The 103725-nt window shown below is 63.7% G+C and carries 63 protein-coding genes, 1 other RNA gene and 3 pseudogenes; 27 read left to right on the forward strand and 40 right to left on the reverse strand.

Features of this window, described 5'->3' with window-relative positions:
- The 8 genes from LU684_RS24895 to puuE all read right to left on the reverse strand — a co-directional run.
- On the reverse strand, positions 1 to 244 hold a 244-nt coding region (locus LU684_RS24895; RefSeq protein WP_232895167.1), incomplete at its 3' end, for a hypothetical protein.
- A gap of 258 nt (positions 245 to 502) precedes the next feature.
- Positions 503 to 1285 carry an outer membrane protein OmpK gene (locus LU684_RS24900; RefSeq protein WP_016488369.1) on the reverse strand — a complete coding sequence of 261 codons (783 nt, stop codon included), beginning with the start codon at positions 1283 to 1285 and terminating at the stop codon, positions 503 to 505.
- 353 nt (positions 1286 to 1638) lie between these two features.
- Positions 1639 to 2424 (reverse strand): outer membrane protein OmpK, encoded by a 786-nt coding sequence (locus LU684_RS24905; RefSeq protein ID WP_023047851.1) that lies wholly within the window; start codon positions 2422 to 2424, stop codon positions 1639 to 1641.
- Positions 2425 to 2564: 140 nt separating this feature from the next.
- Positions 2565 to 3920: a nucleobase:cation symporter-2 family protein gene (locus LU684_RS24910; protein ID WP_016488367.1), complete on the reverse strand. Its 1356-nt coding sequence runs from the start codon at positions 3918 to 3920 to the stop codon at positions 2565 to 2567.
- A gap of 225 nt (positions 3921 to 4145) precedes the next feature.
- A complete protein-coding gene (locus LU684_RS24915; protein ID WP_016488366.1) occupies positions 4146 to 5474 on the reverse strand; it encodes a urate hydroxylase PuuD in 1329 nt (442 codons plus the stop codon).
- Positions 5475 to 5517: 43 nt separating this feature from the next.
- A complete protein-coding gene (locus tag LU684_RS24920) occupies positions 5518 to 6021 on the reverse strand; it encodes an ureidoglycolate lyase (RefSeq protein WP_016488365.1) in 504 nt (167 codons plus the stop codon).
- A 48-nt stretch (positions 6022 to 6069) separates the two neighbouring features.
- Positions 6070 to 6585 carry a 2-oxo-4-hydroxy-4-carboxy-5-ureidoimidazoline decarboxylase gene (uraD, locus tag LU684_RS24925; RefSeq protein WP_016488364.1) on the reverse strand — a complete coding sequence of 172 codons (516 nt, stop codon included), beginning with the start codon at positions 6583 to 6585 and terminating at the stop codon, positions 6070 to 6072.
- Positions 6585 to 7511, reverse strand: a complete 927-nt coding sequence (gene puuE, locus LU684_RS24930) for an allantoinase PuuE (protein ID WP_016488363.1) — start codon at positions 7509 to 7511, stop codon at positions 6585 to 6587. The genes uraD and puuE overlap by 1 nt, the downstream gene beginning before the upstream one ends.
- Before the next feature lie 399 nt (positions 7512 to 7910).
- Between puuE and uraH the strand changes: the two genes are divergently transcribed.
- Positions 7911 to 8264: a hydroxyisourate hydrolase gene (gene uraH, locus LU684_RS24935; protein WP_003254328.1), complete on the forward strand. Its 354-nt coding sequence runs from the start codon at positions 7911 to 7913 to the stop codon at positions 8262 to 8264.
- Positions 8265 to 8464: 200 nt separating this feature from the next.
- Positions 8465 to 8698, forward strand: a pseudogene (locus LU684_RS24940) (RHS repeat-associated core domain-containing protein); the annotation flags it as partial.
- 492 nt (positions 8699 to 9190) lie between these two features.
- On the opposite strand, the gene LU684_RS24945 reads toward LU684_RS24940, so the two are convergent.
- Positions 9191 to 10540, reverse strand: a complete 1350-nt coding sequence (locus LU684_RS24945; RefSeq protein WP_060519354.1) for an NCS2 family permease — start codon at positions 10538 to 10540, stop codon at positions 9191 to 9193.
- Positions 10541 to 10823: 283 nt separating this feature from the next.
- On the opposite strand from LU684_RS24945, the gene LU684_RS24950 reads away from it, so the two are divergent.
- Positions 10824 to 11579 carry a GntR family transcriptional regulator gene (locus LU684_RS24950; RefSeq protein ID WP_012273431.1) on the forward strand — a complete coding sequence of 252 codons (756 nt, stop codon included), beginning with the start codon at positions 10824 to 10826 and terminating at the stop codon, positions 11577 to 11579.
- Positions 11580 to 11814: 235 nt separating this feature from the next.
- On the forward strand, positions 11815 to 12513 hold the full coding sequence (aqpZ, locus tag LU684_RS24955) for an aquaporin Z (protein WP_019472843.1): 699 nt from the start codon (positions 11815 to 11817) through the stop codon (positions 12511 to 12513).
- Here the strand turns inward: aqpZ and guaD are convergent.
- From guaD to xdhA, 4 genes are read right to left on the reverse strand one after another with little or no spacing between them, the layout of a single operon-like run.
- Positions 12510 to 13814 (reverse strand): guanine deaminase, encoded by a 1305-nt coding sequence (guaD, locus tag LU684_RS24960; RefSeq protein WP_016488360.1) that lies wholly within the window; start codon positions 13812 to 13814, stop codon positions 12510 to 12512. The two genes, aqpZ and guaD, sit on opposite strands and share 4 nt — an antisense overlap.
- 10 nt (positions 13815 to 13824) lie before the next feature.
- On the reverse strand, positions 13825 to 14670 hold the full coding sequence (gene xdhC, locus LU684_RS24965; RefSeq protein WP_016488359.1) for a xanthine dehydrogenase accessory protein XdhC: 846 nt from the start codon (positions 14668 to 14670) through the stop codon (positions 13825 to 13827).
- 50 nt (positions 14671 to 14720) lie between these two features.
- Positions 14721 to 17120: a xanthine dehydrogenase molybdopterin binding subunit gene (gene xdhB / locus LU684_RS24970; RefSeq protein WP_096426580.1), complete on the reverse strand. Its 2400-nt coding sequence runs from the start codon at positions 17118 to 17120 to the stop codon at positions 14721 to 14723.
- Positions 17113 to 18567, reverse strand: coding sequence for a xanthine dehydrogenase small subunit (xdhA, locus tag LU684_RS24975; RefSeq protein ID WP_016488357.1), 1455 nt, complete (start codon positions 18565 to 18567; stop codon positions 17113 to 17115). The genes xdhB and xdhA overlap by 8 nt, the downstream gene beginning before the upstream one ends.
- A gap of 268 nt (positions 18568 to 18835) precedes the next feature.
- Between xdhA and LU684_RS24980 the strand changes: the two genes are divergently transcribed.
- From LU684_RS24980 to ffs, 5 genes are all read left to right on the forward strand, one after another.
- On the forward strand, positions 18836 to 19495 hold the full coding sequence (locus tag LU684_RS24980) for a GntR family transcriptional regulator (protein ID WP_016488356.1): 660 nt from the start codon (positions 18836 to 18838) through the stop codon (positions 19493 to 19495).
- Between the two features lie 3 nt (positions 19496 to 19498).
- Positions 19499 to 22987: a chromosome segregation protein SMC gene (smc, locus tag LU684_RS24985; RefSeq protein WP_232895168.1), complete on the forward strand. Its 3489-nt coding sequence runs from the start codon at positions 19499 to 19501 to the stop codon at positions 22985 to 22987.
- 205 nt (positions 22988 to 23192) lie between these two features.
- On the forward strand, positions 23193 to 24086 hold the full coding sequence (gene zipA / locus LU684_RS24990; protein ID WP_016488354.1) for a cell division protein ZipA: 894 nt from the start codon (positions 23193 to 23195) through the stop codon (positions 24084 to 24086).
- Between the two features lie 232 nt (positions 24087 to 24318).
- Entirely contained in the window at positions 24319 to 26649 is a 2331-nt protein-coding gene (gene ligA, locus LU684_RS24995; protein WP_095116919.1) for an NAD-dependent DNA ligase LigA, read from the forward strand.
- Between the two features lie 293 nt (positions 26650 to 26942).
- Positions 26943 to 27039: signal recognition particle sRNA small type (ffs, locus tag LU684_RS25000), an RNA gene on the forward strand.
- Between the two features lie 28 nt (positions 27040 to 27067).
- Here the strand turns inward: ffs and LU684_RS25005 are convergent.
- Together LU684_RS25005 and LU684_RS25010 are read right to left on the reverse strand one after the other, a co-directional pair.
- Positions 27068 to 27391: pseudogene (locus LU684_RS25005) on the reverse strand (MerR family DNA-binding protein); the annotation flags it as partial.
- A gap of 208 nt (positions 27392 to 27599) precedes the next feature.
- Positions 27600 to 28367, reverse strand: a complete 768-nt coding sequence (locus tag LU684_RS25010; protein WP_024717672.1) for a substrate-binding periplasmic protein — start codon at positions 28365 to 28367, stop codon at positions 27600 to 27602.
- A 124-nt stretch (positions 28368 to 28491) separates the two neighbouring features.
- Here LU684_RS25010 and dnaX point away from each other — a divergent pair, with 124 nt between their 5' ends.
- The 3 genes from dnaX to recR all read left to right on the forward strand — a co-directional run bounded on the left by dnaX (position 28492) and on the right by recR (position 31739).
- The gene (dnaX, locus tag LU684_RS25015; protein ID WP_232895169.1) at positions 28492 to 30549 is read left to right on the forward strand and encodes a DNA polymerase III subunit gamma/tau; all 2058 of its coding nucleotides are present in this window, start codon (positions 28492 to 28494) and stop codon (positions 30547 to 30549) included.
- A gap of 64 nt (positions 30550 to 30613) precedes the next feature.
- Positions 30614 to 30949, forward strand: a complete 336-nt coding sequence (locus tag LU684_RS25020; RefSeq protein WP_016488349.1) for a YbaB/EbfC family nucleoid-associated protein — start codon at positions 30614 to 30616, stop codon at positions 30947 to 30949.
- A 187-nt stretch (positions 30950 to 31136) separates the two neighbouring features.
- Entirely contained in the window at positions 31137 to 31739 is a 603-nt protein-coding gene (recR, locus tag LU684_RS25025) for a recombination mediator RecR (protein ID WP_003254304.1), read from the forward strand.
- 41 nt (positions 31740 to 31780) lie between these two features.
- Here recR and LU684_RS25030 read toward each other — a convergent pair whose 3' ends face one another.
- The 16 genes from LU684_RS25030 to ccoN (LU684_RS25105) form a co-directional block, all read right to left on the reverse strand.
- On the reverse strand, positions 31781 to 32329 hold the full coding sequence (locus LU684_RS25030; RefSeq protein WP_009683910.1) for an adenine phosphoribosyltransferase: 549 nt from the start codon (positions 32327 to 32329) through the stop codon (positions 31781 to 31783).
- Positions 32330 to 32383: 54 nt separating this feature from the next.
- Positions 32384 to 33118 carry a Crp/Fnr family transcriptional regulator FnrA gene (gene fnrA / locus LU684_RS25035; protein WP_012273416.1) on the reverse strand — a complete coding sequence of 245 codons (735 nt, stop codon included), beginning with the start codon at positions 33116 to 33118 and terminating at the stop codon, positions 32384 to 32386.
- A gap of 186 nt (positions 33119 to 33304) precedes the next feature.
- Positions 33305 to 34687: an oxygen-independent coproporphyrinogen III oxidase gene (gene hemN / locus LU684_RS25040; RefSeq protein WP_191086827.1), complete on the reverse strand. Its 1383-nt coding sequence runs from the start codon at positions 34685 to 34687 to the stop codon at positions 33305 to 33307.
- A gap of 105 nt (positions 34688 to 34792) precedes the next feature.
- A complete protein-coding gene (locus LU684_RS25045; RefSeq protein ID WP_232895170.1) occupies positions 34793 to 35476 on the reverse strand; it encodes a sulfite exporter TauE/SafE family protein in 684 nt (227 codons plus the stop codon).
- Entirely contained in the window at positions 35469 to 35684 is a 216-nt protein-coding gene (gene ccoS, locus LU684_RS25050; protein WP_016488346.1) for a cbb3-type cytochrome oxidase assembly protein CcoS, read from the reverse strand. Before ccoS ends, LU684_RS25045 begins: the two co-directional genes overlap by 8 nt.
- The gene (locus tag LU684_RS25055) at positions 35663 to 38137 is read right to left on the reverse strand and encodes a heavy metal translocating P-type ATPase (RefSeq protein ID WP_060519320.1); all 2475 of its coding nucleotides are present in this window, start codon (positions 38135 to 38137) and stop codon (positions 35663 to 35665) included. The genes ccoS and LU684_RS25055 overlap by 22 nt, the downstream gene beginning before the upstream one ends.
- Positions 38138 to 38276: 139 nt before the next feature.
- Positions 38277 to 38807 carry a FixH family protein gene (locus LU684_RS25060; RefSeq protein ID WP_016488344.1) on the reverse strand — a complete coding sequence of 177 codons (531 nt, stop codon included), beginning with the start codon at positions 38805 to 38807 and terminating at the stop codon, positions 38277 to 38279.
- Between the two features lie 15 nt (positions 38808 to 38822).
- Positions 38823 to 40238, reverse strand: a complete 1416-nt coding sequence (gene ccoG, locus LU684_RS25065; RefSeq protein WP_060519318.1) for a cytochrome c oxidase accessory protein CcoG — start codon at positions 40236 to 40238, stop codon at positions 38823 to 38825.
- A gap of 309 nt (positions 40239 to 40547) precedes the next feature.
- The gene (gene ccoP, locus LU684_RS25070) at positions 40548 to 41528 is read right to left on the reverse strand and encodes a cytochrome-c oxidase, cbb3-type subunit III (protein ID WP_096426575.1); all 981 of its coding nucleotides are present in this window, start codon (positions 41526 to 41528) and stop codon (positions 40548 to 40550) included.
- Entirely contained in the window at positions 41525 to 41716 is a 192-nt protein-coding gene (locus LU684_RS25075) for a CcoQ/FixQ family Cbb3-type cytochrome c oxidase assembly chaperone (RefSeq protein ID WP_024718181.1), read from the reverse strand. The genes ccoP (LU684_RS25070) and LU684_RS25075 overlap by 4 nt, the downstream gene beginning before the upstream one ends.
- Positions 41717 to 41721: 5 nt before the next feature.
- Complete coding sequence (ccoO, locus tag LU684_RS25080) at positions 41722 to 42330, reverse strand: cytochrome-c oxidase, cbb3-type subunit II (protein WP_016488340.1); 609 nt, start codon at positions 42328 to 42330, stop codon at positions 41722 to 41724.
- Positions 42330 to 43772, reverse strand: a complete 1443-nt coding sequence (ccoN, locus tag LU684_RS25085; protein WP_016488339.1) for a cytochrome-c oxidase, cbb3-type subunit I — start codon at positions 43770 to 43772, stop codon at positions 42330 to 42332. Before ccoN (LU684_RS25085) ends, ccoO (LU684_RS25080) begins: the two co-directional genes overlap by 1 nt.
- A 678-nt stretch (positions 43773 to 44450) precedes the next feature.
- Positions 44451 to 45392, reverse strand: coding sequence for a cytochrome-c oxidase, cbb3-type subunit III (ccoP, locus tag LU684_RS25090; RefSeq protein WP_016488338.1), 942 nt, complete (start codon positions 45390 to 45392; stop codon positions 44451 to 44453).
- The gene (locus LU684_RS25095) at positions 45389 to 45592 is read right to left on the reverse strand and encodes a cbb3-type cytochrome oxidase subunit 3 (protein WP_016488337.1); all 204 of its coding nucleotides are present in this window, start codon (positions 45590 to 45592) and stop codon (positions 45389 to 45391) included. Before LU684_RS25095 ends, ccoP (LU684_RS25090) begins: the two co-directional genes overlap by 4 nt.
- 5 nt (positions 45593 to 45597) lie before the next feature.
- Positions 45598 to 46206 (reverse strand): cytochrome-c oxidase, cbb3-type subunit II, encoded by a 609-nt coding sequence (gene ccoO, locus LU684_RS25100; protein WP_016488336.1) that lies wholly within the window; start codon positions 46204 to 46206, stop codon positions 45598 to 45600.
- Positions 46207 to 46219: 13 nt separating this feature from the next.
- The gene (gene ccoN / locus LU684_RS25105; protein WP_016488335.1) at positions 46220 to 47644 is read right to left on the reverse strand and encodes a cytochrome-c oxidase, cbb3-type subunit I; all 1425 of its coding nucleotides are present in this window, start codon (positions 47642 to 47644) and stop codon (positions 46220 to 46222) included.
- Positions 47645 to 47694: 50 nt separating this feature from the next.
- Here ccoN (LU684_RS25105) and LU684_RS25110 point away from each other — a divergent pair, with 50 nt between their 5' ends.
- Positions 47695 to 48387 carry an alpha/beta family hydrolase gene (locus tag LU684_RS25110; protein WP_016488334.1) on the forward strand — a complete coding sequence of 231 codons (693 nt, stop codon included), beginning with the start codon at positions 47695 to 47697 and terminating at the stop codon, positions 48385 to 48387.
- A gap of 51 nt (positions 48388 to 48438) precedes the next feature.
- On the opposite strand, the gene ppnP is transcribed toward LU684_RS25110, so the two are convergent.
- Together ppnP and LU684_RS25120 are read right to left on the reverse strand one after the other, a co-directional pair.
- Complete coding sequence (gene ppnP, locus LU684_RS25115) at positions 48439 to 48723, reverse strand: pyrimidine/purine nucleoside phosphorylase (RefSeq protein WP_016488333.1); 285 nt, start codon at positions 48721 to 48723, stop codon at positions 48439 to 48441.
- 74 nt (positions 48724 to 48797) lie between these two features.
- A complete protein-coding gene (locus tag LU684_RS25120; RefSeq protein WP_016488332.1) occupies positions 48798 to 49349 on the reverse strand; it encodes an exonuclease domain-containing protein in 552 nt (183 codons plus the stop codon).
- A gap of 171 nt (positions 49350 to 49520) precedes the next feature.
- Here LU684_RS25120 and LU684_RS25125 point away from each other — a divergent pair, with 171 nt between their 5' ends.
- Both LU684_RS25125 and LU684_RS25130 read left to right on the forward strand, forming a co-directional pair.
- Complete coding sequence (locus LU684_RS25125; protein ID WP_095116935.1) at positions 49521 to 50321, forward strand: substrate-binding periplasmic protein; 801 nt, start codon at positions 49521 to 49523, stop codon at positions 50319 to 50321.
- A 63-nt stretch (positions 50322 to 50384) separates the two neighbouring features.
- On the forward strand, positions 50385 to 51398 hold the full coding sequence (locus LU684_RS25130; RefSeq protein WP_102690041.1) for a GNAT family N-acetyltransferase: 1014 nt from the start codon (positions 50385 to 50387) through the stop codon (positions 51396 to 51398).
- A gap of 115 nt (positions 51399 to 51513) precedes the next feature.
- Here the strand turns inward: LU684_RS25130 and LU684_RS25135 are convergent, their stop codons facing one another.
- Entirely contained in the window at positions 51514 to 52044 is a 531-nt protein-coding gene (locus LU684_RS25135) for an RNA polymerase factor sigma-70 (RefSeq protein ID WP_232895171.1), read from the reverse strand.
- A gap of 305 nt (positions 52045 to 52349) precedes the next feature.
- Between LU684_RS25135 and LU684_RS25140 the strand changes: the two genes are divergently transcribed.
- Positions 52350 to 65303, forward strand: a complete 12954-nt coding sequence (locus LU684_RS25140) for a non-ribosomal peptide synthetase (RefSeq protein ID WP_232895172.1) — start codon at positions 52350 to 52352, stop codon at positions 65301 to 65303.
- Positions 65304 to 65487: 184 nt separating this feature from the next.
- Here the strand turns inward: LU684_RS25140 and LU684_RS25145 are convergent, their stop codons facing one another.
- The 5 genes from LU684_RS25145 to dsbD form a co-directional block, all read right to left on the reverse strand.
- Positions 65488 to 66213 carry an ATP-binding cassette domain-containing protein gene (locus LU684_RS25145; protein ID WP_060519310.1) on the reverse strand — a complete coding sequence of 242 codons (726 nt, stop codon included), beginning with the start codon at positions 66211 to 66213 and terminating at the stop codon, positions 65488 to 65490.
- The gene (locus LU684_RS25150) at positions 66214 to 66972 is read right to left on the reverse strand and encodes an ABC transporter permease (RefSeq protein WP_060519309.1); all 759 of its coding nucleotides are present in this window, start codon (positions 66970 to 66972) and stop codon (positions 66214 to 66216) included.
- 575 nt (positions 66973 to 67547) lie between these two features.
- Positions 67548 to 68306 (reverse strand): thiol:disulfide interchange protein DsbG, encoded by a 759-nt coding sequence (gene dsbG / locus LU684_RS25155; RefSeq protein ID WP_016488323.1) that lies wholly within the window; start codon positions 68304 to 68306, stop codon positions 67548 to 67550.
- Between the two features lies 1 nt (position 68307).
- Positions 68308 to 69144, reverse strand: a complete 837-nt coding sequence (locus tag LU684_RS25160; RefSeq protein WP_016488322.1) for a TlpA disulfide reductase family protein — start codon at positions 69142 to 69144, stop codon at positions 68308 to 68310.
- On the reverse strand, positions 69144 to 70859 hold the full coding sequence (dsbD, locus tag LU684_RS25165; protein ID WP_232895173.1) for a protein-disulfide reductase DsbD: 1716 nt from the start codon (positions 70857 to 70859) through the stop codon (positions 69144 to 69146). The genes LU684_RS25160 and dsbD overlap by 1 nt, the downstream gene beginning before the upstream one ends.
- A gap of 346 nt (positions 70860 to 71205) precedes the next feature.
- Here dsbD and LU684_RS25170 point away from each other — a divergent pair, with 346 nt between their 5' ends.
- The 8 genes and pseudogenes from LU684_RS25170 to LU684_RS25205 all read left to right on the forward strand — a co-directional run.
- The gene (locus tag LU684_RS25170) at positions 71206 to 74037 is read left to right on the forward strand and encodes a xanthine dehydrogenase family protein molybdopterin-binding subunit (RefSeq protein WP_016488320.1); all 2832 of its coding nucleotides are present in this window, start codon (positions 71206 to 71208) and stop codon (positions 74035 to 74037) included.
- Positions 74030 to 74566: a (2Fe-2S)-binding protein gene (locus tag LU684_RS25175; protein WP_016488319.1), complete on the forward strand. Its 537-nt coding sequence runs from the start codon at positions 74030 to 74032 to the stop codon at positions 74564 to 74566. The genes LU684_RS25170 and LU684_RS25175 overlap by 8 nt, the downstream gene beginning before the upstream one ends.
- A 2-nt stretch (positions 74567 to 74568) precedes the next feature.
- Positions 74569 to 75780, forward strand: a complete 1212-nt coding sequence (locus tag LU684_RS25180) for a cytochrome c (RefSeq protein ID WP_016488318.1) — start codon at positions 74569 to 74571, stop codon at positions 75778 to 75780.
- Between the two features lie 2 nt (positions 75781 to 75782).
- Entirely contained in the window at positions 75783 to 76754 is a 972-nt protein-coding gene (locus LU684_RS25185) for an XdhC family protein (protein ID WP_232895175.1), read from the forward strand.
- Complete coding sequence (locus LU684_RS25190; RefSeq protein WP_060519303.1) at positions 76751 to 77314, forward strand: nucleotidyltransferase family protein; 564 nt, start codon at positions 76751 to 76753, stop codon at positions 77312 to 77314. Before LU684_RS25185 ends, LU684_RS25190 begins: the two co-directional genes overlap by 4 nt.
- A 119-nt stretch (positions 77315 to 77433) precedes the next feature.
- Positions 77434 to 78117 carry a response regulator gene (locus LU684_RS25195; RefSeq protein WP_016488315.1) on the forward strand — a complete coding sequence of 228 codons (684 nt, stop codon included), beginning with the start codon at positions 77434 to 77436 and terminating at the stop codon, positions 78115 to 78117.
- A complete protein-coding gene (locus LU684_RS25200) occupies positions 78114 to 79436 on the forward strand; it encodes an ATP-binding protein (protein ID WP_016488314.1) in 1323 nt (440 codons plus the stop codon). The genes LU684_RS25195 and LU684_RS25200 overlap by 4 nt, the downstream gene beginning before the upstream one ends.
- Before the next feature lie 214 nt (positions 79437 to 79650).
- Positions 79651 to 81042 (forward strand): annotated as a pseudogene (locus LU684_RS25205) (aspartate aminotransferase family protein); the annotation flags it as partial.
- Positions 81043 to 81951: 909 nt separating this feature from the next.
- On the opposite strand, the gene LU684_RS25210 reads toward LU684_RS25205, so the two are convergent.
- Entirely contained in the window at positions 81952 to 82905 is a 954-nt protein-coding gene (locus tag LU684_RS25210) for a siderophore-interacting protein (RefSeq protein WP_232895176.1), read from the reverse strand.
- A gap of 184 nt (positions 82906 to 83089) precedes the next feature.
- Here LU684_RS25210 and LU684_RS25215 point away from each other — a divergent pair, with 184 nt between their 5' ends.
- The 3 genes from LU684_RS25215 to LU684_RS25225 form a co-directional block, all read left to right on the forward strand.
- Positions 83090 to 97345 (forward strand): non-ribosomal peptide synthase/polyketide synthase, encoded by a 14256-nt coding sequence (locus tag LU684_RS25215; protein ID WP_232895177.1) that lies wholly within the window; start codon positions 83090 to 83092, stop codon positions 97343 to 97345.
- 1 nt (position 97346) lies between these two features.
- Positions 97347 to 100718, forward strand: a complete 3372-nt coding sequence (locus tag LU684_RS25220) for a non-ribosomal peptide synthetase (protein ID WP_232895178.1) — start codon at positions 97347 to 97349, stop codon at positions 100716 to 100718.
- An 11-nt stretch (positions 100719 to 100729) separates the two neighbouring features.
- The coding region (locus LU684_RS25225; protein WP_232895179.1) for an amino acid adenylation domain-containing protein at positions 100730 to 103725 on the forward strand (2996 nt) is incomplete at its 3' end.

A 103725-nucleotide genomic window follows, 5' to 3' on the forward strand; every position in this document is an offset into this window, starting at 1 on the left:
TTCGATGGTCAAGTGGGTGTAGTGAGTAGTCATGCAGCACCTTACCTCGGGTGTTGCACTTGGTCACTGAGACCGCCAAGCTCAGGTCGTAAAGGGCCCCACTGAAGAGCAGTGAGATGTAGTCGCCATGGACTTCATCCAGATGGGTAGCCAGCAATATCAGGCGGGTCAGCAGGAAAATGCCAAACCACAGTGAGCAAACTAACAGAAGATACCGCCAGGGGGCGGTGAGGGAGGTGCGCATTAAGTAGGCCTGTTTTCTTTTTTTGAATGCAGAAGACAAGCATGCTAAAGGGCGGAGTGCAAAAAAATTGTCAAAACAGAGGGGGCTATTGTGCTATTTGATGTGTTGTTGATTGTCTTGATGCTGTGTTTTTTTAAGGCGAGACTTAATGCAATTAAGAACTATCTGAATCCGCTGTAGGAAATTACTTACATGATGCGCATGGAATTGCACGTGACAACGCGTTAAAAATACAACGCGCTGTCACGTTTCAGCGCATCAGAAGTGCACTTTTACCAGGAAACTCATGGTGTTCTGGTCGGTGGTAAAGGCATCGCTGTCCTTGATGCCATATTTGTTTTTCCAGTAGTCGTATTCCACACCCACATACAGTTGTTTCTCGCCCAGGTGCAGCGCCTTGCCCAGGTCATACTTGATCTGCGGGTTGAAATGCAGGTTGGCGTGGTAGGTACCGCGGCGGTTCTCGTCGTTGTCCACCACCCAGTCCATGAAGCCATCAATCAGCACATCGGAATCGCCCACCGGGATGGTGTACGACCATACCGGGGTGATCTGCCATACGTTGTCGCCAGCGCGGCTGCCGTCGGTGGTGCGGTTGTAGAAGTTCAGCTGGAAGTAGTCGAAGCCGGGAATGGCCAGGTCGAAACCTGGGCCGATCAGGTACGACTCGGTGTCACCCTCGCCAAACTCGTAGGTCATTGCCAGCAGCACATCCTTGACCGGGCCGAACTCGACCTTCTGGTCGAAGATCTTGTTGAACGACAGGCGTGGGCTGATCTCACCGTAATAGGTGTTCGGGCCGTTGCCGGCATCTTTCTGGCCTTGGTAGAAGATCTTGTCGACAAAGATGAAATTGTCGCCGTACTTCCAGCCATCGGCGTGTTCGAACGTGACGGTTTGCTGAATGGCCGGGTTGACCTTGAAGTTCTTGCCCCACAGGTAAGTCAGGCTGTTGTTCTGCCATTGCAGCAGGTCGCCGCCGAAGGTGGTGCCGCAGGCCAGCAGGCCGCCGGCGAGGATCAGGCTGTTGATGGTACGCATTGCGAGTGTCGCTCCCTTGATTGATCTGTTGTCAGCGCTCGTTGATGGCGCTTTTGTTGTCTTGCGAGTCAGCTTTTTTCGATAGGCCACAGCTGTTTGGCAAGGGTTGGGCCAACTTTTCCGGGTTGGCAAAACCTTCCTGCTCGACTTCGTTCTGAACGGATGAAAAGGGTCTTTCAGGCTGGCAACACGTTGGCCAACCGCCCGTATTCATTGACTGAGCGGTCAGTAAACGCAGGCAGAATCCGTTCTGCCCTGATCGAGGGGGCGCGCAGATTACTGGCTTGCGCGCCGCGCCTCAAGTGCTCCGTCCTGGAGCGTGCTGTATCAAACTTGTGCGTTTGGTCAGCTTCTTAGAAGTGTACTTTGATTAGCGCACTGGCGACACTCTGGTTGCTCTCCAGGTTGCCGCGGCTATCGATGCCATATTTGTCCTTCCAGTAGCTGTACTCAAAGCCCACGTACAGCTGCTTGGCGCCCAGGTTCAGCGCCTTGCCCAGGTCGTATTTGACCTGCGGGTTGAAGTGCAGGTTGGCGTGGTAGGTGCCCCGACGTGTCTGGTCGTTGTCGGGGACCCAGTCCATGTAACCGTCGATCAGAATGTCCGACCTGCCCACCGGGATGGTGTAGGACCAGCCGGGGGTGATCTGCCAGACGTTGTCGCCTGGGCGGCTGCCTTCGGTGTTGCGCACGTAGAAGTTGAGGGTGAAATAGTTGAAGCCGGGGATGTTCAGGTCAAAGCCGGGGCCGATCAGGTAGGCTTCGTTGTCGCCTTCGCCACGCTCGTAGGTCATGGCCAGCAGCACGTCCTTGATCGGGCCGAAGGCCAGCTTCTGGTCGAAGATCTTGCCGAACGACAGGCGCGGGCTGAACTCGCCGTAGTAGGTGGTCACGCCTTTGCTGGCGTCGGCTTTGCCGTTGTAGAAGATCTTGTCGACGAACATGAAGGTGTCGCCGTACTTCCATTTGTTGGCGTGCTCGAACGTGATGGTCTGTTGGATATCAGGGTTGACCTTGAAGTCCTTGCCATACAGGTATGTCAGGCTTTCGCCATGCCATTGCAGCCATTCGCCTGCATGCGAGGGTAGGGTGGCCAGCAGGCTGCTGCCCAACAACAGGGACGTGGTGATGCGCTTCATGTTGTGATTCCCGGACTTATTGTTTTTGTTGGCGGTTTTTTTGGCGCAAAAGCACCCCGGGCGACCCATTCCGGCGGGTCGACGGCGTAGCGGTTACTGCAGGTGTAGGTGAGGGGCGGCAATGCGCCGCCCCTGCAGGCTCAATGCTGGTGACAGACGTCGTTGTGCACCGCGCGGTCGGCGCCACCGAGGATGTTGAACAGAACGTTCAACACCAGGGCACTGACCGTGGCCATGGCGATACCACTGTGGGTGATGGGTTCCATCCACTGCGGCATCTGGGCAAAGAACTCAGGACGCACCACGGGAATCAACCCGAAGCCGACGCTCACCGCCACCAGCAACTGGTTGCGGCGGTCGCCGATGTCCGCCTCCTGAAGAATCTTGATCCCGGTGGCGGTGACCATGCCGAACATGGCAATGGAGGCACCGCCCAGTACCGCAGGCGGGATCGAGGCAATCAGGAAGGCCGCCTTGGGCAGCAGGCTGAGCAGGATCAGCAATGCACCGGCCACGATGGTGACAAAGCGGCAGCGCACCCCGGTCATCTGCACCAGGCCGATGTTCTGGGCGAACGAGGAGTGGGTGAAGGTGTTGAAGAAGCCGGCAATGAACGATGCACCGGCATCGCACAGCAGGCCGCGACGCAGCATCCCTGGCGTGACTTCGCGATCAGTCACCTTGCCCAGGGCCAGGAACATGCCGGTGGACTCGACGAAGATGATCACCACCACCAGGCACATCGACAGGATCGGCGCCAGGCTGAAGGTCGGCATGCCGAAGTGCAGTGGGGTTACCACCTGCAACCACGGAGCGTCTTTCAGGCCAGACAGGTCGACCATGCCGATGGAGCCGGCCAGGATGTAGCCAAGGCCCATGCCTACCAGTACCGACACGTTGACCCAGAAGCCGCGCATGAAGCGGTTGATCAGCAATATCACCGCCAGCACCAGACCGGCCACCAGCAGGTAGATGGGCGAGCCGAAGGTTTCGGCTTCATGGCCGCCACCGGCCCAGTTGACCGCCACCGGGAACAGCGACAGGCCAATCGAGGTGATCACCGTACCGGTGACCAGCGGCGGGAAGAAGCGCACGACTTTGGACATGAACGGCGCGATCAGCATGCCGAAGAACCCGGCGGCGATGGTCGCGCCGAAGATCCCCTGCAGGCCTACGCCGGGCATGCCGGCCATGGCCACCATGCTGCCGACGGCAGCGAAACTGGCACCCATCATCACCGGCATGCGGATGCCCACCGGGCCGATACCGAACGACTGGATAATGGTGGCGACGCCAGCGACCAGCAGGTCGGCGTTGATCAGGAATGCGACTTCTTCACGGGACAACCCGGCGGCTTGGCCGATGATCAACGGCACGGCAATCGCGCCACCGTACATCAGCAGAACGTGTTGCAGGCCAACCAGGAACAGTTGGAACAGGGGCAAGGGTTCGCGCGGCGGCGCAATGGGAATATACGCCTTGCGTGACTCGGACATGCAGCACCTCGAGTTTTGTTTTTATTCTCGGATCCAAGCGACAAGCTCCAAGCGGCAAGCTTCAGGAAGAAGCTTGGATTTCCCGCTGTGAATGCTGACGCTCGATGCTTGCTTGTTGCGTAACACATGAAGCTTTGAGGCCGGGGCTACCGGCCTCTTCGCGGGCAAGCCCGCTCCCACAGGGGAGGTGATCCCCCTGGGAGCGGGTTGGCTGGCGAGGTGCTATCAGTTGACCTGGGCGCCTTTGGCGATCCAGTCGCCGACGAGCTTGCGCTCTTCGGTGGTCATCTGGGTGATGTTGCCCAGCGGCATGATCTGGCTGGCGACCGCTTGCGCCTGGATGCGCGCGGCCTGGGCCTGGATCTGCTGCGGGGTGTCGAACATCACGCCGGCAGGGGCGGCGCTGAACAGTGGGCTGGTCGGCTTGGACGAGTGGCACACGGTGCAGCGTTCCTGGATGACATTGTGGATCTTGTCGAAGTCGCCACCGCCGGCCTGGGCAGCGGCCTGGGCCGGTGCTTGCGCAGGTGCAGCCGGCGCTTCGGCAGCCTTGGCGGCGTCCTCGGCGCGCTGCTCGGCAGCGGTCTTGCCACCGACGGCAGTCGCAGGCAGCGGCTGGTATTCGACTTTCGCTGCGGCTTGCTCAGGGCTTACGGCCATCGGTTTAGGACCGGTGACGTAGGCCAGGCAGATCATCGCCAGGGCGCCGACCGGCAGGGTCCAGGCGTACTTGTTGCTGTCGTGGCGGGTGTTGAAGTAGTGGCGGATCAGAACCGCAGCTACCGCAATACCGGCCAGGATCAGCCAGTTGTACTGGCTACCGTAGGTGCTCGGGAAATGGTTGCTGATCATGATGAACAGCACCGGCAGGGTGAAGTAGTTGTTGTGACGCGAGCGCAGCAGGCCCTTGGCCGGCAGTACCGGGTCGGGTGTCTGGTTGTTCTCGATCGCCGCCACCAGCTGGCGCTGGGCCGGCATGATGATGCGGAACACGTTACCGACCATGATGGTGCCGATGATCGCGCCGGTGTGCAGGTATGCACCACGGCCGCTGAACACCAGGCTGAAGCCCCAGCAGGCGGCGATGATCAGCACGAACAGCACACCGCCGAGCAGCGCTGGCTTCTTGCCCAGGGGCGAGTCGCACAGGAAGTCGTAGATGAACCAGCCAGCGATCAGCGAGCCGATACCGATGGCCACGCCTTCGGCACCGCTCAGGGTGCTGCCAGGTGCCAGCAGGTACAAGGCCGGGTTCCAGTAGAACACCACGCACAGCAGGGCGATACCGGACATCCAGGTAAAGTAGGCTTCCCATTTGAACCAGTGCAGGTTCTCGGGCATTTTCGGGGGCGCGAGTTTGTATTTCTCCAGGTGGTAGATACCACCGCCGTGAATCGCCCAGAGATCACCCGACAACCCATCGCGCGGGTTGCTTCGGTTCAGGTGGTTCTCCAGCCAGACGAAGTAGAACGATGCACCGATCCAGGCGACACCGGTGATCATGTGAACCCAGCGAATGCTCAGGTTCAGCCATTCGTGAAGGTGTGCTTCCACAGTATGTACCTCTGCCGATCACCTTGCGATGATCGACCTTTTCTTATTGGTGGGGATTGAGGATCAGCATCTGTTCCTCGGTGAAGTAATGCTCATCGCAGTTGTTGCCAGAACCACTGCGATCAACCACCAGGAAATCATCCCGCTTTTCGATCGTGAGCACCGGGTGGTGCCAAACGCCGCGATGGTAATTGATGCCCTGCCTGCCATTACTGCGGAAGGCGCGGACCAAGCCTGATACAGGTGCATCGCCAACGGGCGCGACCACGATCAGAAAGGGGTTGCCGAGCAGCGGGATGAAAGCCTGGCTGCCCAGCGGATGGCGTTCCAGCATGCGCACGGTCAGCGGCATGTCCAGCGCGTCGGCGCGGAAGATGCTGATGATCGCCTTGTCTTCGGGCTCGGCGGTCTCGACCGTGGCGAGCTTGTGGAAGCGCATGGTCGAGCCGTTGTTGATCATGAAGTGGTCGCTGCCGTCGGTTTCGATCACGTCTCCGAACTGGGCGAAGGCTTCTTTGGTCAGGGGCTCGATCATCAGGGTGCGCATGCGGGTCTCTCTTATATATTCGTTGTACTGAAAAGGTTCGGCTGCCGTTTACAACTGCAGCAGGCGGAACAGGGCGATCAGGTTGATCTGCGCCAGGGCTTCCTTGAATTCGGCATCGGCATCGTTGTGAATGCGCTTTTCAAAGGCGGCGAGGATCTGGTGCCGGTTGCTGCCCTTCACCGCCATGATGAACGGGAACTGGAACTTGGCCTTGTAGGCATCGTTCAGCTCGGTGAAGCGGGCGAACTCTTCGGCGGTGCACTGGTGGATACCGGCGCCGGCCTGTTCGTTAGTGCTCGATTCGGTCAGCTCGCCCTGGATGGCGGCCTTGCCGGCCAGGTCCGGGTGAGCATTGATCAGCGCCAGCTGGTCGGCGTGGTTGGCGCTGAGCAGGATGTCGCTCATGCGCTGGTGCAGCGCTTCGATCTCGTCCAGCTCGCTCAGCTGACCCAGGTCGTAGGCTTTTTCGGCAACCCAAGGCGAGTGCTCGTAGATGTCGGCGAAGGCCTCGACGAAGGCGTCACGGCTCAGGGCGGAGGGCTTGAGGGTGTTGAAGGCGGTCATCAGGCGTTCTCTTTCTTGTACGGGTGGGTGGCGTGCCAGTGGCGGGCGATATCCACGCGACGGGCGAACCAGACCTGGTCATGGCTTTTTGCGTAATCGACGAAGCGCTTGAGTGCAGCCAGGCGTGCCGGGCGGCCGACCAGGCGGCAGTGCAGGCCGATGGACAGCATTTTCGGTGCTTCGGCGCCTTCGGCGTACAGCACATCAAAGGCGTCTTTCAGGTACTGGAAGAACTGCTCGCCGCAGTTGAAACCCTGTACCTGGGTGAAGCGCATGTCGTTGGTGTCCAGGGTGTAGGGGATCACCAGGTGCGGCTTGCCGGTGGGGTTGTTCGGCTCCCAGTAGGGCAGGTCGTCGTCGTAGGTGTCGCTGTCGTACAGGAAACCACCTTCTTCCATCACCAGGCGGCGGGTGTTCGGGCCGGTGCGGCCGGTGTACCAGCCTACCGGGCGCTCGCCGGTGAGTTCGGTGAGGATGCGGATGGCTTCGAGCATGTGCTCGCGCTCCTGGGCCTCGTCCATGTTCTGGTAGTCGATCCAGCGGTAGCCGTGGCTGCAGATCTCGTGGCCGGCTTCGGCCATGGCGCGGATCACGTCGGGGTGGCGCTGGGCGGCCATGGCCACGGCGAAGACGGTCAGTGGCACGCCGCTGTCCTTGAACAGCTTCAGCAGGCGCCACACGCCAGCACGGCTGCCGTATTCGTACAGCGATTCCATGCTCATGTTGCGCTGGCCCTGCAACGGTTGGGCAGCGACCATCTCGGACAGGAAGGCTTCGGACTCTTTGTCACCGTGCAGGATGTTGCGTTCGCCACCTTCCTCGTAATTGAGGACGAAAGACAGCGCGATGCGAGCGTTGCCCGGCCATTGCGGGTGAGGAGGGTTGTTGCCGTAACCGATCAGGTCGCGAGGGTAGTCAGCGCTCACTGCAGTCTTCCTTCTTGTGCGTTAGTGCGGGTGGTGGGCGGGCCGCGTCGGTATGTCGCACCACCGGATGGGCTGATTGTATACAACTTCTGAAATCTTTTGTAAGCCTGTTTTTCCGCATTTCTTTCCTTTTGTCGCCGCGCAGCGACCTTGCAACACAGTGCAAGAAACCTGCCTGATTGGTCAGCTAATGACGTTTGCCTCGTTACGGTGCCTGTATTTGCGACCGATGGGTCGTTTAAGGGCACGAAACGCTGGGGGCGACAGATGGGTTCAAAAAATTGTGTACAATTTGGCGATGGAATGTCTTAATGGCGTCATTCCCGCCTGCCGCAGGCGCTATGCTGGTGCGATGGCTGAGTATTTTTTGCCCACAGATTGAACAAGAGGCGACACGCAATGGGACGTTTGACCACACACGTACTGGATGCCGCGCATGGCTGCCCGGGCAGCTCGATCAAGGTCGAGCTGTACCGCGTCGAAGGCCAGCAGCTGGAGCTGGTGAACACCGCCCTGACCAACAGCGATGGCCGCGTCGACGCGCCGCTGCTGCAGGGTGACGACTACCGCACCGGTGTTTACCAGTTGCAGTTCAGCGCGGGTGATTACTACCGCGCCCGTGGCGTGCAGTTGCCGGCCCAGGCGTTTCTGGATGTTGTTGTGCTGCGCTTTGGCATCGACGAGTCGCAGGAGCACTACCACGTGCCGCTGCTGATCTCGCCGTACAGCTATTCGACCTATCGTGGAAGCTAGTTGGTCGCTAGAAGAATCTTCGTAGGTCCTTTGGCCCGCTCTCACACTGGCGGGCTTTTTTTCGTCTGCTGTATTTACATAGTGAAGTGAAACAACCCTTCGACTCACATTTTTGTCAGTAGTCGCATTTGGCGGTGTCTGTAATGATCAAGTGCACAACTCGTACTTGAGGACCACGCTTGGTGAACGCAAAAAATGTATATTCGCCTTATGGCTATCACTTGCCTAGCCAGGGTGTGCTCGGTTTCGAGGGTGATCGACGGGATCCAGTCACCGGACATTACCATTTGGGTAACGGTTATCGAGCATTCAACCCCTCTTTGATGCGGTTCAATAGCCCGGACAATCTGAGTCCGTTCGATCGAGGTGGCTTCAACGCCTATGCCTATTGCCAAGGGGACCCGGTGAATTACCAGGACCCAAGCGGTCATAGCATTTGGAGAATGCTGGCGAGCGCTCTACAGACGCCTAAGCGAGTGGAAACGATGACTGCGGTTTCCCGCGAGGTGAAATTTACACAATTACTGGGGTGGCATGGGACGAGTCGCAAAGAGCTGCCCTCGCTGCTCAAAGGTCTATCGTCAGGGCATTCAGAGGTTCATAGACAAGCTCAAGGGCCGGGGTTCTATGTTGCGCCAAGCCGTGATCATGCCCAAAAATACGCTGACGTCCACCCCGACGGTATCGTCTTGGCGGTAGTTGCAAGCGACGATATGAGCTTGGTTCCCGGCATTGGTTATAAAAAGGATGTGTTTGATGTAGTGGTTGTGAGAGAGCCCGCATTTGACGTTGTCAGGGTGCGTGAAGAGGTTCCGGAAGGAGCGACACGGGCTCGACTTCCTCGAACCGGTATCTTCGCGAAAATACCCGCACCGATTAGATAAAAATGAACGGGCGCCGAAACGCCCTTTTTAATGAACGCCTGCTCAGAGGAACACGAACTTTGCAATAAAGATCGCGCACAGCACCCACAGGCTGGCTGAGATTTCCTTGTACTTACCGGTACCCGCCTTCAGCGCCACGTAGCTAATAAAGCCCAGGGCAATGCCGTCGGCGACCGAGAAAGTCAGCGGCATCATGATCACCGTGACAATCGCCGGAATGCTGTCGGTAGCCTCATCCCAGTGTATGTGCGCCATGCTGCCCATCATCAGCATCGCTACATAGATCAGCGCCCCCGCCGTTGCATAGGGCGGAATCATCCCGGCCAGTGGGGCGAAGAACATCGCGGCGATGAACAGCAGGCCGACCACCACTGCCGTAAGGCCCGTACGGCCACCTGCGGCGACACCTGCAGCACTTTCCACATAGCTGGTGACCGGCGGCACGCCGACCACGGCCCCGAACACACTCGAAGCACTATCGGCCTTCAGTGCCTTCGACAGGTTTTCGATACGCCCGTCCGGCGCCACCAGGTTGGCCCGTTGCGCCACCCCCATCAAAGTGCCAGCCGTGTCGAACATGTGCACGAACAGAAACGCCAGCACCACGCTGATCATGCTGACGTTGAACACCCCGGCCACGTCCATGGCCATCCAGGTCGGTGCCAGGCTTGGCGGCATCGACATCACCCCGCCAAACGTGACCAGGCCCAGGCCCCAGCCTGCCAGGGTGACGCCAATGATGCTGATCAGGATCGCGCCGAATACCCGCTTGTAGCTGAGGATGGCAATCAGCAGAAAGCACACGGCCGCCAGCAGCGGCCCCGGCTCATGCAGCGAGCCCAGCTTGATCAGGGTGGCGGGGCTGTCGACGATGATGCCTGCCGTCTTCAGGCCGATCAGCCCGAGAAACAATCCGACGCCGGCCCCCATGGCATGGCGCAGGCTGACCGGGATGCTGTTGAGCAACCATTCGCGCACTTTCGACAAGGTCAGGAACATGAACAGCACGCCCGAGACAAACACTGCCCCCAGTGCCGTTTCCCAGTTGTAGCCCATGGTGCCGACCACGGTGTAGGTGAAGAAGGCGTTAAGCCCCATGCCCGGTGCCAGGCCCACCGGCCAGTTGGCGTACAGGCCCATCAGCAGGCAGCCCAGCGCGGCGGCGATGCAGGTGGCGACGAAGGCGGCACCATGGTCGATGCCGGCGTCGGCCATGATGTTGGGGTTGACGAAGATGATGTAGGCCATGGTGATGAAGGTGGTCACCCCGGCGATCACTTCGGTTTTGACGGTGCTGCCGTGTTGCTTGAGTTTGAAAATCCGCTCCAGCCAGCTCGTTTCGAGTGGTGGGGCGAGATCCAGCGTAGGGGCTTCGGATTTGCGGCTTTCCACAGCAGGTACTCCTCAAGTCTTTCTTGTTGTTATGGAGCCAGTTTCCTGCGCAATGCACTTGGCGGCTCCGCGAGGGAAGGCAGACGTCTGACCGTTTTGTTGACTCATGGGTCAAGAAGTTGCTCGGTGGATTATGCTTTTGTGTACAAAGAATGCAAATAATGTTTTATGTTTTGTGTGCGCAATGCGTCGTACAACGGCTATATAGGTAAAACGCCCCCTGCGGAATCGCCTCAGCCTGTGTACAATGGCGCCATACTTTCTCTTCGTGCCTCGAGAGCCCATGAACGAACAGCTGCAACCTCTGAAGAAACCTGCACGTGTCGGCAAGGCCGGCCGCAGCGGTACCCAGGACGATATCGTCTACGCGCACATTTTCGAGGCGATCCTCGAGCAGCGCCTGGCGCCGGGCACCAAGTTGAGCGAGGAAGCGCTGGGCGAAATCTTCGGCGTCAGCCGCACCATCATCCGCCGCGCCCTGTCGCGCCTGGCCCACGAAAGCGTGGTGCTGCTGCGGCCGAACCGCGGTGCAGTGGTGGCCAGCCCGACGGTGGAAGAGGCGCGCCAGGTGTTCTTCTCGCGACGCATGGTGGAGCGGGCCATCACCGAACTGGCCGTGCAGCACGCCACCCTGGATCAGCTCAACGAGCTGCGGCAGATGGTGCGTGAGGAGCGCGACAGTTTCTCGCGCGGTGACCGCGGTGCCGGTATTCGTCTTTCCGGCGAGTTCCACCTCAAGCTGGCCGAAGCGGCGGGCAATGCACCCCTGGTGAGCTTCCAGCGCAGCCTGGTGTCGCAAACCTCACTGATCATTGCCCAGTACGAAAGCGGCAACCGCTCGCATTGTTCGTACGATGAGCACATGCAGCTGATCGATGCCATCGAGGCGCGTGATGCCGAGCAGGCCGTAAGCTTGATGATGCACCACATGGACCACATTGACAGCAAGCTGAACCTGGACGAGGAGAGTGCCTCGGACGATCTGCATGCGGTGTTCTCGCATTTGCTGAAAAAGCCCAAGGTTTCAGCGAAGGGTTGATCGTTTGCAAGGTGATTGAAGGGGGCTGCTTTGCAGCCCATTCGCAGCACAAGGCTGCTCCTACAGGTGTTGCGCGATCCCTGTAGGAGCAGCCTTGTGCTGCGAATGGGGCGCGAAGCAGCCCCCAGTCATTTCTGGCCATCAGCCAAAGGTCTGCTAAATTCTTGTGAGCAAACCTTCATCAAGCAGTTGGGCTTGCGCATTCGTTGCGTTCAACTTCTTGAGGAATGGGTTCATGAGCATGTCTTTGGGTAAACGTATGGGTGCCGAGCTGATCGGCACCTTCTGGTTAGTGCTTGGCGGCTGTGGCAGTGCAGTACTCGCAGCCAGTTCCCCTCTCGGCATCGGTGTGCTCGGTGTCGCCTTCGCCTTCGGCCTCACAGTGCTGACCATGGCCTTCGCCATCGGCCATATCTCTGGCTGTCACCTCAACCCTGCCGTGTCGTTCGGGCTGGTGGTGGGTGGGCGCTTTCCGGCCAAAGAGCTGCTGCCCTACGTGATCGCGCAGGTGATTGGCGCCATCCTGGCGGCCGGGGTGATCTACCTCATCGCCAGCGGCAAGGCCGGTTTCGAGTTGTCTTCGGGATTGGCTTCAAACGGCTACGCCGACCACTCGCCCGGCGGTTATACGCTGGGGGCGGGGTTCATCAGTGAAGTGGTGATGACGGCGATGTTCCTGGTGGTGATCATGGGCGCGACCGATTCGCGGGCGCCGGCAGGTTTTGCACCGATTGCCATCGGCCTGGCCCTGACCCTGATCCACCTGATCTCCATTCCGGTGACCAATACCTCGGTCAACCCCGCGCGTAGCACGGGGCCGGCCTTGTTCGTCGGCGGCTGGGCCCTGCAACAGCTGTGGCTGTTCTGGGTGGCGCCGCTTATTGGTGCTGCTATCGGCGGCGCGCTTTACCGGGGGCTTGCCAAAGAACCTTAGCGCTGGTGCACGCAACGCCCTGCAGCGTAGGTTTCACGCACAGTGCGGTCGTCGCCCAGGGTGGTGAGCACAAACAGGGTCTCTTCGATGCTGTTGGACTGCTGAATGCGGTAGTCCAGCAGCGGCGTGGCCTTGTAGTCCAGCACCACGAAGTCGGCATCGTTGCCCGGGCGCAGGCTGCCGATGCGGTCGTCTAGGCGCAGGGCGCGGGCGCCGCCGAGGGTGGCCAGGTACAGCGACTTGTACGGGTGCAGGCGCGCGCCCTGCAGCTGCATCACCTTGTACGCTTCGTTCAGGGTGTTGAGCAGCGAGAAGCTGGTGCCGGCGCCGACGTCGGTACCCAGGCCCACGTTGACTTTGAAGCGCTCGGCCTGGGGCAGGTTGAACAAGCCGCTGCCCAGGAACAGGTTGGAAGTGGGGCAGAAGGCCACGGCCGAGCCGGTTTCGGCCAGGCGCTGGCATTCGTCGTCGCACAGGTGCACGCCGTGGGCAAACACCGAGCGCTCGCCCAGCAGCTCGAAGTGGTCGTACACGTCCAGGTAACCCTTCTGCTCGGGGAACAGCGACTTGACCCAGTCGATTTCCTTGAGGTTTTCCGACAGGTGCGTGTGCATGTACACGCCGGGGTGTTCCTTCAGCAACTGACCAGCCAGTGCCAGCTGTTCAGGCGTGCTGGTCGGGGCGAAACGCGGGGTAACCGCGTAGTGCAGGCGGCCCTTGCCATGCCAGCGCTCGATCAGCGCTTTGCTGTCGGCGTAACCGGATTCGGCGGTGTCGGTCAGGTAGTCCGGCGCGTTGCGGTCCATCATCACCTTGCCGGCGATCAGGCGCAGGTCCAGGCGCTCGGCCTCTTCGAACAGGGCGTTGACCGATTCCGGGTGCACGCTGCCGAACACCAATGCAGTGGTGGTGCCGTTGCGCAGCAGTTCCTTGAGGAAGATTTTCGCCACCTGGTCGGCGTGCGCTTTGTCGGCGAACTGCTTTTCGCAGGGGAAGGTGTAAGTGTTCAACCAGTCCAGTAATTGCTCGCCGTAGGAGCCGATCATGCCGGTTTGCGGGAAATGGATATGGGTGTCGATAAAGCCTGGGGTGATCAGCGCGTCCTGGTAGTGCTCCACCGGGATGCCTGCGTCCAGGGTCGGCAGCAGTTCGCTGGCGTGGCCAATGGCGCTGATGCGGCCATCGTCGACCACCAGCAGGCCGTCTTCGAAGTACTCATGGGAAGCCTCCAGGCCCACCTCGGCCGGGTCGGCGATGCTGTGCAGGATGGCGGCGCGGTAGGCTTTACGGGTAACGGTCATAACACACTCGTCAAATAGCTTGGCTGCGCCGGGAGGGCGGCAGCAACTGGGCAATGGGGCCGGCATTGGCCGCAGCGTCGTGCTGGCCGAAGCAGGCGTTGTAGGTGGCGATGATTTCGCCGGCGATGGACACGGCGATCTCGATGGGCAGCTTGCCCTTTACCTCGGGCAGGCCCATCGGGCAGCGCATACGCGCCAGCACGGCCTCGTCGTAGCCGCGCTCGCGCAAGCGGTGCTCGAACTTGACCCGTTTGGTCTTCGAGCCGATCAGGCCGAACCAGGTGAAATCGTTGCGCTTGAGAATGGCGGCGGTCAGCTCCAGGTCGAGCTGGTGGTTGTGGGTCATGACGATGCAGTAGCAGCCTGGTGGCAGGCCTGCGACTTCGTCGACCGGTTCCTCACTGACGACCTTGGTCACCCCGTTGGGTATGAGCTCGGGGAATTCCTGTTCGCGCGAATCGATCCAGCGCACCCGGCAGGGCAGCGCGGCGAGCAAGGGTACCAGAGCCCGGCCGACATGGCCCGCGCCGAACACGGCGATCTGCGCCTGCACGGCGGCCATCGGCTCGAACAGCAGCACGGTCACGCCGCCGCAGCACTGGCCCAGGCTGGCGCCGAGGCTGAAGCGCTCCAGGTGCGGCGTGGTGCGCTGCTCTTCGAGCATTTGCCGGGCGATGTGCAGCGCCTTGTATTCCAGGTGGCCGCCGCCGATGGTGTCGAACAGGCCGCTGGCGCTGACCACCATCTTCGAGCCTGCGTTGCGCGGGGTCGAGCCGCGCTCCTCGATGATGGTCACCAGCACGCACGCTTCGCCACGGGACTGGTGGTCGGCGAGGGCGTTGATCCATTGGTGCATGATGCAGATCCTCTTCAGTGCAACGCGGTCGGCTTTGTGTAGGAGCGGCGTTACTGAGTCACAGTTTCCAACTCTGGGGCTTCAGGTTGCGCTGCAGCCACTGCCTTGCGCATCTGTTCACAGCCCCACAGCACCCGTTCCGGTGTCGCCGGCGCGTCAATGTTCGGCTGCACGCGGTAGTCAGCCAGGCTGGCCACGGCATCCTTGATCGCACACCAGGCCGCAATGCCGAGCATGAACGGCGGCTCGCCCACGGCCTTGGAGTGGAACACGGTGTCTTCCGGGTTCTTGCGGTTTTCCACCAGCTTCACCCGCAGGTCCAGCGGCATGTCGGCGACTGCCGGGATCTTGTAGCTGGCCGGGCCGTTGGTCATCAGTTTGCCCTTGGCGTTCCACACCAGCTCTTCGGTGGTGAGCCAGCCCATACCCTGGATGAAGCCGCCTTCCACCTGGCCGATGTCGATGGCCGGGTTCAGCGAATCGCCCACGTCGTGCAGGATGTCGGCGCGCAGCATCTTGTATTCGCCGGTCAGGGTATCGACGATCACCTCCACGCAGGCGGCGCCAAAGGCGAAGTAGTAGAACGGCCGGCCGCGTGCCTGGCTGCGGTCGTAGAAGATTTTCGGCGTGCGGTAGAACCCGGTGCTGGACAGCGACACCTGGGCGAAGTACGCCTGCTGCACCAGTTGCTCGAAGCTGACGATCTGGTCGCGCACGCGTACATGGCCGTTGCGGAATTCGACATCTTCCTCGGTCACCTGATAGTGCCGTGCGGCGAACTCGGTCAGGCGCCGCTTGAGGATTTCGGCAGCGTTTTGCGCTGCCTTGCCGTTCAGGTCGGCACCACTGGAGGCGGCGGTCGGCGAGGTATTGGGAACCTTGTCGGTATTGGTGGCGGTGATCTGGATGCGGCTGAAATCCACCTGGAAGATCTGCGCCACCACCTGTGCCACCTTGGTGTTCAGGCCCTGGCCCATCTCGGTGCCGCCGTGGTTAAGGTGAATGCTACCATCGGTGTAGATATGGATCAGCGCACCGGCCTGGTTGAGGAAGGTGGCGGTGAACGAGATGCCGAACTTGACCGGCGTCAGCGCCAGGCCTTTCTTCAGGATCGGGCTGTTGGCGTTGAAGCGCCGGATCGACTCGCGTCGCTCGGCGTAGTCGCTGCTGGCCTCCAGCTCGGCGGTCATCTCCTCGAGCATGTTGTGCTCGACGGTCTGGTAGTAGTGGGTGACGTTGCGTTCGGTCTTGCCGTAGTAGTTGGCCTTGCGCACGGCCAGGGGGTCACGGCCCAGGTGGCGGGCGATATGGTCCATCACCTGCTCGATGGCGACCATGCCCTGCGGGCCGCCAAAGCCGCGGTAGGCGGTGTTGGAGGCGGTGTTGGTCTTGCAGCGGTGGCCATGCACGGTGGCATCGCCCAGGTAGTAGGCATTGTCGGAGTGGAACATGGCGCGGTCGACGATCGAGCCGGAGAGGTCGGGCGAGTACCCGCAGTTGCCGGCCAGGTCGAAATTGATGCCGTGCAGGCGGCCGTTGTCGTCGAAGCCCACATCGTATTCGACATAGAACGGGTGGCGTTTGCCGGTCATGGTCATGTCTTCGACCCGTGGCAGGCGCATCTTGGTCGGCTGCCCGGTCAGGCGCGCCACCACCGCGCACAGGCAGGCAGGGCTGGCGGCCTGGGTTTCCTTGCCGCCAAACCCGCCACCCATGCGGCGCATGTCCAGCACTACCTTGTTCATCGGCACGTCGAGCACTTCGGCGACCAGTTTCTGCACTTCGGTGGGGTTTTGCGTGGAGCAGTAGACGATCATGCCGCCGTCTTCGGTGGGCATTACCGAGGAAATCTGGGTTTCTAGGTAGAAGTGTTCCTGGCCGCCGATGTGCAGGGTGCCCTGAATGCGGTGCGGGGCGCTGGCCAGGGCGGTAGCTGAATCACCGCGCTGGTGGGTGTGGCTGTCGAGCACGAAGTGCTTCTTGCGCAGCGCATCGACCACATCCAGCACCGGCTCCAGGTCTTCGTATTCGACGATGGCGGCCATGGCCGCGCGGCGCGCGGTTTCAAGGTCACGGGCCGCAACGGCAAGCACCGGCTGGCCGAAGAACTCGACCTTGTCGATGGCCAGCAGCGGGTCACCGGCCACCACCGGGCCGATGTCTTTCAGGCCGGGGATGTCCTCGTGGGTGATGGCGATGCGCACACCCTCGAAGGCATAGCACGGCGTGGTGTCGATGCGCAGGATACGCGCATGGGCGCGGTCGGCGGTGCGCGCATAGACGTGCAGCTGGTTGGGGAATTCCAGGCGGTCGTCAATGTACAGCGCCTCGCCAGATACATGCTTGTCGGCGCTGTCGTGCTTGACGCTGCGGCCAACCCCGGTGGTCAGGTCCTGGCTGAACAGCTCGGCCATCTCGGCCTGGCTCTTGGCTACGTGATGGTTAGACATAAGCGGTCACCCGGGTTTCGATGTGCGGCGTTTGCTGTTCGATGAAGTACTTGCGCAGCAGGTTTTGTGCGGTCAGCAGGCGGTATTCCTTGCTGGCGCGGAAGTCGCTGAGCGGGGTGAAATCCTCGGCCAAGGCCTGGCAGGCCCGCTCGATGGCGGCCTGGTTCCACGGCTTGCCGCGCAGCGCTGCTTCGCAGGCGCGGGCCCGTTTAGGGATGGCCGCCATGCCGCCGAAGGCGATGCGCACACCGCTGACCACGCCGTTTTCGATGCTGAGGTTGAAGGCCGCGCATACGGCAGAAATGTCGTCGTCCAGGCGCTTGGATACTTTGTAGGCGCGGAACGCCCAGTCATTGGTGGCGCGAGGCACGATGATCTTCTCGATGAACTCGCTGTCCTGGCGGGCGGTGATTCGGTAATCGATGAAGTAGTCTTCCAGCGCCATGGTGCGCTGGCGCTCGCCTTGGCGCAGTACGATCTGCGCGTCCAGGGCAATCAGCAGGGGAGGCGAGTCGCCGATGGGCGAAGCGTTGCCAATATTGCCGCCCAGCGTGCCCTGGTTGCGGATCTGCAGCGAGGCGAAGCGGTGCAGCAGGTCGCCGAAGTCCGGGTATTCCTCGTGGAGTGCGCCGTAGCAGTCGGTGAGCGGGGTGGCAGCGCCGATTTCCAGGTGGCTGGCAGTTTTTTCGATGCGTTTGAGCTCGGCCACGTGGCCGACATAGATCATCACCGGCAACGTCCTGTGGAACTGGGTCACTTCCAGGGCCAGGTCGGTACCGCCGGCCAGCAAGCGGGCTTCGGGGTGTGAACTGTACAGGTCGGCCAGGTCGGCCACGGTCAGCGGCACCAGGCAACGCTTGTCGCCGCTGTTCAGCTCGCCGGTCTGGGTCGGTGCAATGGCCTTGAGGCGGCTGATGGTTTGCGCCTGCTGGGCATCGAACTGGTCGCGACAGGGCTGGCGGCAGCTCTGCTCGGCGGCTTCGAGGATGGGGCGGTAGCCGGTGCAACGGCACAGGTTACCGGCCAGGGCTTCCTGGGCCTGGTGCAGGTCCGGGCCGCTGCTGTTTTTTTGCAAGGCGAACAGCGACATGACAAAGCCAGGGGTGCAGAAGCCGCATTGTGAACCGTGGCAATCGGCCATGGCCTGTTGCACGCTGTGCAGTTGGCCCTGATGCTTGAGGCCTTCGACGCTGATCAGTTGCTTGCCGTGCAGCGACGAGACAAAGGTGAGGCACGAGTTGAGGCTGCGGTAGCGCAGGCTGTCGTTGCCTTGCTCGTCCTGGCTCAGTTCGCCGACGACCACGGTGCAGGCGCCGCAGTCACCACTGGCGCAGCCCTCTTTGGTGCCGGGTTTGCCCAGGTGCTCGCGCAGGTACTGCAGCACCGTCATGTTCGGGTCCAGGGCGTGCTCACTATGCAGCTCCTGGTTGACGAGAAACTGGATCACGGGGATAGCCTCGCAATGGTTTTATTGTTGTTGGGCGGACTCTAAGCAACACCTGTCCAGCAGGTCAATATTTTTCTGACTCAAAGGTCAAGAAATTGCACATGTAGCCGCCCGGCCGAACACATTGCCCATACAACAAGCATAGATCGCGCCGGGCGCGCGGCTGTCTGGCGGGTCAAATAAACCGCCTGGCCCCTCTGCGCGATTACCGCCCAAGTACGCTACAATCCGCCCCTTGTGCCCAGTTCAATGATTTTGAAGGAAAACCATGACGTTCAAGGCCCCGGACAGCCTCTCCGAGCAGATTGCCGATTACCTGGCCGAACGCATCATCCGCGGCGAGCTGGCGCCAGGCGAGCGTATCCAGGAGCAGAAGGTGACCTTGGCCCTCAACGTCAGCCGTGGCTCGGTCCGCGAAGCGCTGCTGATCCTCGAGCGCCGGCACCTGGTGGCGATTTTGCCGCGCCGGGGTGCCCACGTGACCGTGCTGGACGAGCGCAGCGTGCGTAGCCTGTGTTCCTTGATGGGCGAGTTCTACATCCTGCTGGGCAACGCGGTTGCGCAAAAATGGCGCACCGATGCCGACCTGCGCCCGTTTCTGGATATTCAGCAGCGTTTGCAGCGCGCCCATGACCAGCTCGACATCAAGACGTTTGTCGCCGAGAGCTTCGCGGTGATGCGCGCGGCCTATCCATTCGCCGACAACCCGTTCCTGCAGGAAACCGTGGAAAACCTGCAACCGGCGATGAGCCGTGCCTACTATTTGTCGCTGGACCAGCGCCAGGCCAACATGATCGATTACCTGGACCTGTTCGCCCGCCTGCTCGACGCCGTGGTCGCCCGCGACCTGCCACGCATCCGAGAGGTGCTAACTGCCTACGGCCAGCGCAGCTGCGAACTGGTGCTGGCGGCGCTGGCCCGAGGCTGACCGATGCGCCTGAAGTGCATTCGCCTGGCCGGGTTCAAGTCGTTCGTCGACCCGACCACGGTCAATTTCCCCAGTAACATGGCGGCCGTGGTCGGCCCCAACGGCTGTGGCAAGTCCAACATCATCGACGCGGTGCGCTGGGTGATGGGCGAGAGTTCGGCAAAGAACCTGCGCGGCGAGTCGATGACCGACGTCATCTTCAACGGCTCCAGTGGCCGCAAGCCGGTCAGCCAGGCCAGCATCGAACTGGTGTTCGACAACAGCGAAACCACCCTGGTCGGCGAGTATGCCGCCTATGCCGAAATCTCGATCCGCCGCAAGGTTACCCGCGACGGGCAGAACAGCTATTACCTCAACGGCACCAAGTGTCGGCGGCGTGACATCACCGATATTTTCCTCGGTACCGGCCTTGGACCACGCAGCTATTCGATCATCGAACAGGGCATGATCTCCAAGCTGATCGAGGCCAAGCCCGAGGAACTGCGCAACTTCATCGAAGAAGCGGCCGGCATCTCCAAGTACAAGGAGCGGCGCCGCGAAACCGAGAACCGCATCCGCCGCACCCAGGAAAACCTCGCGCGCCTGACCGACCTGCGCGAAGAGCTGGAGCGCCAGCTGGAGCGCCTGCACCGTCAGGCCCAGGCCGCCGAGAAGTACCGCGAGTACAAAGCGCAGGAACGCCAGTTGAAGGCGCGCCTTTCGGCCTTGCGCTGGCGCGGCCTGGACGAACAGGTACGCCAGCGCGAGTCGGTGATTGGCGACCAGGGTGTGTCCCATGAAGCACTGGTGGCCGAGCAGCGCAATGCCGATGCCAGTATCGAGCGCCTGCGCGATGGCCATCATGAATTATCCGAGCGCTTCAACCAGGTGCAGGGCCGCTTCTACTCGGTAGCCGGTGATATTGCCCGGGTCGAGCAGAGTATCCAGCATGGCCAGCAGCGCCTGCGGCAGTTGCAGGACGACTTCAAGGAAGCCGAGCGCACGCGCCTGGAGACCGAATCGCACCTGGGCCACGACCGCACCTTGCTGGCCACCCTGGGCGAAGAGCTGGCCATGCTCGAGCCCGAGCAGGAAATGACCCTGGCCGCCGCCGAAGAGGCCGCTGCGGCCCTTGAGGAAGCCGAGGCGGGCATGCACGGCTGGCAGGAACAGTGGGACAGTTTCAACAGCCGCTCCGCCGAACCACGTCGCCAGGCCGAAGTGCAGCAGGCGCGCCTGCAACAGCTGGAAGCCAGCCTGGAGCGTTTGGCCGAGCGCCAGCGCAAGCTGGGCGAGGAGCGCGAGCAACTGGGGAGCGACCCGCAGGATGCCGCCATGCTCGAACTGGCCGAGCAACTGGCCAGCAGTGAAATGCTGCTGGAAGAATTGCAGCTGTCCGAAGAACAGGTGGTCGAGCGCCTGGAAGGCGCGCGCGAGCAACTGCAACAGGCCACCCAGGCCCAGCAGCAGGCGCAGGGCGACCTGCAGCGCCTGGGTGGTCGTCTGGCCTCGCTCGAAGCCTTGCAGCAGGCCGCCCTGGAACCGGGCGCGGGTGCTGCAGGCTGGCTGCAAGGCCAAGGTCTGGAGCAACAGCCACGCCTGGCTGAAGGCTTGCGCGTAGAGCCGAGTTGGGAGTTGGCAGTAGAAACGGTGCTTGGCGCCGATCTGCAGGCGGTGCTGGTGGATGATTTCGATACGCTCGATTTCACAGGCCTTGAGCAAGGTGAGCTGCGTTTGCTGCAGGCCAGCGTCAAGGGTTCATCGTTGCCTGGCAGCCTGCTGGAAAAGGTCGCAGGTCGCATCGACCTGGCGCCCTGGCTGGGCCAGGTCAAGCCTGTGGAGGACTTGGCCCAGGCACTGGCGCAGCGCGTGTCGCTTGGCGAAGGCCAGAGCCTGGTCAGCCGCGATGGCTACTGGGTTGGCCGGCACTTCCTGCGGGTGCGCCGTGGTGGTGAAGCTGAAGGCGGCGTGCTGGCGCGTGGCCAGGAAATCGAGCGCCTGGGGCAGGAGCAACAGGAGCAGGAAGCGGCACTGGAGCAGCTTGAGCAACAGTTGCAGGCCCTGCGCGAGCAGCAGCTGGACCAGGAAGAGCAGCGCGAACAGCTTCGCCGCCGTACCCAGGAAGAAAACCGTCTGCATGGCGAACTGAATGCCAGGCTCTCGGCCAGTCGCGCCCGAGCCGAGCAGGTCGCGTTGCGCCGTCGGCGCCTGCTTGAAGAACTGGCCGAGCTTGAAGAGCAGCGCGCCGTGGAGCACGAACAGCTAGGCGAAGCGCGCCTGCTGCTGCAGGAGGCCTTGGAGCTGATGGCCCAGGACACCGAGCAGCGCGAGCAACTGATGGCCCGCCGCGACACCCTGCGCGAAGCCCTCGACCGGGTGCGCCAAGAGGCCCGCCAGCACAAGGACCACGCCCACCAGTTGGCCGTGCGCTTGGGCTCGCTGCGCGCCCAGCACGACTCCACCCGTCAGGCCCTGGAGCGCCTGGAGCAGCAGGCAGCGCGCCTGACCGAGCGCCAGGAGCAACTGAGCCTGAACCTGGAGGAGGGCGAGGCCCCGCAGGAAGAACTGCGCCTGAAGCTCGAAGAGCTGCTGGAGCGGCGTATGAGCGTCGACGAGGAAATGCGCTTGGCCCGCCTGCACATGGACGAAGCCGACCGTGAACTGCGTGATGCCGAAAAGCGCCGCACCCAGGCCGAGCAGCAAGCTCAGTTGCTGCGCGGCCAACTGGAGCAATTGCGCCTGGAGTGCCAGGGGCTGGACGTACGACGCAAGACCTTGCAAGAACAGCTGCTGGCCGATGGCTACGACCTGCAAGGCGTGCTCACCACGCTGGAGGCCGAGGCCAGCGAGCAGGGTACCGAACAGGAGCTGGAGCAGCTTGAAGCACGCATCCAGCGCCTGGGTGCGATCAACCTGGCCGCCATCGAGGAATACCAGCAGCAGTCCGAGCGCAAGCGTTACCTGGACGCGCAGGACGCCGACCTGGTCGAAGCCCTCGAGACCCTGGAAAACGTCATTCGCAAGATCGACAAGGAAACCCGCAACCGCTTCAAGGATACCTTTGATCAGATAAATGCCGGATTACAGGCACTTTTCCCAAAAGTTTTCGGTGGTGGCAGCGCTTATCTGGAACTGACGGGCGAAGATTTACTCGATACAGGGGTGACGATCATGGCGCGACCCCCGGGCAAGAAGAACAGCACCATTCATCTGCTGTCCGGCGGCGAGAAGGCACTGACCGCGTTGGCGCTGGTGTTTGCCATCTTCAAGTTGAACCCCGCACCGTTCTGCATGCTCGACGAGGTCGATGCACCGCTGGACGATGCCAACGTCGGGCGCTATGCGCGCCTGGTCAAGGAAATGAGTGAAAGCGTGCAGTTCATCTACATCACGCACAACAAGATTGCCATGGAGATGGCGGACCAATTGATGGGGGTGACCATGCATGAACCCGGTTGCTCACGCCTTGTTGCAGTTGATGTGGAGGCGGCCATGGCCATGGTCGACGCTTGATGCGCGACGATGCGGGCACATTCTGTAGCGAAATGCCCCCGTCATGTGCGACAGACGGTGTAAAGTTGTCTTTGGTCGTGCTAGCTTAATGTCACTCGTTTTTTGCGTGGGTAAAACGCCTGTCAGAACATAGAGTTGGCGCCACGTGTTAAAGGGCTTTGAACCCTTTGTTTTCAAGCATATTTTTATAGAGGCACGGGATTACATGGAAATCGGTCTGCGCGAGTGGCTGATCGTCATCGGCATCATTGTCATTGCCGGGATTCTTTTCGACGGCTGGCGCCGCATGCGCGGCGGGAAAGGCAAGTTGAAATTCCGTCTGGATCGCAGTTATTCCAACCTGCCGGAAGAAGAGGGTGGCGGCGCCGAAGTGCTCGGCCCGTCGCGCGTGCTGGACGCCCACAAGGAGCCTGAGCTGGACGAAAGCGACTTGCCGTCGCTCAGCGCCTCTTCGCGTGACCGCGAACGCGAGCCCAAGCCGGCCAAGGCCAGCAAGCGCAACAAGCGCGCCACCGTAGCGGCTGATGTACAGCAGGGTGACCTGAACCTGAGTGCCGACACGCGCGAGCCCGACCTTTTTGCTGACAGCAATGACGACTTTGCCGCCGACAACACCCGCAGCAGCACGGGTACAGCGCCTGCCAGTAGCGTCAAGGAGCTGCCACCGGCCGAGGAAGTGCTGGTGATCAGTGTTATCTCCCGTGACGAAGGCGGCTTCAAGGGCCCGGCCTTGCTGCAGAACATTCTGGAAAGCGGCCTGCGCTTCGGCGAAATGGACATTTTCCACCGCCACGAGAGCATGGCCGGCCACGGCGAAGTGCTGTTCTCCATGGCCAATGCGGTCAAGCCAGGCGTGTTCGACCTGGACGATATCGACCACTTCAGCACCCGCGCTGTGAGCTTCTTCCTTGGTCTGCCGGGCCCGCGTCATCCGAAGCAGGCGTTCGACGTGATGGTCGCTGCGGCACGCAAACTGGCCCACGAACTCAACGGCGAGCTCAAGGACGACCAGCGCAGCGTGCTGACTGCCCAGACCATCGAGCACTACCGCCAGCGCATCGTCGAGTTCGAGCGCCGCGCGCTGACCCAGAAGCGCTGACAGATCCAGACGAAAGAGCAGCCTGAGGGCGTGCTGGTCGGTTCGGGAGTTACTGCCCGACCCGGCCCTATCGCCGGCAAGCCAGCTCCCACAGGAGTACCACTGCCCTCCAGGCTTGTGGTGTACCTGTGGGAGCTGGCTTGCCGGCGATAGGGCCCGGTCAGGCAATTACCAATCCAGGCCCCAGACACCACCCCAGGCTGCTCTTTTTGCTTTGCAAGAGACCCTGAAAATGACCGCCGAAACCCGTATCCACGAACTGCGTGCCGAACTCGACCAGCACAACTACCGCTACTACGTGCTCGACGAGCCCAGTGTGCCCGATGCCGAATACGACCGCCTGTTCAACGAGCTCAAGGCGCTTGAGGCTGAACACCCCCACCTGGTAACCCCTGATTCGCCCACCCAGCGCGTCGGCGGCCAGGCGTTGTCCGCATTCAGCCAGGTGCGCCATGAAGTGCCCATGCTCAGCCTGGGCAACGCTTTCGAAGAAACCGACCTGCGTGAGTTCGGCCGCCGCGTGGTAGACGGCCTCGACCAGCCCGGTGCGGTCGACTTCAGCTGCGAACCCAAGCTCGACGGCCTGGCGGTGAGCCTGCTGTATCGCGACGGTCAGCTGGTGCAGGGCGCCACCCGTGGTGACGGCACCACTGGCGAGGATATCAGCGCCAACGTGCGCACCGTGCGTAACATCCCGCTCAAACTGCAGGGCGAAGGCTGGCCAGCGGTGCTGGAAGTGCGCGGTGAGGTGTACATGAGCAAGGCCGGTTTCGACCGGCTCAATGCCGCCCAGGCCGAAGCCGGCGGCAAGACCTTCGCCAACCCGCGCAACGCCGCTGCCGGCAGCCTGCGTCAGCTGGATTCAAAGATTACCGCCAGCCGCCCGCTGGAGTTCTGCTGCTATGGCGTTGGCCAGGTGTCCGAGAGCATCGCCGACAGCCACATCGGCACCCTCGAGCAGCTCAAGGCCTGGGGCCTGCCGATCAGTCGCGAGCTCAAGCACGCGGCAGGCATCGATGAGTGCCTGGCCTACTACCGCGATATCGGCGAACGGCGCAACAGCCTGCCCTATGAAATCGATGGCGTGGTGTTCAAGGTCAACAGCCTGGCCGCCCAGCGCGAGCTGGGCTTCCGTGCCCGCGAGCCACGCTGGGCGATCGCCCACAAGTTCCCGGCCATGGAAGAGCTGACCGAGGTGCTGGACGTCGAGTTCCAGGTTGGCCGTACAGGGGCAGTAACGCCTGTGGCGCGCCTGAAACCGGTCAAGGTTGCTGGTGTGACCGTGTCCAATGCCACCTTGCACAACATGGACGAAATCGCCCGCCTGGGCCTGCGCATCGGCGACACGGTAATCATCCGCCGTGCCGGTGATGTGATCCCGCAGGTGATGCAAGTCGTGCTGGAGCGCCGCCCGGAAGATGCCCGCCCGGTAGAAGTGCCGAGCGTGTGCCCGGTCTGTGGTTCGCAGGTCGAGCGTACCCAGCTGGTCAAACGCAGCAAAGGCAAGGCAACCACCAGCGAAGGCGCGGTGTACCGCTGTGTGGGTCGCTTGGCCTGTGGCGCCCAGCTCAAACAGGCGATCATTCACTACGTGTCCCGCCGTGCCATGGACATCGACGGCCTGGGCGAGAAGAGCGTCGAGCAATTGGTGGATGAAGGCCTGATCGGCTCGCCAGCTGACCTGTACAAACTGGAGTTCGAGCAGGTTGTCGGGCTTGAAGGCTTTGCCGAGGTCTCCAGCAAGAAGTTGCTCGATGCCATCGAAGCCAGCAAGCGCCCGAGCCTGGCGCGCTTCATCTATGCCCTGGGCATTCCCGACGTGGGCGAAGAAACCGCCAAGGTACTGGCCCGCTCGCTGGGCAGCCTGGCCCGTGTGCAGCAGGCGTTGCCACAAGTGCTGACCTACCTGCCGGATATCGGCCTGGAGGTGGCCTACGAAATCCACAACTTCTTCGAAGACGAGCACAACCAGAAAGTCATTGAACAGCTTCTGGCCAGCGGCATGAAAATACAGGACGAGGGCGAACTGGCTGCCGAATTTGCTGCCAGCACCACCTTGGCCGGGATGATCGCCAAGCTCGACATCCCCTCCGTTGGCCCGACCGGTGCCGAGAAGCTGGTGGCCAGGCTCGACAGCCTGGACAAGATCATCGCCGCCGACGGCATCGACCTGCGCCAAGCCCTGGCGGCCAAGCAGGCTGACGCAGTGCGTGAGTTCTTCAAGGATGAAGCGAATCAGAAGCTGGCGCGGGACATCGAAGCCCAGTTGCTGGCGTTCGGCATGCATTGGAGCAGCGAGAAGAAGGTAGCCGAAGGCTTGCCGCTGGCCGGGCAGACCTGGGTGCTGACCGGTACGCTGGAGCGCATGAGCCGCGACATCGCCAAAGACAAGCTGGAAAGCCTGGGGGCCAAGGTGGCCGGCTCGGTGTCTGGCAAGACCCACTGCGTGGTGGCAGGGCCGGGGGCAGGGTCCAAGCTGGCCAAGGCCGCTGAGCTGGGCGTTAAGGTGCTGGACGAAGATGCCTTTGTCACATTCCTGGCCGAACAGGGCATCGCTATCTGAAGCCCTGCGCTATCCCCGACCCCAACATTCTGGCTCGATACCCAGATTCAGAAGCTTGTACGGTCCCTGTAGGAGCTGGCTTGCCGGCGATCACCGGCAAAGCCGGTGCCATCCACTGCGGCGCCTTCTTCGCGGGCGCGCCCGCTCCCACAGGTTTGCGCGCCAGTTCAGCGCCCATGCGCCTGACAAGTCATTGAGAAATGATGACTTTTTCTACCTCAGAGGTTGTATCTGCCCTCAAGACCGGTACAATGGCGCCACTCGCTGCTCAGCGAGGCATGTAGTGGTGGCCCCATCGGTCCCCCCGCATTGATTACCCGTTAACCTGGTCAGGCCCGGAAGGGAGCAGCCATAGCGGGAACATCGAGTGCCGGGGTGTGGCTGGTGGGGCCGCCTCCATTTCTGGGGTCGGAAAACCTCAGTCTGCAACGAACGCCTTCCTTCTTGCCTGCTTTCCGCCCAATGCTCCGGCCGCCGACAGCTTCATCAGCCGCTGGAATTTCGGGCATGCCAGATGATCCTCCTTCGGGTACTGCGCCGCATGCTGCAATCCCTTGCTCATCGCTTGCAACCGCCTGATTCGCGCATCCAGCTCGTCCGCCTTGGCGATCAGCATCTGCCGGTCGACCTGCAGGTCCACCAGCATCGCCCCTACTTCATCCAGCGAAAACCCCGCAGCCTGCCCCAGGGCGATCAGTGCCAGCCGGTCTGCCACATCAGCCGCAAACTGCCGCCGCTGGCCGCGCCAGATGCCCCGATTACAGCGAACACCCGATCAGAGTGCGCACTTTTAAGAACTTTGTGGGAGCGGGCATGCCTGCGAAGAACATTACTCGGTGGATGGCACCGGCTATGCCGGTGTTCGCGGGCATGCCCGCTCCCACAGGGTTTGCACAAGCTTTCACAAATTGAGCAGGGCAGTAAGTTGTGCCGGCATTTTGCTGGGCATTTCAGGGGCGGGCCACAGACATATTGTCCGGGTCGCCCGCTCCCCCATACCGCTGCACAATCCGCTCGATCTCACCCGACTGCTTCATTCTTACCAGCGCCCGCAACAGCGCTTGTGTCGGTATCGCCGGATCGTTGCGCACCATGCACCCCAAATCCTGTTCTTCCAGCACCGCCAGCGCCTGCAATTGCTGTTCAGCTGGCAACCCCTGGTTGAACCACTGCAACGACAACTGGTTGCTCACCGCATGCCGATACCGCCCGGCCTGCAGCTTTTGCAGCACCAGCAACTGGCTGCGGCTGTCCTCACGGTGCAGCTGGCCCTTGTCCAGCAGCGGTTGCAGGGTTGAATAGGTGTAGCCCAGCACCGTGCCGATAGCCTGGGGTGGCAGCTGCTCCAAGAGCATCGGGGTGTCGTCGCTGGCGCGGCCAACCAGCACGTCGCGCTGGTGAATCAGCGGGATACTCCACACAAAATCCCCCGGCCGGTCATTGAGCCATCGGGTACTGACGTAGCAACGCACATCTATGTCGCCGCTGCTCATGGCCTCCTCCAGGCGCAGGCGGGCCATGACGTGGTACTTGGGGCGAGCCCCCACTTCCTTGGCCATGGCCTGCATCAGGTCGTAAAGCAATCCCTCCACTGGCTGATCGCCTTCGATGCGTACCAGCGGCATGCCCCAGCTCTCCGCTACGGAGAAGCGCAGTGCCGGCTGTTCAGCCAGGCTGTGGGTGGTCCAGAGCAACAGCAGGGCCAGCAATCTTCGCAAAGGCGTATCCTCCCTGAACAGCGCGCCTGCCTCAAAGCTTAGACGACGCGCGCAGGGTGCAATTTTGCCCCCGCTCCGCTAGCATTAGCGATCTTCCGCTCTATCAGGCTACGATGGTTTTTCGATGAGTTATCAGGTTCTTGCACGTAAATGGCGTCCGCGCTCGTTCCGCGAAATGGTCGGCCAGGCCCATGTGCTGAAGGCCTTGATCAATGCCTTGGACAATCAGCGCCTGCACCACGCCTACCTGTTCACCGGTACCCGGGGCGTGGGCAAGACGACCATCGCCCGTATTATCGCCAAGTGCCTGAACTGCGAAACCGGCATCACCTCCACGCCCTGTGGCACCTGTTCGGTGTGCCGTGAAATCGACGAAGGCCGTTTCGTCGACCTGATCGAGATCGACGCCGCCAGCCGCACCAAGGTCGAGGACACCCGCGAGCTGCTGGACAACGTGCAGTACGCCCCAAGCCGTGGGCGCTTCAAGGTCTACCTGATCGACGAAGTGCACATGCTGTCGACCCACTCGTTCAACGCCTTGCTCAAGACGCTGGAAGAGCCGCCGCCCTACGTCAAATTCATCCTCGCCACCACCGACCCGCAGAAGCTGCCGGCCACCATCCTGTCGCGCTGCCTGCAGTTCTCGCTGAAGAACATGAGCCCGGAGCGGGTGGTTGAACACCTCAGCCACGTACTGGCTGCCGAGAACGTGCCGTTCGAGCCGGATGCCCTGTGGCTGCTGGGCCGCGCGGCCGATGGCTCGATGCGTGACGCCATGAGCCTCACCGACCAGGCCATCGCCTTTGGCGAAGGCAAGGTGCTGGCCGCTGATGTGCGGGCCATGCTTGGCAGCCTGGATCACGGCCAGGTCTACGGCGTGTTGCAGGCGTTGCTCGAAGGCGATGCCCGGGCATTGCTGGAGGCCGTGCGCAGCTTGGCCGAGCAGGGCCCGGACTGGGCGGGCGTGCTGGCCGAAATGCTTAACGTGCTGCACCGTGTGGCCATTGCTCAGGCGCTGCCAGAGGCCGTGGACAACGGCCAGGGTGACCGCGACCGAGTACTGGCGCTGGCTTCGGCATTGCCGGCCGAGGACGTGCAGTTCTATTACCAGATGGGCCTGATCGGCCGCCGAGACCTGCCGTTGGCGCCGGACCCGCGTGGTGGTTTCGAGATGGTCCTGCTGCGCATGTTGGCGTTCCGCCCGGCTGATACCGACGACGCGCCGAGACCGGTGCTAAAGCCAGTGGGGATCAGCCAAGCCACAGCTGATCCTGCAGCGCCGGTGGCAGCCTCGGCCTTGGCCGGGCCTTCATCGCCTGTTGCGGCCGCGCCGGCAGAACCCGCGGCGGCGGCCCCACAGCTGGAGGTGCCTGCACCTGCGACAGCCGACCATGAGCCGGAGGCCGAGCCAGACGCCGAGCTGCAGGCCGAGATCGAGGCCATTTCGGTACCTGAGCCTGTCGCGGAGGTGGTCGACCTGCCGTGGGAAGAGCCGGCAGTTGCACCTGCGCCGGTGGCGGCTGAACCTGTGCCCGAGCCTGTTGCCCCTGCACCGGCGCCACAGCCCACAGCGGCAAGCGACGAGCCGCCTTTCGACCCCTCCGCCTACGCTGCCGTAGGCATGGATCGCGATGATGAGCCGCCGCTGGACGAAGACTATTACAGCGGTGAAAGCGACCCGGTCGGTTTCAGCTATCTGGACGAGTTGGCCGAACATGTGCAGGAAGAGGTATCGAAGCCGGCTGCCGAGCCGCTGCCAGCAGCTAAACCGGCCACCGGGCTGGCCCTGCAATGGCTGGAATTATTCCCACAGTTGCCTGTGTCCGGGATGACAGGCAACATCGCGGCAAACTGTACGCTGATTGCCGCCGATGGCGACGACTGGCTGCTGCACCTGGACCCTGGCCAAGGCGCACTGTTCAACACGACCCAGCAGCGTCGCCTGAACGAGGCGCTCAACCAGCACCTGGGGCGCACCCTGAACCTGCGTATCGAGCTGATCCTGCCTGAGCAGGAAACCCCGGCCCAGGCGGCATCGCGCAAGCGTGCAGAGCGCCAGCAGGACGCGGTCACCTCTATCGAACAGGATCCGTTGATCCAGCAGATGATCAAGTTGTTCGGTGCCAAGGTGCGGCAGGATACTATTGAGCCTGTAGAGGCCCTGGCCAAACAGGGCCAGTAACGGATAACCATGCGGCTGGCCCTGCGCCGAGCCGCATCACATGACCCAATCGAGGTATACCCCCATGATGAAAGGTGGCATGGCCGGCCTGATGAAGCAGGCCCAGCAGATGCAGGAAAAGATGCAGAAAATGCAGGAAGAGCTGGCCAACGCCGAAGTCACCGGCCAGTCCGGCGGTGGCCTGGTGAGCGTGGTGATGACGGGGCGTCACGACGTCAAGCGCGTCAGCATCGACCAAAGCCTGATGTCGACCGACGAGGACGACAAGGAAGTGCTGGAAGACCTGATCGCCGCCGCGCTGAACGATGCCGTGCGCAAGATCGAGCAAAGCAGCCAGGAAAAGATGGGCGGCATGACCGCCGGCATGCAACTGCCGCCGGGCTTCAAGATGCCGTTCTAAGCGCATTGCGATACCGAAAACCGCCGCTGATATCAGCGGCGGTTTTTTTTGAGCGATTTCAACCCAGGCGCGGTCTGCTTTTTATGTGATAGCAACAGCAGGCCGGGTAGGCTTGGGGTGACCTTATTTGACGCCGCCGCCCCCGCTGGGTATAAACCGCCTCTTATTGATTTGTCAGGCCATTCCCATGAGCTTCAGCCCCCTTATCCGCCAACTGATCGACGGCCTGCGCATCCTGCCAGGCGTTGGCCAGAAGACCGCACAGCGCATGGCCCTGCAATTGCTGGAGCGCGACCGCAGTGGCGGGCTGCGACTGGCTCAGGCCTTGACCCAGGCCATGGAAGGGGTAGGGCATTGCCGCCAGTGTCGCACCCTCACCGAGCAGGAACTGTGCCCGCAGTGCGCCGACCCGCGCCGCGACGACACCCAGCTGTGCGTGGTGGAGGGGCCGACCGATGTGTATGCGGTGGAGCAGACGGGCTACCGTGGCCGCTACTTTGTGCTCAAGGGGCACCTGTCGCCGCTGGATGGCCTGGGCCCGGAGGCCATTGGCATTCCGCAGCTTATGGCACGCATCGAGGAGCAGGGCACCTTCACCGAGGTGATTCTGGCGACCAACCCGACGGTGGAGGGGGAGGCGACGGCGCATTATATCGCGCAATTGTTGAGCGAGAAGGGGTTGGTGGCGTCTCGCATTGCCCATGGTGTACCGCTGGGCGGCGAGCTGGAGATGGTGGATGGCGGCACCTTGGCCCATGCCTTTGCAGGGCGCCGGCCAATTTCGCTCTGATTCAAAAATGCTGGGGCTGCAAAGCAGCCCCAAAAGCCAACTCAGTACTCGCTGAGGGAAAACTCGGTCAGGCAGAAGGTAGGCACCCCGGCCGCCTGCAACCGACGCGACCCGTCCAATTCCGGCAGGTCGATAATCGCCGCCGCCTCGAACACCTGCGCCCCGGTACGGCGTACCAGGTTGGCTGCAGCCAGCAGCGTACCGCCGGTGGCAATCAGGTCATCGAAGATCAACACCGAATCCCCCTCGCACAGGCTGTCGGCATGCACTTCCAGGAAGGCTTCGCCGTATTCGGTCTGGTAACCCTCGCTCAGCACGTCAGCCGGCAGCTTGCCTTGCTTGCGGAACAGGATCAGCGGCTTGTTCAACTGGTGGGCGATGATTGAGCCAATCAGGAAGCCCCGCGCGTCCATGGCACCAATGTGGCTGAACTCAGCCTCGACATAACGCTCGATGAACTGGTCAGCTACATAGCGCAGCCCGCGCGGCGATTGGAACAGCGGGGTGATGTCGCGAAAGATCACGCCCGGTTTGGGGAAGTCCACTACCGGGCGGATCAGGGCTTTGAGGTCGAAAGCGTCGCTGTGCATTGTTGCGGGTATCCTGGAAAACGAATGCCAAAGTATACCCGCTAAACGCCGGCCTCAGGCCTCGATTGCACCACCGGCCAGCGCACACAGCTGGATCGGGTCGAGGATGTGCACTTCCTTGCCCTCGGCGCGCAGCAGGCCGTTCTGCTGGAAGCGCGTGAACACCCGCGACACGGTTTCTACTGCCAGGCCCAGGTAGTTGCCGATTTCGTTGCGCGACATGCTCAGGCGGAACTGGTTGGCCGAATAGCCGCGGGCGCGGAAGCGTGCCGACAGGTTGACCAGGAAGGTGGCAATACGCTCGTCGGCGGTCTTTTTCGACAGCAGCAGCATCATTTGCTGGTCGTCGCGGATTTCCCGGCTCATGACCCGCATCAGCTGGCGACGCAGCTGCGGCAGTTGCACCGACAGCTCGTCAAGCCGCTCGAAGGGGATTTCGCACACCGAAGTGGTTTCCTGCGCCTGGGCCGACACCGGGTAGGCTTCGGTGTCCATGCCTGACAGGCCGACCAGCTCGCTGGGCAGGTGGAAGCCGGTGATCTGTTCTTCGCCGCTGTCGCTGAGGCTGAAAGTTTTCAGGGCACCGGAACGTACGGCGTAGACCGAGCCGAAATTGTCACCCTGGCGGAACAGGAACTCGCCTTTCTTCAGCGGGCGGCCGCGTTTGACGATTTCATCCAGTGCATCCATGTCTTCCAGGTTCAGCGAAAGAGGCAGGCACAGGGGGGCCAGGCTGCAATCCTTGCAATGGGCCTGGTTGTGTGGGCGCAGTTTGACTGGCTCGGACATTTGAATCGATCCTTGTGGGAAAGCACACATAAGTCGTAAGGGTAACCCACGACACAGGGTGTAGGCCAGCGTGCGCGTTGATGGTGCGCCCTGGCGAAACCCCGGCAGCCGTCCTGCCGGGAGTCCTTGTGTGCCCATAGTGTGCCTGGCAAGGAGGCTTGTCCATGCGGTTGAACGACTCGGTTTTCAGATAACCCGCGAGAAACGCTGGCGGTTGTGCATCGCCAGGTAGGCGTCGAACACCATGCACACCGAGCGCGCCAGCAGGCGGCCAGCCGGCAGGATGCGAATGCCCTTGGCGTCCAGGCTGATCAGGCCGTCGCGCTGCAAGGTCAGCAGTTCGGGCCAGAGCTCGTTGAAATAACCGCGAAAATCGATGGTGAAGGCCCGTTCGATCGGCTCGAAGTCCAGCTCGAAATGGCAGATCAGTTGCTGGATCACCGCCCGCCGTATGCGGTCGTCGTGGTTGCATACCAGGCCGCGCTGGGTGGCCAGCTGGGCGTTGGACAGGCTGTCCTGGTAGGTGTTGAGGTCGCTGCTGTTCTGGCAGTACAGGTCGCCGATCTGGCTGATGGCCGACACGCCCAGGCCGATCAGGTCGCAGTGCCCGTGGGTGGTGTAGCCCTGGAAGTTGCGCTGCAGGGTGCCTTCTTCCTGGGCGATGGCCAGTTCGTCGTCCGGCAGGGCGAAGTGATCCATGCCGATGTAGCGGTAGCCGGCGGCGGTCAACTGGTCAATGGTGGTGTGCAGCATCTCCAGCTTGGCGGCCGGGCTGGGCAGGTCGTTGTTGTCGATGCGCCGTTGGGGCATGAAGCGCTCGGGCAGGTGGGCATAGTTGAACACCGACAGGCGGTCTGGCTGCAGGCGGATCACTTCTTCGACCGTGCGGGCAAAACCTTCGGGTGTTTGTTTGGGCAGACCGTAGATCAGGTCCAGGTTGACCGAACGGAACTGCAGGGTGCGCGCAGCCTCGATCAGGGTGCGGGTCTGCTCCAGACTCTGCAGGCGGTTGATCGCGCGCTGCACGGCTGGGTCGAGGTCTTGTACGCCCAGGCTGACGCGGTTGAAGCCCAGTTCGCGGAGCAGGCCCATGGTCGACCAGTCGGCCTCGCGCGGGTCGATCTCGATGCCGTAGTCGCCGGAATCGTCGTCCAGCAGGTGGAAGTGCTGACGCAGGGTGGCCATCAGTTGGCGCAGTTCCACATGGCTGAGGAACGTCGGCGTGCCGCCGCCAAAATGCAGCTGTTCAACACGCTGCTGCGGGCCCAGGTGGCAGGCGATCAGCTGGATTTCCTGCTCCAGGCGCTGCAGGTAGGGTGCGGCGCGCGCGCGGTCCTTGGTGATGACCTTGTTGCAGGCGCAGTAGTAGCAGATGTTGGCGCAAAACGGCACATGCACGTACAGCGACAGGGGGCGCACGGCTCGACGGCTCTCGCGCAGGGCGTGGAGCAGGTCGAACGAGCCCACCTCGCTGTGCAGTTGCACGGCGGTCGGGTAGGAGGTGTAGCGTGGCCCGGCCAGATCGTAGCGGCGGATCAGGTCGGTATCCCAACGTAGGTCGTCGAGCATGAGGGCGGTCCCCGGAAAGAGCAGCAGTGCACCGGACTATATGGCTGTCTGTAGGGGTGTGTGTTGATTTGTATCAAGGGCGTTGGGGCTGCACAGCAGCCCCCGTCAATGCCCCATCAGCCAGTGCTGGTGTGGGCCCGGCAGGGTCCAGACCCCAAACAGCATCACCAGCACACCGCCCGCCACACGCACGCTGCGGCGCCTCAACAAGGCGTTTACCCGTTCGGCAGCCAGCCCGGTGGCCAGCAACACCGGCCAGGTTCCCAGGCCGAACGCGAGCATCAACGCCGCGCTGTACCCGGCGTTGCCCTGGCTGGCGGCCCACAGCAGGGTGCTGTAGACCAACCCGCACGGCAGCCACCCCCACAAGGCACCCAGCAGCAACGCCCGGGGCAGGCTGGACACCGGCAACAAGCGCGACGCCAGCGGCTGGATATGCCGCCACAGCCCGCGCCCCAGGGCTTCGATGCGGGTCAGCCCGCTCCACCAGCCGGCCAGGTACAGCCCCATGGCAATCAACAACAGCGCTGCCACCACCCGCAGCCCCAGGGCGGCGGGGCTGCGGGCCACCGCCCAGCCGGCCAGGCCTAGCAACAGGCCGGCGCTGGCATAACTGAAAATGCGCCCAAGGTTGTACGCCAGCAGCAGGCGCAAGCGCCGGCTACGTTGTTCCGGTGGGATGGCCAGGGTCAGCGCGCCCATCAGGCCGCCGCACATGCCCAGGCAGTGGCCGCCGCCAAGCAGGCCCAGGACCAGTGCCGAGCCCAGCAGGGGAAGCAGGTCAGGCACGGGGTGGTGGTTCCTTGTCGGTATCGCCCGGTGTGTCGTCAGGCTTCACCGCGGCCTGGTGGCGCGGGTCCTGGTCGTCGAACAGGATGCTGTGGGCAGGGCCTTCGAGGTCGTCGTACTGGCCGCTGTCCACTGCCCAGAAGAAGATGTACACGGCCACGCCGACCAGCAGCAAGGCTGCGGGGATCATGACATAGAGGGCGGGCATGGTGTCTTCCTCCCGGGCAGGGGTGCTTCGGTTTTCGGCAGGTTCGATGCCAACGGCATGCGGGTCAGGCGCAGGGCATTGAGCACCACGATCAGCGAGCTGACCGACATGCCGATGGCGGCCCACACCGGGGTGATCCAGCCAAGCGCGGCAAACGGCAACATCAGGCCATTATACAGGGTGGCCCACAGCAGGTTCTCGAGGATGTTGCGACGTGTGCGGCGGGCCAGGTCCAAGGCCTGCACCAGTGCCTGCAGGCGGTTGGACAGTAGCACAGCGTCGGCGCTGGTCTTGGCAAGGTCGGTGGCGCTGCCCATGGCAATGCTGATGTCGGCGGCGGCCAGCACCGGCACGTCGTTGACCCCGTCGCCGAGCATCAGCACCTTGCGCCCGGCCGCCTGCAGCGCCTTCAGCCGATCCAGCTTGTCGTCCGGGCGCAGGCCACCAATGGCCTGGTCGATGCCCAGTTGCGCGGCCACCTCGGCGACCATCGGCGAACTGTCGCCCGACAGCAGCAGCGTGCGCCAGCCTCGGGCCTTGCAGGCGGCGAGCAGCGCCGGTGCGTCGTCGCGCAGCCGGTCGTCCAGGCCAAACCACGCCAGAGGCCCGTGGCGGTCACCCAGCAGCAGCCACTGGCCGCGTGGTTCCGGCACGGCGGGGATTTGCGCAGCGCTCAGGGCGCAGACGAAGGTGGCCTGGCCGATACGCAGGCGTTGGCCGTCTACTTGCCCTTCCAGGCCCAGACCTGGCACGGTCTGCACGTTTTCGGCCGGTATGGCGGTGCGGCCGAAGGCGCGGGCGATCGGGTGTTCGGAGCGGTTTTCCAGGGCGGCGGCCAGGGCCAGGCAGCGGTCAGCGGGCAGGTTGCCGAGCGGGCGAATGCTGCGCAACGTGAGGCGGCCTTCGGTCAGGGTGCCGGTCTTGTCGAAAATCACCGTGTCGATCTGGTTCAGGCCCTCCAGTACATGGCCGCGGGTTACCAGCAGGCCCAGCTTGTGCAAGGTGCCGGTGGCCGCGGTCAGCGCCGTTGGCGTGGCCAGCGACAGTGCACAAGGGCAGGTGGCCACCAGCATGGCCAGCACGATCCAGAAGGCCCGTGCAGGGTCCAGGTACCACCACCACAGGCCGATGGCCACGGCAGCCAGCAGCGACAACAGCAGGAACCATTGCGAAGCCCGGTCGGCGATTTCGGCCAGGCGCGGCTTTTCGGTCTGAGCGCGTTCCAGCAGGCGGACGATGGCCGAGAGCCGCGAATCGTGGCCGAGTGCTTCGACTTCCACGTTCAAGGTGCTTTCGACATTCAGCGTACCGCCGGTGACCCGTTCGCCCACCCGGCGTGGTTGCGGCAGGTATTCGCCGGTGAGCAGTGATTCGTCCACGCTGGAGCGGCCTTCGACAATGCGCCCGTCGGCGGGGATCACCGCGCCGGGCAGCACTTGCACCGTGTCACCGCAGTGCAATTCGCTGAGCAGGATGCGCTCGCTGCGGCCGATGGCGTCCAGGCGCAGGCACGAGGCCGGCAGCAGGTTGACCAGCTGAGCGGTGGCCGCAGCCGTGCGTTCGCGGGCGCGGCGCTCCAGGTAGCGGCCGGTGAGCAGGAACAGGGCGAACATGCCCACTGTGTCGAAATACAGCTCGCCGCTGCCGGTGATGGCCGTCCAGATGCCGGCGCCGAAGGCCAGGGCGATGGCCAGCGACACCGAAACGTCCATGGTCAGGTGGCGGGTGCGCAGGTCGCGCGCCGCGCCCTTGAAAAAGGGCGCGCAGCTATAGAACACAATGGGAATGGTCAGGAACAGCGCCACCCAGCGCAGGATGGTGTGCAACTCGGGGGACAGGTCGATGTTGAATTCTGGCCAGGTGGCCATGGTCGCCATCATTGCCTGGAACCACAGCAGCCCTGCCACGCCCAGGCGGCGCAGGGCGCTGCGGTTCTCGCGGGCCAGCTGCTCGGCGGCCTGGTCGGGCTGGTAGGGGTGGGCGGCATAGCCGATCTGGCGCAACTCGGCGAGCAGGCGTGAAAGTGGCAGTTGCTTGTCGTCCCAGCTCAGCAGCAGGCGGTGGTTGGAGAGGTTCAGGCGCGCCTCGGCGACACCGGGCAGGTTGCGCAGGTGCTTTTCGATCAGCCAGCCGCAGGCGGCGCAGCTGATGCCTTCGACCAGCAAGGTGGTTTCGGCCAGCTCGCCCAGGTGGCGCACGAAGCTTTGCTGCACGTCGCTGCGGTCGTACAGGGCCAGTTCGTCTTGCAACTGCCTGGGCAGGGCCTCGGGGTTGGCGCTGTTGTCACTGCGGTGCTGGTAGTAGTGCTCCAGGCCACCGGCGACGATCGACTCGGCCACCGCCTGGCAGCCGGGGCAGCAGAACTGCCGCGGCTGGCCGAGGACCACGGCGGTGAAGCGGCTGCCGGCGGGGACGGGCAGGGCGCAGTGGTAGCAGGGGGTGGGCTGGGTCATAAGGTAAGCACGACTGCTCAGGCAGATATGAAACCCTGTGGGAGCGGGCGTGCCCGCGAAAGCGTCAGGCCTGAAAACACCTTTGCCTGAGCTACCGCATTCGCGGGCATGCCCGCTCCCACAGGGATTTGCGATGATGCTACTGTTGGTGCTCGGCACCTTGCAGGGCTTCGTCACCCAGCTGCAAGGTCACACCATGTTCCACTTTTTCCTCTTCGAACAAGCGCCACACCTGGCCCCCTTCGCTGCCCAGCAGTTCCACAAAGCGCCGCCCGTCGACCTTGTCCTCCAACTGCCCCACATAGCGCCCCGCGTCGACCCTGCTCAGCAGCACCCTGCGGTCCTTCTCCGGCTGCGTGGGCGAAATCAGGTTCAGCTCCAGGTTTTGCGGGCCGCTGCTGCCGGTCAGGCGCAGGTCCACTTCGCCGGTCAGCTCGTCCAGGTGCACGCTGGCTTTCAGGCCCAGCTGCTGCGCCAGCAGCTCGCGGTCCAGCGAGCGGTTGATGCCTTTGCCTGCCTCGTAGTAGTTGTCGTTCACCAGATTGTCCGGGTTGCGTACGGCAATGCTGACCATGGTCAGGCTCAGGCACACCGAGGTGGTGAGGATACCAATGATGATCCAGGGCCAGAGGTGCTTGTACCAGGGGCTGGCGGCAGTGGCGGCAGGCATTGTGCGTTATCTCTCTTAGCGGATCTGTGGGCCGATGAAGCGGCTCTTGGCTTCAACCTGGGCGTCGCTGTCGTCGGCGCTCTTGAGGGTGAAGGTGATTTCATTGGTGGTCGATGGCAGTTTCTCGGGGGCGACCGACAGCTGCACCGGCAGGCTGACGATATCACCGGCAGCCACGCGGATTTCGCGCTGGCCTTCGAGCTTGAGGTCCGGCAGGCCGACGGCATCCAGCACGTACACATGGTCGCGCTGGTCCTTGTTCATTACCTTCAGGCTATACACGTTCTCGATCCGGCCCTGGGCGTTCTCGCGGTACAGCACGCGGTCCTTGCTGACGTCGAAGCCAACCAGCGAACGGGTGGCAAAGGCGGTCGCCAGGCCGACAATCATCACCAGCAGCACCGCGGCATAGCCGATCAGGCGCGGGCGCAGCATGTGGGTTTTCTGCCCGGACAGGTTGTGCTCGGTGGTGTAGCTGATCAGCCCTTTGGGGTAGTTCATCTTGTCCATGATGCTGTCGCAGGCGTCGATGCACGCCGCGCAGCCGATGCACTCGATCTGCAGGCCGTCACGGATGTCGATGCCGGTAGGGCAGACCTGCACGCACATGGTGCAGTCGATGCAGTCGCCCAGGCCCTGGGCCTTGTAGTCGGCGTCTTTTTTACGTGGCCCGCGGGTTTCGCCACGGCGCGGGTCGTAGGACACGATCAGCGTGTCCTTGTCGAACATCACGCTCTGGAAGCGGGCGTAGGGGCACATGTACACGCACACTTGTTCGCGCAGCCAGCCGGCGTTGCCGTAGGTGGCGAGGGTGAAGAAACCGACCCAGAAGTAGGCCCAGCCATCGGCCTGGCCTGTAAAGAATTCGATGACCAGCTCGCGGATGGGCGAGAAGTAGCCGACAAAGGTCATGCCGGTGACAAAGCCGATTAGCAGCCACAGGCTGTGCTTGGCGAACTTGCGCAGGAACTTGTTGCCGCTCATGGGGGCTTTGTCGAGCTTCATGCGCTGGTTGCGGTCGCCTTCGGTGACCTTTTCGCACCACATGAAAATCCACGTCCACACGCTTTGCGGGCAGGTGTAGCCGCACCACACACGGCCTGCGTACACGGTGACGAAGAACAGGCCGAAAGCGGCGACGATCAAAATGCCCGACAGCAGGATGAAGTCCTGCGGCCAGATGGTGGCGCCGAAGATGTAGAACTTGCGTTCGGGCAGGTTCCACCATACGGCCTGGTGGCCGCCCCAGTTCAGCCACACGGTGCCGAAGTACAGCAGAAACAGCACTGCACCGCCGACCATGCGCAGGCGGCGGAACAGGCCAGTGAAGGCGCGGGTGTAGATCTTTTCCCGGGAGGCGTAGAGGTCGACGGAATCCTTCCCTTTGCTGGCAGGCGGGGTCACATCATGTACCGGAATTTGCTTGCTCATCATCAAGTCCCACGGCAGTGGAGAAACGCCGCAGCCAGTGCGTGCCGGCCGCAGTCTCGCGCAATCTGCTAGCGCTCTGCGGTCCATGATACGCCGCTGATGGCAGTATGGGGCCGCACTGCGACCTTTAGTCGCGTTGGGTTCGTGGTATGAATCGTGTTATGGCGGGTGTCAATTGATCCAGGTCATCCTGGGTGGCATTTGCCGGCCCTTTCGCGGGGCAAGCCCGTTCCCATAAGTCACCCGTTGTTCCGGATTCGGTGGTGTACCTGTGGGAGCGGGCTTGCCCCGCGAAGAGGCCAGGCCTGCTTACTCGGCCTTGGCCTGCGCCTGATCCCGTTGCGACAGGCTATAGACATAAGCGGCCAGCAAATGCACCTTGTCGTTACCCTGCAGCTGTTCTTGCGCCGGCATCTGCCCTTGGCGACCATAGCGAATGGTCTGCTGCAACTGGGCAAAGCTCGAGCCGTAAATGAACGCCTGTGGGTGGGTCAGGTTCGGGGCACCCATGGCTGGGGTACCTTTGCCTTCTGGCCCGTGGCAGGCCACGCAGTTGGCGGCGAAGATCTTCTGCCCGTTCTCGGCATCGGCCTTCGCGCCCTCAGGCAGTGTGCGGCCATCGAGTTTGCTGATCACGAATGCAGCTACGTCGGCCACGCCCTGATCACCGATCACTTCAGCCCAGGCTGGCATTACGCCGTGGCGGCCGCCCATGATGGTGGTCTTGATGGTTTCCGGCTCGCCGCCCCAGCGCCAGTCGTTGTCGGTCAGGTTAGGGAAGCCGAAGGCACCCTTGGCATCGGAGCCGTGGCACACCGAGCAGTTGGAGGCGAACAGCCGCGCGCCCATTTTCAGCGCCTGAGGGTCCTTTGCCACCTCCTCGATGGGCATGGCGGCGAACTTGGCGAAGATCGGCCCGAAGCGAGCGTCGGCCTTGGCCATTTCCTTTTCCCACTCGTGCACGCCGGTCCACCCCGCCTGGCCGTTGGAAAACTCGGTCTGCTTGTCGTTATCCAGGTACGAGTAGCCCGGCAGGATGCCTTTCCAGTTGCCCAGGCCCGGGTACAGCACCAGGTAGCCGAGGGCAAAGATGATGGTGCCGACGAACAGCCAGAACCACCATTTTGGCAGCGGGTTGTCATATTCCTCGATGCCATCGAAGGCATGCCCGACGGTTTCGTCGGTCACCTCTTCGCGCTGGCCCTTGCGGGTCGACAGCAACAGCCAGGTCAACGAGAAGATGGTGCCCAGGGTCAGGACGGTAACGTACAGACTCCAGAAGGTTGTCATTGTTTTTTGCTCCCAGAAGCTTTTGCTTGCTCGACGTGCCGGGTGGCCTCGGGGTCATCCGCGAAGGGCAGTTGGGTCGCTTCGTCGAAGTCCTTTTTACGCCGTGGGTTGAACACCCACAGCGCCAGGCCCACGAAGGCCACCATCACCACGACGGTGCCCAGGCCGCGAATCATCCCGATATCCATCAGCGTCACCGTTTGCTCTTGATGATGGTGCCAAGACCCTGCAGGTACGCGACGATGGCGTCCATTTCGGTCTTGCCCTTGACCGCGTCACGCGCGCCGGCGATGTCGGCATCGGTGTACGGGGTACCGAGTGTGCGCAGCACTTCCAGCTTCTTCGCGGTGTCCTTGCCGTCGAGCTTGTTCTCGACCAGCCACGGGTAGGACGGCATCTTCGACTCCGGTACCACGTTGCGCGGGTTGTACAGGTGCGCGCGGTGCCAGTCATCGGAGTAGCGGCCACCCACCCGGGCCAGGTCCGGCCCGGTGCGCTTGGAGCCCCACAGGAACGGGTGGTCCCACACGCTCTCGCCGGCCACCGAGTAGTGGCCGTAGCGCTCGGTTTCGGCGCGGAACGGGCGGATCATCTGCGAATGGCAGCCTACGCAGCCCTCGCGGATGTAGATGTCGCGGCCTTCTACCTCCAGCGCGGTGCGCGGCTTCATGCCTTCAACCGGTTTGTTGGTGACGTCCTGGAAAAACAGCGGGACGATCTGGGTCAGGCCACCGACGCTGACGGCGATGACCATGAAGAAGGCCAGCAGGCCTATGTTCTTCTCGACGGCTTCATGCTTCATCAGTGCGCTCCCACAACGACGATCTTGGCGGCTTCTTCAGCCTGTGCCGGGTTGGCGGCACGTACGGTACGGAACACGTTGTAGGCCATCAGCAGCATGCCGCTGGCGAAGAACGCACCGCCCAGGGCGCGGACGATATAGCCAGGGTGGCTGGCCTGCAGGGCTTCGACGAACGAGTAGGTGAGCGTGCCGTCATCGTTGATGGCGCGCCACATCAGGCCTTGGGTGATGCCGTTGACCCACATCGAGGCGATGTACAGCACGGTGCCGATGGTGGCCAGCCAGAAGTGCGCGTTGATCAGGCCAATGCTGTGCATCTGCTCGCGACCGTAAAGTTTCGGGATCATGTGGTACACGGCACCGATCGAGATCATTGCCACCCAGCCCAGGGCGCCGGCGTGGACGTGGCCGATGGTCCAGTCGGTGTAGTGCGACAGGGAGTTCACGGTCTTGATGGCCATCATCGGGCCTTCGAAGGTGGACATGCCGTAGAACGCCAGGGACACGACCAGGAAGCGCAGGATCGGGTCGGTGCGCAATTTGTGCCAGGCACCGGATAGGGTCATCATGCCGTTGATCATGCCGCCCCAGCTTGGCGCCAGCAGGATGATCGACATCACCATGCCCAGCGACTGCGCCCAATCGGGCAGCGCGGTGTAGTGCAAGTGGTGCGGGCCGGCCCAGATGTACAGGGTGATCAGCGCCCAGAAGTGCACGATCGACAGGCGATACGAGTAGATCGGCCGCTCGGCCTGCTTGGGCACGAAGTAGTACATCATCCCCAGGAAGCCGGTGGTGAGGAAGAAGCCCACGGCGTTGTGGCCGTACCACCACTGGATCATTGCGTCGGTGGCACCGGCGTAGGCCGAGTACGACTTGAACAGGCTCACCGGCAGCGAGATGTGGTTGACGATGTGCAGCATCGCGGTGACCACGATGAAGGCACCGTAGAACCAGTTGCCGACATAGATGTGCTTGGTCTTGCGCTTGACGATGGTGCCGAAGAACACCAGCCCGTAGGTGACCCAGACGATGGCCAGCAGGATCGCCAGCGGCCACTCGAGCTCGGCGTATTCCTTGGTGGTGGTGTAGCCCATCGGCAGGGTGATCAGCGCGCCGACGATCACCGCCTGCCAACCCCAGAAGGTGAAGGCGGCCATGCTGTCGGAGATCAGCCGGGTCTGGCAGGTGCGCTGGACCACGTAGTAGCTGGTGCCGAACAGCGCACAGCCCCCGAAGGCGAAGATCACCAGGTTGGTGTGCAGCGGGCGCAGGCGGCCGAAGCTGGTCCAGGGCAGGTCCAGGTTCAGTTGCGGCCATACCAGCTGCGAGGCGATGAAGACGCCGAGGCCCATGCCAAGGATCCCCCAGACCACCGTCATGATGGCGAACTGGCGGACGACCTTATAGTTATAAGCAGTCGGACTGATTGCTGTGCTCATTCTAAGGTTCCACGGTTTTGATGTTCTTGTTGGTCGAAAAATCGGCGCCAGTATTGATAACCAGCAAGGCTACTGCAACGCAACTTTGGTACGCCGACCCGTGTCCGGGCCCGTTCACTGATGTCCCGCAGCGAATGGGTCCGGACGATTGTACACAAATAAATATTTGTAATGTGTACCGTTTTTCACCTTTTTCTGATCGATCGGTCAAGCTTTTTCAGGGGCGGCGACAGGCTATGCGCCGCGTCTGCTCCAGTCCTTTCGGAGCGAAGCCCACTGAGGCAACAAGCTTAGTTGTGTTCGGAGGGGGTGCAAGGGAGGGGGCGGTGGGGGGTATGGTTTGAGGGGGATGGTGGGGCGGGGGTGTAAGGTTTGATGGTTATGGTGGGGCGGGGGTGTAAGGTTTGATGGTTATGGTGGGGCGGATATCGAGCGCCGCCCGCGCGGCGCATCGCGACGCAAGGCCGCTCCCACATTTGTTTCGGGCCAGTCCCTCCTGTGTCAGGGGCGCGCGACCGCCTTGTTGGTACGACGCGATATCGAGTCATGCGCCAAGGCGTTCGCGCGCAAACGCCACAGGAATAATTGGCCTGAAACAAATGTGGGAGCGGCCTTGCGTCGCGATGCGCCGCGCGGGCGGCGCTCGATCTCACAGACGCCGAATTTCTCCCGGCGAACTCACTGGGCAGTCACAGATTCAGCAGCACTCTCCTGCGACAGGCTATACACATAAGCCGCCAGCAGGTGCACCTTGTCATTGCCCTGGATATCGGCCTGCGCCGGCATCTGCCCTTGGCGACCATAGCGAATGGTCTGTTGCAGCTGGGCAAAGCTCGAACCGTAGATGAACGCCTGCGGGTGGGTCAGGTCGGGTGCGCCCATGGCAGGGGTACCCTTGCCTTCGGGCCCGTGGCAAGCCACGCAGTTGGCCGCGAAGATTTCCTTGCCCTTGGCAACGTCAGCCTTGCTCCCTTCAGGCAGGCTGCGACCGTCCAGGTTGGTCAGCACGAATGCGGCCACATCGGCCACGCCCTGCTGGCCGATCACCTCAGCCCAGGCCGGCATCACGCCGTGACGGCCATTCATGATCGAAGCCTTGATGGTTTCTGCTTCGCCGCCCCAGCGCCAATCCTTGTCGGTGAGGTTGGGGAAGCCGAAGGCACCCTTGGCGTCCGAGCCGTGGCACACCGAGCAGTTGGAGGCAAACAGGCGGCTGCCCATTTTCAGCGCCTGCGGGTCCTTGGCGACTTCCTCCACCGGCATGGCGGCGTACTTGGCAAAGATCGGCCCGAACCTGGCGTCAGCCTTGTCCATCTCTTTTTGCCATTCGTTGGCGCCGGTCCAGCCATTTTCATAGCCCGGCAAAATGCCTTTCCAGTTGCCCAGGCCCGGGTAGAGGATCAGGTAGCCGACCGAGAACACCAGGGTGCCGACGAACAGCCAGAACCACCACTTGGGCAGCGGGTTGTCGTACTCCTCGATGCCGTCGAAGCTGTGGCCCATGGTCTGGTCGGTGGTGTTCTTGCTCTCGCCCTTGCGGGTGGCGAGCAGCAGCCAGGTCAGGCCGATCAGGCTACCGATGGTCAGTACGCTGATGTACGTACTCCAGAAGGTGGTCATTGCCCGTTACTCCTTGCAGCAGTCGTGGCAGCAGGTTCCTGCCCGCTAGTGGGCAGGTGGTCGTCGACGAAGGGCAGCAGGCGCGCTTCGGCGAAATCACGGTCGCGGCGGCGGTTGAATACCCACAGGGAGAGGCCGATGAAGGCGATCATCACCACCAGGGTGCCCAGGCCGCGGATCATGCCGATGTCCAGTTCCATCGCATTTACCTCTTGTTCTTGATCGCGGTGCCGAGCACCTGCAGGTAGGCGACCAGTGCATCCATCTCGGTCTTGCCTTTGACTGCGTCACGGGCGCTGGCAATGTCGTCGTCGCTGTACGGCACGCCCAGGGTGCGCAAGGTGCGCATCTTGACGTCGGTGTGGCTGTTGTCGACCTGCTGGGCGACCAGCCACGGGTACGACGGCATCTTCGACTCCGGCACCACGTTGCGCGGGTTGTACAGGTGCGCGCGGTGCCAGTCGTCCGAGTAGCGGCCACCGACCCGGGCAAGGTCCGGCCCGGTGCGCTTGGAGCCCCACAGGAACGGGTGGTCCCATACGCTCTCGCCGGCCACCGAGTAGTGGCCGTAGCGCTCGGTTTCGGCGCGGAACGGGCGGATCATCTGCGAGTGGCAGCCCACGCAGCCTTCGCGGATGTAGATGTCGCGGCCTTCCAGTTGCAGCGCGGTGTAGGGCTTCATGCCTTCCACCGGCTTGTTGGTGACGTCCTGAAAGAACAGCGGGACGATCTGGGTAAGGCCGCCGATACTGACGGCGAACACCATCAGCAGGGCCATCAGGCCGACGTTTTTCTCGATGACTTCATGTTTCATCAGGCGTTTCTCCTCAAGCCAACTGGGCGTTCGCAGGGGCGACGTCAAGCGCTGGCGAACGCACGGTGCGCCAGGTGTTCCAGGCCATCAGGAACATGCCGCTGAGGAAGATCGCGCCGCCGACGAAGCGCACGACAAAGCCTGGGTGGCTGGCCACCAGGGTTTCCACGAACGAATAGGTGAGCGTGCCGTCGCTGTTGACTGCCCGCCACATCAGGCCCTGGGCGATGCCGTTGACCCACATCGAGGCGATGTACAGCACGGTGCCGATGGTGGCGAGCCAGAAGTGCGCGTTGATCAGGCCAAGGCTGTACATGCGTTCCTTGCCGAACACTTTCGGGATGGTGTGATACAGCGCACCAATCGAGATCATTGCCACCCAGCCGAGGGCGCCGGCATGCACGTGGCCGATGGTCCAGTCGGTGTAGTGGGACAGGGCGTTGACTGTCTTGATGGCCATCATCGGGCCTTCGAACGTGGACATGCCGTAGAACGCCAGCGATACCACCAAAAAACGCAGGATCGGGTCGCTGCGCAGTTTGTGCCAGGCGCCCGACAGGGTCATCATGCCGTTGATCATGCCGCCCCAGCTCGGTGCCAGCAGGATCAGCGACATCACCATGCCCAGCGACTGCGCCCAGTCAGGCAGGGCGGTGTAGTGCAGGTGGTGCGGGCCGGCCCAGATGTACAGGGTGATCAGCGCCCAGAAGTGCACGATCGACAGGCGATAGGAATACACCGGGCGCTCGGCCTGCTTGGGCACGTAGTAGTACATCATCCCCAGGAACCCGGCAGTCAGGAAGAAGCCTACGGCGTTGTGGCCGTACCACCACTGCACCATGGCGTCGGTGGCACCGGCGTACACCGAGTACGACTTGGTCAGGCTGACCGGCAATTCCAGGTTGTTGACGATGTGCAGAAGCGCCACGGTGAGGATGAAGGCACCGAAGAACCAGTTACCCACGTAGATATGCTTGGTGTTGCGCTTCATCAGCGTGCCGAAGAACACGATGGCGTAAGCCACCCAGACGATGGTGATCAGGATATCGATCGGCCATTCCAGTTCGGCGTATTCCTTGGAGCTGGTATAGCCCAGCGGCAGGCTGATGGCCGCCAGCAGGATCACCAGTTGCCAGCCCCAGAAGGTGAACGCGGCCAGGCCCGGTGCGAACAGGGTGGTCTGGCAGGTGCGTTGCACCGAATAATAGGAGGTGGCAAACAGCGCGCAGCCGCCGAAAGCGAAGATCACCGCATTGGTATGCAGGGGGCGCAGGCGGCCGAAGCTGGTCCAGGGGAGGTCGAAGTTGAGGGAAGGCCAGGCAAGCTGGGCGGCGATGAAGACGCCGAGCCCCATCCCGACGATTCCCCACACCACCGTCATGATGGCGAATTGGCGGACCACCTTGTAGTTATAGGCGGTACTGCTGGTTGTGTTCATGTATGGGTTCCCATCCACGGTTATTTGGCAGGCTTTACAGCGAGGCAAGCATGATTAATGGGCAAAGTGCCGGTATTGACGGGGATCAATGGGCGAAGGTCGGAAATGTCCCAGGCTTGCGCTGCGATCTTCCACAGGTTCAGGGCAAGGACGGCTACAGGGGCTGCCTGATCCTGGCCCATGGTGCAGGTGCGCCGATGGACAGCGGGTTCATGGACGAAATGGCGCAAAGGCTTGCGGCGCTTGGGGTAGCGGTGGTGCGCTTCGAGTTTCCGTACATGGCCGAACGCAGGGTTACCGGCGGCAAACGGCCGCCGAACCCACAGAAGGTGCTGCTTGAATGCTGGCGCGAGGTGTACCGGCAGGTGCGACCTTTGGTCGCGGGCAAGCTGGCCGTGGGTGGCAAGTCCATGGGCGGTCGCATGGCGAGCCTGCTGGCTGACGAATTGGGCGCGGATGCGCTGGTGTGCCTGGGCTATCCGTTCTACGCGGTGGGTAAACCCGAGAAGCCACGGGTGGAACACCTGGCCGGGCTGAAAACACCGACGTTGATCGTGCAGGGCGAACGGGATGCGCTGGGTAACCGCGAGGCGGTGGCGGGGTATGCGTTGTCGCCGGCAATCGAGGTGAGCTGGCTAGTGGCGGGTGACCATGACCTGAAGCCGTTGAAGGCCTCGGGGTTCAGCCATGAGCAGCATATGCAGACGGCGGCGGAACGCGTTGCTGATTTCCTGAAGGATTAGTGCTGGATTCTTCGCGGGCATGCCCGCGAAGAGGCCGGCACAGGCTGACGCTTAGTCGCGGTACTCGCACAGGTAAGCGGTATCCACCTTCACCTGCAGCTGGAACTTGCTGTCGGCGGCAACATTGAACTTGTCGCCCGCATTGAAGGTTTCCCAGTTGTCGCTACCTGGCAGCTTGACGGTCAGGGCGCCCGATACCACGTGCATGATCTCGCGCTTGGCAGTGCCGAACTCGTATTCGCCCGGGGCCATGACGCCGACAGTGGCGGGGCCTTCTTCGCCCGCGAATGCGATCGACTTGACGGTGCCGTTGAAGTACTCGTTGACCTGGAACATGGGCGACTCCTGAAAAGGGGGGATGAAAAAGGGCTGGCCAGTATGCCCAAGCCCACAGGCCTCGTCATCTGCTTTCAGGGGCTGTTGGCGGGCAGGGTCAACGGTAGTAGCCGCGCCGTGTTGCGCGCATCTTCAAGGGCCCGGTGCTGCTGCCCGCAAAAGTGCATGCCGGCCAGGTGCAGGGCACCGTTCAGGCCGGTGGGGCGCTGCAGGTGGCGGGCCTTGGCAAAGCGTTGCTTGAGGTTGATGTGCGGCAACGTCCGTAGCAGGCTGTCGAGCCCGTGCAGCTGCCACTCCTGGTGCAGTTGCTGGCGGTCGTAGTCGCCCCAGCTGACCCAGGCCTGAAGCTGCTCACGGTGGTGCTCCAGCCAGCGCTCGAAGCTTGCCCACACCTCGCGAAACGGTGCAGCGCGATCCACATCATGTTGGCTTATGTGCGTCAGTTCGCGGCAAAACGGGGTCAGCTGTGGCCGCCGGCGTGGCCGCACGAAACACTGAAAGTGGTCGACCTCGCGGCCATCGCGGGTGACCAGGCTAGCGCCGATTTCAATGACTTCCATCTCTGTAACCGGCCATCCACCCTCGTCGGTGGTGGCTTCCAGGTCGATTACCAACCAATGGCCCATACCAGGCTCCCTTGCAGATCCTGCTAGAGCGTAGCCAAAGTCCGCGCATACGGCATCCCGTGGCATATTGCCGCCTGCTTTGGCACAACGAGCGCGCTCCAGCAGTTGTGCCGCTTCCGGAAAACGCCTAGCTTAAGCGGACCCAGGCATGAACCGTTATGAGCGTCCGTCTTGACTCCAGCACCCGGCCTCAAGGCTTTGTCCACCCTGATGTTGCTGGCCGTGTATTGGCTAGCGGTGCCGGCATGGGCTGCCGATGCCGTCGAAGTGAAGATTGGTGCGGCCCATTTCCCGCCCTACACGGTGCGCCCTGAACAGGGGGCTGACACCGGCCTGTTGCCGCAATTGGTCGATGCGCTCAACCGCTTGCAGCAGGGTTACCACTTCGTCCTGGTGCCCACCTCCATCCAGCGGCGTTTCGGCGACTTCCAGCAAGGCCGTACCGACATGGCGATTTTCGAAAACCCGCAATGGGGCTGGGAGCAGATTGCCCACCAGACCGTGGACATGGGCCTGGAGGACGCCGAAGTGTTCGTTGCCCGCCAGGCCAATGGCAGCGACCCGTCGTACTTCGATGACCTGCGCGGCAAACGTTTGGCATTGTTCAACGGCTATCACTACGCGTTCGCCCGCTTCAATTCCGACCCGGACTACCTGCGCACAACCTATAACGCGACCCTGACCTACTCCCACGACAGCAACCTGCTGATGGTGCAGGCTGGGCGCGCCGACATCGCCCTGGTCACCCGCTCGTACCTCAGCGATTTCCTGGCGCGCAACCCGGCCAGCAGGGCGCAGCTGCTGCCTTCGCAACGCATCGACCAAATCTATCACCACTACGCCCTGCTGCGCCCGGGGGCGCCTATCGACGAGCAGTCGTTTGCCCGCCTGCTGCGCGACCTGCGTGCCAGCGGTGAACTGGCCCGAATCTTCGAGCCCTACCGCATCACGGTCTCGGTGCCCAAGGACTAAATTCACGCACTTTCGCAACGTTCTCAGCAGTGAGCCTTTTCTTCATTTTTCGTGAGACAAGCCATGCCGTTCGATGCCGCTTCGCAGCCCCTGTCACCGCCACGCTGGCGCAGCCTCAGTGCCGAGGAGGGTGACAGCTGGCTAGGCCTCTCCCTCGAAGGTCGCCCACTGATCCAGGTGCGCCTGGAGGCGGGCGCTACCCTGCACGTTCACCTTGAGCGCCTGTGTCCCGAGCGCCCTTATCAAGCCTTGTGGTCGGCCTGCTATTGGTTGTTGTCCCGTGATACCACCTGTCAGCGCCTGGTCTGGCACTTGCCCGAAGTGCAGCCGCAGGTGCTGGCCAGTGGCTTGCTGCGAGTGGCTGAGCAGCCGGGCCAGTATCTGTGCGAGCGGGCGCTGTTCTGGCAGCTGCCACAGCCCTGGCTGGGCGATGCGCAGGCTGCGGTGTACCCACAGCAGATGCAGATCAGCAACGGCAAGCGCCACCCATGCCGCGCGCCCAAGCCCCGTGGTGAGGTATACCGGCGCTTCGATGCGCGGCTGGGTAGCTGGGTGTCGCTGCGCACGCTGGAGATCGAAGATGACCTGGAGCGCTTCAACCGCTGGCAGAACAACCCGCGGGTGGAGGCGTTCTGGCAGGAGGGGGGCACGCTGGCCCAGCACCGCGAGTACCTGGACAAGCTCGAGGCCGACCCGCACACCCTGACGCTGATCGGTTGCTTTGACGATGAGCCGTTTGCCTACTTCGAGGCTTACTGGGCCAAGGAAGACCGCATTGCGCCGTTCTACCCGGCCGATGATTACGACCGCGGCATACACATGCTGGTGGGGGAGGAGAACCACCGAGGGCCGCACAAGGTGGCCAGCTGGCTCTCGGCGCTGGTGCACTACCTGTTCCTGGATGACCCGCGTACCCAGCGGGTGGTGGCCGAGCCGCGTGCCGACAACGGCAAGATGATCGGCTACATGCACGACCAGTGCTTCCACTGCGACAAGGAGTTCGACTTCCCGCACAAGCGTGCGGCGCTGATGATTCTGGGGCGAGAGCGGTTTTTCGAGCGCTGCAAGCTGGCTTGATACCGAGTTGGCTTCTTCGCGGGCATGCCCGCTCCCACAGGATCACCACAGGCTTCAAGAGCAGTGGGGTACCTGTGGGAGCGGGCATGCCCGCGAAGAAGCAAACCCTGTGTGGTCAGGCCAGCCGGTTGGCCGTCTTGCGGCAATGCACCAGCGCATCGCGGATCATGAAGTTGACCAGTGTCGGCGATACCCCCAGCTCTTTGGCAATGTCTTTCTGCGGCACGCCATGCAGGCGGTACATCTCGAACGCATAGCGGGTGCGCTGCGGCAGTTCGTTCAGCGCCTGGGCAATGTCATCCAGCGCGGCAAGGTTGATGTGAGTGGCTTCGGGCGAGGCGTTCTGGATGACCACGTTCAGCCCTTCCTCCTCGCTGCCGGAGTATTTCAGCTCCATTGCCTGCTTGCGGTAGTGGTCGATCGCAAGGTTGCGCACGATCTGGAACAGGTAGCTGAGCTGCGCCTTGAACGACGAGGTTATCTGCGGGGCAGCGTTGAGCCGGAAGAAGGCATCCTGCACCACATCTTCGGCGCGCGAGCGGCAGCCGGTGATGCGTGCAGCGATCTTGGCCAGGATGCTGCGGTTGTCGACGAAGGCCTGCAGTAATGGTGAATCGCACTTACTTGTGGATAGTTGTTCCGCCATGGAAATCACCTTGTCACAGAGGGGAAAGGAGGCCCCCAAGGCTGGGAAGCTTCCTACGACGTGCGACAAGCTATTCAGAATGATAATGATTGTCAAATACGAAACGTAATTAGTATCTATATCTTTCAGGTCTAAGACCATCGTGTGACAGCGTTCACCTTTGGCCCCGCCTGCCACTGCGTAATCCCCGCTAATTTCTGCCTGCGCCCATCCGTTCCCCTGTGTACATCTTCGATCGCCCTTTGCTGTCCGCACACGTTCGCGGTGCAGCCGGCGCGCCCCAACAGACACTGGCAGGAACCCCCATGACGGACGCCTTCGAACTCCCGCTCTCGCTGGTCCAGGCACTTGCGCAACGCGCCACGCAGACCCCGGACAAGATCGCCCTGCGCTTTCTGGCCGACGCCCCCGGCGAGCAGGCTGTGCTCAGCTACCGGGACCTCGACCAGCGTGCACGCACCATCGCCACTGCGTTACAGGCCCGTGCCAGCTTCGGCGACCGTGCGGTGCTGTTGTTCCCCAGTGGTCCGGACTACGTGGCGGCGTTCTTCGGTTGCCTGTATGCCGGGGTGATTGCGGTACCGGCTTACCCGCCAGAATCCGCGCGCCAGCACCATCAGGAGCGTTTGCTGTCGATCATCGACGATGCCGAGCCGCGCCTGCTGCTGACCGTCGCGGCGTTGCATGACGGCCTGCAAGGCTTGCCAGCGCTGGCGGCGCACAACGGGCCTGAGCTGCTGGCAGTGGACAGCCTGGACCCGGCGCTGGCCGCAAACTGGCGCGAGCCCGTGCTCAAAGGTGATGACATCGCCTTCCTGCAATACACCTCGGGCTCCACCGCGCTGCCCAAGGGTGTACAAGTCAGCCACAGCAACCTGGTCGCCAACGAGCAGTTGATCCGCTGTGGTTTCGGCATCGACCTCAACCCCGACGACGTGATCGTCAGCTGGCTGCCGCTGTACCACGACATGGGGCTGATTGGCGGTCTGCTGCAGCCGATCTTCAGCGGCGTGCCGTGCGTGCTGATGTCGCCGGGTTACTTCCTGGCCCGGCCGCAGCGCTGGTTGCAGGCCATCAGCGAATATGGCGGCACCATCAGCGGTGGCCCCGACTTTGCCTACCGTCTGTGCAGCGAGCGGGTCAGCGAGGCCTCGCTGGCCGGGCTCGACCTGAGCCGCTGGCGCGTGGCCTATTCTGGCTCCGAGCCGATTCGCCAGGACAGCCTGGCAACCTTTGCCGACAAGTTCCAGGCCAGCGGCTTCGACCCGCAGAGTTTCTTCGCCAGCTACGGCCTGGCCGAAGCCACCCTGTTCGTCAGTGGCAGCCGCCGTGGCCAGGGCATCGACGCGCTGGAGCTGGACGCCGAAGCCTTCGCCGCCAACCGCGCCGAGCCGGGCAAAGGCAGCGTGCTGATGAGCTGCGGCTACCCGCAGCCCGGTCACGCAGTACGTGTCGTGGAGCCGCAGCACTTGCAGGTGCTGGGCGACAACCAGGTCGGCGAAATCTGGGCGGCTGGCCCGAGCATCGCCCGGGGTTACTGGCGCAACCCCGAAGCCAGCGCACGCACCTTCGTTGAAATGGACGGCCAGACCTGGCTGCGCACCGGCGACCTGGGCTTCATGCGCAACGGTGAAGTGTTCGTCACCGGGCGCCTGAAAGACATGCTGATCGTGCGCGGGCAGAACCTGTACCCGCAGGACCTGGAAAAAACCCTCGAACGTGAAGTTCAAGTGCTGCGCAAAGGCCGTGTGGCCGTGTTTGCCGTCGAGCAGCAGGGCGAGGAGGGCATCGGCGTGGCGGTGGAGATCAGCCGCAACGTGCAAAAGGCAATCGAACCCCAGGCGCTGATCAAGACCCTGCGCCAGGTGATCGCCGACGCTTGCCGCCAGGCGCCGGCCGTGGTCCTGCTGCTGAACCCGGGCGCGTTGCCCAAGACCTCCAGTGGCAAGCTGCAACGTTCGGCCTGTCGCCTGCGTATGGACGATGGCAGCCTGGACTGCTACGCCCGCTTCCCTGATGTGAGCGAAACGGCTGCAAGCGCGGCTGCCGGCAATGAGCTCCAGGCACAGATCGCCGCAGTGTGGCGGGACATTCTCAAAGTAGAGGCGGTTGCGGCAGACGACCACTTCCTGCTGCTGGGCGGCAACTCCATCGCCGCCACCCAGGCCACCGCACGGCTGGCCGATGAGCTGGGTATCAACCTGGGCCTGCGCACCCTGTTCGAAGCGCCGGTACTGGCCGATTACAGCAGCGCTGTGGCGTCGATCATGGCCGACGGCGCTGCTGGCACTGCCACCATTGCACCGCTGGAGCGCACCCAGGCCTTGGCCCAGTCGTTGGCGCAAAACCGCTTGTGGTTGATGTGGCAGTTGCAGCCACAATCGGCTGCCTACAACATCCCCGCCGGCCTGCAGCTGCGCGGTGAGCTGGACGAAAGCGCCCTGCAAGCCGCCTTCCAGGCGCTGGTGGCGCGCCACGAATCCCTGCGCACCGTATTCAGCGAAGAAAACGGCCAGCCCCTGCAACGCATTGTGGCGCAACAGCCGTTCAGCCTGCGCCGCCTGGACCTCGAAGGCCAAACGCTGGAGCAGGTCAGCGCCCAGCGGGAAGCCGAGGCCCGTCAGCCGTTCGACCTCACTCAGGGCCCCTTGCTGCGGGTGACCCTGGCACGCCTGGACGACGAAGACCATCAGTTATGGGTGACCCTGCACCACATCGTCGCGGATGGCTGGTCGCTGAATATCCTGCTGGATGAATTCGCCAAACTTTACGCAGCCCGCTGTCAGGGCCTGGAGGCCAACCTGGCGCCGCTGGGCCTGGGTTATGCCGACTACGGCACCTGGCAGCGTCAATGGCTGGCCGCCGGTGAAGCCGAACGCCAACTGCAGTACTGGAAGGCGCAGTTGGGCGGTGATCTGCCGGTGCTGGACCTGTGCACCGACCACCCCCGCGCCAGCCAGCGCGAGCACAGTGCTGCCCGGTTCAACCTCAAGGTACCGGCCACGCTTGCCGAAGCACTCAAGGGCCTGGCCCGCGAACAGCAGGCCAGCCTGTTCATGGTCCTGCTGGCCGGCTGGCAGGCGCTGCTGCACCGCTACAGCGGCCAGGCCGACATCCGTGTCGGTGTGCCCAACGCCAACCGCCCGCGCCTGGAAGCCCAAGGCATGGTCGGCTTTTTCATCAATACCCAGGTACTGCGTGCACAGCTCGATGGTCGCCTGCCATTCACGCAGTTGCTGGCCCAGGTGCGCCAGGCCACCCTTGCGGCGCAGGCTAACCAGGACTTGCCGTTCGAACAGCTGGTCGAAGCCCTGCCGCAAGCCCGTGAGCAAGGCTTGTTCCAGGTCATGTTCAACCACCAGCAACGCGACCTGTCGGCCCTGCGCCGCCTGCCGGGGCTGCTGGCCGAGGAGTTGCCATGGCACAGCCGCGAAGCCAAGTTCGACCAGCAGTTGCACAGTGAAGAAGACCACCAGGGCCGCCTGAGCCTGGCCTTCGACTATGCTGCGGAGCTGTTCGAAGCCAGCACCGTCAAACGCCTGGCTCATCACCTGCTGGCGCTGCTGGAACAGGTGTGCGCCGCGCCGCAGCGGGCGCTGGGCGAGGTGCAATTGCTGGACGAGCCTGCCCGTGCGCAATTGCTGGGCTGGGGCCGGGCACCGGCTACCGCGCCGCCAGGCCTGCTGGTCGAACAGCTCAACGAACAGGCCCGCCTGACCCCGCAACGCACCGCGCTGGCCTGGGACGGCGGCAGCCTCGACTACGCCGAACTGCACCAGCAGGCCAACCGCCTGGCCCACTACCTGCGCGACAAAGGCGTCGGCCCCGACACCTGCGTCGCCATCGCCATCGAGCGTTCGCCACAGTTGCTGGTCGGCCTGCTGGCCATCCTCAAGGCCGGCGGCGCTTACGTGCCGCTGGACGTCGACTACCCGGCCGAACGCCTTGCCTACATGCTGGCCGACTGCAGCGCCGGCCTGCTGCTGAGCCACAGCAGCCTGCTGGGCAAGCTGCCACAGGTCGACGGCGTCAGCGCCATTGCCCTCGACCAGTTGCACCTGGACAGCTGGCCCAGCCACGCGCCTGGCCTGCACTTGCATGGCGACAACCTCGCCTACGTGATCTACACCTCCGGCTCCACCGGCCAGCCCAAGGGCGTGGGCAATACCCATGCAGCGCTGGCCGAGCGCCTGCAGTGGATGCAGGCGACCTATGCGCTGGATGACAGCGATGTGCTGATGCAGAAGGCGCCGATCAGCTTCGACGTGTCGGTGTGGGAATGCTTCTGGCCGCTGGTCACCGGCTGCAAGCTGGTGCTCGCCGGCCCCGGCGAACACCGCGACCCGCAGCGCATCGCCGCGCTGGTGCAGGCCCATGGCGTGACAACGCTGCACTTCGTGCCGCCGCTGTTGCAGGTGTTTGTCCAGGAGCCGCAGGCGGGTGCCTGCAGCAGCCTGCGCCGGGTGTTCTCCGGTGGCGAAGCATTGCCCGCCGCACTGCGTGACCGCGTGCTGCAGGTGCTGCCGCAGGTGCAGCTGCACAACCGCTACGGCCCGACCGAAACCGCCATCAACGTCACCCACTGGCACTGCCAGGTGGCGGACGGCGAGCGCTCGCCAATCGGTCGCCCGCTGGGCAATGTGCTGTGCCGCGTGCTGGACGATGAGCTTGAACTGACTGCCCCCGGCGTGTCGGGCGAGCTGTACCTCGGTGGCGCTGGCCTGGCCCGTGGCTACCTGGGCCGTCCGGGTCTTACCGCCGAGCGCTTCGTGCCCCAGGCCGACGGCCACGGCGAGCGCTTGTACCGCAGTGGTGACCGCGCGCGCTGGCAGGTGCAGCTACAGGCCCTGGAATACCTCGGTCGCCTCGACCAGCAGGTAAAGGTGCGTGGTTTCCGCGTCGAGCCTGAGGAAGTACAGGCCTGCCTGTTGGCACAGCCGGGTGTGGAACAGGCGCTGGTGCTGATCCATAAGGACGCCGTTGGTGCGCAACTGGTGGGTTACTACAGTGGCAGTGCGCAGCCAGCCGAACTCCTGGCCGTGCTGGCTGAGCAACTGCCCGCGTACATGGTGCCGGCGCAGCTCATCCCGTTGGCACAGCTGCCGCTGGGCCCCAGCGGCAAGGTCGACCGCAAGGCGCTGCCGGCCCCGGTGTGGCAGCAACGCGAACATGTCGAGCCCCACACCGAGTTGCAACAACAGGTCGCCGCCATCTGGCGCGAAGTGCTGAACCGGCCGCGTGTCGGCCTGCAAGACGACTTCTTCGCCCTGGGCGGGCACTCGCTGCTGGCCACCCAGATCGTCTCGCGCAGCCGCCAGACCTGTGATGTCGAGCTGCCGCTCAAGGCCCTGTTCGAAGCCAGTGAACTGGGCGCCTTCTGTGCCGAGATTGCACGTATCCGCGCGGCCGGCGAGCGCAACCTGCAAGGCGCAATCGCCCGCGTCGACCGGCGTCAGGCGGTGCCGCTATCGTATTCGCAGCAGCGCATGTGGTTCCTCTGGCAAATGGAGCCGGACAGCCCGGCGTATAACGTCGGCGGCATGGCACGCCTGCGCGGCACCCTGCATGTGGACGCTTTCGAGCGTGCGCTGCAGGCGTTGATCGTGCGCCATGAAACCTTGCGCACCACCTTCCCCAGCGTCGACGGGGTGCCGTACCAGTGCGTTGCCGAAGACAGTGGCCTGCACCTCGACTGGCAGGACTTCAGTGCCTTGCCCATCGATGCCCGCCAGCAACACCTGCAACAACTTGCCGACGACCAGGCGCACCAGCCGTTCGACCTGGAGCGCGGCCCGCTGCTGCGCGCCTGCCTGGTCAAGGCTGACGAGCGCGAGCATTTCTTCGTGCTCACCCTGCACCACATCGTCACCGAAGGCTGGGCCATGGACATTTTCGCCCGCGAGCTAGGCGAACTGTACGAAGCCTTTGTCGATGACCGCGAGTCGCCGCTGGCGCCGCTGCCGGTGCAATACCTGGACTACAGCGTATGGCAACGGCAATGGCTGGAAAGCGGCGAGGGCGCTCGTCAACTGGCCTACTGGAAGGACCGCCTGGGTGACGAGCACCCGGTGCTGGCGTTGCCTGCCGACCGCCCGCGTCCGGCAGTACAGAGCCACCGCGGCGAGCTGTACCGCTTTGAACTCGACCCGGCGCTGGTCGCCCGCGTGCACGCCTTCAACAGCCAGCGCGGCCTGACCCTGTTCATGACCATGACCGCCACCCTGGCTGCCTTGCTGCACCGTTATAGCGGCCAGCGTGACCTGCGCATCGGCGCGCCGGTGGCGAACCGCATCCGCCCGGAAAGCGAAGGCCTGATCGGCGCCTTCCTCAATACCCAGGTGCTACGTTGCGAGCTGGACGGCCAGATGACCGCCAACGCGCTGCTGGAGCAGATGCGCCAGGCCGCCATCGAAGGGCAGTCGCACCAGGACCTGCCGTTCGATCAGTTGGTCGAAGCGTTGCAACCGCCGCGCAGCAGCGCGTATAACCCGCTGTTCCAGGTGATGTGCAACGTGCAGCGCTGGGCCTTCCAGCAAAGCCGCACGTTGGCCGGCATGCAGGTGGATTACCTGGTCAACGATGCCAGTGCCACCAAGTTCGACCTGTACCTGGAGGTCACCGACCTCGACGGCCGCCTGGGTTGCTGCCTGACTTACAGCCGCGACCTGTTCGACGAACCGCGCATAGCGCGCATGGCCGAGCACTGGCAGCACCTGCTGGTCGGCTTGCTGGACAACCCGCAGCAGCGCCTGTGCGAGCTGCCGATGCTGAGCGGTGCGGAGCAGCAGGTGCTGGCGGGTCAGTTGCAGGGCGAGCACGACTTCGACCTCGACCAGACCCTGCACGGCCTGTTCGCCGCCCAGGCGGCGCGCACACCACAGGCTGGCGCGCTGACCTTCGCTGGCCAGCACATGACTTACGCTGAACTCGATCAGCGGGCCAACCGCCTGGCCCGCGCCCTGCGCGAGCGTGGCGTCGGCCCGCAGGTGCGCGTGGGCCTGGCGCTGGAGCGCTCGCTGGAAATGGTCGTCGGCCTGCTGGCCATCCTCAAGGCCGGCGGCGCCTACGTGCCGCTCGACCCCGAGTACCCGCTCGACCGCTTGCGCTACATGATCGAAGACAGCCGCATCGGCCTGCTGCTCAGCCAGCGTGAGCTGTTGCAAACCCTGGGCGAGCTGCCTGAGGGCGTGGCCCGCTGGAGCCTGGAGGACGATGCCGCCAGCCTGTCGGCCTACAGCGATGCGCCGCTGGACAACCTCAGCCTGCCGCAGCATCAGGCGTACCTGATCTACACCTCCGGCTCCACCGGCAAGCCCAAGGGCGTGGTGGTCAGCCATGGCGAATTTGCCATGCACTGCCAAGCGGTCATCGCCGCGTTCGGCATGCGCAGCGATGATTGCGAGCTGCATTTCTATTCGATCAACTTCGACGCTGCCAGCGAGCGCCTGTGGGTGCCGTTGCTGTGCGGTGCCCGCGTGGTGCTGCGCGCCCAGGGGCAGTGGGGCGCCGAGGACATCTGCCAGCTGGTGCGCGAGCAGCAGGTGAGCATTTTGGGCTTTACCCCCAGCTACGGTAGCCAGCTGGCGCAATACCTGGGCGGGCAGGGCGAGCAACTGCCGGTGCGCCTGGTGATCACCGGTGGCGAAGCGCTGACCGGCGAGCACCTGCAGCGTATTCGCCAGGCCTTTGCGCCGCAGCAGTGCTTCAACGCCTACGGCCCGACCGAAACCGTGGTCATGCCGCTGGCCTGCCTGGCGCCAGACGAGTTGCCAGCGGACCTTGGCAGCGTACCGATCGGCCGCGTCATCGGTAGCCGCACGGCCTATATCCTCGACGACGACCTTGCCCTGTTGCCGCAAGGCGGCATTGGCGAACTGTACGTTGGCGGCGCCGGCCTGGCTCAGGGGTATCACGACCGCCCGGGCCTCAGCGCCGAGCGCTTCGTCGCCGACCCGTTCAGCATCGAAGGTGGCCGCTTGTATCGCACTGGCGACCTGGTGCGCCTGGGCACTGACGGCCTGGTCGAGTACGTCGGCCGTGCCGACCAGCAGGTGAAGGTTCGCGGCTTCCGTATTGAGCTGGGTGAAATCGAGAGCCGCTTGCAGGCGCACGCCGATGTCGACGAGGCCGTGGTGCTGGCCCTCGACCTGCCGGGCGGCAAGCAGTTGGTGGGTTACCTGGTGTGCAAGCAGGCCAACGCGGGTAGCGAGGCGCAAAACCTGCTGCGTGAAGCGGTGAAAGCCGATGCCCGCCAGCACCTGCCGGACTACATGGTGCCTGCGCACCTGGTACTGCTCGACAGCCTGCCGCTGATGGGTAACGGCAAGCTCGACCGCCGTGCGCTGCCGCTGCCGGACCTGGAACAAGCGCGTCAGCACTACCAGGCACCTGGCAACGAGGTGGAAAGGCAGTTGGCGCAGATCTGGCGCGATGTGCTCAACGTTGCCCAGGTCGGTGTACAGGACAACTTCTTCGAACTGGGCGGCGATTCGATCCTGTCCATCCAGGTGGTCAGCCGGGCCCGTCAGGCCGGGTTGCAATTCACCCCGCGCGACCTGTTCCAGCACCAGACCATCCAGACCCTGGCGGCTGTCGTTCAGCACAGCGAAACCGCGAGCACGGTGGAACAGGGGCTGCGCCAGGGCCAGGCCGGGCTGACACCGATTCAGCATTGGTTCTTCGACAGTGAAGTACCCCAGCCACAGCACTGGAACCAGGCCGTGTTGCTGGAGGCGCGCCAACCGCTGGATGAGGCGGTACTGGCGCAGGCCTTGGCGCTGCTGGTGCAGCACCACGACAGCCTGCGCCTGCGCTTCAGCCAGGCCCATGGCCGCTGGCAGGCCGAATACGCCCAGCCTGATGCCAGGCCATTGCTGTGGACCGCCACCGTTGCCGATTTCGCTGATTGTCAGGCGCTGTACACCGACCTGCAGCGCAGCCTCGACCTGCAACAGGGCCCACTGCTGCGCGCCTTGCTGGTGGGTGACGGGCAGGGCAGCCAGCGCCTGTTGCTGGCGATCCATCACCTGGTGGTCGATGGCGTGTCCTGGCGGGTGCTGCTGGAGGACCTGCAGGCGCTTTACCGCGGCCAGCCACTGCCGGCCAAGACCCATGCCATGGGCGATTGGGCTGCGCGTCTGGCCAGCTACGCCGGCAGCGATTCGTTGCGTGACGAGCTGAGCTGGTGGCAAGGCCAGCTGGGCGGCGTGCGTCGCGAGCTACCGTGTGATCACCCGCAGGGCGGCAACCTGCACCGCCATGCGCAGACCCTGGCCATCGGCCTGGACGTGGAGCAGACCCGGCAACTGCTGCAACAGGCCCCGGCGGCTTACCACACCCAGGTCAACGACCTGCTGCTGACTGCACTGGCGCGTGCGTTGAGCCGGTGGAGCGGCGATGAAGAAGTGCTGGTACAGCTTGAAGGCCATGGCCGTGACGGGTTGTTCGAAGACATGGACCTGACCCGCAGCGTTGGCTGGTTCACCAACGCCTATCCCCTCAGCTTGCGCCCGCTGGCAGGCGAAGGCGACGTGGCGCTGGCCGGCTCGATCAAGCGTATCAAGGAGCAACTGCGCCAGGTGCCGCACAAGGGGCTGGGCTATGGCGTCCTGCGCTACCTGGCCGACACGGCCGGGCGCGAGCAGATGGCGGCCTTGCCGCAGGCGCGTATCACCTTCAACTACCTGGGCCAGTTCGACCAGCAGTTCGACAGCGCGGCGCTGTTCCAGCCCCTGGAAGCACCGGCCGGCCTGGCGCATGACCTCGATGCACCACTGCCTAACTGGCTGAGCGTCGATGGCCAGGTATATGGGGGGGCCTTGCAGCTGCGCTGGACCTTCAGCGCCGAGCGCTATGACCCGCAAACCATCGCCCGCCTGGCCGAGGCCTATCGCCAGGAACTGCTGGCGCTGGTCGCGCATTGCCTGGCCGATGGCAACACCAGCTTCACCCCGTCGGACTTCCCGCTGGCACATCTCACTCAGGAGCAGATCGACGCGTTGCCGGTACCCGCTGCGCAGATCGAGGACGTCTACCCACTGACGCCGATGCAGGAAGGCATGCTGCTGCACACCCTGCTGGAGCCAGGCACCGGCCTCTACTACATGCAGGACCGCTACCGCATCAACAGCGCGCTGGACCCTGAACGTTTTGCCCAGGCCTGGCATGCCGTGGTGGCACGTCACGAAGCGTTGCGGGCATCGTTCAGCTGGAACAGCGGCGAGGCGATGCTGCAGATCATCCACAAACCGGGCAACCTGGCGGTGGACTACCAGGACTGGCGCGGCCTTGCTGACGAGGCCCAGGAGCAGCGCCTGCAGGCCCTGCACAAGCAGGAGCGCGAGGCCGGTTTTGCCCTGCTCAGCGAAGCACCGTTCCACTTGCGCCTGGTGCGTGTGGCCGACGAGCGCTACTGGTTCATGATGAGCAACCACCACATCCTTATCGATGCCTGGTGCCGCTCGCTGCTGATGAACGACTTCTTTGAGGTTTACCAGGCCCTCGGCGAAGGCCGCCAGGCCCAGTTGCCGGTGCCGCCGCGTTACCGCGATTACATCGGCTGGTTGCAGCGCCAGGGCCTGGAGGATGCGCGCGCCTGGTGGCAGGCCAACCTGGCCGGCTTCGAACGCGCCACCGCCATCCCCAGCGACCGCCCGCTGCGGCATGACCACGCTGGCAGCGGCATGGTCGTCGGCGACTGCTACACCCGCCTGGCGGTGAGTGACGGCGTGCGCCTGCGCGAACTGGCCCAGGCCCACCAGCTTACCGTCAACACCTTCGCCCAGGCGGCCTGGGCCTTGGTGCTGGCACGCTACAGCGGCGACCGCGACGTCGCCTTTGGCGTGACCGTGGCCGGGCGCCCGGTCAGCATGCCGCAGATGCAGCGCACCGTCGGCCTGTTCATCAACAGCGTTGCCTTGCGTGTGCAGTTGCCCGCATCCGCTGAGCGTTGCAGTGTGCGCCAGTGGTTGCAGGGCCTGCTGCAAAGCAACATGGAACTGCGCGAGTACGAATACCTGCCGCTGGTGGCGATCCAGGAGTGCAGCGACCTGCCCAAGGGCCAGCCGCTGTTCGACAGCCTGTTCGTGTTCGAGAACGCGCCGGTGGAAACCGCCGTGCTCGACCACGCCCAGCACCTGAACGCCAGCTCCGACTCGGGCCGTACCCATACCAATTTCCCGTTGACGGCGGTGTGCTACCCGGGCGACGACTTGGGCCTGCACCTGTCGTTCGACCAACGGTACTTCGACTACCCGACCGTCGAGCGCCTGTTGGCCGAGTTCAAGCGCCTGCTACTGGCGCTGGTACAAGGCTTTGAAGGGGAGGTGAGCGAGCTACCGTTGTTGGGTGCCGAGGAGCAGCGTTTCCTGCTGGACGACTGCAACCGGACCGAGCGGTCCTATCCGCTGGAGCAGAGCTACATCGCACAGTTCGAAGCACAAGTGGCCGCACATCCGCAGCGCACTGTGGCCCGCTGCCTGGAGGCGTCCTATGACTACGCCGGGCTGAACCTGGCAGCCAACCGCCTGGGCCATGCCCTGGTGGCTGCCGGGGTCGGCGTGGATCAGCCGGTGGCGCTGCTGGCCGAGCGCGGGTTGCCGCTGCTGGGCATGATCGTTGGCAGCTTCAAGGCCGGCGCGGGCTACCTGCCGCTGGACCCGGGCCTGCCGGCGGCGCGCCTGCAAAGCATCATCCAGCTCAGCCGTACGCCAGTGCTGGTGTGCAGCGCCGCCTGCGCCGAGCAGGGGCGGCAGTTGCTGGGCGAGCTGGCGGTTGCACTGCGGCCGCAACTGCTGGTCTGGGAAGACATCCAGGCCAGCCAGATCGCAAGCCACAACCCGGGCATCCACAGTGGCCCGGACAACCTCGCCTATGTGATCTACACCTCAGGGTCGACCGGCCTGCCGAAAGGGGTGATGGTCGAGCAGCGCGGCATGCTCAACAACCAACTGAGCAAGGTGCCGTATCTGGCCCTGAGCGAGCATGACGTGATCGCCCAGACCGCATCGCAAAGCTTCGATATTTCGGTGTGGCAGTTCCTTGCCGCGCCGCTGTTCGGCGCCAAGGTCGAGGTCGTGCCGAACGCCATCGCCCATGATCCGCAGGGCCTGCTGGCGCATGTGCAGGCCACCGGCATCACCGTGCTGGAAAGCGTGCCGTCGCTGATCCAGGGCATGCTGGCCAACGACCATCAGGCCCTCGACGGCCTGCGCTGGATGCTGCCGACCGGCGAGGCCATGCCACCGGAACTGGCGGCGCAGTGGCTGCAGCGTTACCCGCAGATCGGCCTGGTCAACGCCTACGGGCCGGCAGAGTGCTCGGATGACGTGGCGTTCTTCCGCGTCGATGCCGCGTCGACCCAAGGCAGCTACTTGCCGATCGGCACTCCGACCGACAACAACCGCCTGTACCTGTTCGGCGAAGAGCAGGCACTGGTGCCGCTGGGCGCGGTGGGCGAGCTGTGCGTGGCTGGCACGGGTGTTGGTCGTGGCTATGTCGGTGACCCGGCGCGCACGGCAATGGCGTTCATGCCTCACCCTTACGGGCTACCTGGAGAGCGGCTGTACCGGACCGGTGACCTCGCACGGCAGCGCCCGGACGGTGTGCTGGAGTACGTCGGGCGCATCGACCACCAGGTCAAGATCCGTGGTTACCGCATCGAGCTTGGCGAGATCGAAGCCCGCCTGCACGAACAGGCCGAGATTCGCGATGCTGCAGTGGGCGTGCAGGAAGGCGTCAACGGCAAACATCTGGTCGGTTACCTGGTGGCACACCAGGGTATCGCCGCCGATGGCGCATTGCTGGAGCAGATCAAGCAGCGCCTGCGGGCTGGGTTGCCAGAGTACATGGTGCCGCTGCACTGGGGTTGGTTCGACAGCCTGCCGCACAACGCCAACGGCAAACTCGACCGCAAGGCCCTGCCGGCCATCGACATCGGCGGCCAGCACAGCCAGGCCTATCAGGCGCCGCGCAACGAGCTGGAGGAAGTGCTGGCGGGCATTTGGGCCGATGTGCTCAAGGCCGAGCGGGTGGGGGTACACGACAACTTCTTCGAGCTGGGCGGGCATTCGCTGCTGGCCACGCAGATCGCTTCGCGGGTGCAGAAGCAATTGCAGTTGAACGTGCCATTGAGGGCGATGTTCGAGTGCAGCACGGTGGAGGAGCTGGCCGAGTATGTGCAGGGGTTGCAGGGCAGTGCGCTGGATGACGACAAGGTTGACCGGCTTAGTGACCTGATGGCCGAGCTTGAGGGGCTGTAACTAGATCGGCGCACCCTGCGCCTGCCTCCTCGCGGGGTTGCTCGTTCCCACAGGAATTTCGCCATTCCTGTGGGACGGGTGTGTCTTGGCGACGAACCCCTGCGATGGGCTGCGTTTCAGTACCGGTAATTTGTGGTGACCCTTGAGAACTTTAGACTGCAAAGCGGTTAAGGTGTCAGCGTTGCTAGGCAGCCCCAGATTGCTCCAGCAGGGTGGAAGCATTAATGAAGGCTTCATCGAAAGAAGTCGCATGATAGCGAGTCAGAAATTGGTCTGAACTATTGAACGCTTCGAGTTGACGATGGGCAAGCATGTAAAACCGATCGCAGTGTGTCGCGATTTCCGGCGTATAGTGTGATGAAACCAAAACACTGGCCCCTTCGTTGCAGGCGTGTTTGATCCCAAGCCAGATGAAGTGCCGGAATTCCGGATCCACTCCAGCCGTGGGTTCGTCAAGTATTATCAGATCGCTGCCCATGAGCAACAGTGTCAACGTGAAAAAACTTCGTATCTCGCCATAGCTACAAGTCGACGCTTTCTTTTTTGAAATATCCGCATATCGTTTGCAGAGCGCAGGCGACCATGCGTCAAGCCGACCCAGTGCCTCAGAAAGGCAGGGTTTGGGCGACGCATTCAAGTTGTTGATGAGCTGGTAAATTTCAATCATCCGTAGCTGGGGGGGAGGTGTCAAAATTTGCGTAAGATAAGCCAGGTTTTTGGCGCGGTTGATGATGTTCCCCCGGTCGGGCTGTCTAAGTTTACAAATCAGGTCGAAGAGCGTCGTTTTTCCTGCGCCATTGCTCCCCAATATACCTGCTACTTCACCTGGCGAAAGATGCAGGTTGAGGTTGTGCAGCAGCGGGTTGCCTTCGTACGAGAAAGTCAGGTTGTCAAGGGTAAGGATGCTCATTCAGTAACGACTCCAGATGGGCTGTATTCTGAAATGATTCGCCGTCACACAAAAGCCGACCAGTGTGAGGGTGAACGCCACTGGGAAAACTGCCAGTAATGAAAGTTCGCCACGAAAAATGCGGGTGCTCACGTACAGGGGATTGACCAGAGAGATCAATTGTTCGTGCGTTTCACTGGTGATGGCGCCCAAGTAGCTGGACATCAGCATGAGGAATGACAGCAGTGAGAATAGAGTGCCGGCTGTTCCAAATGTTATAGGCAGAGCGGCTATAGCGAAACCAATACAGGAAAACCCCAGGTAACTGGTAAAGAAACACGCCATGATGTACAAATATTCATGGCCTGAATAAGCTCCATGCATGGGCTTGGTGACCAGGTAGAAGAAGGAGGCGTACGCGACGCTTAGAATCGAATAGCTGATCATGTGGGATGCAAGAAAAAGGCGAATGGATTCTTTCTGGTAGATGAATGAACGGATAAAGCCGCTTTCCCTTCTGCCTATCAGGTAAAAGCTGAATCCAAAAAAAGCGACGTTTGCTGAAATGTAGGCGTAGAACCAGCCGGCGTAGAATAAATAGGGTTGGGTGTTCTTGTCTGTATTCAGAAAACTCGGGGTCATGATAAAGAACAGCATGCACGGCGCGAAAGCAGTCCACAATAAACTGGAAGGCTCTCGGAGGTGCTCCTTTATCAAGATGTTTGAGATGTTATAGAGCCTTCCTGTATTAGAAGGCGCGCGTGGGCTGCTGCTGGTCATGGGAAGGGCCCTTCTGTTGATTGCCTTCATTTATGTCATGAAGTGCTTTTTATTCTTGGTCGAGGCGATGGCCAATTGAGCCTCTGCTGACGTCTGCCTCGCAGTTACTGTCGCCGGAGTGCTCTCTGTTTAGATTTATATTTGCTTTGCGTCAAGTTTGGCGTGAATGGCCGCTGGCTGAGCGCGGTATCCGCTGTTTGAAGTGAGGCTGGACCTGTGAGGTTTTTCTGCGGGATGTTTCTGATGAGAGGCCAATGACTGAATGAAGTTTTAGGAAACTTCCTGTTCTTGTATAGGATTCGCCCGTGTTTTTCGTAGGGTAGAAAGGTGATTCAGTGGGGAATGTGCTGTTTACGATGGGCGGTGTTTATTGGATGAGACACTGAATTCATTGTTTCGAGATGTAAAAATAGAGTGTGACGGCGCCGTTGGACCATCGACCTAGGCGGCCAGCGGAGTCGTGCCGGCGGTGGGCTAGGCCGATGTGCTCAACGGCAGGTGTAGGGTTGGTGCTCACCTTGAGCTTTAGAGGGCGGCCCACGATCTATGCCGCACCTCAAAACTCAAGACATGCACTAGCGCTTGCCAAGAATCTTCCCAAGCATTTCTGGCCGCGGTGCCCCTTGCTGGCTTTGCAGATTGCCCTGTTCATCCTGATAGAAAATCGCCGGAGTCGCCTGCAACCCCATCTCTTCCATCAATGCCATGTTGGCTGCCAGCTTCTGCTGCACCGCCTCAGGCACCTGCTCCAGTGCCTTCAGCGTGCTGGCCTTGCCGGCTTTTTCATGCTGTTGCAGTGCCTTGGCCGGGTCTTTCGCAGCCAGCAGCGCCGCCGATTTACCCGGGCTGTCCTCGCGGATGATGCCGACCATGATATGGCGCAACTGCACCTTGCCCGACTCCACCCACGGCCGCGCCTGTTCCCAGAACATGTTGCAATAAGGGCAGTTCGGGTCGCTGAACAGGTACACCTTGCGCGGTGCATCGGCCTTGCCGTCGGCGATCCAGGCGGTTTTCTCCAGCTTCGCCCAGATTGCTTTGCTCATCGGTGCATACACCAGCTTTTCCAACGGCTCGGCGCTAAGGTCCTTGCCTTGTTCGTCGAACAGGCTGCCGACCACTACGTGCTTGCCGTCAGGGGTCAGGTACAGGGCCAGGGCGTTGTTCTGGTACTCGGCGGCGTAGCCGCGCAGGCCGTCAGGCGCGTTGAAGCTGCCTTTGATCACGGCGCCCTTGGCTTGCAGTTGCTGAACCGCCTTGGGCAGCTCTTCGGCCTGCAGGGGCGGGGCGGCCAGCAGGGCCAGGGACAGGGGCAGCAGTGCAGTCAGTCGCATGTCAGTTTCCTTGTGCGGCAGGGGCGGGCGCAGTGGCCCGGTCGAAAGGTTCCAGGGCGTGGCGCAGGCTGGCCCGGGACAGCTCGCCCAGGTGGCTGCCGATCAGCCGCCCGTCGGCGTCATAGAACAAGGTCGTGGGCAGGGCCATGGAACCGACCCGTTGGGCCAGCAGGCCGGTGCCGTCGAACAGCACGTGGGTCAGGCTCAGGCCGGTAGTGGCGAGGAAGGTGCTGACGTTTTCTGGGGTCTCGCCCTGATTGACGAACAGGAAGGTCACATGCGGGTATTCGCCTTGCGCCTGTTGCAGCACCGGCATCTCGCGCCGGCAAGGCGGGCACCAGGTGGCCCAGATGTTGATTACCAATGGCTTGCCGCGGTAGCTGTGCAGCGCCACCGGCTGGCCGCCAGCGTTGCGCAGGCTCAGTTCGGGCAGCTCGGTACCTTTGCTGTACAAATGTCCGCCGAAGCTGGCCAGGCCCCAGAACAGCGCGCCGCTGAACAGCGCCCAGCCCAGCGGGCGGCGCAGGCCTGGGTGGCGCCAGCCCTGCCACAGGGCACCAAAGACGATGCCGACAAGGCCCGTCCAGAGCAGGAACCCGCCGTCGCGGATGTCGATCATTTGCAACGGCTCATCGCGGTACATCGGCCAGTAGGCCAGCACGAAGCCGGCACGGGCGCACAGCAGGCCGATCAGGAACAGGTTGAACAGCGCCGATTCCGGACTTTCGCCACCACGCCGGGCGACCCACCAGCCGACCACGCTGGCGATCACCAGGGCGGTGAGCATCAACAGGTGGTTGAGGGCCATCGTCAGTGGCCCGAGGGTTACGGTCAGCATCAGCCTTGGCTCCTGGTCTGGGCCCAGTGTTGCTGGAACGCGGCGGCATCCACCTCACCGGTAATGCGCCGCGCGCGGCGTTCGTCGCCTTCCGGGCCGATCCAGATGATGCTGGGCGGGCCGGGTACCTGGTAGCGCTGCAGCAAGGCTTTGCTGGCTGGGCTGTCGGCGGTCACGTCCAGGCGCAGCAGGTGCACCCCGGCCAGGCCGGCCTGCACGTCGCTGCGGGCGAACACCTGTTTTTCCATGACCTTGCACGACACGCACCAGTCGGCATAGTAGTCGAGCATCACCCACTGACCACGAGCCTTGGCCGCATCCAGTTCACGTTGCAGGTCTTCGGGGCGGCTGACCGTGACGAAGCTGTCTTCGGCATGCTGGCCAGCGACTGGCGCGCCACCACCACCGGTGAACGGGCGCAGCGGCTGCCACAGGTCATCGCCACCGGCTGCGGCGCCTACCAGCAACAGGCCGCCCCACAGGGCGCCCAGCAACGGTACGGCGCGCAACGCTGGCAGGCGCTGCAGGGCCGGCCAGGTGGCCCAGGCCAGGGCGATCAGCCAGGCGCCGCTCAGGGCCAGCAGCAGCGTGGCGGGCAACAGGCTGCGCACGGTATACAGCGCCATGGCCAGGAACACGAAGCCGAACACGCCCTTGACCCGGTCCATCCAGGCGCCTGGGCGCGGCAGGTAATGGTTGCCCAGGGTTACCAGCAACAGCAGCGGTACGCCCATGCCCAGGCCGAGGCTGAACAGCACCAGCGCGCCCTGCAGCACGTCGCCGCTCTGGGCGATGTACAGCAGCGCGCCGGCCAATGGCGCAGTCATGCACGGGCCCAGCAGCAGGCCGGACAACGCCCCGAGCAGCGCCGCGCCATACAGGTTGCCGCCACGGGTGCCTTGCCCGGCGCGGTCAAGGCGGTCCCGCACGGCGGCGGGCAGTTGCAGCTCGAAGGCGCCAAACATGGGCAGGGCCAGCAGCACGAACAGCCCCGCGAGGCTGCCCAGCAGCCAGGGTTGCTGCAGCCAGGCCTGCAGGCTGGCACCCAGCAGCGCGGCAACCACGCCCAGGGCGGCGTACACCAGTGCCATGCTCAGCACATACACCCCGGCCAGCAGCCAGCCGCGTCGGGCGCTGGCGCCATTGCCCAGTACCAGCCCGGCAAGGATCGGCAGCATCGGGAGCGAGCAGGGGGTAAACGCCAGCAACAGGCCCAGGCCGAAGAACGCCAGCAGGCTCCAGGCCAGGTGGCCCTGTTGCAGGCCACTGGCCAGAGCCTGGTCGCTGGCTTGCTCGGCGGTTGGGGCCACACTGCCGCCCAGCTCGATCAGGGTGGTCTGCGGTGGATAGCACAGGCCGGCGTCGGCGCAGCCTTGCCAGCCCAGGCGCAACTGGCCTTGGGCATTGGCCGGCAGCAGCAGTTCGAGCTGGTCGCGGTACACCGCGCTGTCACCAAAGAATTCGTCATGGTGGTTGAGCGCCGGCGGCAACTGCGGGTGCTGCTCGGCAGGCAGGCCGTCGAATTTCAAGCGCTTCTGGTATAGGTAGTAGCCCGGCTTGATCTGGAAATACAGGCGCATCTGGCCATCGGCCTGGCGGTCGTGGGTGAGCACGAAGGCCTGGTCGACCGGCAGGAAGTCCGGTTTTACATCGAACGGGTTGGCCTGCAACGGCCCGGCCAGAAGCAGTGTGAGGAAGAGCAGGAGGACGCGCATGTCTTCGCCTTGGCAGATCTAGGAATGGGGCCATGCTGGCTGGGGTTGATTAAAGGAAGGTTAACTCTGGCTTTTTGGGCAGATGCTTGTCGGGGGATTTTTAGCGCCTGGGAGATCGAGCGCCGCCCGCGCGGCGCTCGATCTCCCAGGCGCCAAGAATGCCCCGGCAAACACCTGACAGCCCACCCCCAATCCCCCCCATCACCCCAGACACACCGCGACATATTGTCGGCTTGACTTTGCCTATCCCCACTCACTTGCTGTAAAGTTGACGCACAAGTCAGCTTTCCCCGCTAGCACTAGAATCAAAAATAGGGCAGGCCCCCCACTGCCCAGAGGATCAAGCATGTCCAACCGTGATATTTCCAGGCGCGCCTTCTTGCAAGGCGGGCTGATAGCTGGTGTCGGTGTGACCATGGCGCCACTCGGCAGCCAGGCGTTCGCCGCACTGATGGAGGACCGCGTCACCACCTCGCCGCAGAAGTGGATGAACCATGACGGCAAGGCGCGTTTCCGTAACGATGCCTTGTCCAAGGTGTGTGGCGACAAGGTGTTCGCCCGCGATATCCGCGCCAAGGACATGCCTGGCTGGCCAACGCAGCAAGGCCACGCGCTGCTGCTCAAGGCCACCAAGGCCGACCGTATCTATGCCGGGCATGACCTTAGCCTGCTCGGGAGCGAGTTGCAGCCGGACCGCATCGTTACCGCTGCCGACCTTGAGAAAGACGGTCTCGCCTGGCCCGAGGCCCATTCGCCCGACCCGCTGCTGCCGCCCGGCAAGGTGCCGATGTTCATTGGCCACCCGGTGGCAATCCTGATCTGGCACGACTTCGAGCGCTTCCGCCAGGCCAAACGCAAGCTGCAGTTCAACGAACAGGCGATCCGTTACGGCGCCCAGGCACCGCTGTACCAGCGCGACCCTTACGGCAGCTTCCGCTTCGTGCGCGTCGGCGGTGCCACGCCGTTCGACGACGATGAATTCTCGAGCCTGAAGAATTCCATGCTGTTCCCGACCATTCTCAACCGCAAGCCGGTGTGGTCGAAACAGCCCAACCAGCATGGCGACCTGACCGAGCAGGGGCTGTTCTACGCCAAGCGCATGGCCGAGCAACTGGACAACCCGCCCGAGGACTGGCTGGTGTTCGACGAGCGCTACAAAACGCCGTCCATCGAACCCGCCGCGCTGGAGCCGGACAACGGCAATGGCTGGTACGACCCGGCCAGCGGCACGCTGCACTTCGTGGTCGCCACCCAGTGCCCGTTCGAAGTGGCGCAGGAATGCGTGCACATGATCAAGCCGTCGCGTTTCGCCCTGAACACGCTGAACATGCACCCAGGTTACACCGTGGGCTATGGCTCCAAAGACAACAACATCTTCGTCTTCTACGCCGCCGTGGCTGCGCTGTATGGCGCCGGCGTGCCGATCCGCCTGGCCAACGACCGTTACGAGCAGTTCCAGAGTGGCATCAAGCGCCATGCCTTCGATATTCGCTACCAGTTGGCCGTGGACAAAAAGGACAACAGCTTCAAGATCTTCCGCGCCGACATGAGCTGCGACGGCGGCGGGCGCATCAACTACAGCCCGTCGGTAGCTGCGGTGGGGGCTACGGCAGCGCAGTCGATCTATTACATGCCGCAGAACGACCTGTCGGTCACCGCCTACCATTCTCGCGGTGTCGAGGCCGGCTCCATGCGCGGCTACGGCACCTTGCAGAGCATGGCGGCCACCGAGATGATGGTCGATGAAATTGCCGGCCGCCTGGGCGTCGATGCCATCGACCTGCGCCGTGCCAACGCGCTGAAATCGGGCATGAAAAACACCCAGGGCGCGGTGCCGGCGGGCGCGCTGCGTCTGTACGAGATTCTCGACAAGGCCGCCGTGCATGAAGGGTGGCGCAACCGCGATACGCGCAAGCAGCAGATGGACGCGCAGGACCAGGACCACTGGTACGGCGTGGGCTTTGCAATTTGCCAGAAGGACTTCGGCACCGGCTCCGAGGCGCCGATGGCCAGCATCGAGTTCAGCCGCGAGGGCCGCATCAGCCTGCGCCACATCGGCACCGAGCTGGGCACCGGCATGTCTACCTCGCAGGCCCTGGTGGTCAGCGATTTCCTTGGCCGCTCGGCTGACGAGGTCAGGACTGCGGTCACCGAATGGCCAGAGCTGCAACTGAGCACCAGTGGCAACCCGTACCTGATCAGCCAGCCCGAGCAGGATGCCGCGCTGCGCAACCCGCGCTGGGTGGGCAAGCTGGCGTCGCCATCGTCGGCGACCAACTCGGCCTTCTACTTCAGCCATGCCACCCGCGAAGCGGCGCGCGTGCTGTTCAACCACGGCCTGTGGCCGGCGGCCATGGCCATCTGGAGCCAGGGCCCGCATGGCGGCCAAGCCAACCCGCTGGTGGTGCGCCGCGAGAACGCGGTGTGGGTCAATGGTGAGCTGACCGGTAACGGCCTGCAGCCGATCCCGTTCGCCCAGCTGGCACAGAAGGCCCACGACATGGGCCTGGTCACCGGCGCCAGTGTGCACGGTTTCAACCGTTGGAGCTGGGCCGAGGCTGACTTCGTCATCGACGGCGTGCGCGAGCGCTTCCCGCTCGACGCCGTGGCGGTGAAGTACGGCGATGGCGCAGTGAGCGCCAAGAAGGCGCAGATGAGCAGCCACGGTTACCACCTGCTCGACCGGCAGAACGCAGCCTACCCCGATACCCAGCTGAACAACGCCATGGTCACCTACTACAGCCCGGTGGCAACCCTCGTTGAAGTCAAGGTCAACAAGGGCACCCATGAAGTGCAAGTGCTCAACCATCACAGCTGGGTCGAGTGCGGCCGGGTGCTGGTACCGGAGCTGGTCAAGGGCCAGCTAGAAGGCGGTATCGCCATGGGCATCGGCCACGCGCTGACCGAAGAAATGCCGTTGTACGAGGGTGGGCCCGGGGAGGGCGACTGGAACTTCAACCGCTACCGCCTGCCGCATGCGCGCGACGTGGCGGTGTGGCAGCAGACCAGCGAAATTCTCCCGCCGCTGTCACCGACCGACCCGTCCAAGGGCATCGCCGAAGTGGTGATGATCCCGGTCGTGGGGGCCATCGGCAATGCCGTTGCCCATGCCATCGGCAAGCGCGTGCGCGATCTCCCTATCACCCCAGCCCGTATCAAGGAGGCCCTCAATGGCTAACCGTCCACTGCAACTGACCCTCAACGGTCAACCGGTCGGCCCGGTCGAGGTCCCCGCTGACCTGGCGATGATCGACTACCTGCACGAACACCAGAACCTCACCGGCTCGCGCCTGGGCTGTGGCCAGGGCATCTGCCACGCCTGCGTTGTGATTGTCGACAACCCCGACGGCACCAGCGAGGAAGTGCGCACCTGCATCACCGGCGCCCACTATTTCGAGGGCAAGAAGGTGCGCACCATCGAGGGCCACGCCAAACCGGACGAGGCCGGCAACCTGACGCTGAACCCGATCCAGCAGAAGTTCGTTGACCTGTTCGCCTTCCAGTGCAGCTACTGCGCGCCGGGGTTCGTCAACGCTGCTACCGTGCTGGTGGAAACGGCCCAGCGCCAGCCGTTGAAGAAGAGCGAAGTGGAAGACCGCATCGAGGCCAGCCTCGGGCACCACATCTGCCGCTGCACCGGCTACGTGCGTTATTACGACGCTACCCGCAAGGTGCTCAACGATCTCGGCCTGGTCAAGGAGGGTTGAGCATGGGCTTTGTACGTAGCGCATGGGCGTTGGCACTGGGTCTGGCCGTCAGTTCGTTTGCCCTGGCGGCCGACGAGGCCCAGGTCAAGCGCGGTGAATACCTGGCACGCGCGGCCGACTGCATGGCCTGCCATACTGCCGAAGGCGGCGCGCCGTATGCTGGCGGGCTGCCGATTCATTCGCCGTTTGGCACCATTTACGGCAGCAACATCACCCCGGACAAGCAATACGGCATCGGCAACTACAGCGCCGACGAGTTCTTCGCCGCAGTCACCGAGGGCAAGCGCAAGGACGGCGCCAATCTGTATCCGGCGATGCCTTACACCTCGTACCACCTGATCAAGCGTGAAGATTCGGACGCGATCCTCGCCTACCTGATGACCATCCCGCCGATCAACCGCCCGGCACCGCAGACCGCGTTGCGCTTCCCGTTCAATGTGCGGATGGGCCTGAGTGGCTGGAACATGCTGTATGGCAAGAGCGTGCAGTTGCAGCCAACCGAAGGCAAAAGCCCGGCCTGGCAGCGTGGCCAGTACATGGTCGAGGTCATGGGCCATTGCGGCGAATGCCATACCCCGCGCAATCCCATCGGCGCGCTGCAGCAGGACCAGCGCCTGACCGGTGGCTTGCTTGGCGGCTACCTGGCGCCGAGCCTGCTGGCCCAGGACCTGGCCGAACGCGGCTGGACCCAGCCAGACCTGACCACCTTCCTCAAGCACGGCATCAGTGCCCAGGGCAGCATGTTCAACGAGATGTTCCCGGTGGTGCACCACAGCACCCAACACCTGGAAGACGCAGACCTGGCGGCCATGGCCACTTACCTGCTGGGCGACCAGCCACCGCCGGCCAAGGCCATCCAGGCAGTTGCCCTGGAGCAGATGAGCGACAGCGCCAAGCGCGGCCACCAGCAGTACCTGAACGTCTGCGCCGGCTGCCATGGTGTCGACGGCGAGGGCAAGCCGCACATCGCCGTGGCCATGCAGGGCAACACCGTGCTGCGCCAGGGTGACTCGCGCAACCTGGTCAAGGTCATCCTCGAAGGTATTCGTGAACAGCAGTTCACCGGCTTTGAACGCATGCAGCCAATGCCAGGCTTTGCCGACAAGCTGGATGACCAGCAGGTGACGGATATGGTCAACTACCTGCGCCAGGCGTGGGGTGGACTGCCCGGTGACCTGAAGGTACAGCAGCTCGCCGAGCTGAAGGCGGAGTAAACGTGCAACATCTCGATCTACAGGTGATTCGTCAGGCCTTGCAGTGGTCGTGCAACGGGCAACGTGTGTGGTTGTGCACGGTGCTGGCCACCTATGGCTCGGCGCCGCGTGCGCCGGGCTCGCTGCTGGCTGTCAATGCCAGTGGCCAGTGGCTGGGGTCGCTGTCCGGTGGCTGTGTCGAAGACGACTTTCTCGAACGCGTGGCCCTGGGTGAATTCCCGGAGCCGGTTGCCATCGTGCGTTACGGCGATGGCAGCGACCCGCGTTCGAGTGTCCGCTTGCCGTGTGGCGGTGTGCTTGAAGTGCTGGTGGAGAACCTGCCGGCCGAGTGCGAGGTGCAGGCGCACCTGCGTGAGATGGCAAGCGCGCTGCAGGGCCAGCGCCGGGTGCTGCGTGAAGTGAGCTTGCCCGAAGGTACCCGCCATCTGGCCGATGACCCTTCCCAGGGACCACGCGTCGAGCGGGAAGCAGCCTGTGTTCGCTTGCGTGTCGGCGCGGCCCAGCGCCTGCTGCTGGCCGGCTATTCCAGCGTGGCGCATTTTTGTGCCGAGTTCGGCAAAGGCATGGGGTTTGAAGTCATCCTTTGCGAGCCGCGGGACGAAGTGCTGGATGGCGTGCGGCTGGACGGCGTTGAAGTGCGCCGCGAGTTGCCTTCGGAGTTTATCCACCATGGCGGTTGCCATGCCGACACGGCGGTGGTGGCTTTGACCCACGACCCGAAGATCGACGACCTGGCGATGCTTGAAGCGGTGCGTACCGAGGCTTTCTACATTGGCGTGATGGGCTCCCGGGTGACCTCCGACAAGCGCCGTGAGCGCTTGCAGCGCATCGGCGGCCTGGGTGAAGTGGAATTGGGCCGCATCCATGCCCCGATCGGCCTCAACCTGGGCAGCAAGACCCCGGCCGAGATCGCGCTGGCGGTGTTGGCCGATATCCTGCGGGTGCGCAACGGCATTGCGCGGGTGGCGCTGTGAGCGTGGTGGCCCTGGTGCTGGCGGCAGGGCGCGGTACGCGTTTCGGTTCCGACAAGCGCCGGGCCACCCTGGCCGATGGCCGCAGCTTGCTGGCGCATAGCGTGGAGCGAGCCCGGGCGGTGTTCGATGATGTGCGCGTGGTATTGCGCGCAGGTGAGCGGGCCGAGGATTTTGGCTTGCCCCCCGATTGCCAGGTAGTCATCAGCCATCAAGCGGCCGCGGGCATGGGGCACAGCCTGGCGGCCGGCGCTCGCTCTTTGCTCGACAGCCATGCCCAGGCAGTGGCGATTTTGCTGGGTGACATGCCGTGGATCGAGTCGGCAACCTTGCGCCAACTGGCCGCAGCGGCCGCGGCTTCGACCATCGTGTTGCCACGCCATGCGGGGCAGCAGGGGCATCCGGTGATGTTCGGGCGTGATTTCTGGCCTGCGCTGGGGCAATTGTCCGGCGATGAAGGGGCGCGCTCGGTGGTGCAGGCCAATCGGGGCAGTTGTGTGGTGATCGAACTGGCAGATGCCGGGGTGTTGCTGGATGTCGATACGCCACAGGGGTTGATGTAGGGCCCTGGTGCTCACCACTGCACCCAAGACGAACACCCTGACCCACCCACAAAGGTCCATAATGCCCCCTTAATCCGCCCAAGGTGCAATGCCAGCCACACCACTCCGGGAGCCCCACCATGCACGTTCTGCTCTGCGAGGACGACGACCTGATCGCCGCCGGCATCTGCGCCGGCCTCACCGCCCAGGGCCTGACCGTGGACCGGGTGGGCAACGCCGCCGCTGCGCGGGCGATGTTGCAGGCCGCGCAGTTCGACGTGATGATCCTCGACCTCGGCCTGCCCGACGAAGACGGCCTCAAGCTGCTGCGCCGCCTGCGCCAGCAGGGTGTGGACCTGCCAGTGCTGGTACTCACGGCCCGCGATGCCGTCACCGACCGCGTCGATGGCCTGCAGGCCGGCGCCGATGACTACCTGCTCAAGCCGTTCGACCTGCGCGAGCTGGCCGCTCGCCTGCATACCCTGCTGCGGCGGGTGGCCGGGCGGGCGGTGAATGTGATCGAGCACGGGCCGTTGCGCTATGACCCGAGCAGCTGCGAGGCGACCCTGGCCGGCCAATCGGTCGACCTGTCCCGCCGTGAGCAGGCCTTGCTCCAGGCGTTGCTGCAAAACCCCGGGCGGGTGCTGTCCAGTGAACAGCTTAAAGATTGCGTATACGGCTTCAGCGATGAAGTCGAAAGCAACGCCCTGAACGTGCATATCCACCACCTGCGGCGCAAGCTGGGCAACGGCATTGTCGAGACCGTGCGTGGCCTGGGTTATCGGCTGGGCCCTGCGCAGGCCCCGGAGGAGGCCGCCTCATGAGCCTGCGGGTACGCCTGAGCCTGATTCTGGGCAGCGCTTTCGTGATCATCTGGGCGCTGGCCGCGGCGTGGATGTTGCGTGACCTGCGCCAGCAGATGATGTTTTCCCTCGACCAGCGCCTGGTAGCCTCGGCGCGCATGGTCGCCGGCCTGATCGACCAGTTGCCGCAACCCCTGACTGCCAAGGGCGGGGAGGCGCACTTTTCCGCCGACCAGTTCAGTGTGCCGGACGGCATGGCCTGCCAGGTCAGTTCGCTGCGTGGCGAGATCCTTGCCAGCAACCATAAGCACGATGGCGCCATGGACGACGAGCGCAGTGGCTTCCGTGACCAGACCATCGACGATGCCCTGTGGCGCACCTTCACCTACAACCACGGTGATGTGCGCATCACCACTGCCGACCGGCACATGGAGCGCGAGGCGCTGAACCAGTCGATCCTGCTGGCCGCTTCGGCGCCCGTGCTGATGGCCCTGCTCGGCAGCCTGGGGCTGTTGTGGATTGGCCTGGGCAAGGGCCTGGAGCCGCTCAACCGCATGCGCGACGCGTTGCGCCGTAGGCGCGCGGACAGTGTCGAACCCTTGCAGGTGGCGGGCATGCCCAGCGAGTTGCAGCCCTTGCTGGAAACCCAGAACCAGCTGTTCCTGCGTATAGCCCAGACCCTTGAGCGCGAGCGGCGCCTGACCGACGATGCGGCCCATGAATTGCGCAGCCCGCTGACCGCCATCAAGACCCACCTGCAGGTGGCACGCATGACCGATGGCGCGGTGCGCGAGCAGGCGCTGGAGCATGCCGAGCAGGGCACCGACCGCATGCACCGCACGCTGGAGCAGTTGCTGATGCTGGCGCGGGTGGAAGGCAGCCTGTCGTTCGAGGATGGGGTGCAGTGCAGCGCCGAGCAGGTGGCCCGCCAGGCGGTGCAGGACGCCGGTGGGGGTGACAACCGCCGCATCGTGCTGCGTCTGCCTGAAGAAGCCACGCAAATCTACCTGGGCATGCCCGCACCGTTGGCGGTGGCCGCGCTGCGCAACCTGCTGGACAACGCATTGCGCCATGGCGGCGATGAGGCGGTGGAGCTGGAGGTGCAGATGGCCGACGGCCAGGTGGGCTTCATGGTGCGCGACCACGGGCCAGGGATTGCCGAAGGCGACCTTGAGCACCTGACCGAGCGCTTCTGGCGCAATGGGCAGAGTGGCGGCTGCGGGTTGGGTTTGGCGATTGTCCAGGCGATCGTGCAGCGGTGTGCGGGTAGCCTGCGCTTTGACAGCCGGAGCGATGGGTTGCGGGTGCTCTTGCAAGTACCGGCGCGATCCGGGCATTGATCTTTATCGGCTAGGCGGGCCTCTTCGCGGGTGAACCCGCTCCCACAGGTACTGCACAGGCTTCAAGAGCGGTGCGATTCCTGTGGGAGAGGGTTCACCCGCGAAGAGGCCGGTGCAGGCAAAGTAAAATCCAGTAACAACCGCTAAATCCTCCCGGCACTCAAGCGTTTTTCAAGCGATAACTGCCCATTCGCTTGCTTGCGAGGATTTACCCATGTCCACCGCTTCCAGCCTTGCCCAGGTTGCACCGGTCAACGCGTCGCAACCTTTGTACGAGTTTACCGAATCCCCCCTGCTGCAACGCCAGCAACAGCAGGAGTCCAATGCCCGCAGCTACCCACGGCGTATTCCGCTGGCGCTCAAGCGCGCCCGTGGCATCTATGTGGAGGATGTTGAAGGCCGCCAGTTCATCGACTGCCTGGCGGGCGCCGGCACGCTTGCGTTGGGCCACAACCACCCGGTGGTGGTCGAGGCGATCCAGCGTGTGCTGGCCGATGAGCTGCCCTTGCATACCCTGGACCTGACCACGCCGGTGAAAGACCGCTTCGTCCAGGACCTGTTCGGCATTCTGCCCGAGGCGCTGCGCCGCGAGGCCAAGGTACAGTTCTGCGGCCCGACCGGCACTGATGCCGTGGAGGCGGCGCTCAAGCTGGTGCGCACGGCCACCGGCCGGAGCACTGTGCTGGCCTTCCATGGCGCCTACCACGGCATGAGCCAGGGCGCGTTGAACCTGATGGGCAGCAACGGGCCGAAGCAGCCGCTGGGCGCCTTGCTCGGCAACGGCGTGCAGTTCATGCCGTACCCCTACGACTACCGCTGCCCCTTCGGCCTGGGCGGTGAAGCAGGGGTCAGGGCCAACCTGCATTACCTGGAAAACCTGCTGCTCGACCCGGAGAGCGGCGTGCCTCTGCCGGCGGCAGTGATCCTTGAGGTGGTGCAGGGCGAGGGTGGTGTGATCCCGGCCGATATCGAATGGCTCAAAGGGGTCCGCCGTATTACCGAGCAGGCCGGCGTTGCGCTGATCATCGACGAGATCCAGAGCGGCTTTGCCCGCACCGGGCGCATGTTCGCCTTCGAACATGCCGGCATCGTGCCGGACGTGGTCACCTTGTCCAAGGCCATTGGCGGCAGCCTGCCGCTGGCGGTGGTGGTGTACCGCGACTGGCTGGATACCTGGAAGCCGGGTGCGCATGCCGGTACCTTCCGTGGCAACCAGATGGCCATGGCCGCGGGGTCGGCGGTCATCAACTACCTGGTCGAGCATCGCCTGGCCGAGCATGCCGAGGCCATGGGGCAGCGTTTGCGCCAGCACCTGCTGCAGTTGCAGCGCGATTATCCGCAACTGGGTGATGTTCGCGGGCGTGGCTTGATGCTGGGGGTAGAGTTGGTGGACCCGCAGGGCAGAACGGATGCCTTGGGTCATCCGCTGGCCAACCGCGAGCTGGCGGCCAAGGTGCAGCGTGAGTGCCTGAAGCGCGGGCTGATCCTGGAGCTGGGCGGGCGGCATGGCGCAGTGGTGCGCTTCCTGCCGCCACTGATCATCAGCGCCGAGCAGGTTGATGAAGTGGCGCAGCGTTTTGCCGAGGCGCTTGTGGGAGCGGGCTTGCCCCGCGAAGCAGGCAACGCTGTGCATGGCTCCGGCTGCGCCGGGATTCGTGGGACAAGCCCGCTTTCATAGAACAACGTATTGATTTGGCGTCAACCTGTGGGAGCGGGCTTGCCCCGCGAACACCGGCAAAGCCGGAGCCATGCACAGCGTTGCCTGCTTCGCGGGACAAGCCCGCTCCCACACCAGGCACTGTTCTTCGCGTGACAGCGCAGCCTATAGGGGATGAGTGGCCTCCCACAAAGTCACCGCTAAATCAGTCAATCAAAGTGTGTTCCATGAGAGATTACCCAGCCCTTCCGGGCTGCGCTGTCGCGCAGCAAACAGGATGCGCATGACGCCAGCTGTGCACCGGCGTTAATCCGTGTCGGCACAGCTTGCTGTGACCACGTGTAGAAGAGTGAACACTTCACCGCCATTGACCCCGCGCACCTGTTTGATAGAAGCTGCCTTGCCGGCGAAAGGCGCAAAGCGCCCCCGGCTCTCATAGAACAACGTATTGATTTGGCGTCAACTTGTGGGAGCGGGCTTGCCCCGCGAACACCGGCAAAGCCGGTGCCATACACAGCGTTGCCTGCTTCGCGGGACAAGCCCGCTCCCACACCAGGCACTGTTCTCCGCGTGACAGCGCAGCCTATAGGGGATGAGTGGCCTCCCACAAAGTCACCGCTAAATCAGTCAATCAAAGTGTGTTCCATGAGAGATCACCCAGCCCTTCCGGGCTGCGCTGTCGCGCAGCAAACAGGATGCGCATGACGCCAGCTGTGCACCGGCGTTGATCCCTGTCGGCACAGCTTGCTGTGCCCACCTACAGAAGACTGAACACTTCGTCGCCATTGACCCCGCGCACCTGTGTGATAGAGGCTGCCTTGCCGGCGAAAGGCGCAAAGCGCCCCCGGCTAGTTCCAGTCAATCAAAGGTCCGCCCGGCCCGCCAATAGCCCATCAAGGTCAGGCACTCGCGCGGCAACCCGCGCTCCTTGATCAGGTAGCGGCGAATATCCATGACGGTCGCCGATTCCCCTGCCACCCAGGCATGAAACGCACTGTTGGCGCTACTGGCCTGCTCCCACAGTATCCGTGTATCGATATCCACCTCTTCCAGCTTCACTCGCGGTGCGGCTTGCCCCTGCGGCAGGCTGGCCAGTTCGCGCACGGCATGCTGCATGGCCTGGCCATGCTCGCAATTGAGCAACTCGCGGGGCAACCAGTGAAGGTCGGTGGCGCTGCCATGGTGCAAAGGCAGGCAGTCAGCCTCCAGCGGTACCTCGATGAATGCCTGCACCGCCAATCCGGGCTGGTCGTCGGCCAGTTGCTCAAGAATCCCGGCAATTGCCGGCAGCGCGGTTTCGTCACCGACCAACAGTATGTGGCGCACACCCTGTGGCGGTTTCCATTCATAGCCACCGGTGTCGCCCTCGTAGGCCAGGTTGGGCGCCACCATCTGCAAGCTGTCACCCACCTGCGCGTGGGTAGCCCAGGCCGAAGCGGGGCCGTTGACGCCATGCAGCACGAAATCGATATCCACTTCCAGCGCCTCGCGGCGCAGGGCGCGGATGGTGTAGGTGCGCATGGGCGGGCGCTGGTCTGCCGGCAAGGCGCTGTGGGCAGCCTTCCAGTGCCGCTCGTTGCTCAGGTTTGACCGTGAGCCGTCGGGCGCGGGAAACAGCAGCTTGACCCGCTGGTCCGGCGCCAATGTGGTCATTTCGGCAACATCCGGGCCGCTGAACACCAGGCGGGTCAGCGAAGGGCTGAGCGCGATCCGCCGCTTCAGTTGCACATCGAAAATCCGGTAGCTGGGCTGTTTGCCGGGCAGTGCTTGAGTGACCCGCTTGCGCAGGGTGTTGGCCAGGGTGGAGAGCATCGCGAGGGCCGCCTTCTGGAGAATGGGTATGACGTTCAGACGAGTCGCCCACCCGGCGATTTAATCGGGCAGCCCGGGCGGTCGTCGGTGGCCGGGGCTTTGGCTAAATCAGCTCGCGGTTGTTTCGTCTTTGAGGGATGACTGGGCCCTGTGGTCCCGCTTCCTATCGCTAAGGACGCATCGCATGAATGCCGAAAACTCGTTGAAACTCGCTCGCCGCTTTATCGAACTGCCGCCGGAAAAACGCCGTTTGTTCCTGGCTGGGCTACAGGCAGAGGGCGTCGACTTTTCCGTGTTTCCGATCCCTGCCGATGTCGCCTGCGATGACCGCGACGGGTTGTCCTACGCCCAGCGACGCATGTCGTTTCTCTGGCAGCTGGACCCGCAGGGCGCGGCCTACAACCTGCCCATGGCCGTGCGCCTGAAGGGCGAGCTCGACCGCGCAGCCCTGCAGCAGGCGTTCGATCGCCTGGTCGCGCGCCACGAGAGCCTGCGTACGCGCCTGCGCACCCAGGGCGAGCACCTGTACCAGGAAGTTGTCGCCGCACAGGCCGTCGCCATCGTCGAGCATGACCTCACCGCCCTGGCGGTGGCGCAGCGCGAGGCCCGTGTCGCGGCTCTGGCTGAAGCCGAAGCGCAGGCACCTTTCAACCTGCTGCAGGGGCCACTGCTGCGCGTGACCCTGCTGCAACTGGCCACCGACGAGCACGTGCTGCTGCTCACCCTGCACCACATCGTTGCCGACGGCTGGTCGCTGAACGTGCTGATCGACGAGTTCGTGCGCTTGTACGATGCGGCCTGTCAGCGCAGCGAAGCGACCCTGCCGGCTCTGCCCATCCAGTACCGAGACTACGCGCTGTGGCAACGCAGCTGGCTGGAAGCCGGTGAACAGGAGCGTCAGCTGAACTACTGGCGCGACAAGCTGGGCGATGATCATGCCGTACTGGAACTGCCGTTCGACCATCCACGTGTCGGGGCACCGAGCCACCGCGGTGCGCGGCGCGAGTTGCAGGTCGATCCGGCGCTTGCCGGGCGCCTCAGGGCGCTGGCCAGTGCCCAGGGCGTCACCCTGTTCATGGTGCTTCTGGCGTCGTTCAAGCTGCTGCTGCAACGCTACAGTGGCCAGCGCGCAATCCGCGTCGGCGTTCCGGTCGCCAACCGTCACCGTACAGAAGTCGAGGGCTTGATCGGCTGCTTCATCAACACCCAGGTGCTGCATACCGATATCGACCCGCTCATGAGCGTGAGCCAGCTGCTCGGCCGGGTCAAGGACACCGCCCTGGGAGCCCAGGCGCACCAGGACCTGCCGTTCGAGCGCCTGGTCGAGGCGCTTGAACTCGATCGCAGCAGCGCGCAAAGCCCGTTGTTCCAGGTGCTGTTCAACCATCAGGCGGCTATCGCCGACGCCGGTCAGGTCCGCCTGGGTAACGGGCTGACGCTGGAAAAAGTCGCCTTGGACAAGCACAGCGCTCGCTTCGACCTTGCCCTCGACACCTACGAAAGCGCCGGGCGTCTGCATGCTGTGTTCACCTATGCGCTGGATGCCTTCGAAGAAGCCACCATCATTGGTTTCGGCGAGGATTGGCTGCGACTGCTCGACGGGCTGAGCCAACCGTCCGCCACCCCGGTTGGCGAGCTGCCCTTGGCGACTCAGGCGTCGCACGGGGAGCAGCAGCAAGCTGCCGGAACGCCAGAGCCTGAGTTGTGCATCCATCACCTGATTGAAACGGCCGCCAGCCACAACCTGCAGGGCCTGGCAGCGAGCGGCGACGCCGGTCGGCTAAGCTATGCCACCTTGCAGGCACGCTCGGATGCCCTGGCTCAGGTACTGCTGGCGCGTGGCATACAGGTGGACCAGCGGGTCGGCGTGGTGGCCGACCGGTCCTGCGAAATGCTCATCGCCATGCTGGCCGTGCTCAAGGCTGGGGCGGCCTACCTGCCGCTGGACCCTGAGCAGCCCCAGTCGCGCATCGACTTCATGCTTGCCGATAGCGCGGTCAGCTGGGTACTTGGCCGAGCCGGGCAGATCAGCCTGCCGCAAGGCGTTGCGGCAATCGACGTGGAAGGTGACTACCCCTCGGTTTCGGCGCCCAAGGTGGCGGTGGGTGCAGACAACCTTGCCTATGTCATCTACACCTCCGGCACCACTGGCAAGCCCAAGGGCGTCGCGGTCAGCCATGGCGCCTTGGTCAATTATGTGCGCGGCGTGAGTCAACGCCTGCCAATGGACGAGATCGGTAGCCTGGCGATGGTCACCACGCCGGCGGCCGACCTTGGCCACACCATGCTGTTCGGTGCGCTGTGCTACGGCAAGACCCTGCACATGCTGCCCAAGGAGACGGTGCTCGATGCCGAGGTCTTCGCCGCCTACCTGCAGACGCATGCCATCGATGCACTGAAGATCGTCCCCTCGCACTTGCAGGCCATGCTCGCTGCGGGTGCCCAGGCTTTGCCGCGGCGTTGCCTGGTGGTTGGGGGTGAAGCCTGTAGCCCAGCACTTCTGAGCCGGATCAAGGCATTGGCGCCCGGCCTCGAGGTGATCAACCACTACGGCCCCACCGAAACCACGGTCGGTGTGCTTACTCATGCCCTGCAGGAGCGGCCGCTGCTCGGCCAACCCCTGCAAAACCTGCGCGCCCATGCGCTGGACAGTTGCCTTAACCCCGTGCCCGGCAAGGCCAGAGGGGAGCTCTATATCGCCGGTGCAGGGCTTGCTCGTGGTTACCTGGGCCAGGCGGCGCTCACGGCCGAGCGCTTCGTGCCCGACCCCAGTGGCTGCAAGGGTGCGAGGATGTACCGTACCGGCGACTGGGTACGCCTGAACGCTGACGGCGAACGGGTTTTCGCCGGACGTATCGATGGCCAGGTGAAAATCCGCGGCTATCGCGTCGAGCTGGCCGAGATCGATACCTGCCTGCGGCAGTTGCCGGGCATCGAAAGCGCCGTTGTGCGAGTCGTTGGCGAAGACGCCGATCGGCAGCTGGCCGCCTACCTGGTCCCGCAGCACTGGGCTGCACAGGACGAAGCCCGTCAAGCCGTGGTCGACAGCATTCGGGCAGCGCTGAAGCGGGCCTTGCCCGAGCATCTGGTGCCGCATTACCTGATGCTGCTGGAGCGTCTGCCAGTGACCCTCAACGGCAAGGTCGACGTCAGGGCGCTGCCTGAACCGGTCGCTGTCACGGCCGTTTACCGGGCGCCCGAAACACCCCTGCAAATGCAGGTCGCGGCCATCTGGGCCGACGTGCTGCAACAGACCCAGGTCGGCCTCGACGACAATTTCTTCGCCTTGGGTGGGCATTCGTTGCTGGCTACCCAGGTGGTCTCGCGGATCAGGCAGCAACTGCGCCTGGACGTGGCTTTGCGGGTGCTGTTCGACACTGCCGACCTGTCCAGTTTTGCCGAGGCTTTGCAAGGCCTGGAGCAGGTCGCCGGGGGCGATATCCAGGTCCTGGACCGGGCGCTGCCGCTGCAGGTTTCGCATGCTCAGTATCGCCAGTGGATGTTCTGGAAGCTGCACCCGCAAAGCACCGCCTACAACACCCCCCTGGCCATACGCTTGCACGGCGAGGTGGACCGGGCCGCCATGCAGGCCGCGTTCGATGCACTGGTCATGCGCCATGAATCCCTGCGCACGGTCTTCGAGGAGCATGACGGCATTCCCCGCCAGCGCATACTGCCCGCAGCGTCGGCAATCATTGAATTCCATGACCTCAGTTCGGCGGATGGCCGGGCGCTGCAGCAGCGCATACAGGAAGAAGCGCTCACGCCCTTTGACCTCGAGCAGGGTCCGCTGATCCGGGTCAAGGTGTTCCAGGGGGGGCCGCAGGAGCAGGTGCTGACCGTGCTGTTGCACCACATTGTCTCGGACGGCTGGTCCATGAGCGTCATGGTCCGCGAGCTGGCGGGCGTCTACAACGCCCACACCACCGGGCAGCCGCTTGAACGCCAGGCGCTGGCGGTGCAATACGCCGATTACGCCGCCTGGCAGCGTGAACGCCTGGCCTCGGGGGAGCTGCAGGCCCAGCTGGCATTCTGGAAAGCCACGCTGGCAGACGATTTTGCAGTACTCGAGCTACCCGCCGACCGTATTCGGCCTCAGGCCCAAAGCTATCGTGGCGGGCGCGTGGATGTGCTGCTGCCTGCCGCGCTCACGGCCGATCTGCAACGTTTGGCGGTTGCCGCCAATGCCACGCTGTTCCATGTGTTCCTGGCTTCGTTCGCACTGCTGCTGTCGCGCTACAGCGGGCGCGAAACGCTCAACATCGGCATCCCGGTGACCAACCGCAATCGCCTTGAGCTGGAAGGGCTGATCGGTTTCTTCGTCAACACGCTGGTCGCGCGCGTGGCGGTCGACCCGTTGCAGTCTTTCAGCCACTTGTTGCTGGCGGTCAAAGAGACCACCCTGCAGGCTCAGGCGAACAAGGACATCCCCTTCGATGTACTGGTGGAAGCGCTCAAACCCGAGCGGGGGTTGGGCCACAACCCGCTGTTCCAGGTCATGTACAACCACCTGAGCAATCTTGGCGAGCGGGTCTCCGGCGACAGCGTGCAAGGGCTGAGCGTCGAGGAGGTCGAGCTGGTCGAGCACACCACGCAGTTCGATCTGTCGCTGGACACCCTCGAACGCAGCGATGGCGTGATCGCCTCCTTCGGCTATGCATCGGACCTGTTCGACGTCGAGCGTATCGAGCGCCTGGCATCGGTCTGGGTCAACCTGCTGGGTGCACTGGCCAGTGAGGCGGCATTGCCGGTCGCCGAGCTGCCTCTGCTCACAGCCGCACAGCACAAGCTGGCAGCCCAGGCCGTCGACCCGGCCCCCTTGCGTTTCGCCGAAGACCTTGGCGTGCACCAGCTGTTCGAGGCGCAGGCCCAGCGCGCGCCGCAGGCCACAGCGCTGGTCCTTGATGATCAGGCGCTGACTTACCAGGCACTCAACCGCCGCGCCAACCAGCTGGCCCACAAGTTGCGCGAACTGGGCGTGGGGCCGGATGTGCGTGTCGGCATCGCCGTGGAACGCAGCCTGGACATGGTGGTGGGCCTGCTGGGCATCCTCAAGGCCGGTGCTGCCTATGTGCCGCTCGACCCGCAATACCCGCAGGAACGCTTGCGTTTCATGATGCAGGACAGCGGCATTCACTTGCTCCTGACCCAGCCTCACCTGACACCGACGCTACCGATTCCCCCGGCAGTGACCTGCCTGCAGATGCAGGCGGATGAGCAATGGCTGGCCCCGTACAGCGCAGCTAACCCGGTGAACCTCACCGTCGCCGACAACCTTGCCTATGTGATCTACACCTCCGGGTCCACCGGCAAGCCCAAAGGTGTGGCCGTCGCTCATCGGGAACTGTCGGTGTTCTGCAGCGTGGCGGCCGATTATTCGCGGCTCGACGCCAGTGATCGGGTGCTGCAGTTCGCCACGGTCAACTTCGATGGCTTCGTCGAGCAGCTGTACCCGGCCCTGTGTTGCGGTGCGCGGGTTGTCATGCGTGGACCGCAGCTGTGGGACATTGAAACCCTCCAGCAGGCCATCGTTACCCACGGCATCACCGTGGCGGACCTGACAACCGCCTACTGGCGCATGCTGGCTGCGCAAAAGCTGCCCGCCGGCGCCTGCGCGTCGCTGCGCCAGGTGCACGTGGGCGGTGAAGCCATGCCGATGGAAAGCCTGGGCGACTGGTACGCCAGTGGCCTGCAGCAGGCTCGTCTGCTCAATACCTATGGGCCTACCGAAGCGACCGTGGTAACCACGGTGCAGGACTGCGCAGGCTTGCAGCCCGGTGCCGGTGGCAAGGCCATTGTGCCCATCGGCCGAGCGGTGGGGGGGAGGGTGACGTACGTCTGTGACGATGGCCTGGCCTTGGCCCCGGTCGGTTGGGTGAACGAATTGCTGATCGGTGGCCGGGGCTGCCTAGCCCGCGGCTATTTCAACCGCCCGGGGTTGACCGCCGAGCGGTTCATTCCCGACCCGTTCGACCCGGTCGGCGGCGGGCGCCTGTACCGTACCGGCGATCTGGCGAGCTACCGCGTCGATGGTGTTCTCGACTATGTGGGGCGCATCGACCATCAAGTCAAGATTCGCGGCCTGCGCATCGAAATGGGCGAGATCGAAGCACGGCTGCAAGAGCACGCCATGGTGCGCGAAGCGCAGGTGATCGACATCGACGGGCCCACCGGCAAGCAACTGGTCGCCTACCTGGTGATAGAGGGCGGTGTCGAGCAGCAGGATGCGTTGCGCGAAAACTTGGCAAGCCACCTCAAGGCCGCATTGCCGGACTACATGGTGCCGGCGCACCTGATGTTCCTCAGCGAGTTGCCGCTGACGCCTAACGGCAAGCTTGACCGCAAGGCGCTGCCAAAGCCCGACCTGGGCCGCGACCAGCCTGCCTACGTGCCCGCGCGCAGCGAACGCGAAAGACAGATCGCGGCTATCTGGGCGCAGGTGCTCAAGGTTGAGCGCATCGGTCTGACCGATCATTTCTTCGAACTGGGCGGGCATTCGTTGCTGGCCACCCAGGTCACCTCGCGTATCCGCCAGGTACTGGGCCTGGAAATCCCCCTGCGCACGCTGTTCGAAGCCCCGGTGCTGGCTGATTTCGTGGCGCTGACCGGGCAAGGGACGGACGCGCCGGCCCCGGCGTTGCAGCCGGTCGACCGCGCGCAGCCGTTAGCCTTGTCCTACGCCCAGCAGCGGCAGTGGTTCTTCTGGCAGATGGCACCCGAAAGCACCGCCTACAACATGGCCACGGTTCTGCGCCTGCGTGGCGATCTGGATGTAGAAGCACTGCGCCTGAGCTTTGAAGCGTTGATCGCGCGACACGAGACCCTGCGTACGACCTTCCGCCAGGCGGGTGACCATGCCCTGCAAGTGATCCATCCGCCGCAGCCGTTCAACCTGCCAAGCGAGGGGGTCGAACTGTGCCAGGGGGATGAGCAGGCGGCGCTGCTCAAGCGCCTGGTCGAGGCAGAGACGCAATGCCCCTTCGACCTGGAGCACGGGCCGTTGCTGCGGGTAAAACTGTTGCGCGTGGCGGAGGATGACCATGTCCTCGTACTGACCTTGCACCATATCGTCTCTGACGGCTGGTCGATGCCGGTGATGGTCGATGAGCTGGTGCAGTTGTACCAAGGGCTGTGCAGTGGGCAAACAGTCGAGCTGCCTGAGCTGCCCATCCAGTACGCCGACTACGCCGTATGGCAGCGGCAGTGGATGGAGGCGGGTGAGCGGGAGCGCCAGCTGGCCTACTGGAAAGGCCAGCTGGGAGACCGGCAACCGGTGCTTGAACTGCCTGGCGATCGCCCACGCCCGGTGACCCAGGACTTTGCCGGTGCCAGCGTCGCCATCGACCTGGATCGCGACCTCGTGCACGCGCTCAAGGCATTGGCCCAGCAGCAGGGCGTCAGCCTGTTCATGCTGCTGTTGGCCAGTTTCCAGACCCTGTTGCACCGCTATTCGGGCCAGGACGATATTCGCGTGGGGGTACCGATCGCTAACCGCAATCGCCTGGAAACCGAGCGCCTGATCGGCTTCTTCGTCAATACCCAGGTGCTCAAGGCCGACTTCGACCTGCACACCACCTTCAGCCAGCTGCTCGAACAGACGCGCCAGACCGCCCTGGCGGCCCAGGCTCATCAGGATTTGCCGTTCGAGCAGTTGGTCGAGGCGCTGCACCCCGAACGCAGCCTGAGCCACAGCCCGCTGTTCCAGGCGCTCTACAATCACCAGACCGAACCCCAGGGGCAAGCGCGCAGCTTGCCTGGGCTGGAAGTTGAAGGCCTGGCCTGGGAGCGCTATACCGCACAGTTCGACCTGACCCTTGACACCTTCGAGCACGCCGACGGCCTGGGCGCCTCGCTGGTCTACGCCACGTCGCTGTTCGACCGTGCGCGCATCGAGGCGCTGGCGCAGCACTGGTGCAACCTGCTGGCCGACATCGTGCGTCAACCCCAGCAGCGCGTCGCCGAGCTGGCGATGCTGGGCAGCGAGGAGCGCGAGCAGCTGTTGGCGGCATGGGACCAGACCGGCGACGACTATCCGGACGACCGTTTCGTCCATCAACTGTTCGCCGACCAGGTCGCCCGCACGCCGGACGCCGTCGCCATCCGCTTCGACGATCAACGCCTGAGCTACCGCCAGCTCGATGCACAGGCCAATCGCCTGGCGCACCGCCTGATCGAGCAAGGTGTCGGCCCCGAGGTCAGGGTCGTCATCGCCATGCGCCGCTCTACCGACATCATGGTGGCGTTCATGGCGGTACTCAAGGCAGGTGGCGTGTATGTACCGCTGGACATCGCCTATCCCCAGGACCGCCTGCGCTACATGATGCAGGACTGCGCCGCCGCCTTGGTGCTGACCCAGAGCGATGTGCTGGGCACGCTGCCGATCCCCGAGGGTTTGCCAACGTTGGCGGTGGACCTGCCGGCTGCCTGGCAGCAAGGCCCGGACACGCCACCCGAGGTGGCGCTGTCCAGGCACAACCTTGCCTATGTGATCTACACCTCCGGCTCGACCGGCATGCCCAAGGGTGTTGCAGTGGCGCATGGGCCTTTGGCCTCGCACATCCTGGCCAACGGTGAGCGCTATGAAACCGGCCCGCAGGATTGCGAGCTGCACTTCATGTCATTCGCCTTCGACGGTGCCCATGAGGCCTGGATGCACCTGCTGATCAACGGCGCCAGTGTGCTGGTGCGCGATGACAGCCTGTGGCTGCCCGAGCAGGCCTACGCCGAAATGCACCGGCATGGCGTGACCATTGCGGTGTTCCCGCCGGTGTATCTGCAACAGCTGGCCGAGCATGCTCTGCGCGTGGGCAACCCGCCACCGGTGCGCATCTACTGCTTTGGCGGTGATGCCGTACCGCAAGCCGGTTATGAGCTGGCCTGGCAGGCGCTGCGCCCGCAATACATCTTCAACGGCTACGGGCCGACCGAAACCGTGGTGACACCGCTGCTCTGGAACGCGTCGCCAGGCGATGCCTGCGGTGCGGCCTATGCCCCTATCGGCCGACTGGTCGGGCGCCGCCGCAGTTATGTCCTCGACGCCAGCCTCAACCTGGTGCCGTTGGGCCACAGTGGCGAGTTGTTCCTTGGCGGGCTGTGCCTGGCGCGTGGCTATCTCGACCGCCCAGGCCTGACCGCCGAACGCTTCGTCCCCGACCCGTTCGCTGCGAACGGCGAGCGCGTGTACCGCAGCGGTGACCTGACCCGCACCCGGGCCGACGGTTTGGTCGACTATCTGGGCCGTATCGACCATCAGGTGAAGATCCGTGGTTTTCGCATCGAGCTTGGCGAGATCGAGGCGCGGTTGCAGGGTCATCCGGCAGTGCGCGAAAGCGTGGTCATCGACATCCAGGGCCCAGGGGGCAAGCAGTTGGCCGCGTATCTGGTCTGCGCGGATGTGCAACTTCACGACCTGCAGGGGCAAAGCCTGCTGCGCAGCGCGCTGCGCGATCACCTCAAGGGGACCTTGCCGGACTACATGGTGCCCACCCACCTGGTATTTCTCGACACGTTGCCGCTCACGCCCAATGGCAAGCTGGACCGCAAGGGCCTGCCCAAGCCTGACGTCAGCCAGCTGCAGCAGGTGTACGTCGCACCTCGAAACGCGCTGGAACAGACCATTGCCGGGATCTGGGCGGATGTGCTGAAAGTCGACAAGGTGGGGCTGTCGGACAACTTCTTCGAACTGGGTGGTGATTCCATCATTTCGATCCAGGTGGTCAGCCGCGCCCGTCAGGCGGGCATTCGCTTCACCCCCAAAGAGCTGTTCCAGCACCAGACCGTTCAAGGGCTGGCCTCAGTCGCCCGGCAAGGGGACGAAGGTGGGTTGATGATCGAACAGACGGCTGCAACTGGCCAGACGCTGCTGCTGCCGATCCAGCAATCGTTCTTCGAGCAGGACATTGCCCAGCGCCACCACTGGAACCAGGCGCTGTTGCTCAAGGCAGGCCAGGCGCTCGACAGCCAGGTGCTGGAACGGGCCCTTCAGGCCCTGGTGATCCACCATGATGCGCTGCGCCTGCGCTTCGATTGTGCAGCGGGCGAGTGGGCGGCACATTACGGCTCGCCCGACCCACAGCAAGGTCTGCTCTGGCAGGCTACGGTGGCCGATGCCCAAGCCCTCGAAGCGTTGTGCGATGAAGTCCAAGGCAGCCTCGACCTGCAGCGTGGCCCTTTGCTGCGGGCATTGCTGGCAACCCTCGAAGATGGCAGCCAGCGCTTGTTGCTGGCAATTCATCACCTGGTGGTGGACGGGGTCTCCTGGCGTGTGCTGCTCGAAGACCTGCAAACCGCCTACAGCCAGTTGCACGCCGGCCAGCCACTCGACCTGCCCGCCAAGACCAGCTCGACCCAAGCGTGGGCCGGCCACCTGCAGACCTACGCACGTAGCGAATCGCTGCAGGCGCAGCTGCCTTACTGGCAGGCGCAACTCGACCAGACTGATGCCGAACTGCCTTGCGACAACCCGGGTGGCTCGTTGCATGGCATGCATGTCGGCACCGCCCGCACCCGTCTCGGCGCGGTCAGTACCCGGCAACTGCTGCAACAGGCGCCTGCTGCCTACCGGACGCAGGTCAACGACTTGCTGCTGACCGCGCTGGCCCGCGTCATCGCACGCTGGACCCAGCGCAGCGACGTGCTCGTGCAGTTGGAGGGGCATGGTCGTGAAGACTTGTTCGATACCCTGGACCTCACGCGGACCGTGGGTTGGTTCACCAGCGTGTTCCCGGTACGGCTGAGCCCGGAGCAGACACTGGGTGCATCGATCAAGCGGATCAAGGAGCAGCTGCGGGCGATCCCGGACAAAGGCATCGGCTACGGTGCCTTGCGCTACCTGGGTGATGACCAGGCTCGAGCGGCGCTTGCGCAGTTGCCGCCCCCACGCATCACCTTCAACTACCTGGGGCAGTTCGACGGCAGCTTCACGCCGGCCTCCGGCGCCGAGGCCCCGGCATTCCTGGTGCCAGCCGACGAAAGCGCCGGGGCCAGCCAGAGCCACGAGGCGCCGCTGGACAACTGGTTGTCGATCAATGGTCAGGTCTATGCCGGTGAGCTGAGCCTTGAGTGGACCTACAGCCGCGACATGTTCGACGTCGGTACGGTGCAACACCTGGCCGACCAGTTTGCCGCCGAGCTCGAGGCGATCGTCGCCCATTGCCTGGAGGATGCCCAGGCGGGTCTGACCCCTTCGGACGTTCCGCTGGCCGGGCTTACCCAGGCCCAGCTGGACAGCCTGCCGATCCCGGCGGCGCAAATCGAAGACCTCTATCCCCTGGCACCCATGCAGCAGGGCATGCTGTTCCACAGCCTGTTCGAGCAAGGCGGCGGCCATTACATCAACCAGATGCGCGTCGACGTCAAAGGGCTCGATGTGCCACGCTTCAGGCTCGCATGGCAGGCCGCCGTCGACCGCCATGAAGTGCTACGGGCCAACTTCGTGACCTGCTTCGAGCACCCTCTGCAGGTGATCCGCAAGCAGCTCGAGCTGCCGTTCACGTACCTGGACTGGGTGGGCGTCGCCGAGCAGGGCGCGGCCCTGGGCCGTTGGGCCGATGCAGACCTGCGCAAGGGCTTCGACCTGCAGCATGACCCCCTGCTGCGTCTGGCGGTGATCCGCACCAGCGAAGCATCCTGCCATCTGGTCTTCACCAGCCATCACATTCTGATGGATGGCTGGAGCAATGCGCAGTTGCTCGGTGAGGTGCTCCAGGCCTACGCCGGGCTGCCGAACAGCGGGCTGACGGGCCGCTATCGCGACTACATCCAATGGCTGCACCGCCAGGACCCCGTGCAGGCCCAAGCCTTCTGGCAGCAGCAGCTGCATGAGCTGAGTGAGCCTACGCGCCTGGCGCTGGCCATGCGTCAGGACAAAGCCGGGCTGGGCGCAGGCTACGGCGAACACCAGCAGCGCTTGAGCGAACGGCAGACGCAGGCGCTGGGTGCCTTTGCCCGGCAGCAGCGAGTGACCGTCAATACCCTGGTGCAGGCGGCATGGCTACTGCTTCTGCAGCGTTACACCGGGCAATCGTGCGTGAGCTTCGGCGCGACGGTGTCCGGTCGCCCGGCAGAGCTGCGTGGTGTGGAGCAACAGCTGGGGCTGTTCATCAACACTTTGCCGGTGGCCGCCAGCCCGCGCCCGCAGCAGCGTGTGGCGCAGTGGGTGCAGCAACTGCAGGCGCAGAACCTGGCGCTGCGCGAGTACGAGCACAGCCCCTTGTACGAGATTCAACGCTGGGCCGGATCGGGTGGTGAAGGGCTGTTCGATACCCTGCTGGTGTTCGAGAACTACCCGGTCGGCGATGCGCTGCAGCAGAGTGCACCCGCCGGGCTCGCGTTCGGCAACGTGCACGGCCATGAGCAGTCGAGCGTGCCGCTGACCCTGGCGATTAGCGCAGGTGCGCAGCTGTCGGTGCACTACAGCTATGACCGGCAGTGTTTCACTCAGGAAAGCATCGCGCAGATCGCCCGCCACTTCGGTACGTTGTTGCAGGCGCTGGTCGAGGACCCGCAACAGGTGATCGCTCAACTGCCTTTGTTCGACGCACAGGAGCGCCAGGCAATCATCCACGACTGGAATCGGGCGCCTGCCAATCATCGCCCCGATCAATGCCTGCACCAGCTGATCGAAGCCCAGGCCGCGCGGACGCCGGAGGCCATCGCGGTGGTGTCGGGTGAGGGGACACTCAGCTACAGACAGCTCAATCGGCGCGCCAATCAGCTGGCGCACAAGCTGCGCGAGCAGGGCGTGGGGCCAGATGTAATGGTAGGGATCGCTGTGGATCGTGGTCTGGAAATGGTCATCGGCCTTCTGGGCATCCTCAAGGCGGGAGGCGCCTATGTGCCGCTGGACCCTGAGTATCCAGAGGATCGCCTGGCCTACATGATGAGCGATAGCGGTATCAACCTGTTGCTGACCCAGTCACATCTGCTCGCCCGCTTACCGCTGCCCGAGGGTGTCGAGCCGCTGCTCCTGGAGCCATTCCCGGGCTACAGCGAAGCTAATCCGGTCAACTTCACGCAACCGGCAAACCTGGCTTACGTGATCTACACCTCGGGGTCTACCGGCAAGCCTAAAGGCACCTTGTTGCCCCATCACAACGTCGTGCGCCTGTTCCAGGCAACCCGGCACTGGTTCTGCTTCGACAGCCAGGATGTCTGGAGCGTGTTCCATTCCTATGCGTTCGATTTTTCTGTCTGGGAACTGTTCGGTGCGCTGGTGCATGGGGCCAAGGCAGTAATCGTGGCCAAGGACGTGGCCCGATCGCCCGCCGACTTCCATGCCTTGTTGGTGCGTGAGCAGGTCACGGTACTCAACCAGACACCCTCGGCGTTCAAGCAACTGATCTCGCACGCCTGCGCACAGCCACAGGGTCAGGCCGAGCTTGCCCTGCGCTATATCGTGTTTGGCGGCGAAGCACTGGACGTCGGGAGCCTGGCACCGTGGTTCAACCACTTTGGCGACAGCCAGCCGACCTTGATCAACATGTACGGCATTACAGAAACCACCGTGCACGTCACCTATCGGCCAGTGTGTCGCGAGGATCTGCAGCGCGATGGCGTCAGCCCCATCGGTGAGGTGATTCCGGATCAGTCGCTGTACCTGCTCGATGCTGACTTCAACATCGCCGCGCCCGGTTGTCATGGCGAACTGCACGTTGGCCAGGCCGGTCTCGCCCGTGGCTATCACCGGCGTCCGTCGCTCACCGCGGAGCGCTTCGTACCCGACCCATTCGATGGCAGCGAGCAGGGCGGTGGTCGGCTCTACCGCACCAGCGATCTGGCACGCTATCGCATGCAGGGTGCGATCGAGTATGCGGGGCGCATCGATCATCAGGTGAAGGTCCGAGGTTTCCGTATCGAGCTGGGCGAGATCGAGGCCAGGCTGCAGGAGCATTCGCAAGTCCGCGAAGCGGTGGTGCTCGCCCTGGATGGCCCAAGCGGTACGCAACTGGTTGCCTATCTGATCCCTGCCCAGGCACCCACGGCAGCGTTGCGCGACAGCCTGCGCGAGCACCTTAAAGCGACGTTGCCCGAGCACATGGTGCCCGCCCACCAGGTGTTTCTGGAGTCGCTGCCCCTTACGGCAAACGGCAAGCTCGATCGGCGGGCCTTGCCCAGCCCTGATGTCACGCAGCTGCAGCAGCTGTTTGTCGCACCGCAAACCCCGCTGGAGCAGGACGTTGCGGCGATCTGGGCCGATGTACTGAAGCTTGAAAGGGTCGGCCTCAACGACAACTTCTTCGAGCTGGGCGGGCATTCGCTGCTGGCTGTGCAGGCCACCCAGCGCGTGCAGTTGCTGCTGGGGCTGGAGGTACCGCTTTCGGCCCTGTTCGCTGCCGGACGACTGGCGGACTACGTGGCGACGATGGCTGGCCTGGCGCCTGCCAGTGCAGCAGACGTCGATGAGTTGAGTGATTTCCTGGCAGAACTGGAGAGTGTTTGAAATGACGGCCCAGAACATCGAGCTGGTTAAACGGTTCCTGCATCTGCCATTGGAGCAGCGCAAGCAATTTTTTGAAAAAATGCAGTCCAAAGGCATGAGCTTCGCTCGGCTGCCGATCCCGCAGATACGCTACGAATGGGGCCCCATCGGCCTGTCGTACGCCCAGCGGCGACAGTGGTTTCTCTGGCAGTTCGAGCCGCAGAGCGCGGCCTACAACATCAGCATGGCCGTGCGTTTCAAGGGGGCGCTGGATGGCGACCTGCTGCAGCGCAGCCTTGAAGACCTGGTTCAACGCCATGAAAGCCTGCGTACTGCTTTTGCCCAGGACGCTGACCAGCCTGTTCAGGTCGTTGATCCACGCGTGCGGGTGGAAATAGTTCGGGAGCCTTTTGCAGAGGCGGGGGATTTCGCCGAGCGCCTGAAACGGCGTATCGAAGCAGAGGCCGGCCAACCCTTCGACCTGGGGCAGGCGCCCCTGTGGCGGGTGAGGCTGCTGCAGGTGGACGAGGCCGATCACGTACTGATCCTGGTCATGCACCATATCGTCTCCGATGGCTGGTCGATGCCGATACTGCTGGACGAGTGGATCCGCAGCTACGAGGGGCTTCGCCTCGGTCAGCCAGCATCGTTGCCGGCCCTGCCGATCCAGTATGCCGACTATGCCATCTGGCAGCGCCAATGCCTGGAAGCGGGCGAGCTGGAGCGTCAGCTGGCGTACTGGGAGGCCGAGCTGGGGGGGGAACAGCCGGTCCTGGAACTGCCGACCGACCATCCCCGGCCGGCCTTGCAGAGCCGGGCAGGGGCAAGCTTGGATATCCCCCTGGAGGATGCACTGTGCGCCGCCCTCAAACAGCTGGCGCAGGATCAGGGCGTGACATTGTTCATGCTCCTGCTGGCCAGCTACCAGACCCTGCTGCATCGCTACAGCGGGCAGAACGACATCCGGGTCGGCATACCCACGGCCAATCGCAATCGTATGGAAACCGAAGGCCTGATCGGCTTTTTCGTCAACACCCAGGTACTCAAGGCCGAATTCGACCTGGGCACGACCTTCACTGACCTGCTCGAGCAGGTTCAGCGACGCGTCGCTGGCGCCCAGGCCCATCAGGACCTGCCGTTCGAGCAACTGGTCGAAGCCTTGCAACCCGAGCGCAGCCTCAGCCATAGCCCGCTGTTCCAGGTCATGTACAACCACCAGACCGAAGCACGCGGGCAGGCTCGGCAACTGCCTGGGCTGACTGTCGAGACCCTGGACTGGGAGCGCAGGACCGCGCAGTTTGATCTGACCCTGGAAACCGTGGAGCACGCGGCGGGGATCGCGGTAACGCTGACCTACGCCACCGCGCTGTTCGACGAAGCCACCATCGCCCAGCTCGCCGGGCACTGGCAGGGCCTGCTGGCCGCCATCGTCGCCCAGCCGCAGCAGCGCATCGCCGAGCTGCCACTGCTGAATGCCACCCAGCAACAACAGGTGCTTCACGACTGGAACCGCACCCAGGCCGATTACCCGGTCGAGCAGTGCCTGCAGCAACTGATCGAAGCCCAGGTCACCGCCACCCCGGATGCCCCGGCGCTGGTATTTGCCGATCAGGCCCTGAGCTATGGCCAGCTGAACCGGCGTGCCAACCAGCTGGCGCACAAGCTGCGCGAGCAGGGCGTGGGGCCGGACGTGCTGGTGGGCATTGCCGCCGAGCGCAGCGTGGACATGGTCATCGGCCTGCTGGGCATTCTCAAGGCCGGTGGCGCCTATGTGCCGCTGGACCCGGAATACCCCGCCGAGCGCCTGGCCTACATGATGCAGGACAGCGGCATCGGCCTGCTGTTGACGCAAGCCCACCTGCTGGCGCAGTTGCCGGTGCCCGAGGGTGTGCAGCCGCTGCTGCTTGAGCCGCTGGCGGGCTACAGTGAGGCCAACCTGGTTCACCACACCTGCCCGGACAACCTGGCCTACGTGATCTACACCTCCGGCTCCACCGGCCGCCCCAAGGGCGCGGGCAACAGCCATCGGGCGCTGGTCAACCGCCTGTGCTGGATGCAGAAGGCCTATGGCCTGGACGCCGGCGATACCGTGTTGCAGAAGACCCCGTTCAGTTTCGACGTCTCGGTCTGGGAGTTCTTCTGGCCGCTGCTTGTCGGCGCACGCCTGGCGGTGGCACAACCGGGCGAACACCGTGATCCGCAGCGCCTGGTCGAGGTGATCAGGCAGCACGCGGTGACCACGCTGCACTTCGTGCCTTCGATGCTGCAGGCGTTCATGGGCAGCGCCGAGGTCGAGCGCTGCAGCGGCCTCAAGCGCGTGATGTGCAGCGGCGAAGCCTTGCCCGCAGAGCTGGCGCAACAGACCCTGGCACGGTTGCCCGGCGCCCAGTTGTACAACCTCTACGGCCCGACCGAAGCGGCCATCGACGTCACCCACTGGACCTGCCGCCCAGGCAGCGACAGCGGCGTGCCGATCGGCCGCCCGATCGACAACCTGAAGACGCACATCCTCGGCGCCGGTTTGCAGAGTGTCGCCCCACGAGCTGCCGGTGAGCTGTACCTGGGCGGCATCGGCCTGGCCCGCGGTTATCACCGGCGCCCGGCGCTGACGGCGGAACGCTTCGTCCCGGACCCTTTCGACAGCACGGCCCAAGGCGGCGGTCGCCTGTACCGCACCGGTGACCTGGCGCGTTATCGGGCGGACGGGGTGATCGAGTACAAGGGCCGTCTCGACCACCAGGTGAAAATCCGCGGCCTGCGCATCGAACTGGGCGAGATCGAGACACGCCTGCTCGAGCACCCGAGCGTGCGCGAGGCGGTGGTGCTGGACATCGACGGGCCGGGTGGCAAGCAGCTGGCGGGGTATCTGGTGGTCGGCGAAGCACCGGCCGACCCGCAGCAGCAGAACGCACTGCGCAGCGAACTGCGCGAGCACCTCAGGCACGGGCTGGCCGACTACATGGTCCCGACCCACCTGCTGTTCCTTGAGCGCCTGCCGGTAACGGCCAACGGCAAGCTGGACCGCAAAGCCCTGCCCAAACCCGACGCAAGCGTGCTGCAGGACAGCTACGTGGCCCCGCGCAGCGAGCTGGAGCAACAGATTGCGACGATCTGGGCCGAGGTCCTGAAACTCGACCAGGTGGGCGTGACGGATAACTTCTTCGCCCTGGGCGGCCATTCGCTGTCTGCCACCCAGGTGATCGTACGCGTTCGTGAGGCGACGGGCATCGACGCCACCTTGAAGGCACTGTTCGAACAGCCCCGGCTGGAGGATTTCTCACGCTGCCTCGAAGAGAAAAATCAGCAAATCGATCCGATTCAGGCAGAACTGGCTAAATCGCTAGAGGCGCTCAAACGTCTAACCACGGAGGAAATTGATGAACTGATTTCATAGGGGATACATCAGTGCAAGCGTTGCTCGACTCCGTCAAATCGTTGTCCACCAAAGAGCGTCACGCTCTGGCCATGCTCCTGAAGCGTCAGGGAATCAACTTGTACGGAGTCGCGCCGATCCCTGCGAGGGCGCCGGAGGAGGTCCTGGCACTGTCCTACGCCCAGCAGCGGCAGTGGTTTCTCTGGCAGATGGACCCCCAGGGCAGCGCTTACAACATTCCGGTCGCCCTGCGCCTGAAGGGCGATCTCGACCTCAAGGCGTTGCAGGCCAGCTTCGACGGCCTGATCGCTCGACACGAAACCCTGCGCACTACCATTCACCTCGACGGTGACCAACCGGTGCAGGTGATTCACCCCGAGGCACCCTTCGCGCTGGTGATCGAAACGCTCAAGGGCATCGGTGCCGATGCCACTGCGGCACTCAAGGCTTGGGTGGAGCAGGAAGTTCAACAGCCATTCGACCTGGAGCAAGGCCCCTTGCTGCGGGTCAAGCTGCTGCGCCTGGCGGCGGATGACCATGTGCTGGTCCTGACCTTGCACCACATCGTCTCCGATGGCTGGTCGACACCGATCATGGTCGACGAGCTGGTGCGTTTCTACGAAGCTGCCAGATCCGGGCAGGCACTGCGACTGCCGGCGCTCCCGGTGCAGTATGCCGACTACGCGTTGTGGCAACGGCAATGGATGGAAGCGGGCGAGCGCGAAAAGCAGCTGGGCTACTGGACGGCGCGGCTGGGGGACGAACAACCTGTGCTCGAATTGCCGCTGGACCGCCCGCGTGGCTCGGTGCAGAGCCCGGCAGGCGCGCGCTTCGACGTCACCCTCGCCGATGCGCTGGCGGATGCGCTGAAGCTGTTGGCCAAGCGCCAGGGCGTGACCCTCTTCACGTTGCTGCTGGCAAGCTTCCAGGCCCTGCTGCACCGCTACAGCGGGCAGAACGATATCCGCGTCGGCGTCCCGATCGCCAACCGCAATCGCAGCGAAGTCGAGGGCCTCATCGGCTTCTTCGTCAACACCCAGGTGCTCAAGGCCGAATTCGACCTGACCACCACCTTCGATGCGCTGGTCGAGCAGGTGCACCAGGCCGGGCTCGGCGCACAGGCGCATCAGGACCTGCCGTTCGAGCAACTGGTCGAAGCCCTGCAGCCAGAGCGCAGCCTCAGTCATAGCCCGTTGTTCCAGGTGATGCACAACCACGCCAGCGAGGGGCGTGGCCAAGCACGGCATCTGCCAGGCCTGACCCTGGAGGCGCTCGACTGGGAAATCCATACCACCCAGTTCGACCTGGCCTTGAACACGCTCGAGCATGAGCACGGCATCGGCGCGTTCCTGACCTACGCCACCGCGCTGTTCGACGAAGCCACCATCGCCCAGCTCGCCGGGCACTGGCAGGGCCTGCTGGCCGCCATCGTCGCCCAGCCGCAGCAGCGCATCGCCGAGCTGCCACTGCTGAATGCCACCCAGCAACAACAGGTGCTCCACGACTGGAACCGCACCCAGGCCGATTACCCGGTCGAGCAGTGCCTGCAGCAACTGATCGAAGCCCAGGTCACCGCCACCCCGGATGCCCCGGCGCTGGTATTTGCCGATCAGGCCCTGAGCTATGGCCAGCTGAACCGGCGCGCCAACCAGCTGGCGCACAAGCTGCGCGAGCAGGGCGTGGGGCCGGACGTGCTGGTGGGCATTGCCGCCGAGCGCAGCGTGGACATGGTCATCGGCCTGCTGGGCATTCTCAAGGCCGGTGGCGCCTATGTGCCGCTGGACCCGGAATACCCCGCCGAGCGCCTGGCCTACATGATGCAGGACAGCGGCATCGGCCTGCTGTTGACGCAAGCCCACCTGCTGGCGCAGTTGCCGGTGCCCGAGGGTGTGCAGCCGCTGCTGCTTGAGCCGCTGGCGGGCTACAGTGAGGCCAACCTGGTTCACCACACCTGCCCGGACAACCTGGCCTACGTGATCTACACCTCCGGCTCCACCGGCCGCCCCAAGGGCGCGGGCAACAGCCATCGGGCGCTGGTCAACCGCCTGTGCTGGATGCAGAAGGCCTATGGCCTGGACGCCGGCGATACCGTGTTGCAGAAGACCCCGTTCAGTTTCGACGTCTCGGTCTGGGAGTTCTTCTGGCCGCTGCTTGTCGGCGCACGCCTGGCGGTGGCACAACCGGGCGAACACCGTGATCCGCAGCGCCTGGTCGAGGTGATCAGGCAGCACGCGGTGACCACGCTGCACTTCGTGCCTTCGATGCTGCAGGCGTTCATGGGCAGCGCCGAGGTCGAGCGCTGCAGCGGCCTCAAGCGCGTGATGTGCAGCGGCGAAGCCTTGCCCGCAGAGCTGGCGCAACAGACCCTGGCACGGTTGCCCGGCGCCCAGTTGTACAACCTCTACGGCCCGACCGAAGCGGCCATCGACGTCACCCACTGGACCTGCCGCCCAGGCAGCGACAGCGGTGTGCCGATCGGCCGCCCGATCGACAACCTGAAGACGCACATCCTCGGCGCCGGTTTGCAGAGTGTCGCCCCACGAGCTGCCGGTGAGCTGTACCTGGGCGGCGTCGGCCTGGCCCGCGGTTATCACCGGCGCCCGGCGCTGACGGCGGAACGCTTCGTCCCGGACCCTTTCGACAGCACGGCCCAAGGCGGCGGTCGCCTGTACCGCACCGGTGACCTGGCGCGTTATCGGGCGGACGGGGTGATCGAGTACAAGGGCCGTCTCGACCACCAGGTGAAAATCCGCGGCCTGCGCATCGAACTGGGCGAGATCGAGACACGCCTGCTCGAGCACCCGAGCGTGCGCGAGGCGGTGGTGCTGGACATCGACGGGCCGGGTGGCAAGCAGCTGGCGGGGTATCTGGTGGTCGGCGAAGCACCGGCCGACCCGCAGCAGCAGAACGCACTGCGCAGCGAACTGCGCGAGCACCTCAGGCACGGGCTGGCCGACTACATGGTCCCGACCCACCTGCTGTTCCTTGAGCGCCTGCCGGTAACGGCCAACGGCAAGCTGGACCGCAA

Origin of the sequence: Pseudomonas sp. NMI542_15 (genome assembly GCF_021283425.1) — a bacterium.
Classification (GTDB): Bacteria; Pseudomonadota; Gammaproteobacteria; order Pseudomonadales; family Pseudomonadaceae; genus Aquipseudomonas; species Aquipseudomonas fortuita.

Coding starts and splice junctions, on each gene's coding strand:
- dsbD (WP_232895173.1), bottom strand. CDS start 70,859: ATGCGCGTCCTCCTGCTCTTCCTCACACTGCTTCTGGCCGGGCCGTTG.
- LU684_RS25200 (WP_016488314.1), top strand. CDS start 78,114: ATGAGCCTGCGGGTACGCCTGAGCCTGATTCTGGGCAGCGCTTTCGTG.
- ccoN (WP_016488335.1), bottom strand. CDS start 47,644: ATGAACACAACCAGCAGTACCGCCTATAACTACAAGGTGGTCCGCCAA.
- ccoN (WP_016488339.1), bottom strand. CDS start 43,772: ATGAGCACAGCAATCAGTCCGACTGCTTATAACTATAAGGTCGTCCGC.
- LU684_RS25095 (WP_016488337.1), bottom strand. CDS start 45,592: ATGGAACTGGACATCGGCATGATCCGCGGCCTGGGCACCCTGGTGGTG.
- LU684_RS25195 (WP_016488315.1), top strand. CDS start 77,434: ATGCACGTTCTGCTCTGCGAGGACGACGACCTGATCGCCGCCGGCATC.
- LU684_RS25060 (WP_016488344.1), bottom strand. CDS start 38,807: ATGCCTGCCGCCACTGCCGCCAGCCCCTGGTACAAGCACCTCTGGCCC.
- LU684_RS24905 (WP_023047851.1), bottom strand. CDS start 2,424: ATGAAGCGCATCACCACGTCCCTGTTGTTGGGCAGCAGCCTGCTGGCC.
- ccoP (WP_096426575.1), bottom strand. CDS start 41,528: ATGACAACCTTCTGGAGTCTGTACGTTACCGTCCTGACCCTGGGCACC.
- LU684_RS25175 (WP_016488319.1), top strand. CDS start 74,030: ATGGCTAACCGTCCACTGCAACTGACCCTCAACGGTCAACCGGTCGGC.
- LU684_RS25135 (WP_232895171.1), bottom strand. CDS start 52,044: ATGGCGGAACAACTATCCACAAGTAAGTGCGATTCACCATTACTGCAG.
- uraH (WP_003254328.1), top strand. CDS start 7,911: ATGGGACGTTTGACCACACACGTACTGGATGCCGCGCATGGCTGCCCG.
- LU684_RS24910 (WP_016488367.1), bottom strand. CDS start 3,920: ATGTCCGAGTCACGCAAGGCGTATATTCCCATTGCGCCGCCGCGCGAA.
- LU684_RS25180 (WP_016488318.1), top strand. CDS start 74,569: ATGGGCTTTGTACGTAGCGCATGGGCGTTGGCACTGGGTCTGGCCGTC.
- LU684_RS24950 (WP_012273431.1), top strand. CDS start 10,824: ATGAACGAACAGCTGCAACCTCTGAAGAAACCTGCACGTGTCGGCAAG.
- LU684_RS25160 (WP_016488322.1), bottom strand. CDS start 69,144: ATGCTGACCGTAACCCTCGGGCCACTGACGATGGCCCTCAACCACCTG.
- LU684_RS25110 (WP_016488334.1), top strand. CDS start 47,695: ATGATTAATGGGCAAAGTGCCGGTATTGACGGGGATCAATGGGCGAAG.
- ppnP (WP_016488333.1), bottom strand. CDS start 48,723: ATGTTCCAGGTCAACGAGTACTTCAACGGCACCGTCAAGTCGATCGCA.
- LU684_RS25075 (WP_024718181.1), bottom strand. CDS start 41,716: ATGGATATCGGGATGATTCGCGGCCTGGGCACCGTCGTGGTGATGGTG.
- LU684_RS25055 (WP_060519320.1), bottom strand. CDS start 38,137: ATGACCCAGCCCACCCCCTGCTACCACTGCGCCCTGCCCGTCCCCGCC.
- LU684_RS25210 (WP_232895176.1), bottom strand. CDS start 82,905: ATGCTCTCCACCCTGGCCAACACCCTGCGCAAGCGGGTCACTCAAGCA.
- uraD (WP_016488364.1), bottom strand. CDS start 6,585: ATGACCGCCTTCAACACCCTCAAGCCCTCCGCCCTGAGCCGTGACGCC.
- ccoO (WP_016488340.1), bottom strand. CDS start 42,330: ATGAAGCATGAAGCCGTCGAGAAGAACATAGGCCTGCTGGCCTTCTTC.
- LU684_RS25170 (WP_016488320.1), top strand. CDS start 71,206: ATGTCCAACCGTGATATTTCCAGGCGCGCCTTCTTGCAAGGCGGGCTG.
- LU684_RS25220 (WP_232895178.1), top strand. CDS start 97,347: ATGACGGCCCAGAACATCGAGCTGGTTAAACGGTTCCTGCATCTGCCA.
- LU684_RS25145 (WP_060519310.1), bottom strand. CDS start 66,213: ATGAGCATCCTTACCCTTGACAACCTGACTTTCTCGTACGAAGGCAAC.
- guaD (WP_016488360.1), bottom strand. CDS start 13,814: ATGACCGTTACCCGTAAAGCCTACCGCGCCGCCATCCTGCACAGCATC.
- zipA (WP_016488354.1), top strand. CDS start 23,193: ATGGAAATCGGTCTGCGCGAGTGGCTGATCGTCATCGGCATCATTGTC.
- ccoP (WP_016488338.1), bottom strand. CDS start 45,392: ATGACCACCTTCTGGAGTACGTACATCAGCGTACTGACCATCGGTAGC.
- LU684_RS25140 (WP_232895172.1), top strand. CDS start 52,350: ATGACGGACGCCTTCGAACTCCCGCTCTCGCTGGTCCAGGCACTTGCG.
- ligA (WP_095116919.1), top strand. CDS start 24,319: ATGACCGCCGAAACCCGTATCCACGAACTGCGTGCCGAACTCGACCAG.
- xdhB (WP_096426580.1), bottom strand. CDS start 17,120: ATGTCTAACCATCACGTAGCCAAGAGCCAGGCCGAGATGGCCGAGCTG.
- aqpZ (WP_019472843.1), top strand. CDS start 11,815: ATGAGCATGTCTTTGGGTAAACGTATGGGTGCCGAGCTGATCGGCACC.
- hemN (WP_191086827.1), bottom strand. CDS start 34,687: ATGCTCGACGACCTACGTTGGGATACCGACCTGATCCGCCGCTACGAT.
- LU684_RS25020 (WP_016488349.1), top strand. CDS start 30,614: ATGATGAAAGGTGGCATGGCCGGCCTGATGAAGCAGGCCCAGCAGATG.
- fnrA (WP_012273416.1), bottom strand. CDS start 33,118: ATGTCCGAGCCAGTCAAACTGCGCCCACACAACCAGGCCCATTGCAAG.
- LU684_RS25130 (WP_102690041.1), top strand. CDS start 50,385: ATGCCGTTCGATGCCGCTTCGCAGCCCCTGTCACCGCCACGCTGGCGC.
- LU684_RS25150 (WP_060519309.1), bottom strand. CDS start 66,972: ATGACCAGCAGCAGCCCACGCGCGCCTTCTAATACAGGAAGGCTCTAT.
- ccoS (WP_016488346.1), bottom strand. CDS start 35,684: ATGCCCGCCCTCTATGTCATGATCCCCGCAGCCTTGCTGCTGGTCGGC.
- smc (WP_232895168.1), top strand. CDS start 19,499: ATGCGCCTGAAGTGCATTCGCCTGGCCGGGTTCAAGTCGTTCGTCGAC.
- ccoG (WP_060519318.1), bottom strand. CDS start 40,238: ATGAGCAAGCAAATTCCGGTACATGATGTGACCCCGCCTGCCAGCAAA.
- LU684_RS24900 (WP_016488369.1), bottom strand. CDS start 1,285: ATGCGTACCATCAACAGCCTGATCCTCGCCGGCGGCCTGCTGGCCTGC.
- LU684_RS25215 (WP_232895177.1), top strand. CDS start 83,090: ATGAATGCCGAAAACTCGTTGAAACTCGCTCGCCGCTTTATCGAACTG.
- LU684_RS25120 (WP_016488332.1), bottom strand. CDS start 49,349: ATGGGCCATTGGTTGGTAATCGACCTGGAAGCCACCACCGACGAGGGT.
- LU684_RS24920 (WP_016488365.1), bottom strand. CDS start 6,021: ATGCGCACCCTGATGATCGAGCCCCTGACCAAAGAAGCCTTCGCCCAG.
- LU684_RS25030 (WP_009683910.1), bottom strand. CDS start 32,329: ATGCACAGCGACGCTTTCGACCTCAAAGCCCTGATCCGCCCGGTAGTG.
- xdhC (WP_016488359.1), bottom strand. CDS start 14,670: ATGCACCAATGGATCAACGCCCTCGCCGACCACCAGTCCCGTGGCGAA.
- LU684_RS24980 (WP_016488356.1), top strand. CDS start 18,836: ATGACGTTCAAGGCCCCGGACAGCCTCTCCGAGCAGATTGCCGATTAC.
- ccoO (WP_016488336.1), bottom strand. CDS start 46,206: ATGAAACATGAAGTCATCGAGAAAAACGTCGGCCTGATGGCCCTGCTG.
- recR (WP_003254304.1), top strand. CDS start 31,137: ATGAGCTTCAGCCCCCTTATCCGCCAACTGATCGACGGCCTGCGCATC.
- dsbG (WP_016488323.1), bottom strand. CDS start 68,306: ATGCGACTGACTGCACTGCTGCCCCTGTCCCTGGCCCTGCTGGCCGCC.
- dnaX (WP_232895169.1), top strand. CDS start 28,492: ATGAGTTATCAGGTTCTTGCACGTAAATGGCGTCCGCGCTCGTTCCGC.